Annotated in this window: 108 protein-coding genes and 5 tRNA genes (1 of these 113 only partly in view); 39 read left to right on the top strand and 74 right to left on the bottom strand. The window is 53.5% G+C overall.

All coding sequences use genetic code 11. The features are described 5' to 3' along the window. Positions 1 to 844, top strand: the 3' portion of a protein-coding gene (gene mdoC / locus ABDW13_RS07455) for a glucans biosynthesis protein MdoC (protein WP_343551861.1). It extends 281 nt beyond the left edge of the window; 844 of the gene's 1,125 nt are visible here — the last part of the coding sequence; the start codon falls outside the window, past its left edge; it ends in the stop codon at positions 842 to 844. A 29-nt stretch (positions 845 to 873) separates the two neighbouring features. Here the strand turns inward: mdoC and ABDW13_RS07450 are convergent, their stop codons facing one another. Next, complete coding sequence (locus ABDW13_RS07450; protein WP_343551860.1) at positions 874 to 2,337, bottom strand: phospholipase D family protein; 1,464 nt, start codon at positions 2,335 to 2,337, stop codon at positions 874 to 876. Positions 2,338 to 2,490: 153 nt separating this feature from the next. Between ABDW13_RS07450 and ABDW13_RS07445 the strand changes: the two genes are divergently transcribed. Next, positions 2,491 to 3,639 (top strand): beta-glucosidase, encoded by a 1,149-nt coding sequence (locus ABDW13_RS07445; RefSeq protein WP_343551859.1) that lies wholly within the window; start codon positions 2,491 to 2,493, stop codon positions 3,637 to 3,639. Here ABDW13_RS07445 and ABDW13_RS07440 read toward each other — a convergent pair. The 24 genes from ABDW13_RS07440 to ABDW13_RS07325 form a co-directional block, all read right to left on the bottom strand. Continuing rightward, the gene (locus ABDW13_RS07440; RefSeq protein WP_343551858.1) at positions 3,636 to 3,809 is read right to left on the bottom strand and encodes a hypothetical protein; all 174 of its coding nucleotides are present in this window, start codon (positions 3,807 to 3,809) and stop codon (positions 3,636 to 3,638) included. The genes ABDW13_RS07445 and ABDW13_RS07440 overlap by 4 nt on opposite strands. A gap of 39 nt (positions 3,810 to 3,848) precedes the next feature. Then, positions 3,849 to 3,992 carry a hypothetical protein gene (locus ABDW13_RS07435; protein WP_343551857.1) on the bottom strand — a complete coding sequence of 48 codons (144 nt, stop codon included), beginning with the start codon at positions 3,990 to 3,992 and terminating at the stop codon, positions 3,849 to 3,851. Between the two features lie 103 nt (positions 3,993 to 4,095). Continuing rightward, positions 4,096 to 6,297, bottom strand: coding sequence for a TonB-dependent siderophore receptor (locus ABDW13_RS07430; protein WP_343551856.1), 2,202 nt, complete (start codon positions 6,295 to 6,297; stop codon positions 4,096 to 4,098). Positions 6,298 to 6,559: 262 nt separating this feature from the next. Next, positions 6,560 to 7,795: a beta-ketoacyl-ACP synthase gene (locus ABDW13_RS07425; protein ID WP_343551855.1), complete on the bottom strand. Its 1,236-nt coding sequence runs from the start codon at positions 7,793 to 7,795 to the stop codon at positions 6,560 to 6,562. Beyond that, on the bottom strand, positions 7,792 to 8,523 hold the full coding sequence (locus tag ABDW13_RS07420; RefSeq protein ID WP_343551854.1) for a 3-ketoacyl-ACP reductase FabG2: 732 nt from the start codon (positions 8,521 to 8,523) through the stop codon (positions 7,792 to 7,794). Before ABDW13_RS07420 ends, ABDW13_RS07425 begins: the two co-directional genes overlap by 4 nt. Further along, a complete protein-coding gene (locus tag ABDW13_RS07415) occupies positions 8,520 to 8,993 on the bottom strand; it encodes a hotdog family protein (RefSeq protein WP_343551853.1) in 474 nt (157 codons plus the stop codon). The genes ABDW13_RS07420 and ABDW13_RS07415 overlap by 4 nt, the downstream gene beginning before the upstream one ends. After that, positions 8,986 to 10,143: a beta-ketoacyl-[acyl-carrier-protein] synthase family protein gene (locus ABDW13_RS07410; protein WP_343551852.1), complete on the bottom strand. Its 1,158-nt coding sequence runs from the start codon at positions 10,141 to 10,143 to the stop codon at positions 8,986 to 8,988. Before ABDW13_RS07410 ends, ABDW13_RS07415 begins: the two co-directional genes overlap by 8 nt. After that, complete coding sequence (locus ABDW13_RS07405) at positions 10,140 to 10,706, bottom strand: DUF3261 domain-containing protein (protein WP_343551850.1); 567 nt, start codon at positions 10,704 to 10,706, stop codon at positions 10,140 to 10,142. The genes ABDW13_RS07410 and ABDW13_RS07405 overlap by 4 nt, the downstream gene beginning before the upstream one ends. Then, positions 10,703 to 13,024, bottom strand: coding sequence for an MMPL family transporter (locus ABDW13_RS07400; RefSeq protein WP_343551849.1), 2,322 nt, complete (start codon positions 13,022 to 13,024; stop codon positions 10,703 to 10,705). The genes ABDW13_RS07405 and ABDW13_RS07400 overlap by 4 nt, the downstream gene beginning before the upstream one ends. After that, the gene (locus ABDW13_RS07395) at positions 12,990 to 13,601 is read right to left on the bottom strand and encodes an outer membrane lipoprotein carrier protein LolA (RefSeq protein WP_343551848.1); all 612 of its coding nucleotides are present in this window, start codon (positions 13,599 to 13,601) and stop codon (positions 12,990 to 12,992) included. The genes ABDW13_RS07400 and ABDW13_RS07395 overlap by 35 nt, the downstream gene beginning before the upstream one ends. Further along, on the bottom strand, positions 13,598 to 14,014 hold the full coding sequence (locus tag ABDW13_RS07390; protein ID WP_343551847.1) for a thioesterase family protein: 417 nt from the start codon (positions 14,012 to 14,014) through the stop codon (positions 13,598 to 13,600). The genes ABDW13_RS07395 and ABDW13_RS07390 overlap by 4 nt, the downstream gene beginning before the upstream one ends. Further along, positions 14,007 to 15,701, bottom strand: a complete 1,695-nt coding sequence (locus ABDW13_RS07385) for a glycosyltransferase (RefSeq protein WP_343551846.1) — start codon at positions 15,699 to 15,701, stop codon at positions 14,007 to 14,009. The genes ABDW13_RS07390 and ABDW13_RS07385 overlap by 8 nt, the downstream gene beginning before the upstream one ends. Continuing rightward, entirely contained in the window at positions 15,695 to 16,042 is a 348-nt protein-coding gene (locus tag ABDW13_RS07380) for a hydroxymyristoyl-ACP dehydratase (RefSeq protein ID WP_343551844.1), read from the bottom strand. Before ABDW13_RS07380 ends, ABDW13_RS07385 begins: the two co-directional genes overlap by 7 nt. Further along, positions 16,029 to 17,357 carry an AMP-binding protein gene (locus tag ABDW13_RS07375; RefSeq protein WP_343551843.1) on the bottom strand — a complete coding sequence of 443 codons (1,329 nt, stop codon included), beginning with the start codon at positions 17,355 to 17,357 and terminating at the stop codon, positions 16,029 to 16,031. The genes ABDW13_RS07380 and ABDW13_RS07375 overlap by 14 nt, the downstream gene beginning before the upstream one ends. After that, entirely contained in the window at positions 17,354 to 17,914 is a 561-nt protein-coding gene (locus ABDW13_RS07370) for a hypothetical protein (RefSeq protein WP_343551842.1), read from the bottom strand. Before ABDW13_RS07370 ends, ABDW13_RS07375 begins: the two co-directional genes overlap by 4 nt. An 8-nt stretch (positions 17,915 to 17,922) precedes the next feature. Further along, entirely contained in the window at positions 17,923 to 18,177 is a 255-nt protein-coding gene (locus ABDW13_RS07365) for an acyl carrier protein (protein WP_343551841.1), read from the bottom strand. 11 nt (positions 18,178 to 18,188) lie between these two features. Next, a complete protein-coding gene (locus tag ABDW13_RS07360; RefSeq protein ID WP_343551840.1) occupies positions 18,189 to 18,446 on the bottom strand; it encodes a phosphopantetheine-binding protein in 258 nt (85 codons plus the stop codon). Between the two features lie 3 nt (positions 18,447 to 18,449). Further along, a complete protein-coding gene (locus ABDW13_RS07355) occupies positions 18,450 to 19,247 on the bottom strand; it encodes a lysophospholipid acyltransferase family protein (protein WP_343551839.1) in 798 nt (265 codons plus the stop codon). Beyond that, complete coding sequence (locus ABDW13_RS07350) at positions 19,237 to 19,965, bottom strand: beta-ketoacyl synthase chain length factor (protein WP_343551838.1); 729 nt, start codon at positions 19,963 to 19,965, stop codon at positions 19,237 to 19,239. The genes ABDW13_RS07355 and ABDW13_RS07350 overlap by 11 nt, the downstream gene beginning before the upstream one ends. A 196-nt stretch (positions 19,966 to 20,161) precedes the next feature. Then, a complete protein-coding gene (locus tag ABDW13_RS07345) occupies positions 20,162 to 20,554 on the bottom strand; it encodes a hypothetical protein (protein WP_343551837.1) in 393 nt (130 codons plus the stop codon). Positions 20,555 to 20,786: 232 nt separating this feature from the next. Beyond that, the gene (locus ABDW13_RS07340) at positions 20,787 to 22,157 is read right to left on the bottom strand and encodes an efflux transporter outer membrane subunit (protein ID WP_343551836.1); all 1,371 of its coding nucleotides are present in this window, start codon (positions 22,155 to 22,157) and stop codon (positions 20,787 to 20,789) included. Next, the gene (locus ABDW13_RS07335; RefSeq protein WP_343551835.1) at positions 22,154 to 23,245 is read right to left on the bottom strand and encodes an HlyD family secretion protein; all 1,092 of its coding nucleotides are present in this window, start codon (positions 23,243 to 23,245) and stop codon (positions 22,154 to 22,156) included. The genes ABDW13_RS07340 and ABDW13_RS07335 overlap by 4 nt, the downstream gene beginning before the upstream one ends. Continuing rightward, a complete protein-coding gene (locus tag ABDW13_RS07330; protein WP_343551834.1) occupies positions 23,242 to 24,921 on the bottom strand; it encodes an MFS transporter in 1,680 nt (559 codons plus the stop codon). The genes ABDW13_RS07335 and ABDW13_RS07330 overlap by 4 nt, the downstream gene beginning before the upstream one ends. Before the next feature lie 2 nt (positions 24,922 to 24,923). Continuing rightward, entirely contained in the window at positions 24,924 to 25,355 is a 432-nt protein-coding gene (locus ABDW13_RS07325; protein ID WP_343551833.1) for a MarR family transcriptional regulator, read from the bottom strand. Between the two features lie 482 nt (positions 25,356 to 25,837). Between ABDW13_RS07325 and ABDW13_RS07320 the strand changes: the two genes are divergently transcribed. From ABDW13_RS07320 to ABDW13_RS07310, 3 genes are all read left to right on the top strand, one after another. Further along, entirely contained in the window at positions 25,838 to 26,095 is a 258-nt protein-coding gene (locus ABDW13_RS07320) for a biofilm/acid-resistance regulator YmgB/AriR (protein WP_343551831.1), read from the top strand. Between the two features lie 154 nt (positions 26,096 to 26,249). Next, positions 26,250 to 27,749 (top strand): SulP family inorganic anion transporter, encoded by a 1,500-nt coding sequence (locus ABDW13_RS07315; RefSeq protein ID WP_343551830.1) that lies wholly within the window; start codon positions 26,250 to 26,252, stop codon positions 27,747 to 27,749. A 170-nt stretch (positions 27,750 to 27,919) separates the two neighbouring features. Beyond that, positions 27,920 to 28,090, top strand: coding sequence for a hypothetical protein (locus tag ABDW13_RS07310; RefSeq protein ID WP_343551829.1), 171 nt, complete (start codon positions 27,920 to 27,922; stop codon positions 28,088 to 28,090). A gap of 133 nt (positions 28,091 to 28,223) precedes the next feature. Here the strand turns inward: ABDW13_RS07310 and ABDW13_RS07305 are convergent. The 6 genes from ABDW13_RS07305 to uvrY form a co-directional block, all read right to left on the bottom strand. Continuing rightward, positions 28,224 to 28,309: transfer RNA gene (locus ABDW13_RS07305), tRNA-Leu, on the bottom strand. 11 nt (positions 28,310 to 28,320) lie between these two features. Next, a tRNA-Cys gene (locus tag ABDW13_RS07300) sits at positions 28,321 to 28,394 on the bottom strand. A gap of 42 nt (positions 28,395 to 28,436) precedes the next feature. Beyond that, positions 28,437 to 28,512: transfer RNA gene (locus ABDW13_RS07295), tRNA-Gly, on the bottom strand. A gap of 206 nt (positions 28,513 to 28,718) precedes the next feature. After that, positions 28,719 to 29,267, bottom strand: a complete 549-nt coding sequence (gene pgsA, locus ABDW13_RS07290; RefSeq protein ID WP_343551828.1) for a CDP-diacylglycerol--glycerol-3-phosphate 3-phosphatidyltransferase — start codon at positions 29,265 to 29,267, stop codon at positions 28,719 to 28,721. A 68-nt stretch (positions 29,268 to 29,335) separates the two neighbouring features. After that, positions 29,336 to 31,168, bottom strand: coding sequence for an excinuclease ABC subunit UvrC (uvrC, locus tag ABDW13_RS07285; RefSeq protein ID WP_343551827.1), 1,833 nt, complete (start codon positions 31,166 to 31,168; stop codon positions 29,336 to 29,338). Continuing rightward, positions 31,161 to 31,820: a UvrY/SirA/GacA family response regulator transcription factor gene (gene uvrY / locus ABDW13_RS07280; protein ID WP_343551826.1), complete on the bottom strand. Its 660-nt coding sequence runs from the start codon at positions 31,818 to 31,820 to the stop codon at positions 31,161 to 31,163. The genes uvrC and uvrY overlap by 8 nt, the downstream gene beginning before the upstream one ends. A gap of 431 nt (positions 31,821 to 32,251) precedes the next feature. Here uvrY and ABDW13_RS07275 point away from each other — a divergent pair, with 431 nt between their 5' ends. After that, positions 32,252 to 32,479 (top strand): DUF2594 family protein, encoded by a 228-nt coding sequence (locus tag ABDW13_RS07275; protein WP_343551825.1) that lies wholly within the window; start codon positions 32,252 to 32,254, stop codon positions 32,477 to 32,479. 32 nt (positions 32,480 to 32,511) lie between these two features. Here the strand turns inward: ABDW13_RS07275 and ABDW13_RS07270 are convergent, their stop codons facing one another. Both ABDW13_RS07270 and sdiA read right to left on the bottom strand, forming a co-directional pair. Further along, entirely contained in the window at positions 32,512 to 33,123 is a 612-nt protein-coding gene (locus ABDW13_RS07270; RefSeq protein ID WP_343551824.1) for an acyl-homoserine-lactone synthase, read from the bottom strand. Between the two features lie 120 nt (positions 33,124 to 33,243). After that, entirely contained in the window at positions 33,244 to 33,966 is a 723-nt protein-coding gene (gene sdiA / locus ABDW13_RS07265; protein WP_343551823.1) for a transcriptional regulator SdiA, read from the bottom strand. Positions 33,967 to 34,458: 492 nt separating this feature from the next. Between sdiA and ABDW13_RS07260 the strand changes: the two genes are divergently transcribed. Next, complete coding sequence (locus ABDW13_RS07260) at positions 34,459 to 35,190, top strand: DUF4396 domain-containing protein (RefSeq protein WP_343551822.1); 732 nt, start codon at positions 34,459 to 34,461, stop codon at positions 35,188 to 35,190. On the opposite strand, the gene ABDW13_RS07255 is transcribed toward ABDW13_RS07260, so the two are convergent. Continuing rightward, entirely contained in the window at positions 35,191 to 35,889 is a 699-nt protein-coding gene (locus ABDW13_RS07255; RefSeq protein ID WP_343551821.1) for an extensin family protein, read from the bottom strand. Between the two features lie 284 nt (positions 35,890 to 36,173). Here ABDW13_RS07255 and cycA point away from each other — a divergent pair, with 284 nt between their 5' ends. Next, a complete protein-coding gene (gene cycA, locus ABDW13_RS07250) occupies positions 36,174 to 37,571 on the top strand; it encodes a D-serine/D-alanine/glycine transporter (protein ID WP_343551820.1) in 1,398 nt (465 codons plus the stop codon). 30 nt (positions 37,572 to 37,601) lie between these two features. Here the strand turns inward: cycA and ABDW13_RS07245 are convergent, their stop codons facing one another. Continuing rightward, positions 37,602 to 38,576 (bottom strand): metal-dependent hydrolase, encoded by a 975-nt coding sequence (locus tag ABDW13_RS07245; RefSeq protein ID WP_343551818.1) that lies wholly within the window; start codon positions 38,574 to 38,576, stop codon positions 37,602 to 37,604. Positions 38,577 to 38,599: 23 nt separating this feature from the next. Beyond that, entirely contained in the window at positions 38,600 to 39,235 is a 636-nt protein-coding gene (rutR, locus tag ABDW13_RS07240; RefSeq protein ID WP_343551817.1) for an HTH-type transcriptional regulator RutR, read from the bottom strand. Between the two features lie 271 nt (positions 39,236 to 39,506). Between rutR and rutA the strand changes: the two genes are divergently transcribed. From rutA to rutG, 5 genes are read left to right on the top strand one after another with little or no spacing between them, the layout of a single operon-like run. Next, positions 39,507 to 40,598: a pyrimidine utilization protein A gene (rutA, locus tag ABDW13_RS07235; RefSeq protein WP_343551816.1), complete on the top strand. Its 1,092-nt coding sequence runs from the start codon at positions 39,507 to 39,509 to the stop codon at positions 40,596 to 40,598. After that, entirely contained in the window at positions 40,598 to 41,320 is a 723-nt protein-coding gene (gene rutB, locus ABDW13_RS07230; protein ID WP_343551815.1) for a pyrimidine utilization protein B, read from the top strand. The genes rutA and rutB overlap by 1 nt, the downstream gene beginning before the upstream one ends. 10 nt (positions 41,321 to 41,330) lie before the next feature. Beyond that, entirely contained in the window at positions 41,331 to 41,726 is a 396-nt protein-coding gene (gene rutC / locus ABDW13_RS07225) for a pyrimidine utilization protein C (RefSeq protein ID WP_343551814.1), read from the top strand. After that, on the top strand, positions 41,726 to 42,529 hold the full coding sequence (gene rutD, locus ABDW13_RS07220) for a pyrimidine utilization protein D (RefSeq protein WP_343551813.1): 804 nt from the start codon (positions 41,726 to 41,728) through the stop codon (positions 42,527 to 42,529). Before rutC ends, rutD begins: the two co-directional genes overlap by 1 nt. A gap of 44 nt (positions 42,530 to 42,573) precedes the next feature. Continuing rightward, entirely contained in the window at positions 42,574 to 43,899 is a 1,326-nt protein-coding gene (gene rutG / locus ABDW13_RS07215; protein WP_343551812.1) for a pyrimidine utilization transport protein G, read from the top strand. Here rutG and ABDW13_RS07210 read toward each other — a convergent pair. Both ABDW13_RS07210 and ABDW13_RS07205 read right to left on the bottom strand, forming a co-directional pair. After that, positions 43,896 to 44,810: a DMT family transporter gene (locus ABDW13_RS07210; RefSeq protein ID WP_343551811.1), complete on the bottom strand. Its 915-nt coding sequence runs from the start codon at positions 44,808 to 44,810 to the stop codon at positions 43,896 to 43,898. The genes rutG and ABDW13_RS07210 overlap by 4 nt on opposite strands. 107 nt (positions 44,811 to 44,917) lie before the next feature. Then, complete coding sequence (locus ABDW13_RS07205; protein ID WP_071845623.1) at positions 44,918 to 45,082, bottom strand: general stress protein; 165 nt, start codon at positions 45,080 to 45,082, stop codon at positions 44,918 to 44,920. A gap of 295 nt (positions 45,083 to 45,377) precedes the next feature. On the opposite strand from ABDW13_RS07205, the gene wrbA reads away from it, so the two are divergent. The 3 genes from wrbA to ABDW13_RS07190 are packed head-to-tail and all read left to right on the top strand — an operon-like array spanning position 45,378 to position 47,657. Continuing rightward, entirely contained in the window at positions 45,378 to 45,977 is a 600-nt protein-coding gene (wrbA, locus tag ABDW13_RS07200; RefSeq protein ID WP_343551810.1) for an NAD(P)H:quinone oxidoreductase, read from the top strand. Positions 45,978 to 45,998: 21 nt separating this feature from the next. Continuing rightward, positions 45,999 to 46,229, top strand: coding sequence for a YccJ family protein (locus ABDW13_RS07195; RefSeq protein ID WP_343551809.1), 231 nt, complete (start codon positions 45,999 to 46,001; stop codon positions 46,227 to 46,229). Between the two features lie 54 nt (positions 46,230 to 46,283). Continuing rightward, positions 46,284 to 47,657: an NAD-dependent succinate-semialdehyde dehydrogenase gene (locus ABDW13_RS07190; RefSeq protein ID WP_343551808.1), complete on the top strand. Its 1,374-nt coding sequence runs from the start codon at positions 46,284 to 46,286 to the stop codon at positions 47,655 to 47,657. Between the two features lie 51 nt (positions 47,658 to 47,708). On the opposite strand, the gene agp is transcribed toward ABDW13_RS07190, so the two are convergent. The 3 genes from agp to ABDW13_RS07175 all read right to left on the bottom strand — a co-directional run bounded on the left by agp (position 47,709) and on the right by ABDW13_RS07175 (position 49,804). Continuing rightward, a complete protein-coding gene (gene agp, locus ABDW13_RS07185; RefSeq protein ID WP_343551807.1) occupies positions 47,709 to 49,337 on the bottom strand; it encodes a bifunctional glucose-1-phosphatase/inositol phosphatase in 1,629 nt (542 codons plus the stop codon). 256 nt (positions 49,338 to 49,593) lie between these two features. Then, positions 49,594 to 49,681: transfer RNA gene (locus ABDW13_RS07180), tRNA-Ser, on the bottom strand. Between the two features lie 35 nt (positions 49,682 to 49,716). Further along, a tRNA-Ser gene (locus ABDW13_RS07175) sits at positions 49,717 to 49,804 on the bottom strand. Positions 49,805 to 50,026: 222 nt separating this feature from the next. Here ABDW13_RS07175 and yccA point away from each other — a divergent pair. Then, the gene (gene yccA / locus ABDW13_RS07170) at positions 50,027 to 50,680 is read left to right on the top strand and encodes an FtsH protease modulator YccA (RefSeq protein ID WP_343551806.1); all 654 of its coding nucleotides are present in this window, start codon (positions 50,027 to 50,029) and stop codon (positions 50,678 to 50,680) included. Positions 50,681 to 50,774: 94 nt separating this feature from the next. Continuing rightward, positions 50,775 to 51,107 carry a sulfurtransferase TusE gene (gene tusE / locus ABDW13_RS07165; RefSeq protein WP_343551805.1) on the top strand — a complete coding sequence of 111 codons (333 nt, stop codon included), beginning with the start codon at positions 50,775 to 50,777 and terminating at the stop codon, positions 51,105 to 51,107. On the opposite strand, the gene yccX is transcribed toward tusE, so the two are convergent. Beyond that, positions 51,108 to 51,386, bottom strand: a complete 279-nt coding sequence (gene yccX, locus ABDW13_RS07160; RefSeq protein ID WP_343551804.1) for an acylphosphatase — start codon at positions 51,384 to 51,386, stop codon at positions 51,108 to 51,110. It lies immediately after the preceding gene. Positions 51,387 to 51,471: 85 nt separating this feature from the next. On the opposite strand from yccX, the gene rlmI reads away from it, so the two are divergent. Both rlmI and hspQ read left to right on the top strand, forming a co-directional pair. Continuing rightward, positions 51,472 to 52,662 carry a 23S rRNA (cytosine(1962)-C(5))-methyltransferase RlmI gene (rlmI, locus tag ABDW13_RS07155; RefSeq protein WP_343551803.1) on the top strand — a complete coding sequence of 397 codons (1,191 nt, stop codon included), beginning with the start codon at positions 51,472 to 51,474 and terminating at the stop codon, positions 52,660 to 52,662. 59 nt (positions 52,663 to 52,721) lie between these two features. After that, a complete protein-coding gene (gene hspQ, locus ABDW13_RS07150) occupies positions 52,722 to 53,039 on the top strand; it encodes a heat shock protein HspQ (protein WP_343551802.1) in 318 nt (105 codons plus the stop codon). A 31-nt stretch (positions 53,040 to 53,070) separates the two neighbouring features. On the opposite strand, the gene ABDW13_RS07145 is transcribed toward hspQ, so the two are convergent. Next, positions 53,071 to 53,484: a CoA-binding protein gene (locus tag ABDW13_RS07145; RefSeq protein ID WP_343551801.1), complete on the bottom strand. Its 414-nt coding sequence runs from the start codon at positions 53,482 to 53,484 to the stop codon at positions 53,071 to 53,073. A gap of 176 nt (positions 53,485 to 53,660) precedes the next feature. Between ABDW13_RS07145 and ABDW13_RS07140 the strand changes: the two genes are divergently transcribed. Beyond that, complete coding sequence (locus tag ABDW13_RS07140; RefSeq protein ID WP_343551800.1) at positions 53,661 to 54,287, top strand: DUF2057 family protein; 627 nt, start codon at positions 53,661 to 53,663, stop codon at positions 54,285 to 54,287. A gap of 68 nt (positions 54,288 to 54,355) precedes the next feature. After that, positions 54,356 to 54,817: a methylglyoxal synthase gene (locus tag ABDW13_RS07135; protein WP_343551799.1), complete on the top strand. Its 462-nt coding sequence runs from the start codon at positions 54,356 to 54,358 to the stop codon at positions 54,815 to 54,817. 3 nt (positions 54,818 to 54,820) lie between these two features. On the opposite strand, the gene helD is transcribed toward ABDW13_RS07135, so the two are convergent. Continuing rightward, entirely contained in the window at positions 54,821 to 56,875 is a 2,055-nt protein-coding gene (gene helD / locus ABDW13_RS07130) for a DNA helicase IV (protein ID WP_343551798.1), read from the bottom strand. A gap of 123 nt (positions 56,876 to 56,998) precedes the next feature. On the opposite strand from helD, the gene ABDW13_RS07125 reads away from it, so the two are divergent. Continuing rightward, on the top strand, positions 56,999 to 57,442 hold the full coding sequence (locus ABDW13_RS07125) for a YccF domain-containing protein (RefSeq protein ID WP_343551797.1): 444 nt from the start codon (positions 56,999 to 57,001) through the stop codon (positions 57,440 to 57,442). Between the two features lie 9 nt (positions 57,443 to 57,451). Then, a complete protein-coding gene (yccS, locus tag ABDW13_RS07120; RefSeq protein WP_343551796.1) occupies positions 57,452 to 59,590 on the top strand; it encodes a YccS family putative transporter in 2,139 nt (712 codons plus the stop codon). On the opposite strand, the gene ABDW13_RS07115 is transcribed toward yccS, so the two are convergent. Continuing rightward, positions 59,587 to 60,216: a TfoX/Sxy family DNA transformation protein gene (locus tag ABDW13_RS07115; protein ID WP_343551794.1), complete on the bottom strand. Its 630-nt coding sequence runs from the start codon at positions 60,214 to 60,216 to the stop codon at positions 59,587 to 59,589. The two genes, yccS and ABDW13_RS07115, sit on opposite strands and share 4 nt — an antisense overlap. Before the next feature lie 222 nt (positions 60,217 to 60,438). On the opposite strand from ABDW13_RS07115, the gene sulA reads away from it, so the two are divergent. Next, complete coding sequence (sulA, locus tag ABDW13_RS07110) at positions 60,439 to 60,930, top strand: SOS-induced cell division inhibitor SulA (RefSeq protein WP_343551793.1); 492 nt, start codon at positions 60,439 to 60,441, stop codon at positions 60,928 to 60,930. Positions 60,931 to 61,279: 349 nt separating this feature from the next. Further along, on the top strand, positions 61,280 to 62,350 hold the full coding sequence (gene ompA, locus ABDW13_RS07105; RefSeq protein WP_343551792.1) for a porin OmpA: 1,071 nt from the start codon (positions 61,280 to 61,282) through the stop codon (positions 62,348 to 62,350). Positions 62,351 to 62,420: 70 nt separating this feature from the next. Here the strand turns inward: ompA and matP are convergent, their stop codons facing one another. Next, positions 62,421 to 62,888: a macrodomain Ter protein MatP gene (gene matP, locus ABDW13_RS07100; protein WP_343551791.1), complete on the bottom strand. Its 468-nt coding sequence runs from the start codon at positions 62,886 to 62,888 to the stop codon at positions 62,421 to 62,423. Between the two features lie 107 nt (positions 62,889 to 62,995). Between matP and ABDW13_RS07095 the strand changes: the two genes are divergently transcribed. Then, positions 62,996 to 64,804 carry a Lon protease family protein gene (locus tag ABDW13_RS07095; RefSeq protein ID WP_343551790.1) on the top strand — a complete coding sequence of 603 codons (1,809 nt, stop codon included), beginning with the start codon at positions 62,996 to 62,998 and terminating at the stop codon, positions 64,802 to 64,804. Between the two features lie 67 nt (positions 64,805 to 64,871). Continuing rightward, complete coding sequence (fabA, locus tag ABDW13_RS07090; protein ID WP_007887361.1) at positions 64,872 to 65,390, top strand: bifunctional 3-hydroxydecanoyl-ACP dehydratase/trans-2-decenoyl-ACP isomerase; 519 nt, start codon at positions 64,872 to 64,874, stop codon at positions 65,388 to 65,390. A 67-nt stretch (positions 65,391 to 65,457) separates the two neighbouring features. Here the strand turns inward: fabA and rmf are convergent, their stop codons facing one another. From rmf to rlmKL, 6 genes are all read right to left on the bottom strand, one after another. Then, a complete protein-coding gene (rmf, locus tag ABDW13_RS07085; protein ID WP_007887362.1) occupies positions 65,458 to 65,625 on the bottom strand; it encodes a ribosome modulation factor in 168 nt (55 codons plus the stop codon). Positions 65,626 to 65,894: 269 nt separating this feature from the next. Then, entirely contained in the window at positions 65,895 to 66,461 is a 567-nt protein-coding gene (pqiC, locus tag ABDW13_RS07080; protein WP_343551789.1) for a membrane integrity-associated transporter subunit PqiC, read from the bottom strand. Further along, entirely contained in the window at positions 66,458 to 68,101 is a 1,644-nt protein-coding gene (pqiB, locus tag ABDW13_RS07075) for an intermembrane transport protein PqiB (RefSeq protein WP_343551788.1), read from the bottom strand. Before pqiB ends, pqiC begins: the two co-directional genes overlap by 4 nt. Then, positions 68,073 to 69,356: a membrane integrity-associated transporter subunit PqiA gene (pqiA, locus tag ABDW13_RS07070; protein ID WP_343551786.1), complete on the bottom strand. Its 1,284-nt coding sequence runs from the start codon at positions 69,354 to 69,356 to the stop codon at positions 68,073 to 68,075. Before pqiA ends, pqiB begins: the two co-directional genes overlap by 29 nt. Before the next feature lie 15 nt (positions 69,357 to 69,371). Then, complete coding sequence (locus ABDW13_RS07065) at positions 69,372 to 71,282, bottom strand: ABC transporter ATP-binding protein (RefSeq protein WP_343551785.1); 1,911 nt, start codon at positions 71,280 to 71,282, stop codon at positions 69,372 to 69,374. Positions 71,283 to 71,287: 5 nt separating this feature from the next. After that, positions 71,288 to 73,405, bottom strand: a complete 2,118-nt coding sequence (gene rlmKL / locus ABDW13_RS07060) for a bifunctional 23S rRNA (guanine(2069)-N(7))-methyltransferase RlmK/23S rRNA (guanine(2445)-N(2))-methyltransferase RlmL (protein WP_343551783.1) — start codon at positions 73,403 to 73,405, stop codon at positions 71,288 to 71,290. A gap of 108 nt (positions 73,406 to 73,513) precedes the next feature. Here rlmKL and ABDW13_RS07055 point away from each other — a divergent pair, with 108 nt between their 5' ends. After that, positions 73,514 to 74,623 carry an MOSC N-terminal beta barrel domain-containing protein gene (locus tag ABDW13_RS07055; protein WP_343551782.1) on the top strand — a complete coding sequence of 370 codons (1,110 nt, stop codon included), beginning with the start codon at positions 73,514 to 73,516 and terminating at the stop codon, positions 74,621 to 74,623. Between the two features lie 6 nt (positions 74,624 to 74,629). Here ABDW13_RS07055 and ABDW13_RS07050 read toward each other — a convergent pair whose 3' ends face one another. From ABDW13_RS07050 to ABDW13_RS07030, 5 genes are all read right to left on the bottom strand, one after another. Beyond that, the gene (locus ABDW13_RS07050) at positions 74,630 to 75,172 is read right to left on the bottom strand and encodes a cell division protein ZapC (RefSeq protein ID WP_343551780.1); all 543 of its coding nucleotides are present in this window, start codon (positions 75,170 to 75,172) and stop codon (positions 74,630 to 74,632) included. A gap of 149 nt (positions 75,173 to 75,321) precedes the next feature. Beyond that, positions 75,322 to 76,332 (bottom strand): quinone-dependent dihydroorotate dehydrogenase, encoded by a 1,011-nt coding sequence (gene pyrD / locus ABDW13_RS07045; RefSeq protein ID WP_343551779.1) that lies wholly within the window; start codon positions 76,330 to 76,332, stop codon positions 75,322 to 75,324. A gap of 119 nt (positions 76,333 to 76,451) precedes the next feature. Next, positions 76,452 to 77,453: a glycosyltransferase gene (locus ABDW13_RS07040; protein WP_343551778.1), complete on the bottom strand. Its 1,002-nt coding sequence runs from the start codon at positions 77,451 to 77,453 to the stop codon at positions 76,452 to 76,454. 2 nt (positions 77,454 to 77,455) lie between these two features. Further along, positions 77,456 to 78,973: an oligosaccharide flippase family protein gene (locus ABDW13_RS07035; RefSeq protein ID WP_343551777.1), complete on the bottom strand. Its 1,518-nt coding sequence runs from the start codon at positions 78,971 to 78,973 to the stop codon at positions 77,456 to 77,458. A gap of 98 nt (positions 78,974 to 79,071) precedes the next feature. Further along, the gene (locus tag ABDW13_RS07030; RefSeq protein ID WP_343551776.1) at positions 79,072 to 79,899 is read right to left on the bottom strand and encodes a hypothetical protein; all 828 of its coding nucleotides are present in this window, start codon (positions 79,897 to 79,899) and stop codon (positions 79,072 to 79,074) included. 753 nt (positions 79,900 to 80,652) lie between these two features. On the opposite strand from ABDW13_RS07030, the gene ssuE reads away from it, so the two are divergent. Genes ssuE through ssuB form a run of 5 tightly spaced genes read left to right on the top strand, consistent with a single transcriptional unit; the run spans position 80,653 to position 84,900 of the window. After that, positions 80,653 to 81,204, top strand: coding sequence for an NADPH-dependent FMN reductase (gene ssuE / locus ABDW13_RS07025; RefSeq protein WP_343551775.1), 552 nt, complete (start codon positions 80,653 to 80,655; stop codon positions 81,202 to 81,204). A 10-nt stretch (positions 81,205 to 81,214) separates the two neighbouring features. Further along, positions 81,215 to 82,156 (top strand): sulfonate ABC transporter substrate-binding protein, encoded by a 942-nt coding sequence (locus tag ABDW13_RS07020; RefSeq protein WP_343551774.1) that lies wholly within the window; start codon positions 81,215 to 81,217, stop codon positions 82,154 to 82,156. A gap of 11 nt (positions 82,157 to 82,167) precedes the next feature. Further along, positions 82,168 to 83,313, top strand: a complete 1,146-nt coding sequence (gene ssuD, locus ABDW13_RS07015) for an FMNH2-dependent alkanesulfonate monooxygenase (RefSeq protein WP_343551773.1) — start codon at positions 82,168 to 82,170, stop codon at positions 83,311 to 83,313. A 10-nt stretch (positions 83,314 to 83,323) separates the two neighbouring features. Next, positions 83,324 to 84,112: an aliphatic sulfonate ABC transporter permease SsuC gene (ssuC, locus tag ABDW13_RS07010; protein ID WP_343551772.1), complete on the top strand. Its 789-nt coding sequence runs from the start codon at positions 83,324 to 83,326 to the stop codon at positions 84,110 to 84,112. Further along, entirely contained in the window at positions 84,109 to 84,900 is a 792-nt protein-coding gene (gene ssuB, locus ABDW13_RS07005; protein WP_343551771.1) for an aliphatic sulfonates ABC transporter ATP-binding protein, read from the top strand. The genes ssuC and ssuB overlap by 4 nt, the downstream gene beginning before the upstream one ends. Positions 84,901 to 84,933: 33 nt before the next feature. On the opposite strand, the gene pepN is transcribed toward ssuB, so the two are convergent. Continuing rightward, positions 84,934 to 87,549, bottom strand: a complete 2,616-nt coding sequence (pepN, locus tag ABDW13_RS07000; protein WP_343551770.1) for an aminopeptidase N — start codon at positions 87,547 to 87,549, stop codon at positions 84,934 to 84,936. A gap of 252 nt (positions 87,550 to 87,801) precedes the next feature. Here pepN and pncB point away from each other — a divergent pair, with 252 nt between their 5' ends. From pncB to ABDW13_RS06980, 4 genes are all read left to right on the top strand, one after another. Then, on the top strand, positions 87,802 to 89,007 hold the full coding sequence (gene pncB / locus ABDW13_RS06995) for a nicotinate phosphoribosyltransferase (RefSeq protein ID WP_343551900.1): 1,206 nt from the start codon (positions 87,802 to 87,804) through the stop codon (positions 89,005 to 89,007). A 154-nt stretch (positions 89,008 to 89,161) separates the two neighbouring features. After that, positions 89,162 to 90,562 carry an asparagine--tRNA ligase gene (gene asnS / locus ABDW13_RS06990; RefSeq protein WP_343551769.1) on the top strand — a complete coding sequence of 467 codons (1,401 nt, stop codon included), beginning with the start codon at positions 89,162 to 89,164 and terminating at the stop codon, positions 90,560 to 90,562. Between the two features lie 300 nt (positions 90,563 to 90,862). After that, a complete protein-coding gene (gene ompF, locus ABDW13_RS06985; RefSeq protein WP_343551768.1) occupies positions 90,863 to 92,032 on the top strand; it encodes a porin OmpF in 1,170 nt (389 codons plus the stop codon). Positions 92,033 to 92,231: 199 nt separating this feature from the next. Continuing rightward, the gene (locus tag ABDW13_RS06980) at positions 92,232 to 93,422 is read left to right on the top strand and encodes an amino acid aminotransferase (RefSeq protein WP_343551766.1); all 1,191 of its coding nucleotides are present in this window, start codon (positions 92,232 to 92,234) and stop codon (positions 93,420 to 93,422) included. A 44-nt stretch (positions 93,423 to 93,466) separates the two neighbouring features. Here the strand turns inward: ABDW13_RS06980 and ABDW13_RS06975 are convergent, their stop codons facing one another. The 7 genes from ABDW13_RS06975 to cmoM form a co-directional block, all read right to left on the bottom strand. Next, positions 93,467 to 94,099, bottom strand: coding sequence for an MBL fold metallo-hydrolase (locus tag ABDW13_RS06975; protein ID WP_343551764.1), 633 nt, complete (start codon positions 94,097 to 94,099; stop codon positions 93,467 to 93,469). 36 nt (positions 94,100 to 94,135) lie between these two features. After that, positions 94,136 to 94,687, bottom strand: a complete 552-nt coding sequence (locus ABDW13_RS06970; RefSeq protein WP_343551762.1) for a YcbK family protein — start codon at positions 94,685 to 94,687, stop codon at positions 94,136 to 94,138. Between the two features lie 186 nt (positions 94,688 to 94,873). Then, positions 94,874 to 96,700: a L,D-transpeptidase gene (gene ldtD, locus ABDW13_RS06965; RefSeq protein WP_343551761.1), complete on the bottom strand. Its 1,827-nt coding sequence runs from the start codon at positions 96,698 to 96,700 to the stop codon at positions 94,874 to 94,876. A 156-nt stretch (positions 96,701 to 96,856) separates the two neighbouring features. Continuing rightward, entirely contained in the window at positions 96,857 to 101,323 is a 4,467-nt protein-coding gene (mukB, locus tag ABDW13_RS06960; RefSeq protein WP_343551760.1) for a chromosome partition protein MukB, read from the bottom strand. Next, complete coding sequence (gene mukE / locus ABDW13_RS06955) at positions 101,320 to 102,054, bottom strand: chromosome partition protein MukE (RefSeq protein ID WP_343551759.1); 735 nt, start codon at positions 102,052 to 102,054, stop codon at positions 101,320 to 101,322. The genes mukB and mukE overlap by 4 nt, the downstream gene beginning before the upstream one ends. After that, positions 102,035 to 103,357, bottom strand: a complete 1,323-nt coding sequence (gene mukF, locus ABDW13_RS06950; RefSeq protein WP_343551758.1) for a chromosome partition protein MukF — start codon at positions 103,355 to 103,357, stop codon at positions 102,035 to 102,037. The genes mukE and mukF overlap by 20 nt, the downstream gene beginning before the upstream one ends. An 11-nt stretch (positions 103,358 to 103,368) precedes the next feature. Next, positions 103,369 to 104,139 carry a tRNA uridine 5-oxyacetic acid(34) methyltransferase CmoM gene (gene cmoM, locus ABDW13_RS06945; protein WP_343551757.1) on the bottom strand — a complete coding sequence of 257 codons (771 nt, stop codon included), beginning with the start codon at positions 104,137 to 104,139 and terminating at the stop codon, positions 103,369 to 103,371. 124 nt (positions 104,140 to 104,263) lie between these two features. Between cmoM and elyC the strand changes: the two genes are divergently transcribed. Further along, entirely contained in the window at positions 104,264 to 105,049 is a 786-nt protein-coding gene (gene elyC, locus ABDW13_RS06940; protein ID WP_343551755.1) for an envelope biogenesis factor ElyC, read from the top strand. Here elyC and ABDW13_RS06935 read toward each other — a convergent pair. The 9 genes from ABDW13_RS06935 to ABDW13_RS06895 form a co-directional block, all read right to left on the bottom strand. Continuing rightward, positions 105,029 to 105,922, bottom strand: a complete 894-nt coding sequence (locus ABDW13_RS06935) for a YcbJ family phosphotransferase (RefSeq protein ID WP_343551754.1) — start codon at positions 105,920 to 105,922, stop codon at positions 105,029 to 105,031. The two genes, elyC and ABDW13_RS06935, sit on opposite strands and share 21 nt — an antisense overlap. 110 nt (positions 105,923 to 106,032) lie before the next feature. Further along, entirely contained in the window at positions 106,033 to 106,782 is a 750-nt protein-coding gene (kdsB, locus tag ABDW13_RS06930; protein ID WP_343551753.1) for a 3-deoxy-manno-octulosonate cytidylyltransferase, read from the bottom strand. Next, positions 106,779 to 106,961: a Trm112 family protein gene (locus ABDW13_RS06925; RefSeq protein WP_007887424.1), complete on the bottom strand. Its 183-nt coding sequence runs from the start codon at positions 106,959 to 106,961 to the stop codon at positions 106,779 to 106,781. The genes kdsB and ABDW13_RS06925 overlap by 4 nt, the downstream gene beginning before the upstream one ends. Positions 106,962 to 107,049: 88 nt before the next feature. After that, positions 107,050 to 108,267 carry a winged helix-turn-helix domain-containing protein gene (locus ABDW13_RS06920; RefSeq protein WP_343551752.1) on the bottom strand — a complete coding sequence of 406 codons (1,218 nt, stop codon included), beginning with the start codon at positions 108,265 to 108,267 and terminating at the stop codon, positions 107,050 to 107,052. Positions 108,268 to 108,288: 21 nt separating this feature from the next. Further along, positions 108,289 to 109,275, bottom strand: a complete 987-nt coding sequence (lpxK, locus tag ABDW13_RS06915) for a tetraacyldisaccharide 4'-kinase (protein ID WP_343551751.1) — start codon at positions 109,273 to 109,275, stop codon at positions 108,289 to 108,291. Then, entirely contained in the window at positions 109,272 to 111,020 is a 1,749-nt protein-coding gene (gene msbA / locus ABDW13_RS06910) for a lipid A ABC transporter ATP-binding protein/permease MsbA (RefSeq protein WP_343551749.1), read from the bottom strand. Before msbA ends, lpxK begins: the two co-directional genes overlap by 4 nt. A 34-nt stretch (positions 111,021 to 111,054) precedes the next feature. After that, positions 111,055 to 113,313, bottom strand: a complete 2,259-nt coding sequence (locus tag ABDW13_RS06905) for a DNA internalization-related competence protein ComEC/Rec2 (RefSeq protein ID WP_343551748.1) — start codon at positions 113,311 to 113,313, stop codon at positions 111,055 to 111,057. 203 nt (positions 113,314 to 113,516) lie between these two features. Beyond that, entirely contained in the window at positions 113,517 to 113,801 is a 285-nt protein-coding gene (gene ihfB, locus ABDW13_RS06900) for an integration host factor subunit beta (RefSeq protein ID WP_003849360.1), read from the bottom strand. Between the two features lie 86 nt (positions 113,802 to 113,887). Then, positions 113,888 to 114,933: 30S ribosomal protein S1 (locus ABDW13_RS06895; protein WP_343551746.1), on the bottom strand; the 1,046-nt coding region annotated here is incomplete at its 5' end.

Below are 114,933 nucleotides of genomic sequence, written 5' to 3'. Positions count from 1 at the left end.
AATGTTAACTGCGGTTCCGTTGATTACGCTGCCACAGTTTTTCATCACAAAAAATCTCACCGACAAGATTGGCGACTGGAACAATTTTTCACTGTACGACAAGTACAATACGCTGATGTGGGAACTGATTTCGCATCTGTGGTTTTTGCTGGTGTTAGTGATTCTCACAACGTTGGGCATGCTGACCTTCAAATGGCTCAACAAGCAAAAGCGCAGCATTGATTATCAGCAAATCGGCTGGGGTAAATTGACGCTGGCATTTATGGCCTATGCGTTGGTTTGGTGTCTGTTCCGCCGTGTGCTGTTCAACTTTGTGCCTGCGGTATTTGGTGATGGCTTGTTCAGCATCGCGGTGATGCAAACGCTGATGTTCCTGCCGTTCTTTATGTTGGGCGCATTGAGCTGGAAGCATCAGGCGTTGAAAGCGCTGTTTGTGCGCTTTAATCCGGTGATGTGTTACGGCGCGATTGTGGTGTTCATCGCTTACTGCCTGAATTTGCGTTTTAGCAGCGGCGACGGTTGGATGTATGAGCTTGATATGATCATCTCAACCTTGATGGGACTGTGCATGCTGAACGTCTGCTTCAGCCTCGGTCACAAACTGCTGAACAGCCATTTACCACGCATCATGTATCTGGTGAACGCTTCGCTGTTTATCTATCTGGTGCACCATCCGCTGACCATTTTGTACGGCATTTACGTGACGCCACATATCCACAGCGATACATTGGGCTTTTTCCTCGGTTTGCTGATGGTGTTTGGTATCGCCTTCACGCTGTACGAAATTCATCTGCGCATTCCGCTCCTGCGTTTCCTGTTCTCCGGTAAACCACAGAATAAATAATCGTGAGCGGGCGCACAGCGTTGCGCCCGCTACAGCAGCCACTCTATTGGTAGACGCCAGACCAATCGCACCAGCAACCGCTGCATCAGCGAGCATTGCGGTTCGTGTTTATGCACCACTTCGCCCTGCTCTCCGGCAAATTCCAGCCAATTAACGCGTCCCCATTTGTCGAGGCGCAACGTCCACGCCCGATCGCGCATACCGGCAATAAAGCGTTGATGGGTTTGCTGCGCCAGCGTTTCGCTCTCAATCACCAAGCCCATTTCGGTATTCAGCATGGCGGAACGCGGATCAAAATTAAACGAACCGATAAACACTTTGCGGTTGTCGACGGTGAAGGTTTTAGCGTGCAGGCTGGAGCCGGAATTACCGGTCAAACCGCGGTCGTGCGGCGCATTTTGCGGATTATCTTGCGGTTTCAATTCATACAGCGCGATGCCATGGCGCAGCAACTTCTTACGCCAACGCGCATAACCGGCGTGCACTACCGTGACATCATTGGCCGCCAGCGAATTGGTCAAGATGGCGATTTTGACACCGCGCCGTTTCAGCGCCAGTAACTGCGCCACGCCGGATCGGGTTGGAACAAAATAGGCCGAAATGATATCGAACTGCTGCTCTGGCATGCCGATCACTTCCAGCATGCGTTGCGGCAATAAATTGCGACGACGCGCTTTGCCCAATCCTTTGCGCGGATCGTCGCTCAATAAGCGTGACTCTGCCCACGTCATCGCCAATTCGCCTTGCTCCATCTGGCTGATGAACGATGAATGTTCCAGCCGCGCCAGATAACGTTCCACCGCCTCACTCTGTTGCCACTCTTCGGGCAAACGCACCGCCTGATGCACATCGCCACTGACATCCACCACTTTGCGCAGCGGCGACACCGCTTTGCTAAGCCAGTAGCGTTCAAAATCTTCCGCCACTTCGTCCACCACTGGGCCAATTGCCAGCACGTCGAGATCGGTAAACAGCGGTTCATCGCCGGTACCAAAATATTCGTCGCCGATATTGCGTCCACCCACCAGCGTGGCGGCGCCATCCACCGTCAAACTTTTGTTGTGCATGCGGCGATTGAGGCGGGAAAAATCGGTGAGATAACCCAGCGCGCGCAAGGTGCGGAACGAGAAGGGATTAAACAGGCGCACCGCGATATTCGGATGGCGATCGAGTTCCGCCAGCGTTTCATCGAGGCCCGGCGTGTTGTTGTCATCCAGCAACAAACGCACTTTCACGCCGCGCTCGGCGGCATTCAGCAGCGCGCTAAACAGCAAGCGTCCAGACATGTCGTTGTGCCAAATGTAGTACTGCACATCGATGCTGTGCTGCGCCATTTCCATCAGCAAATAGCGCGCGGCAAAAGCGTCTAATCCATCATTCAGCGGATGAATACCGCTCATACCCGGATGCTGCGCGCACCGCGCCTCGACGCTCTGCTTTAGCCCTTTTCCCGCTGGCTGCTCGGGCGGCAAAGAGGTTGCTGCTTCACTCATAAGGAATCCCTGAAATCGCTGGACCTATTATTGTTGGTATCAATGCGCAAAGAAGCAATCGGAGCCTTCCCCTTCTGCAAAATGGCGCATCGTCAATTTAGTCTAGACTTAGCCAAGCGTTCTGCATCCGGCGTTCACCGTGAGGAGAGGATTATGACTCAGCCATCCCTGCGCCATCACCCTCAGTTGTTCCGCAGCTTCTTTCAAGGCAGTTTTCCCTGTTCCACCGGTCGTCGCGCGGGCGGGCGTCGTTTAGATATGGTGATCAGCAGCGGCCACGACATGTTGCTGGAAAAAGATTATGCCGCGCTGGCGCAACAAGGTCTGCACACCGCGCGCGACGGAGCGCGTTGGCATCTGATTGAAGCTACGCCGCATGAGTATGACTGGCACAGCTTTCTGCCGATGGTGCATGCCGCCGCGCGCCACGACATGCAGATCATTTGGGAACTGGCGCACTTTGGCTATCCCGATCATCTGGATATCTGGAAAGCGGAATTTGTCGATCACTTTGAACGCTTCGCCCGCGCCATGGCGCAGTTAATGCGCGATGAAGGGATAACCCAGCCGTTTTTCACGCCGATTAACCAAATCTCCTTCTGGTCATGGGCTGGCGCCGATGTGTCGTGGCTCGATCCTTATGCCAGTGAACGCGGACGTGAATTAAAGCGCCAGTTGGTGCGTGCTTCATTGGCGGCGATGCATGCGATCCGCGAAGTCTATCCCGACGCGCGCTTTGTGTTAACCGATCCTCTGGTGCAAGTGGCTACCGATCCCGACAATCCCGACAGCAAACCTTACGCCGACGCGCAACATCAGGCGCAATTCGAAGCCTGGGATTGGCTGGCGGGACGCGATGCGCCGGAACTTGGCGGACGCGAAGATTTTCTCGATATCCTCGGCCTGAATTACTATCCCGACAACCATTGGTTTTTCTCTGGCGAAACCATCCCGCTGGATCACCCCACGCGTCAGCCATTGCACCGTTTACTGCTGCAATGTTGGCAACGTTATCAACGCCCAATGTTGCTGGCGGAAACCGGCGCGGAAGGCGATGCACGCGCGCCGTGGCTGCGTCAGGTGAGCGAAGAAGCGCGCTTGGCATTGACGCAAGGCGTGGCGCTGGAAGGAATTTCAATCTATCCGGTGGTGGAGTATCCGGCGTGGGCCGACGATCGTCGTTCGCCCGGCGCGCTGTTTGGCCTTGGCGATCCCAATGGCAATCGCACCTTGCATGAAGCGCTGGCGCTGGAGTTACGTAGTCAACAGATTAAGTGGCAGAACTGGGAGAAAAGCGATTAAGACTGCTGCGTGGTCGCGGTCTTTTGCGGGCAGGTTTGCACATCAAGCGTAGGATCGGTCGGGTGACGCACATCGGTCAGCCATGTCATGGTGAAGAGAAAAACCACGCCGATTAAACAGGCGGATAACAGGCCAATTATGGCGATCAGTTTGTCATCTCTGGCTTCCATCAACATCTCCTTGCAGGCTTCCTTTTCCCGTTGCTGACCTTAATTCATCCACAGGGTAATCATCAGGACGAAGATTATAAGCGTAACCGACGTCACTGCAAGCACCACAATGGCGAAGAGTGCGTCGTCCAGCGGTTGGCGATAAGGTTCGTCATGATCGTCGTGTGGTGCGGGTGAACTCATAATGACTCAAGCATTAGGGCGCGTTTCGAGCAGCAGAGTTTAAAGCAATACAGGGAAGGATAAAGCATTTAATTATAAGGGCGGCCATTTGGCCGCCCACTGATTAGAAATCGTAAGTCAGAGACACTTTCACCGTACGCGGTTCGCCCTGCGACAAGTAGGTGCCGCTGTCGTCGACGTTGGCCCAATACTTCTCATTGGTGACGTTATCCACGCCGACACGCCACACCATGTCGTTCTGGTTAACCTTCATGCGGTAACGCAGACCTAAATCCAGCGTGGTGTAGTCATCCAGCTTCATGTTGTTGGCCAGATCGGCGTACTGCGAACCGGTGTAGTTCAGCAACGCGGTCGCCGTTAAACCGTCAACTGGCTTGATGTCATATTCCGCACCCAGCGCAGCGGTAAAGCGCGGCACGCCAATGGCGTTTTTACCATCTTCGTTGCTGTCGCCGGTTTTGGTCATATCCGGATCGATCCAGGTCGCGCTGCTGTTGAGACGCAGACCCAGCACCGGCTCACCAAACACATTCAGCTCGACGCCACGGTTACGTTGTTCACCGTTAAGCTGGTAAACGTTGTTGTTTTTGATCCCCACCGGCTGCTTGATTTCAAACAGCGCCAGCGATCCACCAATGCGACCGTAATCGGCTTTGACACCTACTTCGTTCTGCTTAGCATGCACAATGCCGGTGACGCTACCGTAGTTGCTGGTACCAAACGGCGCCGCAGTGCCCGGCGTTAACGATTCGGTGTGGTTGGCATACAGCGAGATGTTTTGCGTGGCTTTATACAGCAAACCATAAGCAGGCAACCAACGACTGCTGTCAAAGCGCGTGCCGGTATCTTCTGCGCCGTCATAACCGTAGTTACGCACCACCACTTTCTGATGACGTGCGCCCAAGGTTGCCAACAAGCTGTCATCAAAGAAGCCCAGCGTATCGCTCAGCAGATAACCTTGCGAACGTGAACGGTAGGTGGTGAGCGGATCGCTGAACTTGCTGCCGCCGGAGTAAACGTTGTCCGGCTCAGTCACATCCTGCGGGTTATAGATGTTGACGTTGGCATCGTTGCCGGACGACATGCGATAGCTGTTTTTCGCGTTCGCGGTCATCGCGGAATAACCGAAGTTGACTTTATGCGTCACCGGACCGGTGGTGAAATCGCCACGCAGGCCAACCATGCCGCTCATGTTGTCCTGAATGCGATTGGTGCGGAAACGGCCGATGGTGGCGTTACCGGCGCTATCCAACACTTTTGGAATGCCGTAGTTGCCGACTTCGTGAGTATGCTGCGCGCCCAATCCGGCGTAGGCGGTCCACTGATCGGTGAGATCGTATTCCGCTTTTGCCAAACCGAATTCCGATTGGATATCACTGAATACCCAATTCTGGCTGTAGTTCTTTGAATTCGACGGCACATCAGGAATGAAGTCGATGCCGCTGATATTGATGCTGTTGCGCGCATCGTGGAAGGTTTTCTTTTGATAGCCGACGTCCAGCGAGGTACGCAGACGATCGCCACGATAATCCAGGCCGAGTGATGCGGCGGTGGTACGTTTCTTCTCACCATCAATCTCGGTGCCGCCTTCGCGATTTACCGCGTTCAGACGCACGCCAAACTGGTTGTTATCGCCAAAGCGACGTCCGATATCTGCCGTGCCGCCAACCTGCGAGCCGGAGGTGTAATCAACACCAATACGCGTCAGCGGCGTATCATCAGCGTGTTTTGGTTCGAGGTTAATCATGCCACCAACGCCGCTTTCGGCCGAACCGTTCAGCAAGGCGTTGGCCCCTTTGAAGATCTCAACACGATCAATCAGCGAGGCATCCATCACCTGACGCGGCACAATCCCGGCCAGGCCGCCGTAAGTCATGGCATCGCCATCCAGCTTGAAGCCACGAATGCGGTAGCTTTCAGCAAAGTTGCCGTAGCCTTTCAGATTCTGTACGCCAGCATCGTTACGCACCACATCACCGATGGTTTGCGCTTGCTGGTCTTGAATCATTTTCGAGGTGAAACCGATGACGTTAAACGGCACGTCCATCGCTTTCTGCTCACCCAGCATGCCGATGCGGCCGCCGTGCGCCACCTGACCATCGAGGTAAGCCGGCACCAGATCGTCGCCGCCGGGTTTGAAATCGCTTTGCGGTGTTGCGGTCACGGTTAGCGTTTGCTGCTCGTTTTTCGCGTCAGTTTGGGTTGTGGTGTTGGTAGTAGCAGCCATCACTGGCAAACAACCGGCGCTGACCATTACGGCCAACAGCGTCGGTTTCAGTCCGGGATTGAAAGGCATAGTGCGCATGAAGATCCCCTAATGCAAACGAATTGATAATCATTATTATTGCGGTTTGCGATTATGCGCAGCTGTACGGCGAAAGCAAGAAAAATCCGAGTTTTGGCAGGGAGATTATTCAGCGTGGCTTTGCGGAGGTCACCATAAATGGCGACCTTACGGGGTAAGTGCGAGGTTTTGTCGGGTCACCATAAATGGCGACCCTACGGGCGAAGTGCGAGGTTTTGTAGGGTCGCCATTTATGGTGACCTGGTTTTAGATAGGGGCAGAATTACGCTTCGCGCCAGCGCTTAAACACCAACGACGTATTAATCCCGCCAAAGGCGAAATTGTTAGATTGGATATAATCCGTCTCCAGATGACGCGCTTCGCCGATGATGTAATCCAGCTCTCCGCACTCCGCCGCCGGTTGCGACAGGTTCAACGTCGGCGCGAACCAACCTTCTCGCATCATCTCAATACTCATCCACGCTTCCAGTGCACCACAAGCGCCCAAGGTATGACCGAAATAGCTTTTCAGGGAAGAGATTGGCGTGCTGTTACCAAAAATCGCCGCAGTGGCCTGACTTTCTGCAATATCCCCGCGATCGGTGGCGGTGCCGTGCGCATTGATGTAGCCAATTTGCTCGGGCGTCACACCGGCGGTTTTCAGCGCGCGCTCAATACAAATCTGCATGGTTTCACGCTGCGGCTGAGTGATATGCGCGGCGTCGCAGTTAGTGTGGAAACCCACCAGCTCGGCATAAATGGTGGCACCGCGCGCCTGCGCATGCTCCAGCGATTCGAGAATCAAGGTGCCCGCGCCTTCGCCAATCACCAATCCGTCGCGCTGCTGATCAAACGGCGCTGGCGAAGTATGCGGCGCATCATTGCGCTGGCTGGTGGCGAACAGCGTATCGAACACCGCCGCTTCTGATGGACACAACTCTTCCGCGCCACCAGCGACCATCACGGTTTGATAGCCGTGGCGAATCGCTTCCCACGCATAACCAATCGCCTGGCTGCCAGAGGTACAGGCGCTGGAAGTTGGGATCACCCGGCCGCGCAGACCAAAGAACAAACCGGCATTGACCGCCGTGGTGTGCGGCATCATCTGCACATAAGTAGTGCCGGTAATATTGTTGGTGTGCTTTTCGGTCAGCATGGTAGCGAATTCGCTCACCGGGCCGGTGCTGCCGGTAGAAGAGCCGTAAGCAATGCCGGTTTCGCCGCTGGTCAGCACCGGATGATCGATCAATCCCGCCTGCTCCAGCGCCAATTCGGTGGCGCGCGTCGCCATCAACGAAACGCGGCCCATTGAACGAATGCGTTTGCGTGTGTAATGCGCCGGCGGCGCGAAATCATCAACCGGCGCGCCCAGCAGCGTGTGCAAGCCATCGTACACCTGCCATTCAGGCATATGGCGCACCGCATTTTTGCCCTGTTTGATGCGATCGGCGATCGCGCTCCAGCTTTCGCCAAACGCCGTCACGCCGCCCATGCCGGTTACCACTACACGCTGAATCACAGCATACCTCCATTGATTGAAATCACCTGACGCGTGACGTAGCCCGCGATATCCGACATCAAGTAGCTGGCCAGTCCGGCGACTTCATCCGCCGCGCCCATACGCTTCATCGGAATGATTTTCAGCGCTTCATCAATCACCACTGGCTCAAGATCGGTCATGCCGGTATCAATCAAGCCCGGCGCGATGCAGTTGACGGTGATTTTGCGCTTCGCCAATTCAATCGCCAGCGCTTTGGTGGCACCAATAATCCCAGCTTTCGCCGCGCTGTAGTTGACCTGACCGCGATTGCCCATGATGCCGGAAACCGATGACAAGGTAATGATGCGCCCACCTTTGCGCAGGCCGATCATCGGCATCACGCAGGGTTGAATCACGTTGTAGAAACTGTCGAGATTGGTGTGGATCACGCTATCCCACTCGTCTTCGGTCAGCGCCGGAAATGCCGCGTCACGGGTAATACCGGCATTGCTGATCACGCCGTAATACGCGCCGTGTGCCGCGATATCCTGTTCCAACGCGGCGCGTGTGGCATCGCGCTGAGCCACGTCAAACTGCAAACTGCGACCACGGCCGCCCGCCGCAACGATATCGGCAAGCGTGTTTTCCGCGCCTGCGCTATCGCGGTGATAATGCACCACGATGTCAAAACCGTCCTGCGCCAGGCGCAACGCGATGGCGCGGCCAATCCCTTTACTTGCGCCGGTCACTAATACGCTGCGTGTCATGGCTGAAGTCCTTGTTGCAATTGATGTAATTCTTGTTCATCGGGCTGATAAGTATTTAATCGGCCGCTGGCGATCACCTCATCGTTGCAGCGAATTTCACCTTCAAAGCTGCCCAGTTTGTCGTCACGCATCAGCAGGCGCATTTCGATATGCAGCGTGCTGTTGGCGGCAAAAGTGGGATGACTGGCACGATAACCGCGTCCGCCAAGCAACATGCCGGGACGAATGTCACTGTCACCGCGCTGGCGGGCGTGATAACCCGACCACACGCCGACGGTTTGCGCCATGATCTCCACGCCAAACCATGCTGGCAGCTCGCCTTGTGGCGTGAGAAATGGCGCTAACACGCCGCTGGCGTTGATGCTGACGGCACAGATCACGCTGTCATCCACTACCTCAATCACGCGGTCCAGCAGCAACATCGGCGCGCGGTGCGGTAGATAATCGCCAACCGGCAAAAAATCACTCATGAGACTTTCCTACAATCAGGCAGGTATTGTTCCCGCCAAAAGCAAACGAATTTGAAGCAATCACCGGCCGCGCCAAGGGTTGCGCACGGGTGAGTAAACCGCACTCCGGCAACGACATATCGCGGCTCGCAGCGGAGAAATCCTGCGGCGGCAACGGAAGATTGTGTTGCAGAATCAATGCCGCCAACGCCGCTTCGGTCGCGCCTGCTGCGCCTAAGGTGTGACCGGTGAGATGTTTGGTTGAGCTGCACGGCACGCGATCGCCAAACAAGCGATGCACCACCGCCGATTCCACCTGATCGTTGAGCGGCGTCGCGGTGCCGTGCAGGTTGATGTAGCCAACATCCTGCGGCGCTAAATCGGCCTGCTGCAATGCCATCAACATGGCGCGCTCCGCGCCAACGCCTTCAGGATGCGGCGCTGACATGTGCCAGGCATCCGAAGATTCGCCGCAACCGAGCAGCGCCAGCGGCTGCTTTTCGCGCGTTAGCAACAACAGCGCGCCCGCTTCGCCAATCGAAATGCCGTCGCGGTCGGTACTAAACGGCGCGCAATGCCGTTCTGATAGCGACTCAAGGCTGGCAAAGCCGTTGATCGGCATGCGACTCAATGAATCCGCCCCGCCCACCAGCGCCACATCAACGATTCCCGCCTCAATCAGCCGTTGCCCACTGATAATCGCGCGCGCGCTGGAGGAGCAAGCCGTAGAAATGGTGTACGCCGGACCGTCCAGTTGCAGATAGTGCGCCAGAAAACGCGACGGATCGCCGAGTTCCTGCATGCGGTAATCGTAGCCTGGCAAACCGCCAGCCACTTGACGATCGCCTTCATCCACGCCTGAGGTGCTGGTGCCCAGCACAATCGCCACGCGATCGCGGCCATATTGTGCAATCGCCGCATCCAGCGCCAGCCGAAATTGCGCCAGCGCCGCCAGCAACAGCTGATTATTGCGCGTGTTATGCGCCGCCAGGTTCTCAGGAATCGGTGGCAATTCGCCCTGCACTTCGCCCAGCCAGCAGCGCTTACCCGCTTGCAGCCAGCCATCACGCGGCTGCATGCCCGGCGCGCTGCCCGCTTGCAGCTGGGTAGCAATCTGCGCGAGGTCGTTGCCCAATGCGTTAACCATGCCGAAGGCGGAGATGTAAATCATGATGACGCGTCCAGATGTTGGATTTGAATCTGATAGCCAAAGGCACGTTGATCGATGCTGATTGGCTCGCGCACTGCGCCACGTTGCAGATAACGAATCAGCGTCACCACTTCACCCGAAGGATCGCGCAGCTCGCGGCGATCGTCGATATCGGTTAACGTCCAACCGCGCGGTAGCTGCGGCTTCCACGCACTGATCGGCCAATGGCTGAGCATCACATCCGCCAACACCTGACTGGCGGGCGGCATTTCCGGTAGCGCCATCATCTGTTGCGTGTGGATACCGTTTTTATCGTAGGTCACGCGGAACAGGCGAATGCCAAGCGAGGACAAACCCGCCAGGCTCAACTGCTGTGAATCGGCGCTGAGCAGCACCAACAGTGATTGGGTTTTGCCTTTGGCGTGACCAGTCAACAGTTGCTGCTGCTGGAAAGCCGGTGAAATGCCCGGTGCCGGCAGCGTGACGCGCACGCCCGGTTTCAACCACGCGCTTGGGCGATGGTCATTATGCGCTGCACACCCGCCCAGCAGCAGGCTCAACAGCAGCAAAAATCCTGGTCTCATCGTTGCTTCCTTTTCCCCGCTGCCAGCGCCAATGGCGCCAGCAAGAATGCACAAAAAATCCCGCTACACAGCACGGTGCCAAAACCACTGATCGCCGCCGTGCTACTGAACACCAGCATGCCGAGCGTCAGCAACGTGGTGATCATCGCCAGCGTCACCGCCAGCATTGACGTTAACGGCGTACCGCGCGGATTGCTGAAGAACAGCGTGTAATTGATGCCGATGCCAAGCACTAGAATCAGCGCCAGCAAGGCAAACAGGTTTAGGCTGGCTCCGATCCAGCCGAGCGTTGCCAGCGCCGCCGCCAGCGACAACCACGACGGCAACGCGCTACGCATCCCGGCTTTGATGCCGAGCCGCAGCATGTAGCTGGCGGTGATCAATAACAACGCCAGCGCCAGTAATCCACTTAACAGTGTGCGCCAGAAGCGGAACAATTCATCGTAACTGGCTTTGCGATCAACCCAGCTAACGCCCGCTTGCTGCTGCGCCAACTGTTGCAGCGCCGCGCTGTTTTTCACGCCATTGATTGGCACCAGCACGCTGCTGCGTCCATCCGGCAGCGACAACCATAACAGTCGCCAGCCTTCGCTCAGCGGACTTGCCAGCCAATCGGCGGCGGAAACCGGCATCGCCTGCAGATCGGCATTGGCAACGGTGATACCCGCTTGCTTCAGACGCTCAATCACGGTTGGCGCAGCTTGCTGCAATAGCGTGACGTCCTGCTGCTGCTGCGCCAGTGAATTCAGCGGCAGCACGCGGTAACCGGCGAACCAGCCTTGCTGTTGCGCCTGTTGCAACTTCGGCGTTAAAGCACTGAGACGTTGCAGCGCCTGCTGCTCATCATCGCCCCACACCACAAACCAGGTTTGATCGGCTTGCTGCCCGGTGAGTTGCGCCAGTTGGCGATCCTGCGCCAGCAACTGCGCCGGGGCGCTTTGCAGATGAGCGATATCGTCATCGACCCGCAGTTGCACAATACCGCTGGTGGCGTAAATCGCCACTAACGCCGGTAATCCCCATTTTAGCGGGCGATTGCGACGCCAGGCGGCCAGCCAGCGCGCCAGCCACACCATTGCGGGAATCGGCCGCGCCGGCAAACCGCGCACCAGCCACGGATAAAAGCAGATTACCGTCAGGCATGAAGCACTCAATCCGCTGGCAGCGAAGACCGCCAATTGGCGCAAGCCGGGGAACGGTGCCAGCAGCATCAGCAGCCAGGCAATCGCCGTGGTGCCCAGCGCCAGCAACAAAGTGCCGCGCACTTTGTGCAGACTTTGCCACGGCGTGGTGTTTTCGCCATGCACCATGCGTTCGGTCAGATAGTAGAGCGTATAATCGGCCGAGATGCCGACAATGCTGAGGCTCATGACTAGCGTTGTGAGATGCAGCTCACCAAAAAACAGTAAGGTGAAGACGGTTCCCGCCATCGCGCCAATCGCTACCGACAGCGCGCACAGCGCCAGTGGTCGCAGCGAACGAAATACCAGCCACACCAGCAGCAGCAATCCTGCCAGCGTTGCGCTGCCCAAGGTTTCCACATCATGTTGTGCGCGCTGACTGGCATCGTCGCTAAACAGCACCGTGCCGCGCGTCAACAGTTGCGCCTCCGGCCAGCGCGTTTTTAACTGTTGCTCAAGCTGATTCAGCGCCACCACCAGTTGATGACTCTCTTTGATGCTAAACGCATTGCTCGCCAGTTCGCCGTGCAGAAAATACCAGCGGCGCTGTTGCGCATCGTTAACCGTCAACCAACCGTTGTGCAGCACCATTTTGTTGGCGCTTTGCTGCAACGCCAACTGCGCGCCGCGCACCAGCAACAGCGGATCGTTATTGATCTCTTTGCTGCCGACACCGGCAAACGCCGAGAACAATTGCGCCAGAATCCAGTCGGCTTGCGCGTTGCCGCCGTTTTGTAAGCGCGCTCGCGTGGCGGGATCGATTAATCCGTTACGATGCTGAAAGGCATAAGCGCCCCAACGCTGCATCTGATTATCATCCAGCTCGCCGCTCACCTGTTTAAGCATCGGCAAGGCACGCAATTGCTGTTGCCACCACGCGGCAGCCGCATCGCCGTCTTGGTTGTTGGCGCTCACCAGCCACACCAATTGACGATCAAGGCGCTGCATAAATCCTTGCTGAATTTCCGCGGGTGCCTGGCCGAGATTCTGCTGCGGCAACAGCGCTAGCACACTGCTGTTAAGCTGGCTGCGCGGCAACAATAGCGCCAACGCCACTGCCAGCGTCAGACACATCGCCAGCCACAGCAGCGCGAGTTTTTTCTCACTGCGCTGGGGCAAAACGCGCTCGCTCTTCATCGGTCAAGGTGGATGGTTCGGTACGCGTGTTGCTTAAAGTGATCTCGGTTTTATCGCCCTGCTTATCATCCAGCGTGATGCGATTGAGGAATTGCTCACCTTGCAGATCGATGCGGTTAAAGATTTTATTCAGCGGCGCGGCCTTGGGCGTCAGGCCCAACTGCCAGCTGTTGTTGCCGCGATCGTGGAAATCGAGGTCAAAATTCTCGCGCAACACCTTTTCATCGGCCTGGAACAGCGCGCGCAGCAGATGGTTGAACTGGAACATTTGCGGATTGCTGTCGGCGGTGATCACCTGCGGCGGCTGGCCGCTCATACTCTGTACCATACGTTTATCGTCGAGGATCAGCATCAGCGGGAACGGCGTGGCTTGCTGCCACCACAAACCTTGCTGCTGAGCGATCAGTAACTGGCCGCGCGAGACCAGCGGCTGTGACATGCCAGCGATGGTGCGCACCTGAACAAAATTGGCGCGGATCACCGGCTGGCTGGCGAAACGCTGTTGTAATTGTTCCAGCGTTACCGCGCTGGCGCTGCTGCATACCAACAGCAGCAGCATCGATAAAATTCGCATCACGGCTTCACTCCCAGGCGTTCAAACAGAATGTCAGGTGAGACAAAACACATCTCCTGCGTGGTGGCATTGACCGCCACCTGAATGGTGTGGGCTTTGGTGGTCACCTGCCCCGCCGCGTTGCGAATCACGTAATCAATGCGCAAACGATTTTCATACTCGGTAATGCTGGCGACGACGCGCACCGTCTCTTCATAGCGCAACGGCTGGCGATATTTGACGTGGGTATCGACCACCGGCCAAACGTAGCCGCTGGCGGACATTTCACCGTAGCTGTAATTGACGCTGCGCAACAAGGCTTCACGCGCTCGTTCAAAAAAGCGGAAATAGTTGCCGTGCCACACCACGCCCATCGGATCGCAGTCGTGGAACGACACGGTGATCTCCACTTCAGCGCGGTAGTTCGCTTCACTCATCGCGGCTTTTCTCCTCTGGCAATGACCAGAAATCGTAAAAATTAAACCAATCCAGCGGCGCCATCAGCGCATGCTGTTGCAGGCGTTCGGCGTAGCGATCAACGGTGGCTTGTAACGCTTGTTGACGTTGCGCTCGCGGCAGCAACAGCGGATCGGCAAAGGCTTCGCAGTGCACCCGCAGTCGCCCCTGTTCACGCAGCGCAAACATCAGCAATACCGGACAACGCAGCGCCGCCGCCAGTACAAACGGCCCTTGTGGAAACGGCGCGGGGCGGCCCATAAATTCGCTCCACACCACGCGACGTTCGCCGCCGCGCTGGCGATGAACCGCAGTACGATCGCCGACAATCGCCACCCATTCACCGGCATCGAGTTTTTGTTGCAGCAGAATAGCGGTGTCGGGGCCGATATCGGTGACCGGCATCAGATTGACGCCGGCCTGCGGCGCGATGCTTTCCAGCACATCGCGGAAGCGTTGCGCGTTCTCGGTGAACACCAACGCGTTAATCACCAACCCGTTGACCTGCTTCGCCATCGCGCGGCAAGCTTCGATATCGCCCAGATGCGAGGCCAGAATCAGGTGTCCTTTACCCTCGGCAGCGCGAATGGTGGCTTCAGCCCCGGGCGCGAAATCGATGTCGCGTCCCCATTGCAGATCGCCGCGCCAGCTTGCGACTTTATCCAGCATGCTGTAGCCAAAGCGCAGGAAATGGCGATAGCTGTTAATCGGTGCAGGCAGCGCGATGTTCTGCTGCTGTGCCACCGCTTGCACGCGTGTTAACCACTGTTGCGAGGCGGCACGCGCGGCGCGTCCCGTCAGCCAATACACCGCCACCACCGGCCACAACAGCAGCACAAACGGCAAGCGCCCGGCGCGACGATACAGCCACAGCATAAAGCGCAAGCCGCTTTGACCGCGACGTTCCGGCGTGGCCGACCAATGTTGCGCATTGCCACGCTGGCGCAGCAGTTGCGGGATGCGTGGCAACATGCCGAAGAATAGACGTGTATGCATCCACGAAATGCGTAGATTGTCGTGTAAAGCATCAAAGTGCGACAAACCGGTGGCGGGATAGGTCACGCGTGTGGCGATGAAGCGGCTCGGCGTGCCTTGCCAATACAGGCGCACCATGATTTCCGTATCGAAATCCATACGTTGACCAATTGGACGGCGATCGCACAGTTTCAGCGCAGCCGCCAACGGATAGACGCGAAAACCGCACATGCTGTCTTTGATGGAAAACGACAAGGTTTCCACCCATACCCAGAAGTGCGTGATGTAGCGGCCGTACAAACGTGATTTTGGGATTGAACCATCGTAAATCGGCTGGCCGGAGATCAAACTGTGTGGATAACGTTGTGCTTCGGCTAACATGCGCGGCGTGTCTTCCACCTGATGTTGGCCGTCGGCATCCAATTGCAATGCGTGGCTGTAACCGGCGGCCGCAGCGGCACGCATCCCGGCGATCACCGCCGCACCTTTGCCTTGATTATGCGGCAGCGTCAGCACCTGCAATTTTGGTGCACGGAGCGCGGCAATCTGCTGTTTAGTGGCGGCATCGCTGCCGTCATCCACCAGAATAATCGGCAGATCAAACGGTTCCAGCCGCGCCAGCACAGATGCCAGCATGGCGCCGTGGTTGTAACAGGGAATCAGCACGCACGGCTTAAATTCAGCGTTTAACACAGGCGAATTTTCCCGCTGCTGGCAACCGTGCTGCTATCACCGTTGATCAGGCTGTAGCTGAAACTCAGCAGCGATTTTTCAGCGTTCCAGTGCAGTTGCAATTCCAGTTCGGCATCCGGCGGCACCGGCTGCTGAAATTTGATGTTATCAATCGAGGCAAAGGCTTTACCGGGTGCAAGACGTTCAAGGCCGTAATGCAGCGCCCAATCCAACTGCGCCACGCCGGGCAGAATCGCCAAGGTGGGGAAATGACCGCGGAACCAAAACAGATCGGCGGCAGCATGCAGGCGTAACGTCAACACATCGCCCTGCTGCTGGGCTTGCAATTCAACCGGCAACATCAAACAACTCCTCAATTTGCGGCCAGGCGCGCTTACTTTGTGCGGTGACCGGAATGGTGGTCACCACGCGCCAATAGCGTGGCATGGCAACCGGCTCCAGCCAGGGTTGCAATGCCTGCTTCCATTCTCGTTTGCGCTGATGCAGCGTGGCGGCATCAGGCACATCCAGCAACGCCAGCACCACACCAATCGCATGGCGGCCGTGACGTTGCAGCGCCAACGCAGCGGCGTCGGTTACGCCCGGCAACGTCAGCAAGCGGCGCTCGATTTCACTCAGCGACACGCGTTTGTCTTCAATCTTCACCACGCGATCCTGGCGGCCGGCTAATTCAAATTCCCCGCCAGGTTGCTGCACAAGGCGATCATCCAACGCACAACCTTCCGCGCTTTCCAGCAAGGCTGAAAATATGCGCCAGCGCCCGGCTTCTGTCTCGCGCAGCGTCACCTGCGGGAAACAGTGCCAGCGCGCGTTTTCATGCTGCGCGCTGCGCCAGCCAATCACACCGGTTTCGGTGCTGCCATAAATTTCATCAACTGTGCAACTCAACGCCTGCTGCGCCTGTTGCGCAGCTTCCCACGGCAAGGCGCCACCGGCTGAGACGATCAATTCACAGCGCGGAGCGGCGAGTGAGCGATCAAGACGGCGCAAAAATGCCGGGCTGCTGATAAAGGCATAGCATCGCTCGGCCGATTGGTCGGCTAACTGTTCACTGTAGAAGATTTGCTGCGCGGCGAACGGTAAACCCAGCGCCATTGGCAGCACGATGCGAAAACTCAATCCGTACAGATGTTGATGGCTGACAGAAGCAATCATATGGCAATCGCGGAGCCGTTGGCCCCACAAGCTGTACAGCCAGTGCGCTTCTACATCCAGCGCGCGCAGTGATTTCACCACGCGGCGCGGCGTGCCAGTGGAGCCAGATGTGAATAGCACCAGATGGGCATCTTCCGCGATAGGCGGCAATTCACCTTCGGCTAGCGCACCGTCCCAGCGCAGTTGCGTCAGCGAGACGTCCAGCGGCATATCGCTGAGTACGCCATCGAGTTGATCGGCCATCTCTTCTAACTGTGCGGCGCGACAATGACCGGGAATCACCGGTGTTTTGCCGGCATGCCACAGCGCTAAGAGCGCGGCGGTAAAAGCGTAACTGTTATCGAAACACAGCGCCCAATGCTGGCCCGCTTGCTGTTGCAATCGTTGTGATAACGCCTGCACCTGTTGACGCAGCAGCGACAGAGTGAACTGTTGTTGGCCTTGCCAGGCAACGAGGCGATCCGGCGCATTCAGCCAGTCGCGGATACTGCAAACCTTCATGCCTGTTTCCTTATACGCTGACGTAGCAGCCATTCGCCGCCCATCAACGCGCCCATCAGAATATAGCTGATGCCGCCATTCCAAAGCGTCCACAGTTGGAGATTGTTGAGCAGGCAGGTCGCCAGCGCCACGCTGCCATTGAAGATGAAAAAGCCGCACCACACTTGCGTCACGCGCCGCGTGTAGCGCACTGCGCGCGGCGGCAGTTCGGGTTCACGCAGCCGTGCCAGTCTTTCCACCAGCGGCATTGGGCTCCACAATGAACTGCCAAACAGCAGCAGCATCAGCACGTTGACCACCAGCGGATACCACAGCAACAGGTGTTGCGATCGCAGCAGCAAGCTAGCAAGGCACAACAGCGTGCCGACCAGCGCCAGCAGCAGCATCACGCGCCCCATAGCCCCGGTTGCGCGCCGCAAACTCCAGATGCGCAGCACAAACAGCAGCGCCAGCAAGCCCAACATGCCGCGCCATTGTGGCTGCGTGATGGTGAGCCACACTAAAAATGGCCAGGCGAGCAACGTCAGCGCATTTAGCAGCCGCAGAAGCGTGCACATGCCAATAATCAGGCTTCGTCGCGCATCAGTTGGTCGACGGCGTCAACCACATCCTGCACGGTACGTACGGCGCGGAAGGTTTCCGGTTTGATTTTGCGGCCAGTGCGTTTTTGCAGATGCACCACCATATCGACCGCATCAATGCTATCCAGCTCGAGGTCTTCATACAGACGCGCCTCAGGGCGGATATCATCCGGCTCAATTTCAAACAGCGAGGTAAGAAGCGAGGCGACTTCCTGGTAAATTTCGTTTTTGTTCATCATGTTGGCTGCTCTCAGGCTTGCTGTTGTTCAACAAACGCGGCCAGGGTAGCCACGGAAAAAAAGTGCGCACGCAGCGTTTCGCTCTCGGCGGAAAGCTGTACGCCAAAGCGATTTTTCACCGCCAGTCCCAGCTCCAGCGCATCGATAGAATCGAGACCCAGCCCGTCGCCAAACAGCGGCGCGTCGGTTTCAATATCATCCGGGGTAATGTCTTCCAGATTCAGCGTATCGATAATCATCTGTTTGATGTCGTTGATCAGTACTTGCATAACTTAGTTGGTCTCTTGAGGCACCAGCGCCTGTTGCAGGTGACGCGTCAAACGGCGCGCGGCCAGCGGCTGCGCATCCTCTTCGTCTTCACTAAAGGCCTGGCTAGCAATACGCGATTGTACGCGTACAGTAAAAAGCGGTTTAACCAGCGGAATCTGATACCAGCGGCTTTGTTTATCGAGCATACGCTGGGTGCAGGTAATGTGAACCACGCGTAGCTCGCATCCGGCGCGCACCGCGATATTGGCGGCACCGCGTTGTAGCTTCAGCGGCTCGCCGTAGCGCGTACGCGTCCCTTCCGGGAAAATCAAAATGGTATCGCCACGCGCCAGTCGTTGTTGGCTATCGGGCAGCAGCGTATCAGCTTCGCTATTAATCAGGTAATCCGCGGCGCGAATCACGCCACGAAAGAAAATATTGTGGCGCAGATCGGCTTTGACCAGGCAATCCATTTCCGGCAGCACCGATGCAATCATCACGTAATCGATTAACGAAGGATGATTGGCGACAATCAGGCAGCCACGATCCTGGCGCAACAGCTCAGCACCGATAATCTGGTAATCATAAACACCGACCAGGCGGCAGAAACGCAGGAAGCAGCGGAAACTCCACGCAATACTGCTGCGGGCAATTTGACGACGGCGCAGGCCATCGCGCTGCACCAATAACAGCAGATTGAACCAGATCAGCGAGAGTAATAAGCCGCCAACGCTGAACAGCGTAAAACTGACGGCGGTCATCACCAGCCGCCAGTAATAGTTGAAGCCGGGGCGCGTGCGAGCCAACGAATTATCCGCCATGCTGCTCCCAACGCCATTGATGGCGTTCACCGGCAATCGTGAAGCGTGGCGTGTTACGCAGCAATGCCGCCAGCATTTGCACGCTTTGCGGCAAGGCTTCAGCAAGCGCTTCGCCAGGCTGTGCTGCGCAACGCAGTTGGTCACCGGCCCGCAGCAGCAGCGCGACGGCATAAGGCACATTGAACAGCTCGGTTTCCGGCAGCCACGGATGATAGTAGTCCGGCACGCTGCCATCGAAATCCACCAGCAAAACCTGCTGGTAACCGGCTTGATGTAACGACGCGACTTCAATCAGCCCTTGCTGAAAACTGTCGATACCGGCGGAGATCGAGGAAGAAACCAGTGGCTGGCGCGCGGCGATAGTCAGGCTTCCCACCGCAGAGTTGTGCACTGACATAGCGAAATCGGTGGGCGAAAGCGGTTGTTGATCGGCTAAGGCCGTGAGAATACGCAGATTACGTTCCAGTTCACCGTGGCGACTGGTAAAAACCACCGCATCCACCGTTTGCCGCGCCAGCAACGCCAGCCCGCACTCCACTGCCGCACGGCTGCCCACGCTGAGACGACGCGCGGTCATCATTGGCAAAAATTGCGGTTTGGCGATCGGTTGCGTGGCATCAAAGGCTGAAGCGTGTTGCGCCCAGCTTTGCCATTGTTCTGCGGTGTTGTAGCCCGGCGCGATGGCGTGCCAGTCAACCAGGGAGTAAGCGAGTTTCATACCTGTATTCTTTTTTCAGCCTCAGGAATGGTCAGATTTTCTCTGCGCGGCATCCCTTCCTTGCTTGCTATCTATTCCCGTCATCCACCGAAATGGATGTCGCCGATTAACAAGGCGGGCACATGGCCCGCCTGTTTCTATTTCGGCAGCGTGACAACTAACTTTACACAATTATGTCAGCTATCCCGCTTCGCGCTTATTTCGCGGATTCAACCGCCAAACGCGTTTGAATACCCTGATTCAGGTTTTCAATCCAACGATTATAGTTGCGGTGAATTTGGCCGCTACCAGCGCGCAAATTCTGACTGCTAACGTATTGGATTTGATAGCTATTGGCGGTGTAGTTAATGCGAATATCCGCCGTATGACCGCGCTCAGCCAGGTGACCATTCATGGTGCCTGGACCGGCAGGCGACATCACCCATTTGTTAGCGGCACCGGCTTGAATAATCGCTTGCTTCATTTGCGCGTCAGAATAGTTCTGTCCCACAGTCTGGCTTACATTTTGGATCGGTGCCGTGCGCGGTGCACAGCCCGTCAACAATACAGCGCTCACTAATAAAGCCAGGCCGACATTTTTATTCATCATGTTATTTTCCTTCCCTTGTCATGGCAGGCCGCCAAGTGTGCGACCTTGCAAGTAAACCAACCTGCAATAATCCGTCTGGATTGAGCAAAACGTGCGAGATAATAACATTATTTGTAAAGACAAGTAAAAATAAGCATGAATAACTTAATAATGGACTAGCAACGAATAAAACTCTGCGCCAATCCAATACCTCTTATAATTCCCACCAAAAAATGGCCTTCTGGCATGATGATTAACCCTGCCAACCGCCACCTAATGAGCGATAAAGATCAATTTGTGCCAGCAGCAGCGTATTTTTCACCGAGACGATATTCAGTTGCGTGCTGAATAAGGTACGTTGCGCATCCAACTCATCGAGATAAGAAGCGTAACCATTTTGATAACGGTTATGCGCAATGCGATAAGCTTCCGCAACGTACTTCTCTTGCTTCTGCAACTCGGTCAGCTGCTCCTGACTGCGGCGAATCGCATCCAGTGCGTTATCGACATCAGCAAAGGCACTGCGTACCACTTTTTCATAGCCGTAAAGCGCCTGATTGCGCGTCGCCATCGCCACGTCAACCTGCGCCGTTAAGGCTTCGCGATTAAGTATCGGTGCCAGAATGCTGCCACCGATGCTCCACAGTTCGAAAGGTGTATCCAGCAGATTGTGCAGCGTGAAACTTTGATAAGTGCCGCTGGCGGTGAGATTGAGTGACGGCAGTAGATTGGCCTGCGCGGAAGCCAGCGAGGCATCGGCGGCGATTAACTGACGCTGCGCCTGCACAATATCCGGGCGGCGATTAAGCAATTGCGATGGCAGCAGCGATGGCAGTGTTTGCGGTTTGATGTGATCAAACTGGCTATTGCGCGCAATTTCGCGCGGATTCATGCCCACCAACACGCTCAGCGCATTCTCCTGCTGCTCGATTTGGTGTTGCAGTTGCGGGATTTGCGCCTTGGCGGTTTGGTATTCCGATGCCGCCTGCATCCATTCCAGTCGCGAGGTGTAGCCTGTCTCAAACTGACGCTGCGCTAAATTAAGCGAGTTTTCTCGCGTGGCGAGCGTGGCTTCGGTCACGCGCAATTGTTCATCCAGCGCACACAAGCTGAGATAGCCGGACGCCACCGAACTGGCAACGGTTAGCTCGGCGGCAGAAGCCGCAGCGCGTTGCGCATCCAGTGAGGCTTCGGCGGCACGAATGCTGTTGCTGCGGCTGCCCCACAAATCCACTTCATAGTTGGCCTGCAACAATCCCTGAAATACCGCGTTCTCATACGGCTGCCCGGTCACCGCCGACAACGCACGTTGATGGGTGGCCGCTACGCCCGCCGACAACGTGGGGAAATTGTCACCCTGCGCGGCTCGCAATTGCGCACGATATTGATCCACCCGTGAACGTGCGCTGAGGATATCGCTGTTGTGCTGCAAGGCTTGCGAGACCAGGCGATTGAGATTGTCATCGCCAAAGTTTTGCCACCAGCGCGCTTCCGGTGCTGCCTGCGGCCCCACCTGCTGACGCCAGCTATCCGGGATCGGTAAGGATGACGGCGCTTTTTCCACCGTGGTGCCGCAACCACCGATCATCAACGCCATCAATGTGGCTAACAGCGCGCGTTTCATGGCGCGTCCTTGTGTGGCTCGGCGGCAGTATCAATGTCCACTTCCACCGACATGCCCGGACGCAGCGCACGCAGATCGTCATTGAGGATTTTGATGCGCACCGGAATACGCTGCGCAATCTTCACAAAGTTACCGGTGGCGTTATCCGGCGAAATGGCGCTGAACTCCGATCCGGCGGCAGGCGAGATGAATTCTACGCGGCCATTATAATGGCGTCCATCAAGCGCATCGACGCGAATACTGACTGGCAATCCGGGACGCACGCGCGCCAACTGCGTCTCTTTCAGGTTGGCGATAATCCATTTATTCTCGGGTACCACTGACGTTAAGCGCGTGCCGGCGGTGACGTAAGTGCCTTTACGCACTGACAATTGCCCCAGCTGACCGCTATCTGGCGCGATGATGCGCGTGTTGGCCAAATCGATATTCGCCAGTTCCAGCGCCGCTTGCGCGCTGGCAACATCACCTTGCAATGACGCACGATTGACGATCACCGTTTGCAGATTTTGCTGTGAAACCGCCACTTGCGCATCGGCCTGACGCAGTTGCGCCTGCGCTTGCGCATTGGCGGCGCGCGCAGCATCGCGTTCACGCACTGAAAGTGAACCATCAGCCGCCAGATTCTCCACGCGTTTCAAGTCGAGACTGCTTTTCAGCGCCTGGGCTTTGGCGTTTTCCAGTGCCGCTTTGTTGCTGAGAATATTGGCTTCGGCACTTTTACGCTGCTGCTGGTTATTATTCTGCGCGGCAATTTTCATATCCAGCTGCGCCTGCGCCTGATGCACGCGCTGACGATAAATGCGGTCGTCGATGGTCATCAGCAATTGGCCTTTGGTCACCGGCTGTAAATCCACCACCTCAACATCAGTGAGATAACCACTGACCTGTGGGCTGATAAAGGTGACTTGTCCACGCACATAGGCGTTTTCCGTCGATTGGATGGTGCTGGTGAACGGCCAAAGTTGCCAGGCATACAGAATGACCAGCACGCCGACGATAACAATGCCGCTACCAGCAGCAATGGAAAGAATGCGGCGGCGGTTGCTGCGCTCACGCTCAGCGGCCTGAATGTCGTCCTGTTGGCTCATGGATTCTCCGTTGAATTAACTGGTAATGCTTGCTGGCGTGCGGCCTCAATTTTAGCCTGACGCCAGTTGATAATGCGTAAGCGCGTGAGGCGATATAGCACCCAAATCAAGGTGATAAAGGCCAACGCGGCGGTGAGTAAATAGGTGTCGTTGTAGGCCAGCACGTTAGCTTGCAGTGTTGCTACCGTTTGCAATTGGCTGCTGCTTTGCGCGCTGAGTAGCACGTTATCGGGCAACTGGCTGTTGAACAGCGCACTGTATTGGCTGAGACGTTCAGTGACGTTGGGATCGAGTAACGAAAGCTGGTCGCCGAGCAAGCTGGAGTGATATTTCTCGCGCCACGTCTGGAACGTGCCGAGGATCGCAGCGCCAATCAAGCCGCCGAGGTTTTGGCTCATGCCAAACAACACCACAAAACTCACCAGATTTTTCGGCTGCGTCACCACGCCGCCAATGCCTAACAACATGGCAGGAGCGAGGAAGAAAGCGCTGCCGAAGCCCAGCAAGAACTGGCTGACATACAGGTTATTACCGCGCGTCAGCGGGCTGGATTGCGCATCCATCAGCGAAGCGATGATCATCACCACCAGCGATGCCACAATCGGCCAGCTCAAATGCGTTGGCCGGATGGTTAACGCACTGGCCACCATGCCACAAATCACCCCGCCGATAATGGCAAACGCCAGACCGCGCATCTGATCGTTGAGCAAACCGAGTTGCTGCAAGAATCCGACGGCACCCGTGTTCTGTTCCGCCAGCAGAATGCGCATCATGATCATCACAATACCCAGCCGCACAATCATGCCGTTGCTGAGCCAGCGTGTGTTGATCAACGGATTAGCGCGGTTGTGCTCAACCACAATCGCCGCCACGATCAGCACCAACGCCAGCGCTAATGCAATACCCAGCCACGGCGTGGTGAACCACCATTCGATGCGCCCCAGCGACAGCACACCACACAGCAGCGCCATGCCCGGTGCCAACAGAATAAAGGTGACGAAATCCATCTTTTCGAACGCCTTGATGCGGTCGCCGGGCGGCAACTTCACCACCAGCACGCAACCTAGCGCGATCAACGCTAATCCCAATTCAAACAGGTACAGCCCGCGCCACTCTTCCAATTGCAGCAATTCGGTGGAGAACAAACGCGCCAGCGGAATCGCCAGCTGCGAGGCGGTGATGCCAATTACCAACGCTTTCAAGCGGTGTTTCGCCGGCCACGCCTGAATCTGGTAGTAAATGCCCAGCGAACTCAGGGCCGCGCCGACCATGCCATGCGCGGTACGCACAATGATCGCTGAACTGAGATCGTTGGCGAGAATGTGGAAAAACGCCACGATGACGTACAGCACCAGAAACGCTTCGGTAAATAGCCGCAGGCCAAACTGCTGGCGAAACTTCACCAGCAGCAAGTTGATCGAGATATTGCCCATCACATACACGGCAGGCAGCCAGGCAATTTCATTGCTGTAAGCGCCGAAAGTACCTTGCAGATTGGTGAGATTGGCTGAAACCAGCGCATTACTCAGCGCGCCGGTAATAGAAATCAGCAGGCCGATAATGCCGAAGGCGATGCGCTTCGACGGCGAATGCAGCGGCGTGGAGGGCGAACCCGGCAGCATCGGCTTTTCATGCGGCAGCCATTCACGTTGAGCATATGGGTTGCGCTTCGCCACGATTAAATGCTTCCCAGACGTGCGAGCAGTTGTTGCAGCACCGCTTCCGTGGTGGCTAGCGCGGCGGGATCGATATCGGCTAACAGTTGGGCACGCAGCGCATCGGCCTGCGTTTTCACTTCGGCAAACGCCACGCTGCCCTGTTCAGTTAAGATCAACAAACGCTTACGGCGATCTTCTGGCGGCTGCACGCGCGCCAATAGTTGTTGTTTAACTAAGCGATCCACTAATGGCACGACACTGGCTTCTTCCAAACCCAATAACTGCGCCAGGGCTTTTTGCGTTGGAGGTTCCGCGGCAGTAGCTACGCTGGCAATCGCCATCCAACTGCTCATGCTCAGCCCGCTCTCTTTTAAACGGCGATCAACGGCCAGCCGCCACGCATGGGCAGTGAGATGCAATAAACGCGAGAAAGGTTGTGGATAGTCGCTCAAAACGTAGTGGCCTAATGGTTAGGTATCTAACTAAACGGGTGCGTTATTATATGCGAAGCTGCATCACATTGAAAAGTTAGCATTCATAGCGTGTTGCGGAAATGTCGAAACAGGATTAATTGCGGTCTGTGTTGTACAAGTGAAGCGGTAAGATGGGCAAAAATGATTATCTTGTATAGATTTTATTTAAATATCTGCTATTTATGTCATTGATAAATAAATGTTAGCACAAATAGCTTAAGCATCCACTTGTACAACTTACCCAAGATTGTATAAGTTTACGACCCGTGAGCCAGTGAATGGCTCCGTAACGAATGATGCACTTTGCGTCGCCTCTGAAGGTGTTGTGGATTTCCACCTTCAGAGGTGTCTTTTTTGCGTTGGTTGATGAGTTGGGTATCGCGTGCCTGTCCGCGCGCGATTTTTTTCATCATGGCACTGAGGGCTACAGCGCCGTCAGGTCAATTTAAAGGGTTTTACCTATGCAAAACGCCGCAACCAGTAGCGCCGCCATCGCTGATTATTTCAAGCTGGCGGGTAATAGCGATAGCAATGAGATGGAAGTTTTCGGGCAGATTATCGCCGAAATCCTGCAAGCCGGTATGCCGGTTTCCAACAAAGCGATTATTTCAACTCTGATTGGCCGTCTTGAAATGGAAAGCGATGTGGTTCAGCTGGATATCTACCGCCACCTGTTGGAATTGGTAGTGAATAAAACACCTGACGATCTCGCGGTATAACACCGGATTCCAGGGACGGAATCATCCCCTTACCTGCCCCTTCGCGCTAGCGCGCAACGCTTTAGCCCGGTAACATCCTTTCTCCGCATATTCAAACTGGTTACTGCCGTACCGTGACGGTGCGAGCACAATAATAAAAGAGCCTGCAAATTCTATGAGCCAATCAACTGATCGCGCCACGATGGTGGACGGCGATATCACGGTGGCGCGCGTGTTGCGTTCGCCGACGTTACTCACTCGCGAGTGTCTGGCGGGCATCATTACGGCGCTGGCACTGATTCCTGAAGTGATCTCCTTCTCAGTGATCGCCGGTGTCGATCCCAAAGTCAGCTTGGTTGCTTCGGTGGTGCTGTGTCTGACGTTGTCGATTCTCGGCGGGCGTCCGGCGATGGTGACCGCCGCTGCCGGTTCCGTGGCGCTGGTGATCGGCCCGATGGTACATGCGCACGGCGTCGAGTACATACTGCCGGCAGTGATCATGGGCGGCGTTATCCAGATCATCTTTGGCCTTGCCGGTTTATCGCGCATGATGCGCTACATTCCACGCTCGGTGATGATTGGCTTCGTCAATGCGTTGGGCATTCTGATTTTCTTCGCGCAGGTGCCACACGTGTGGGGGCAATCTGGCCTGGTATGGGCGCTGTTTGCCGTCACGCTGGCGATTGTGTTGCTGCTGCCGAAAGTGCTGAAAAGCGTGCCTTCTCCCTTAGTGGCGATTGTGGTGGTCACGGCGGTGGCATTGCTGCTCGGTTATCGCGTACCCAACGTGGGCGACGAAGGCCCGATGACCGCCGGTTTACCGGGCTTCACCACGCTGTTAGTGCCGATGAATCTGCAAACACTGCAAATCATCTGGCCGACGGCATTAAGTATTGCGTTTGTCGGCCTGATGGAGTCGCTGTTAACCGCCAAACTGGTGGATGACATCACCGATACGCCTTCGGGTAAACGCCGCGAATCCTGGGCGTTGGGCGTCGGCAATATTCTGGCGGGCTTTTATGGCGGGATCGCTGGCTGCGCGATGATCGGTCAAACCATCGTCAACGTCGAATTAGGCAAAGCACGCACGCGGGTTTCAACCGTTGCGGCAGCTGTGGTGTTGCTGCTTTTGGTCACCGGGCTCAGCCAGGTGATGGCACAGATCCCCATGGTGGTGTTGGCGGGCATTATGATGGTAGTGGCGGTGAAAACCGTTAACTGGCACAGCCTGCAACCCGCAACACTGAAACGTATGCCGTGGTCAGAAACCCTGGTGATGGTGCTGACCGTTGCCGTTACCGTTTGGACCGGCAACCTGGCAATTGGAGTGTTGATTGGCGTGATTCTGGCGATGATGCTGTTTGCCCGCCGCATCGCCCACGTGATTCACGCCGAACGTCAGTTAAGCGACGATGGCGAACAGGTCAGCTACACCGTTCGCGGTCCGCTGTTCTTTGGCAGCAGCAATGATTTGTTTGAGCACTTCGATTATGGCCACGATCCGAAAAGCGTCACCATCGATCTGACCCACGCGCAGGTTTGGGATGCATCGAGCGTGGCGGCACTGGATGCCATTGAATACCGCTATCAGCGCCATGGCGCGACCGTCACCTTTATCGGTCTGGATAATCGCAGTAGCGATTTCCGCGACCGATTGAGTGGCAATTTGGGATAGCCCATTTTTATTAGGATTGAGACGAAAAACGCCGAATTATCGGCGTTTTTTATGATTAATGCTGCGTCGCGCTTGCGTAAATAACACCTGACGACTTTGCTTAGGCAGAGGCTAATCTATTGAATCGTCGAGGATTAGGATTAAAAGTGCATATTTAGCGGGAGAATCTCATGCAGACATTAACCAAAGTATTATTCGTTACATTAACCTTAGTATCGCTTTCGGGTTGTATGCATCATAGCGATGCTGTGGGCAGTGATGGGCGTCCACATGCGCCAAGCAATCAGCCGGTGCCGGGCGCAAGCGAAGGTGCAGGACCCGTCGGACAACCACAATCGTAATGAACTACCCGGTTCTGCCGGGTTTTTTATGATTGGCGGCAGTAAATCGCAGGCACAAAAAAACCGCCCTTGGGCGGTTACGACATTACTGCATATTGCTTTGATTTTATTTGGTTTTTCACAGCTTGAAATTTGGTGCCCGGGGCGGGACTTGAACCCGCACAGCCATAAGCCGAGGGATTTTAAATCCCTTGTGTCTACCGATTTCACCACCCGGGCAGGGTATAAATTGGAGGCGCGTCCCGGAGTCGAACCGAGGTAGACGGATTTGCAATCCGTTGCATGGCCACTCTGCCAACGCGCCGTAAATCTGATGTGTAATCCGTTAATAACGCATTACTAAATTTGGAGCGGGAAACGAGACTCGAACTCGCGACCCCGACCTTGGCAAGGTCGTGCTCTACCAACTGAGCTATTCCCGCATAATCGTCGTCTATCCATTTGCTGCCGTGTTACTTGCAAACTTATAACGAGATTTTATTCTTCAACTTCATCGAACTTGCTGATTTTACTCAGCTTCTTGCAGACTCGCTGCTGTTCGATGCGATGCATTCTACTTATCTGACGCAGTGAGTCAATAGAATTATCCACACACTGCGTCCGTTTGCTGCTTTTTAAATCGCATCGATCAGCTATCGAGCAAATCGCCGCGCGCCGCGCTCAAATATTGGAACATTGACCAGAAAGTCAGCACGGCGGCAATGTACAGCGCAATCACCCCAATCCCCACTACAGTGGCTTCAGGACGCCACAGCAAGGCAAATAACGAGAACATCTGCGCGGTGGTTTTCACCTTGCCGATCCACGACACCGCCACGCTGCTGCGCTTACCAATTTCCGCCATCCACTCACGTAATGCCGAAATGATAATTTCACGCGCGATCATCGTCGCCGCAGGCAAGGTAATCCACCATGCGTGGAAGTGTTCCGCCACTAAGACCAGCGCAATCGCGACCATCACTTTATCCGCCACTGGATCGAGGAACGCGCCAAAACGCGTTGTCTGTTTCCAGCGGCGTGCTAAAAATCCATCAAACCAGTCAGTTATCGCAGCAATCACAAAGATCAGTGCAGTGGCAAACGGAGCCCATTGAAATGGCAAATAAAACGCCAGCACAAAGAAGGGAATGAGTACGACTCGAAACAGGGTAAGACACGTCGGAATGTTAAATTGCATATGCCAGTAACTGTCTGGTGTGAGTAGGGTTTCACGTATGTTCCTACATTGCCCACCCTGTTTCAATGTTAGTGTTTCAGTGAGTAGTAGATTTTTTCCGCCAAAGCCATCGAGATACCTGGCACTTTAGCAATCTCATCCACGCTGGCGTTCATCAACGGTTGCAGGCCGCCCATGTACTTGAGCAACTGTTGGCGGCGTTTTGGACCCACCCCTTCGATACTTTCCAGCGCGCTGGTGTTCTTCACTTTGGCGCGTTTTTTCCGGTGACCTGAAATCGCATGATTGTGAGAGTCATCACGAATATGCTGGATCACATGCAGGGCTGGCGAGTCCGGCGGCAAGGAAATGCCCTCGCCTTCCGCTTCAAAGAACAGCGTTTCCAATCCGGCTTTACGATCGCTGCCTTTGGCGACTCCTAATAAAATCGGGCGATCTTTATCCCACGGCACGTTTAACTCGGCAAATACTTGCTTCGCTTGCGCCAGCTGGCCTTTACCGCCATCAATGACGATTACGTCAGGGATCTTGTCCTCTTCCAGCGCTTTGCCGTAGCGACGGCGCAGCACCTGATTCATCGCCGCATAATCATCGCCCGGCGTGATGCCTTCAATGTTGTAGCGACGGTAATCCGAGCGCAGCGGACCATCTTTGTTGAACACCACGCACGAGGCGATGGTTTGCTCGCCCATGGTGTGGCTGATATCGAAACACTCCATGCGCTCGATTTTATCCAGCTCGAGAAACGTGGCTAACGCCGCTAAACGCTGCTGAATCGTCGAATGTTGCGATAGCTTGGTGGTCAATGCGGTTGCCGCATTGGTGCGCGCCAACTTGAGATAACGTGCGCGATCGCCACGCGGCTTACTTTGAATATTCACCTTGCGGCCCGCTAAAACGCTGAGCGATTCCGCCAGCAGTTCGCGCTCAGGCAGCGTGAAGTCCAGCAAGATATCCCCCGGCAACGTGCGTGCTTCACTGCCTTGCAGATAGAATTGGCCGACAAAGGTTTGCACCACTTCAGTCAGTTCAGTATCAGCGGGAACCTTCGGGAAATAGCTGCGGCTGCCAAGCACTTTGCCCTGACGAATAAACAGCACGTGCAAACAGGCCATGCCGGCTTCAAACGCCACGCCCATCACGTCAAGATCATCGCCCTGATTCGAGACAAACTGGCGTTCGGTGACACGACGTACCGCCAGAATCTGGTCGCGTAAGCGTCCAGCATCCTCAAAGCGCAATTCCTGACTGGCGGTTTCCATGCGTTTGACCAGTTGATTGATTACCTGGTCATCTTTACCGGCAAGAAACAACCGCACGTAATCCGTTTGCTGCGCGTACTCTTCTTCGCTCACTAAGCCACTGACGCACGGCCCAAGGCAGCGCCCAATCTGATATTGCAAACACGGGCGTGAGCGATTGCGATACACGCTGTTTTCGCATTGACGAATCGGAAACACTTTTTGCAGCAACGCCAACGTTTCGCGTACCGCGTAACCGTTAGGAAACGGGCCGAAATATTCGCCTTTGGCATGCTTCGCACCACGATGCATCGCCAGGCGAGGATGGCTGTCGCCGCTGAGGAAGATATAAGGATAGGATTTGTCATCACGCAGCAGCACGTTATAGCGCGGCTGGTAAAGCTTGATGTAGTTGTGCTCCAGCAACAGCGCTTCCGTTTCGGTGTGCGTCACGGTGACGTCGATGTTCTGGATATTGCTGACCAGCACTTCGGTTTTGCGACTGCCTACCTGAGTACGAAAGTAGCTGCTAAGTCGCTTTTTAAGGTCTTTGGCTTTACCAACATAGATCACCGTCCCCGTCGCATCATACATGCGGTAGACGCCAGGTTGACTGGTTACGGTGCTGAGGAAGACTTTGGAATTGAAAACGTCACTCACTACTGATTAACGGCTCCGCATTGAACAGGCCATGTCGAATGGCCAAATGCGTTAACTCTACGTCGCCACTGATGTTGAGCTTGCTGAACATACGATAGCGGTAGCTGTTAACGGTTTTCGGGCTGAGATTAAGCTGCTCGGAAATTTCCGTCACTTTCTGCCCGCGGGTGATCATCAGCATAATCTGCAATTCCCTTTCCGACAAACAGCTAAACGGTGATTCGGCTTTTTGCGGTTCGATTTGGCTTAGCGCCATCTGCTGGGCGATATCTGAAGCGATGTAACGCTGCCCCGCATGCACGGCGCGAATTGCGCTGACCACTTCATGTGGCGCGGCGCCTTTACTCAGATAACCCGCGGCGCCCGCCTGCATCACTTTGGCTGGCAACGGATTTTCCGTATGAATGGTTAGCATGATGATGCGGATATCAGGATTGAAACGCACAATTTTGCGCGTGGCTTCCAAACCGCCGATGCCAGGCATATTCATATCCATCAGCACCACGTCCACCGGATTGCTGCGACACCATTTTACCGCGTCTTCACCGCATGCCACTTCGCCGGCAATAACCAGTCCCTTCATATCTTCCAGTATGCGGCGAATACCGGCGCGAACCAGTTCATGGTCATCAACAAGAAGCAGGCTGATCAACGGGACATACTCCGCAGGTTAGATAAGGGAAATATATTACAGAGCGGTCATCTTACCGGTTTTCAGCTGGAAAAAACATCTGTTACAACAGATAAATCCCAAATGAAATGATGCATATCAATTACATTCTTTGCAGCCTAATCTTTTCAATGGCAGCTATTAGCATGTCAATATGGATAAGTAAAATTATGCCTAATATCATTATGTTATAATTTATCGCCTGATTTTCTTATTTTGCTATGACCGCCCAATAAATAACAACTCAACGACGATTTCGATTGCGGATAAATACAGCAAAGTACAATTAAATGCGCTGCCGAGTTTCACCGCTTCGCCTGCATTAAATTGCCTGGCCAAGCCTATGATATACTCTCTTTTTCGCGCACAGGAAGAATGTGTCAACATTGAGTAACACCACCAAGGAGTCAAATATGAGTGATGAAGACTTTGCAACTTCACGTGACACGCAGGCACTGGCAGATGAAGTTGCCTGTTTGAAAATGATGGTGACGCTGATTCTGAAAGGAATGGGCCAGGCCGATGCCGGTAAGGTGATCATCAACATGGAGCGTTATGTGCAGGCTTCGCTGGTTGATAAGCCGCAGGCAGAAGTGTTTAACAATACTATTCGCCAGATTAAAACCGCTTACCGTCAGTAAGCGATGTGCCCCGCGCACGTTGCGCGGGGTGCTTAGCTATGTGATTGCCAGTTGACCGAAACACCTAGCGACGGCAGCACTTCTTCCGGACTAAAGCGCCGCGTACCCCGATATTTCTCCGCCAGTGCCGGTTGCTCAACCGGAATGCGAATCGCAAACAGATTATCTTCTGATTGAATCAGTCCCGGCGAAAGCGGTTCATACACCACTTGATGATGCTCGAACATTTTCTCCAGCATCGGCGTGGCCGAACTGATCAAATACTCGATGCCGCTCAGCTCCGCTAACTGCACCGAGTGCCATAAAATACTCAACGGCAATTCAGCATCCACTTCCAGACGCGCAGAAAAGCGCGACATTTCCCACACTTTTTCCTGATCGAACGGCAAAACAAAGCCTTCCGGCACTTCTGGTTCGTGCCACGGTAAGAGGCGTGCACAGCCACAAATGCCCTGACGCGCATTCCAGGCAATTAACCAGGTGACATCGGAACGATCGTAACGATCGTATTCCTGGCCCGGCGTACTGAGTCGCGGCGGAATTGACCACCCTTCGCCGCGCGCAAATACGCTGTAGCGATAGGTTCCCAATTCAGCCAACAGTGAGGACGGCATATCCTTAAGCTGTGTTTGAATTACTTTCATCATGCGCCCCTGACATCCCCATGTTTGCATTGTTTTCTTAGAGCCAGCCTGGCAAGTTCCGCGCAGGGTAGACAACTGACTCTGAAGTGGGAACTACTAAAATTAGTAGTTGCCTTTTCGCTATATCAGGCCAATAGCGGCGGCATAACAGGCAATCTGCGTTTTATTGGAAACATTAAAACGCTTTTGCATATTCTTTTGGTGAAAATTCACCGTGTGTTCAGAGATGGCTAAAATAAGTGAAATTTCCGCAGAAGTTTTTCCTTCTGCCGTCCATTTCAAAATTTCCAATTCACGCTGACTAAAATCATTGGCTAAAACTACCATAGAATCGTCATTCAGACGCGCTAACACGCGCAAACTCAGTTCCGCCAGAAGATGAAGTTTCACCTCCAGCTCTACGCGTAAGTGTTGGGTCTTACTGTTATGCTGCGATGCAATAGATAATATACCAATGGTACGATTGGGTGCCATTGCCGAGCAGGAAAAGCCGCTCATTAATCCTGCGGCATTGGCTTCTGCCCATAAATTACCTGAACCGGTAAATAAATCGCGCGTCCACTCCACGCCCCGGCCCGGTCGCTGGCACAGTAATAGCACCGGATCCACCGCATAATAGTTCTGGCTTTCGTAGCGCTTTACCCAACTTAGTGGATAAGTACTAAACAAAAAGACGCGCGGCCGGGTGAAAGGTACTGGATGCTGAACCAAAAAAGCGAAGTAATCAAAACCCAACGTTTCAATCTGTGTTTGCAAAAGTGATTTCAATTGCATCACTTCGCTCAGCGCCTCAAATTCATTTTCCATTTCGCCTCGCCAGGCGAAATAATTATCGGTCGTCATTATTGCCTTAGCGCTGTTTCACGCTTTTTCACTTTAAAATTCGTCTGAGTTAACGCAAAAAATAAATTAACTAGAGAAAAAATATTGATTGAAAAGAGAACAAATTCGCTCGCAACAAGCATAACCCCACGGTTGTCAATAGCTTAAGCTAATACGAGTGAGAGTGTTCACGCTAATTGCTAACAGGTTCACAGCTTTAATTCCTTCGCAGATTAGAATAGGATTTTTCTGAAGTAGTTTCAATCACCCTATTCATTGAAAATGATCATTAGATTGATAAATTTTTAGCATCGTCATTAACTAAAATTATCCATTCGTGAAGCAGAATGTTTTGCTAACAACGGATTTTCAGCACTGAATTAGTTTCGACTTAATCTTAATCCCAATTATTTCTGCGGTTAAGAAAAGACAACGCATCGCCGTGTGATTTCCCTCACTCTCTATAGCGGCTACGCTTACAGTTTGAAGGCAAAACGTTGGCAAGGGGAGACAGTGCTGCTGCGTGGCTCGGGCGCATTGTCGTATGAAGGCGGATACGCAGGAATTCCTATGTTGAACCAGTTTGCACTACCGTTCCTTGTTTTGGGTGGCTGCACTGCCCTGATGATTTTGAAAGATCTTTTTCGCCATCCGCACCCCATCGCGGTGATGAATATCATTTGGCCGTTAACCGGCTTGTATATGCCGTTTATTGGTTGGCTTGCGTGGTGGTATCTGGGACGGAAACCTTCACGTCAACACAAAATTGCGCTGCTGATTCATGATAAACGTGGCCAGAATGCTAACTGGCAAACCATATTTATTTCCACTTCTTTATCCGCTGCCGCCTGTATATTCGGCGACATAATGACAATCCCGATAGTCACGCTGCTAAAACAATTTGCTATTATCCCGGCCCTTTGGCTTCAGGCAATTATTTGCGTGATGATTTCACTGATTATCGGATTACTTTTTCAATTTCTGGCCATTCGTCAACGTGAAAAACATTCATTTGGCCGAGCGTTATTATTAGCGTTGAAAACTGAAATCTTTCCACTGCTGATTTATCAGTTAGGTATTTTTATCTTTATGGCGCTGGCCCTAAAATTCGTGCTCAATCAGCAAATCAACCCATTGCTAGTGGCGTTCTGGTTTATGCTGCAATTAGCGATAATGATTGGTTTTCTTTTCTCCTGGCCAGCTAATCATTTCCTGATTAAACGTGGTCTTAATCCCGCCGTGTAGTTAACGGCAGTAACCTGAACCGCGCATGCCAAGATGAAAATGACCGGCATGCGCGGCGTTATAATCGGGTCCCAACGCATTGCCAAAGGTGGCACAACCGTTGCGCCACAACGCATGTAATCCCGCCGCCGCCTCAACCGGCTGCTGCCAGTTCTTTCCTACCTGCAACCAACGTCCGTTTGCCAACTGAAAACCGGTGATATCCCAGGCATCAGCAGTGGCATGCTCACTCAACCGCCCGCTCTCACGATGATAAATATTGCGGCAGGCATAGCTGCCGACATGGGAAATCCGTTTCAGCGCACTCTCAATCCCCGCCTGGCGCAGCGCGTTATCGCTATTGACCACAAACATCGTGCTGGTCACCGCCATCGGACAACTGGAGAGAAAGCTGCTGCTAAGCGACACATCGCCGAAGCCACTGATGCGCAATGGCTGTTCGATCGGGCAATCACCTTGCATCGGTGGCAAGGGGCGGAATTGCACTAACCGCTGATCCGCCGCCTGTTGCAGCACCGCCATGCAGGCTTGGGGATCGCTACTCAAACGCTTAAGTTTGTAACGCGTCATCCAGCCAGGCGGATCGGTGATTGCCAGCGGCGTAAACGGATTCCACTGCGGCGGCAAATGGGTTTTCAACCACGGCAAGCTCAGCCAGCCGCATAGCGCCAGCACCACAATGGCTATCAAAGCGCGCACAATGCCTCACTTTTTCTAATCGGATGAACCGGTAAGTGTAGAAGTCGCGCAGTAGTAAAGCGCTGCAAATGGCTTATTTGCTGGAGATTTACGCAAAATGACCGCGCTTTATACTCTGTAAATATTTACTGACAGAGCAAAGCACGCTAAAGCGCACAGTTGTTAAAAAAGCATTACCGAGAGTTGCAGCCTTTCCACTATCTTATGCCACTTGCCGTATAAAAAGGCACATACCTCATCAGCCAGTAGAGCTGACACAACATCACGACAGGAAAGAATAATTTATGGTTGATCAATCTAAAGAGGCGCTTCTGGCCGCCGAACAGCCGGATAAACTCCAGCGCAACTTGCATAACCGTCATATTCAGCTGATTGCCATTGGTGGTGCCATCGGGACCGGGCTGTTTATGGGCTCAGGCAAAACCATCAGCCTGGCCGGTCCGTCGATCATCTTCGTGTATATGATCATCGGCTTCATGCTGTTCTTCGTCATGCGCGCGATGGGCGAATTACTGCTTTCGAACCTCGAATACAAATCGTTTAGTGATTTCGCCGCCGATCTGCTGGGCCCGTGGGCGGGATACTTTACCGGCTGGACATATTGGTTTTGTTGGGTGGTCACCGGCATTGCCGACGTGGTGGCAATCAGCGCCTATTTCCAGCTGTGGTTCCCGGATTTCTCAATTTGGATGAGCGCCCTGCTGTGCATCTTCGTGTTCCTGGCGCTGAATATTGCCACGGTGAAGTTGTTTGGCGAGATGGAGTTCTGGTTCGCGATTATTAAAATCGTCGCCATTGTGGCGCTGATCATCACCGGCATCGTGCTGGTCAGCATGCATTACCCTTCGCCGAACGGCGGCACTGCATCCTTAAGCAATATCTGGGATCACGGCGGCATGTTCCCGAAAGGCTTGAGCGGCTTCTTTGCCGGTTTCCAGATTGCGGTCTTCGCTTTTGTCGGCATTGAATTAGTCGGCACCGCGGCGGCGGAAACTAAAGACCCGCACAAAGTATTGCCGCGCGCGATTAACGCCATTCCGCTGCGCATCATTATGTTTTACGTGCTGGCGCTGATGGTGATCATGGCAGTAACGCCGTGGAATCAGGTGTTGCCGAATCGCAGTCCGTTCGTTGAGATGTTTGTGCTGATTGGTTTGCCTGCCGCAGCCAGCATCGTAAACTTTGTGGTGCTGACCTCAGCGGCGTCTTCTGCCAACAGCGGCATTTTCTCCACCAGCCGCATGCTGTTTGGTCTGGCGGAACAAGGCGTGGCGCATAAAGCCTTTGGCCGCCTCTCTGCGCGCGCGGTGCCGACCACCGGCTTGTTCTTCTCTTGCCTGTGCTTGCTGGCGGGTGTGGCGCTGATTTACCTGATCCCCGATGTGATGACCGTATTCACCATGGTAACCACCGTGTCGGCGATTCTGTTTATGTTCGTCTGGACCATCATTCTGTGCAGCTATCTGGCCTACCGGAAGCAGCATCCTCAGCGTCACGCTGAATCGAAGTTCAAAATGCCACTCGGTAAGTTTATGTGCTGGGTCTGCATGGCGTTCTTCGCTTTTGTGTTGGTACTGCTGACGTTGCAGGAAGATACGCGCCAGGCGCTGATGGTGACGCCGCTGTGGTTTGTGATTCTGACCATGGGATGGTTATTACGTCGACGTAAAACCACCGTATAAACTGAAAAGCCCGGACATTCCGGGCTTTTTTTATAATCTTTCGCTCAGTTTGTGCCATGCCTGCGCCAGCGAAGGCCGCAGTGAGGGTTCGCGTTGTGGCGCGCTATTGGGCGCTTGCGGCGAACCTAAATCAAAGGTGAAGGTGTAATTCGGTTCTTCACCCATGCGCAAATCCACAATCAAGGTACGATCATCCTGCTGACGCATGGCATAAAAGCCATGACTGAACCACGCCACGCGTTCGGCGTGCCATTGGCCTTTAAACGGCGTAAATAATTCGGCGTGGCGATCGTGCCACGTAATTTCCAGCGGTCGATTCGGTGACAGCAACGACCAATACGCTTCGCCGTAACGATCCGGCGTCATGATCAGCGTGCGCCAGACCAACGTATTAAACGCCGTCGGCGTGACCAATACCTGTTCAGGCGTAATCGCGTGCTGGGTTAAATCTTTCTCAATATGTTGAGTCGCAACACTTTGCACCAGCATGCTCCAGCCAAGGTACAACGTACTCAACAATAATCCCGCCTGATTCCAGCGCAAACCGGCTCCATCACGCCGCCACAACGCTACGCCCAGAACAATCAACAGCGGCAAGGTATACAGCGGATCGACAATATACATGCTGCCAATCGCGAACGGGAAATCAGTGAATGGCAGGCCGAGTTGCGTGCCGTAAACGGTGGTGAGATCCAGCAACGGATGCGTGACTAACGCCAACCAAATCGCCAGCGTCCAGCCACGCCAGTGCGCTCGATTGCGCATGACACCCGCCACCAGCCAACCGAGTAACGGCGCGATTAAGGTGAGAAACAGTAAGGCATGAGTTTCGGTGCGATGCAGCGTCATATCGCGGATAGCATCGCCGTGATCGATAAACACGTCGAGATCCGGCAAGGTTCCGGCCACCGCTCCGACTAGCGCCGCTTGCCATACCGGCGCGCGTTCGCCCATCACCGCCACGGCTACTGAGGCGCCTAACGCCAGCTGTGATAATGAGTCCATGCCCTCTCCTTGAAAAAGCGCGATCAGCGCACGCGGATCCCTTCAATAATCATGCGCTGCACGTTTTCCAGCGTCTGTTCAAAGAATTCCGCATCGCTTAACGTCTGGCCGGTAATCGCTTCAACCTGGGATGCGAAATCCGCATAGTGTTGCGTGGTGGCCCACAGCAGGAAAAACAGGTGCTGCGGCTGCACGCCAGCCAATCGCCCTTCGGCAATCCACTGTTCGATAATTGCCGCTTTATCATCCACCAGCGCTTTGAGGTCACCCGCCAGTTCGCCTTTCAACAACGGCGCGCCCTGTAACATCTCCAGGCAGAATAAACGCGATGCTTGCGGATGATCGCGTGAGACTTCCAGTTTGAGGCGGATGTATTTGCGAATCGCCGTCAGCGGATCGTGATCGTGTTGCAACGCACGCAGCGGTGCCAGCCACACATCAAGAATCTCTTTTAAAACCGCCACATACAACACTTCTTTCGACGGATAGTAATACAGCAGATTGGTTTTTGAGACGTCGGCACGCTCCGCCACTTTATCCAGGCTGGTGCCATGAATGCCGTATTGCGAGAAGAACGCTAATGCGGCTTCGAGAATGGCGGCTCGCTTTGCAGCGACCGCGCGCGAACGGCGTCCCGGTTTTTTTTCATCGCTTTTCACACTGTTACCTCATCCGTCCTGCGAGCACGCATCATAACAAAGGCCGGTATTCATGCCTAATCGACCAACTGCACCTTTTTTGACCACCTGCGCATGAAAAACGTGCAGATTGTTTTGACCAAACAGTCTGAAATGGACCAATCACTCCAGTTTTAACCTGCACGTACTTTTAACACATTGTTATCTAAGGCCTTTAAAAAGGTGGCACAGGCTTTGCAATTTTGTGACTGAACACATCATGCATTCCCCGTCGCATCCAGAGAGGTTTCCCATGAAAATTGGCGTCTTTATCCCGATCGGTAACAACGGCTGGCTGATTTCAACCCATGCTCCGCAATACAAACCGACGTTTGAACTGAATAAAGAAATCGTATTGAAGGCCGAGCATTATCATTTCGACTTCGCGCTTTCGATGATCAAACTGCGCGGCTTCGGCGGTAAAACCGAGTTTTGGGACCATAACCTCGAATCCTTCACGCTGATGGCCGGACTTGCTGCCGTGACCTCGCGCATTGAAATCTATGCCACCGCCGCGACGTTGACCTTGCCGCCTGCGATTGTGGCGCGCATGGCATCAACCATCGATTCCATCTCCAATGGTCGCTTTGGCGTCAACCTGGTGACCGGCTGGCAGAAACCAGAGTACGAGCAAATGGGCTTGTGGCCGGGCGATGCTTACTTCTCCAGCCGTTATCAATATTTGACCGAATATGTCACCGTGCTGCGCGATTTGTGGGGCACCGGCCAGAGCGATTTCAAAGGCGAATTCTTCACCATGAACGATTGCCGCGTCAGCCCGCAGCCGCAGAGACCAATGAAAGTGATCTGCGCCGGACAAAGCGACGCCGGCATGGCCTTCTCCGCTGAACATGCCGACTACAACTTCTGCTTTGGCAAAGGCGTCAACACGCCCACCGCATTTGCTCCGACCGCTGCGCGCATGAAACAAGCCGCTGATAAAGCTGGTCGTGATGTCGGTTCCTATGTGCTTTTCATGATTATCGCCGCCGAAAATGATGAAGCAGCACGCGCCAAATGGGAGCACTACAAAGCCGGAGCCGATGAAGAAGCGCTGGCGTGGCTGACCACGCAAAGCCAGCAAGATACCAAGTCAGGCAGCGACACCAACGTGCGTCAAATGGCCGATCCGACTTCCGCCGTCAACATCAATATGGGCACGCTGGTCGGTTCGTACGCCAATGTGGCACGAATGTTGGATGAAGTTGCTTTAGTCGATGGCACGCAAGGCGTGTTGTTGACCTTCGATGACTTCCTGCAAGGCATCGAAGATTTCGGCGAACGTATTCAACCCTTAATGCAATGCCGCATTGATTTACTCGCTTCACAACAGGAGGTGGCCTGATGAGTACCGTTGTTTGCGCCCATAGCAGCAGTTTACCCAACATCACGTTACCGGCGCGTCCGGAAGCTATCGCGCTGCCACCGACGCAAAGCGCCTTGATCGTAGTGGATATGCAGAACGCCTACGCCACGGAAGGTGGCTATCTCGATCTGGCAGGCTTTGATGTTTTCGCCACCAAACCGGTGATCGCCAAAATCCATCAGGCGGTGACGGCCGCGCGCGCGGCTGGCGTGCAGATCATCTGGTTCCAAAATGGCTGGGACGATCAATACGTTGAAGCCGGAGATGCCGGTTCACCTAATTTCCATAAATCCAACGCGTTGAAAACCATGCGCAAACGCCCGGAGCTGCAAGGCACGCTGCTATCCAAAGGTGGCTGGGATTACGCGTTAGTTGACGAGCTGGTGCCGCAGGACGGCGATATCGTGCTGCCGAAACCGCGCTACAGCGGCTTCTTCAACACGCCGCTCGACAGCATGTTGCGCAGCCGCGGTATTCGTCATCTGGTGTTCACCGGCATCGCCACCAATGTGTGTGTGGAATCGACGCTGCGCGATGGCTTCTTCCTTGAATATTTCGGCGTGGTGCTGGAAGACGCCACCTATCAAGCGGGTCCGCCGTTTGCGCAGCAAGCCGCGATTTTCAATATCGAAACCTTCTTTGGCTGGGTCAGCGATACCGACACTTTCTGTGAAGCGCTGAAAACTAACGCAACGTTATGAGGATTTCGCCATGCCTAAAAGTGTGATTATTCCGCCCGGCAGCAGCACGCCTATCGCCCCATTTGTGCCGGGAACGCTGGCCGACGGCGTGGTTTACGTCTCTGGCACGTTGCCGTTTGATGCCAATAACGATGTGGTGCACGTCGGCGATGCCGCAGCGCAAACGCGCCACGTTTTGGAAACCATCAAAAAGGTGATTGAAACCGCCGGTGGCAGCATGGACGACGTGACCTTCAATTCGATCTTCCTCACCGACTGGAGCAACTACGCGGCAATCAACCAGATTTACGCCGAGTATTTTCCCGGCGATAAACCGGCGCGCTTCTGTATTCAATGCGGGCTGGTGAAGCCGGATGCGCTGATCGAAATTGCCAGCGTGGCGCATATCGGTAAACAGGAGGCGTAATGCATCTGGAGATTCAGGGATTAACGGCGAAAGATGCCCCCACGCTGGTGCTCTCTTCCGGCCTGGGCGGCGTTGCCGGTTTTTGGCAGCCGCAACTCGCCGCGTTAACGCCGCATTATCGCGTGGTGACTTACGACCAGCGTGGCACCGGCCGCAGTGCGGATGCGCTGCCGGAAGGTTACAGCATGACGATGATGGCAGCCGAACTGGCCGAGGCGCTGGCACAACATGACATCCAGCATTACGACCTGATTGGGCACGCGCTGGGTGGATTGATTGGTTTGCAGCTGGCGCTGGATTTTCCTCAACAGGTCAATCGCGTGGTGGTGATCAATGGCTGGCTGTCTCTGGATGCGCATACGCAGCGCTGTTTCCAGGTGCGTCAGGATCTGCTGATGAATGTCGGTGTTGAAGCTTTTGTTCGCGCGCAGCCGCTGTTTCTCTACCCCGCCGAATGGCTGGCGCGCAATCAGGAACGTATCAGCGCCGAAGATGCCCATCATGTGGCGCATTTTCAGGGCATGGAAAATCTGCTGCGCCGCTTGCATGCGCTGAAAAGCGCGGATTTCCGTCCGTATGTGGCGCGTATTACTCAGCCGGTGTTAGCGATTTGCAGCCAGGACGATCTGTTAGTGCCGTGGAGTTGTTCGCCACAACTGGCGCAGGCGTTACCGAATGGCAGTTTGATTGAAATGGCATGGGGCGGTCACGCAATGAGTGTCACCGATGCCGACAACTTCAATACCTTGCTGCTGCGCTGGCTGGCCGATACGGCTGCACCAGTTCAGCGTGTTGCCAGCTAACGCCGCCTCATGCGGCATGCTTTACTGACACTCTGGAGATGACGATGGCGAGTTCCATGTTCCCCCGCTGGCAGAAAAAGTCTGCCATGACCGAAAACGGGCTGATTGCGCCGGATGAAACGCTGCCATTGGCGCAGACGGTCGTCCTCGGCTTACAGCATGCTGTGGCAATGTTTGGCGCAACGGTGCTGATGCCGTTGCTGATGGGACTCGATCCCAATCTGGCGATTTTAGTCTCGGGGATAGGCACGCTGCTGTTTTTCGTCATTACCGGCGGGCGCGTGCCAAGTTATCTCGGTTCCAGTGCGGCATTTGTTGGGGTAATTATTGCGATCACCGGCTTTAACGGTCAGGGACTCAATCCTAATCTGGCGCTGGCGTTAGGCGGCGTGATCGCTTGTGGCGCGCTTTACACGCTGATTGGCCTGGTAGTGATGAAAGTCGGCACCGGCTGGATTGAACGCTTAATGCCGCCGGTGGTTACTGGCGCCGTAGTGATGGCGATTGGCCTCAACCTCGCACCGATTGCGGTACACAGCGTGTCGAGTTCCATGTTCGACAGTTGGATGGCGGTGATGACGGTGCTGTGCATCGGCTTGGTGGCGGTATTCACACGTGGCATGGTGCAGCGTTTGTTGATTCTGGTCGGCCTGATTGTGGCTTGGGCGCTGTATGCGCTAATGACCAACGTGCTGGGCTTTGGCAAACCGGTGGATTTTAGCGGGTTAGCCAACGCGCCGTGGTTTGGTCTGCCACACACCACCGCACCGATTTTTGATATGCAGGCGATAGTGATGATCGCGCCGGTGGCGATCATTTTGGTGGCGGAAAATCTCGGACACATCAAAGCGGTGGCGGGCATGACCGGCCGCAATCTCGATCCGTACATGGGCCGCGCGTTTGTCGGTGATGGCTTAGCAACCATGCTTTCCGGTTCGGTGGGCGGCAGCGGCGTAACCACCTACGCAGAAAACATTGGCGTGATGGCGGTGACCAAAGTCTATTCCACGCTGGCGTTCGTCGCCGCAGCGGTAATTGCGCTGGTGCTGGGTTTCTCTCCAAAATTTGGTGCGCTGATTCACACCATTCCCGGTCCAGTGATTGGTGGCGCGTCAATTGTGGTGTTCGGCTTGATTGCAGTGGCGGGCGCACGTATTTGGGTGCAAAACCATGTTGATTTTAATCAGAACGGCAACCTGATCATGGTGGCCACTACATTGGTGTTAGGTGCGGGAGATTTTGCCCTAAAGATTGGCAGCTTCACCATCGGCGGCATCGGTACAGCCACCTTTGGTGCCATTATCCTTAACGCGATTCTGCGGCGTCGCGGTGCCGCGCTGGCAAACCAGGCGGCACGCCAACATCCTTAAGGTTCGAGCGGTGCCTGATCGGGCACCGCTTTTTTGCGGCGAATGCGCAGTTCGCTGACGATCACACCACAGACAATCAATGCCGCGCCCAGCAGTGCGGCTGCCGGTAAACGTTCACCCGCAATGCGACCAACCACACCCGCCCACACCGGCTCACCGGCGTAAATCACCGTCGCGCGCGTTGGCGAAACGCTGCGCTGCGCCCAGTTCATGGTGACCTGAATTAAGGCGCTGGCGGCACCCAAACCTAACGCACTGAGCAGCAGTGGCGTCGACATTTCCGGCAGCGACTCACCATTCGGGATCATAAAGACAAAAGCGCAGGCGGACGCCACCATCAGCTGAATCAATGTCACGCGGCGCACATCAACCTGTCCGGCATAACGACTGATAAAGATGATCTCGGCGGCAATCGCCAGCGTGCTGAGCAAAGTGGCAATTTCTCCGGCATTCAGCGTCAGGCTGCCATCCTGCGGACCCGCCACCAGCACCAATCCGCTAAACGCCAGCAAGATGCCAAGCCACGCCATCAAACCAGGCGGACGACGCAGGAACAGCCATTGCAGCAGCGGAACCACTGGCACATACAGCGCGGTGATAAACGCCGATTGGCTGCTGGAAATGGTTTGCATGCCCCAGGTTTGCAGGCCGTAGCCACCGGCAATCGACACGCCGATTAGCGCACCCGCTTTGATTTCCAGCCAGGTGACTTGCTTGAGATAGCGGCGGAAGAAGAAGGCCAGCAGCAAAGACGCGGTGGCAAAACGTAAGCCGACGAAAAAGAACGGCCCGGAGTGCGCCATCGCCCGATGGACCACCAAAAAGGTGCCACCCCAAACCATGGTAATGAAGATAAGAACCAGTTCCTGGCGCGAAATACGCAGGCTTAAACGAGAGGATGAAACGGACATAGCGCACCAGAATAATCAATTGGCGCTCAGTGTGCTCAGGGAAGAGGGAAATTGCAATCGCCGTGACCGCCGGGCGCACCCGGCGGCTGGGGATAAATCAGCAGTCGCTATTTTTTACTGCGGCTGCGTCCCCCTTTTTCACCGGCTTCTGAAGCACGCTGTGGGTCGTTTCTGAAATTACCTCCACTGTTTTTACCACCTTTGCGGCCAGCTTCCGCGGCTCTTTCACGGTCCTCTGCGAAATTGCCTGATCCTCCACGATGTTGTGCCATCATTTCCTCCAGGATTGAGCATCTTAGGTAAGACTTTTCGGCATAAATACAGTGAAAAGTCCGGTGACGGATGCCCCGTTCACCTGATGAAAGAATAGCCAAATTCAGCTTAAAACTGGTCGGCATTCATACTTTGAAACACATAATTCACTAACTTATCGCCTAAAAACCAAATTTAGCGCCACACAACAAGCAGTTAACCGTGCGTTGTGGGTGTCTGCTCAACCTGTGTGCAGCAGCTTACGCAGGCTCTTCTATACTTCTGAATACTCGTCACCTCAGTAGGATGAAAACAATGGCAAAAGTTTTAGTGCTCTACTATTCGATGTACGGACATATTGAGACCATGGCGCAAGCAGTGGCGGAAGGGGCAAAAAGCGTGAGTGGTGCAGAGGTGACCATTCTGCGCGTACCCGAAAGCATGGATGCCGAACGATTTGCCCAGGTCGGCGGTAAGGTGAACCAAGCGGCAGCTGAAGCCAAACCCGAAGATTTAACGCAATACGATGCCATTATCGTCGGTACGCCAACCCGCTTCGGCAACATGGCTGGGCAGATGCGTAATTTTTGGGATCGCACCGGCGGACTTTGGGCTTCTGGCGCGTTGTACGGCAAAATTGCCAGTGTGTTTGCCTCCACCGGCACCGGCGGCGGCCAGGAACAAACCATCACATCAGTCTGGACCACCCTCGCCCATCACGGCATGGTGATCGTCCCTATTGGTTACGGCACCAAAGAACTCTTCGATATCTCCCACGTGCGCGGCGGTACACCTTATGGCGCTACTACGCTGGCGGGCGGTGATGGATCGCGTCAACCGTCAGCGGAAGAACTGGACATAGCCCGTTATCAGGGCCAACACGTCGCCGGACTGGCGGTAAAACTCAAAGGATAAAATCCACAACAGGAGACTTTCATGGCAACAGAACAGTCAAAAGCTCACCATGTGGGCGAATGGGCCTCATTGCGACATACCTCAAATGAAATTGCAGAAGCCATTTTTGAAGTAGCCAATTATGACGAACGTTTGGCAGAACAAATCTGGGAACAACAAGGTAGTGATGATGTGCTGATTCGCGCCTTCAAGAAAACTGACCAGGATGTACTGACCTGGGATGACAAAACAGTCGAACGCAAAAACGTGTGAATGGCAGGCGGGCAAAGTCCCGCCTTTGTTCTCTTTACTGCCAAGGAAAATTCTATGTCAGCCTATCAAAGTATCAATCCAGCCAATAACCAACTCCTCAAAGCCTGGCCCGAACACGACGATGCCTATGCGCAACAGGCGTTGGAAACGGCAGATGCGTTGTTTCATTCATCCTGGAGCAAAAGCGACATGCAACGCCGTTTGCAAGTGCTGCAACGCCTGGCCGACTTGATCGACCAACGCGTGGAAGAACTTGCCACCATCGCCAGCAAAGAGATGGGGAAACTGATTGGGCAAAGCCGCGGCGAAGTGAAAATTTGCTCGCAAATCGCCCGCTATTATGCCGAACATGCGGCGACATTTTTAGAAGCCGAACCCTATCCTAGCGACATCGGCGATGCGTGGCTGGAGTATCACCCGATTGGCGTGATTGTGGCGGTTGAACCGTGGAACTTCCCCTATTACCAACTGATGCGCGTACTGGCACCGAATCTGGCCTTGGGCAATCCGGTGCTGGCAAAGCACGCCAATATCGTTCCTCACTGTGCCGATGTGTTTGAAAAAATGGTGCAAGAAGCCGGGGCACCAAAAGGTGCATGGACCAACCTCTTTATCTCCACCGATCAGGTTGCTGATTTGATTGCTGACCCGCGCGTGCAAGGTGTGGCGCTAACTGGTTCTGAACGTGCCGGTAGCGCGGTAGCGGAACAAGCCGGTAAACATCTGAAGAAATCAACGCTGGAACTGGGCGGCAATGATGTGTTTGTGGTGCTGGATGACGCCAATATTGATGAAGCGGTGCGTCAGGGCGCGCAAGCACGTCTTAGCAACTGTGGCCAGGTGTGTACCGCCGCCAAGCGCTTTATTTTGCATGAAAAAATCGCTGACCAGTTTATGGCGAAATTCAGTGCTGCGCTGCAATCCGCCACGCCGGGCGATCCTTTGGATGAAAAAACCACGCTCGGCCCACTTTCATCGAAAGATGCCCGCGATCGCTTAGTGAAGCAGGTGGATGAAGCCGTTGAACATGGTGCGCGCGTTGAATTTGGTGGTCGCGCGATTGACGGCGTTGGCTGCTATTTCCAACCGACGATACTTACCGGTTTAACACCAGATAATCCTGCCTATTATCAGGAATTCTTTGGTCCGGTCGCACAAGTCTACGTGGTGGCCGACGATCGCGCCGCCGTGGCGCTGGCCAACGATTCGAACTACGGATTGGGTGGTTCGGTGTGGACCAAAGATATTGTACGCGGCCGCAACATGGCTTCGCAGATTGAAACCGGCATGGTGTTCATTAATTCGCAGAGTGATACCTCGGCAGAACTGCCGTTTGGTGGCGTGAAGCGTTCAGGTTACGGACGTGAACTGTCAGATCTGGGGATCAAAGAGTTTGCCAACCAAAAACTGGTGGTAGTCGCTGGTTAAGCAGCATAAAAAACCCCGCTTGCGCGGGGTTTCCTTTTAAGCTCAACAACCTTAGTTACTGGTTGCCGGTTGTTTGGCAGGTTCTTGCGGTTTAGCGGGAGTGGCATCGGCTTGCGCTTTCTGCGCAACCGCTGCATCAGCCTTGGCTTTGTCGTCCGCTGCTTTCTGTGCAGTGGCTTTCTCCGCTTTCGCCTTCTCCTCTGCGGCTTTCTGCGCCGCCGCTTTATCCGCTTTCACTTTATCTTCTGCCGCTTTAGCTTCCGCCGCTTTCTGTGCAGCTGCTTTATCCGCTTCCGCTTTATCAGCAGCGGCTTTATCTGCTACCGCCTGATCGGCTTTCTGCTTAGCGTCGTCCGCTGCAGGAGCAGCAGCCGCTGGAGCTGGCTGTTCTGCGGCTGGCGCAGGTGCTGGCGCGGCGGCCGGTTGCAGTGGCGTGCCTTGCAATGCGCCATTCAACGCACCGGTGAATTGATCCCAGCTGCAATAGCCGTTGGCATCCGCTTCACAACCTGCCAATTGCAGGGTGACGCGCTTAGGTGGGTTCTTCAGGCTCAACACATCGGCATTACGCAGCTGATCGGCTGTTTGATAGACGTATTCCACTTTCAGCAGATCTTTGTTGTTTTTCACATCGTGCCAGCGCTCAAACACCACTTGTCCACCAATTGGCGTTTTCTCATCATTGCCCGGCAGTTCGTACGGTTTGACCTGCAACGCGCTCAGTAATGAAGCAATATTGGAATCGTGACCAACCATCACCGTGACTTTCGGCGCATTGGCTTTGTCTTGATCGACTAACTGGCTACGGATGTAATCCACCAGCGGTGCAGCGACTTCACGCGCCACTTCTGGCGAGGCAAATAACGCATCCTGATAACCATTTTTGATCGACGCCAACTCTTTCCACTGTTCAGGCGTTTTGATCTGGCCCCACGCCACTTGATCCGCCGGGAAGCCTTCGTAGTATTGCAGCGTGAAAGCATCCACCAGTGAGTTGCCGACTTTCAGCGGTCCGTTGACGTTAGGTTCTTTGCCGTTTTCAGCCGTGAAGGTGTTATCGCCGCTACTGAGATCACACTGCTTTTTGCCGTTACAGGCCGGTGCAGATTTGTAATCAACGATTTTTTCCAGCTGCTGGAACGCAGGTTTCAGGGCCAATTTTTCATTGGCTGCGGTCATCGCCGCCAGCGCTTTCTTGTTGAAGTCGTCGCTGCCGTCAGTGATCACCGGATTAAAGATCGGGTCCATGGTGCCCATCGCATCTTGATGGGTTACAGCGACATCACAGCCTGGGAACGCGCCAGTGATGAAGTACTGCGCGGTGGCAACGGTGCGCTGCAAGCTGTTGGCGTAAACAAAGATGTTGCTGCTGTCTGGGCAAGTGCCGTTCTGGACTAAGCCCTGCTGCGCCAGCCACTGGCGGGTGTAATTACCCATGTAGACTTCCAGCACACCACCTTTGGTGGTGAGCTCACCGCCCGCAACATCCCATTGCGGCCAGCTTTTTTTCGTGGATTGTTCCAGCACGCTGCCGTTATTGGCCAGCGGCGCACGCAAGTTGTGACGACTTAACATCAATACTTGCTGCAGTTGCATATCTCCATCCGCAGCATAGGCGGACATGCCCATCGGGAGCGCAGCGATGACTGACAACGCGCAAAGACTCAGTTTCTTGATCATTGTGCCTATTCCATAATTCATCAGTGAAACACTCTGGCTTTCAAACGATTAGCACGCCAAAGAGCGAATTACCGCACAGTGTAACTCAGCTTGCATCGGAAAATCGCCAGATGTTTGCAAAAACAATGCATCGAATATAGCAGTAAACGCGCGTGACGTCGGGTAACGGCAGCAGATTGAAAAGCAACAGGATGTTTTTCGGAATCTCGGAATGCAGAAAAGCAAAAAGCCCGCATTTCTGCGGGCTTCTTTAATATGGCGGAGGAACAGAGATTCGAACTCTGGGATGGTTTCCCATCGACGGTTTTCAAGACCGTTGCCTTAAGCCACTCGGCCATCCCTCCGGAAATCTTTTTGTAACTTCACTCTGCAAGAGTGATGGCGGAGGAGGAGAGATTCGAACTCTCGGATGGTTTCCCATCGACGGTTTTCAAGACCGTTGCCTTAAGCCACTCGGCCACCCCTCCGCAATGAGGCGCACTATAAACATCCCCCAGAACGATGTAAAGCCTGCATTGAATCGTTCGGCTGAAAAACAGCCAAATTCTATTTTTTCGGCGTCATTTTCGCCAATCTGCTCAGCGAAACAGCTATTTATCGCGTAAAGAAGGGTAAAACGCCTTTTCTGTCTTTATAGCGCTGCGTATCCTCTTGCCATATTTGATGTTTCTCTCCTGAAGGAGCGCATGATGGAAAGAGTTTTTAGCTCGTCACAGCAATCGTTAATCAGCACCCACAAAGTGCTGCGCAATACTTACCTGCTGCTTGGCTTCACCCTGGCCTTCTCGGCAGTAACCGCAACGTTGAGCACTGTATTTGCCCTGCCTTCACCAGGATTGATTCTGATGCTGGTTGGCTTTTATGGCTTGATGTTCCTGACACATAAACTGGCTAACAGCCCAGCCGGTATTCTGGCGGCATTCGCCTTCACCGGTTTCCTTGGCTATTGCCTCGGCCCGATTCTGAGTTCGTTCTTGAGCGCAGGTATGGGTGATGTGATTGCCATGGCGCTGGGCGGTACAGCATTGGTGTTCTTCGGTTGTTCCGCATACGTGCTGACCACGCGCCGCGATATGTCATTCCTGAGCGGCATGATGATGGCTGGCTTTGTGGTGCTGCTGGTGGCGGTTGTCGCTAACATCTTCCTGCAACTGCCTGCGCTGCATCTGGCGATTAGCGCCCTGTTCATTCTGTTCTCGGCTGGCGCGATTTTGTGGGAAACCAGCAACATCATTCATGGCGGCGAAACCAACTACATCCGCGCCACCGTGAGTCTGTATGTTTCGCTGTATAACATCTTCGTTAGCCTGTTGAGCCTGTTGGGCTTCGCTAACAAAGATTAAGTTGCCTAAGAAAATATTCAAAACCCCGCTTCGGCGGGGTTTTTGCTTTTTACAGCATGACGAATTTACAATGTGCGGATTAATGTTGTGAGGAATGATCGTGATTTTTGCCGGTAAAGAGATTGCCACCGATGCGGAAGGCTATTTAAAAAACAGCGCGGACTGGAGCGAGCCGTTGGCCGCCGCCATCGCAGAGAAAGAGCAGATCGTGATGAGCGAAGCGCATTGGGAAGTGGTGCATTTCGTGCGCGCGTTTTATCAGGAATTCAATACTTCACCTGCGGTGCGCATGTTGGTGAAAGCCATGGCGCAAAAATACGGTGAGGAGAAAGGTAACAGTCGCTATCTGTTCCGCTTGTTCCCAGAAGGCCCCGCTAAGCAAGCCACCAAAATTGCCGGTTTGCCAAAACCGGCTAAATGCCTGTGATCAGCCAGTGGTAAATCGGGTGGGGATTTCCGCAGGTTGATGCGGCTCCACCAGAACTTTATCCACGCGTGCACTACGCGGTCCGCCCGCTTTCAGCCAACTGATTAATTCATCGACCTTTTGCGCATCGCCTGATGCCAATACTTCAACGCTGCCATCCGCCAGATTATGGGCATATCCCGTAAGGTTTAACTCTCGCGCCTGCGTTTGTGTGTGATAGCGAAATCCCACGCCCTGCACGATGCCATGCACCCAAATTTTATAGCAAGAAGTTGTCATTTCGTTCTCCCGTCAGCTTGCGTTGCTTTTTGCCGCCATCCGCCGGAAAATGGCGCCTCATTTTTTCAGGTAAGCATAGCAAACTATGACCGTTCGATTGATTCTCGCTAAGGGACGTGAAAAATCCCTGCTCCGCCGCCATCCGTGGGTGTTCTCTGGTGCCGTTGCCCGTATGGAAGGTAAAGCCCAATCTGGTGAAACCATTGATGTCTGCGACAGCAATGGCAAGTGGTTGGCCCGCGCCGCGTATTCGCCACAATCTCAAATTCGTGCACGCGTGTGGAGCTGGCAGCAGGATGAGTCAATCGACATCACCTTCTTCGTGCGCCGCTTTGAGCAAGCGCAGGTGTGGCGTGATTGGCTGGCAAAACGTGATGGCCTGGATAGCTATCGCCTGATTGCCGGTGAATCAGATGGTATGCCTGGCGTCACGATTGACCGTTTCGGTAACTTCTTGGTGCTGCAACTGCTGTCGGCGGGTGCGGAATATCAACGCCCGGCTATCGTTTCGGCGTTGCAGCAATGTTTCCCTGATTGCGCGATTTACGATCGTTCAGACGTTGCAGTGCGTAAAAAAGAAGGTCTGGAATTAGCCCAAGGCCCGGTTTTAGGTGAATTGCCGCCGCCGCTACTGCCGATTACCGAACACGGCATGAAGCTGTTGGTGGATATTCAGGGCGGCCATAAAACGGGCTACTACCTCGATCAGCGCGACAGCCGCTATGCCACGCGTGGATACTCAGACAATGCCCGCGTGTTGAACTGCTTCTCTTATACCGGTGGCTTTGCAGTTTCAGCGTTGATGGGCGGCTGTCGCGAGGTCATCAGCGTTGATACTTCGCAAGATGCGCTTGATGTGGCGAAACAGAACGTTGAGCTAAATGGCTTAGACGTGTCGAAAGCGCAGTTCGTACGCGATGATGTGTTCAAGCTATTGCGCCGTTATCGTGATAGCGGTGAGAAGTTCGACGTGATCATCATGGATCCGCCGAAATTTGTTGAGAACAAGAACCAGCTGATGGGCGCTTGTCGCGGTTATAAAGATATCAATATGCTGGCGATTCAGTTGTTGAATCCCGGCGGCGTGCTGCTGACCTTCTCCTGCTCAGGCCTGATGCCCACCGATCTGTTCCAGAAACTTATCGCCGATGCCGCCGTAGATGCCGGTCGTGATGTACAATTTATAGAGCAGTTCCGTCAGGCAGCCGACCATCCAGTGATCGCCAGCTATCCTGAAGGGCTTTATCTGAAAGGTTTTGCCTGCCGCGTGCTGTGACTTGAAAACGCTGTCCCTGCCTCCATATTGGTAGCAGGGCAGTCTTTTGGGAGGTCACAATGATTACCACTAAATTTGGAATTGGACAGCAAGTTCGGCACCGTCTCTCCGGGGTGCTCGGCGTAATTGTGGATGTCGATCCGGAGTTTTCGCTTGATGAGCCTGAATTAGATGATGTCGCCGCCAGCGAGGCCTTGCGCGCCGCGCCGTGGTATCACGTGGTGATGGAAGATGAAGAAGGCGATCAAGTGCATACCTACGTCGCTGAAGTGCAGTTGGCTGGGGAAACCTCGTTCGAACATCCCGAACAGCCTTCAATGGATGAACTTGCTGCGTCAATTCGACAGCAGTTGCAGGCACCGAGCTTGCGCCATTAATGACAACGGCGACTGAGATCGCCGCTTTTATTTAATGCTGAATGCCCAAGCGTGGAATTTCAATCTTCGGGCAACGATCCATCACCACCGTCATCCCCGCATCTTGCGCTAACACCGCGGCTTGCTCGTTAATAACGCCGAGTTGTAACCACAACGTCTTCGCACCAATGGCAATCGCTTCCTGCGCGACACCCCACGCCGCTTCCGCGTTACGAAACACATCCACCATATCCACTTTTCCCGGCACATCCGCCAGCGTGGCATACGCGGTTTGTCCCAATAGCTGTTGTCCAGCCAGTTTTGGGCTAACCGGAATCACCTCATAGCCTTGATCAAGCAGATATTTCATCACACCATAACTCGGACGATCGGGCCGATCGCTGGCGCCAACCAAGGCGATGCGTTTGGTGTGAGTCAGGACATCGCGAATTGTTTGATCATTCATTTTTCTCTCCTTGTTCATTCGCTTAAGTGTAGAGGAGATTGTGCTTTGCGATGCAATAGCCCAGCGCGAGAACTTTGCGCGGCAGCACGAATAAATATGTTAAAATGTAAATTAACTGCCATAATGTAATAATTTGCTACACATAATCGATTTATCCCCTTTCCCTGGGAGTTGAAATGAAGCTGTCGTTGACTGTTACGAGTTTACTCGTGTTGCTCGTATCGGCGTCCTGCCATGCCATCACCTTGAAGCTCGATCCCGATATCGATCTGTTGGTGCTGGATGGGCGCAAAATATCTGGCTCGATTTTGAAGGGCGCTGGCAGCCTTGAGCTGGAACGCGGACAGCACCAGTTTCTATTTCGGGTGGAAAAACCCGGCGCTGATGCCGCGCATTTCCAGTCTGTGCCGATGATTGTCACTTTCAACGCCAGCGCCCAATCCGTTGCGATTCGTTTGCCCGCCCTCACTAATCGCCGTGAACGCAGTGCCTTTGACAGAACGCTTAATTTTCAACTGATTGATGAACACGGCAATGAAATTGTCAGCGTGCGCGATCATCTTCCGCGCGCGGCGGATAATAATTTTGAACAAGCGATGGTCAACTACAATCGCGATGCGCATGCGGCTTCAGTGCCACGCTTTGCGCTCCATGCATTAAGCGCCAATGAAGCGCAATTGAATGTGGATTTTGCCTGGCAAGACGCCGGCGATCTGCCTTCACTGCAACGCTGGTTCCAGCGTTTTGATGCCGCCACCCGCCTACGTTTTATCAGTTGGATGAAAACCTTACGCACAAGTTGATAGTAGTGAAACGCCAGGGGTAAACTCCTGCATTAACAAATAATGCATGAGAAGAAACAGGAAGCCCTATGGAGCAGACCGTTCGTACCCTAAAAGTCCAAAAGCATATTGCCCTCGTTGCACACGACCATTGCAAAGCCTCGCTGCTGGAATGGGTCAAAACCAATCAAACCGCCCTACAATCCCACGTGCTCTACGCTACCGGCACCACGGGAAATCTGATTAATCGTCATACGGGTTTAGATGTCAACGCGATGCTAAGCGGCCCAATGGGCGGCGATCAGCAAGTCGGCGCGTTAATTTCGGAAGGGAAAATTGATGTACTGATTTTCTTCTGGGATCCACTGAATGCCGTACCGCACGATCCTGACGTAAAAGCGTTACTGCGTCTGGCGACGGTGTGGAACATTCCGGTAGCCACTAATCGCGCCACCGCTGATTTTATTATTCAGTCGCCAATGTTTGCACAGCAAATTGAGATCCAGATTCCAGACTATCAGCGTTATCTCGCTGATCGCCTGAAATCATAATCCTCAGGCCTTGCGGCTTTGCGGCACACCCAATTCGCGGAAGTGTTCGACAAACACCGATGGCCGATCTTTGTCGAACATCAGCCACACTTGTTGCTTCGCACGAGTGATCGCCACGTAGGCCAAACGCCGCTCCTCCGCATCCGGGAAATCTTCCGGCTGCGGTAACAACCCCTCTTCCATGATTGATTCGCGCGCTTCCGCCGGGAATCCATCACGTCCTTGATGCAAACCCAACACAATGACAAATTCGGCCTGTTGTCCTTTGCTGGCATGAATGGTCATAAAATCCAGCTTAAGTTTAGGCCAGCGCGTTTTGGCTTTATCGAGAATGGCCGGACGCAAATGGTGATAGCGCGCCAACAGCAGCACCCGTTCCTCAGGCTTAGCGTAACCACTTAACTTATCGAAAAGCGGCTCGAGCTGTTCCTGGGGCAGCAGCGTCACCGATTTTTTGTTGCCTTTGCTCAAACTGTTTAACGGCTTGCGCAACTGATGCGGATTTTGCTGCACAAAGCGATTGGCTATTTCACCGATGCGATCGTTGAAACGATAAGTGGTATCCAGCACGCAACGATCGCCTTCGCCAAAATAGTGATGGAACGCGGTAGTCAGGCTCATCTCGGCGCCGCTAAAGCGGTAAATAGCTTGCCAATCATCGCCCACGGCAAACAGGCTGGTGCGTTTATTTTGCTGGCGCAACGCGGTCAGCAGCGCTGCACGCTGTGGCGAGATGTCCTGAAACTCATCAACCAGAATGTGCTTCCACGGGCTTATAAAACGTCCCTTTTCCAGAATGGCGATCGCCTGATGAATTAATCCGGAGAAATCGACTGCGCCCTCCTCTTTCAAGGCGGTTTTCCACGCCTTCAGTAACGGCGCCATCAATTTCACGCGCTTACTGAAGTTGTCGCGTTGTTCTTCGGCCACATCGGCGATCATCGCCGCCTGCGCGCCGCCATGCATGCGCATCAATCCGAGCCAGCGCTCCATGCGTGTTGCCAGGCGCTGCGCCAGTTTGTCATCCTGCCAGAACGGCCCTTCCGGGACATCCCAATCCAACTCGTCCTGCAACCATTGTCGCCAGCCGCTGGCCTGCGCTTTCTTGCTGTTACACTGCTCGCGCCAGGTTTCAATCAATAACTGTCGCCGCGCCTTGCTGTCGCTTTCCAGCTTGCTGATCACTGGCTGTTTGTTGCTGCCTTCGCGGATGATGTGCAGCGCCAATGCATGGAAGGTGCGCGCTTGAATGGCACTTTCGCCAAGCCGCGTCTGGATGCGCTCGTTCATCTCCTCTGCCGCCTGACGTCCAAATGCCAGCAGCAGAATTTGCTCTGGCTGCGCCAACTTGCGTTTCAATAGCCAACCCGCACGCGCCACCAGCACCGAGGTTTTACCGCTGCCTGCACCGGCTAACACCAGCAGCGCATCTTCGCCATTTACTACCGCTTCGCACTGCGACGGATTAAGCGGCGTGGTCTCCACGGTGGAGAAGAAATCGTGATAATCCTTGAGGATCTTGCTGGTCCATTCGCGATTGCGTTGGCGGATAGCCGTTTCGCCCTGCTCTAGCCATTGCTGGCAGAATTGCCAGCGCGCTCGGCAATTGTCGAACTCTTCAATGCGCGCCAATGGCAACGGCAAAGCGGCAAACTGGCGTTTGATGTTCTCTTTCACCGCGCTGAGTTCGCTGCGTTTTAACCAGCGGTCCTGATGGGTAAAATCCAGTATTTCCTGTTCCAGCACCGTCAGCACCTCAGCGCTGACTTCACTCATTTCCTGGCTCCATTGCTGCCAGGCATGCTGTAAATAGTGGTAAAAGCGCTGTGTTTCCTGCCATTCGGTGCCGTGTAAGCGCACCACCTTCTCATCCGGCAATAAAAATTCCAGCTCGCCCCACACCATGCCGCGCTTGCAAACAATGCTAATTAACTGGTTAAACGGGATTAAATATTCATGGCGATCACCACTAACTTCCACGCCAGCAGCCAACAGGCGTACGCGGTTGTAAGGATGCTGAGCCAGACGCTTGCCCATTGATGTTGCTTTCAGTTCCATGTCCGCACTCTGATGTGGAATTCGAATATCGCGCAGTTTACCTGTCAGACTCTTGGCGCTCCAGCCTTAAAAAAGGCTAAACTGAGCACCACATATTGCGGATTGCAAAAGGAAAATCGGGTTATGCGTACCGTACTTAATATTCTTAATTTCGTGCTCGGTGGTTTTTTCACCACCCTGAGCTGGCTGTTTGCCACGTTGGTGAGCATCGTGCTGATTTTTACGCTGCCGTTAACCCGCTCATGCTGGGAGATCACCAAGCTGTCGTTTTTGCCGTTTGGTAACGAAGCGGTACATGTTGATGTACTTCGTCCGGAGAGTAAAAGCCACGTGATGAATACTGGCGGCACTTTCCTCAACATCTTTTGGTTAGTTCTGTTTGGTTGGTGGCTGTGCTTAGCGCACATTTCTGCTGGCATCTTGCAGTGCCTAACCATCATTGGCATCCCTGTCGGCATTGCTAACTTCAAAATCGCCGCGATTGCGCTGTGGCCGGTAGGACGCCGCGTGGTATCCGTTGAAGAAGCTCAAGCCGCGCGTGAAGCCAATGCGCGTCGCCGCTATTAAGGCTGCGCAATGATTCACAACGCTTTGCCAGGCTGGCGACGTTATTTATTCAACAGCAGCCTGCGCTATCTGTTGCGCATCTTTTTTGCGCTGGCAGGATGTGCCGCAGTGCCGTGGTGGCTGCATCAAATTGAGTGGACCATTCCGCTGACGCTCGGCGTAGTTGCCGCTGCGCTGGCCGATCTTGACGACCGCTGGATCGGACGCGTACGCAATCTGCTCATTACCTTGGTCTGTTTCTGTATCGCCTCAGTCTCCGTGGAATTGTTGTTCCCGCATCCATGGGCGTTCGGGCTGGGATTAGCATTTTCCAGTTGGGGCTTTATTTTGCTCGGCGCGCTGGGGCAGCGTTATGCCACCATCGCGTTTGGCGCGCTGTTAATCGCGGTGTACACCATGCTGGGAATTGGTCTTTTCCCCCAATGGTGGATGCAGCCGTCGCTGCTGCTGATTGGCGCACTTTGGTATAACTTGCTGACTTTTATCGGTCATTTGATGTTCCCTGTGCGCCCAGTGCAAGAGCAATTGGCCGGCAGTTTCTCGCAATTGGCGCGTTATCTGGAAGCCAAAGCGAACCTGTTTGATCCCGACGGCGGGGAACAAGATGATGCCAATCTTGTTGCCACGGCGATGGTCAACAGCCAATTAGTGGCGCAGTTGAATCTCACTAAAAGTACCATTCAGAGCCGTTTACGCGGTGATCGCGGTTCACGCAGCACGCGACGCAGCTTGCATTACTACTTTGTGGCGCAGGATATCCATGAGCGTGCCAGCTCGTCGCATCTGCAGTATCACTTGTTGCGCGATGACTGGCGCTACAACGAAGTGTTATTCCGTTTTCAGCGCTTGATGAATATGCAGGCGCAAGCGTGTCGACAACTGGCAGAAACCATTCTGTTACGGCAATCCTGGCATCACGATAGCCACTTTGAGCGTACTTTTAATCGTCTGGAAACCGCTCTGCAACGTTTGGAGCAAAACGAGCCGCAAGATCCCCACATCCGCGCGTTGTTTTGGCTGCTGCGTAATTTGCGCGCTATCGATGCACAATTGGCATCGATTGAATCCGAACAGATGCTGGCCGAACCGGCGGCACAGAGCGATAACCATCTTTCACGCGAAGGCCTGAGCGGCTGGGCCGATATTCGTCTGCGCTTAAGTCGTCATCTAAGTCCGAGTTCAGCTCTGTTTCGCCATGCGGTGCGCATGTCTTTGGTATTGTGCGTTGGCTATGCCTTTATTCAAATTACTGGCGTTGATCGCGGTTACTGGATACTGCTCACCAGCTTGTTTGTCTGCCAACCCAATTACAACGCTACGCGACGACGTTTGGCATTACGCATCGGCGGCACGCTTGCCGGTATCGCCATCGGCCTTCCGGTATTGTGGCTGGTGCCTTCAATTGAAGGCCAACTGGTGCTGATTGTGTTAAGCGGCGTACTGTTTTTCGCTTTCCGTCAGGTTCAATACGCACAGGCAACCTTATTCATCACGTTGCTGGTATTACTCTGTTTCAACCTGTTAGGCGAAGGATTTGAAGTGGCACTGCCACGCGTAGTGGATACTTTACTGGGCTGCGGTTTAGCCTGGCTAGCGGTCGCCTTTGTCTGGCCGGATTGGCAGTTTCGCAAGATTACTGCGGTTGCCGATCGCACTCTTGATGCGAACTGTCGCTACCTGGATGCGATTATGCAGCAATATCACCAAGGTAAAGATAACCGGTTGGATTACCGCGTTGCGCGCCGTGATGCCCATAATGCCGATGCCGAACTTGCCTCGGTGGTGTCAAACATCAGCAGCGAAATTAAGCAACAACAACCGCTGCGTGAAAACGCATTTCGACTGCTGTGTTTGAACCACTCCTTCCTTAGCTATATTTCTGCGCTTGGAGCACATCGCGATCGGTTGGCCGATAACACATTGCTGACGTTACTGGATGACGCCGTTTGCTTTATTGAAGACGTGCTACAAATTGAAAGCGTTAGCGAGGCTCAGGCTGTCAGCATGCAACAAGCATTGATACAGCGTCTGGCGGCAATGAAAACCAGCCCGGATGCGCGTGCACCGCTGGTGATTCAGCAATTGGGATTACTGGTCGCGTTACTCCCCGAAATTGCCCGCCTTCGCAGAACACTAGTTAATCATTAAGGCTGAACCTGCTCCGCTGACGCATGTTGGCGGAGCGTTTGCAGATACCAGGCATACAGCTCTTCCCTGATTGCGTTAGGCAGTGCCGCTTCATGATGCCCTGAAATCGCCCCTTCCAACGCCAGCAACGTTTTTAAGCCAATGTGCTTATTCAGCGCACGCAGTTTCAACCAAGATTGCCGCGATCCCGCTTCATACAACAGTCGCACCGAACTTATCCCTACTTTGTGTAGCATCAGTTCTAAACTCAGGCTGAGATTCGGCAGATCTTTCAGGCGAAGCGAGACAAGTCTGGTCGCTGCTTCAACCTGTGCTGCTCGCAGCGAGCTCGCGGAAAGTCGCAGTAATTGCTCAGAGTCCTGCCATAACTGACTATCCACTTTGAAATAACTCAAGGTGACCGGAACTCCACGTTTGCGGTAAACCAGCGGTTCCAAAGATCGATGGGTGTTGTAGACGTGGAGCGCCTCACAAGCGCGCAAGTAGAGCGCATCCTCATTAATGTAGGCAAAAATCACCTTCTCAACCGTTAGGGCATAACCGCCAAATTGGGTGCGTGACTCAATTTTTCCTAATGGTGCTAATTGCGCTTTTGATTGCTCAACTACTGGGTTGTTTCTTTTCATATTGCCCCCTCAATTTCATTCCATGCACGGGAAATTTCCTATAAAAGCGCGTTGATTCATCAATTTAGAAGATAAAAAAAACGATTTAGCTGTTCAATGAATAAAAGCAGGAGAGCGGGATCTTGTGCAGAATTTGCGAGGCATTTTCAGAAATTGAGGTTGATCTTTATTCAGGAAGCCATTACTGTACATCCATACAGTTCATTACTGAGTGATTAAATTATGCGTACTCAATTCTCTGGCCTTGCTGATCGTTCACCACGTTTTGCTTCATCAAGCTTAGCGCAACCTTCGTTAGGTGGAATCACTGAACTACGCTCCAGCGAACAACCAGGCATGATGCAATTAATGCTGTTGCCGGTGTTGAAACAGCTGAGCGAGCAATCACGCTGGCAGCTTTGGTTAACGCCGGCACAAAAGCTGAACCGCAGTTGGATGCAGCAGTCAGGATTGCCGTTAGACAAGAGTATGCATATTACTGAATCAGAGCGTTTTAATACGGTGGAAAGTATGGTTAAAGCGTTGCGTACTGGAAACTATAGTGTGGTAGTGGCCTGGATTCCGTACGAATTGAACGACGAAGAACGTTTTGAATTGGAGCAAGCAGCAGCAGAAGGTGAAGCACTTGGACTGATTTTACGTCCGCAGGGACATGGATATGCCCATTCCAGACAATCAAAAGCAGCAAAAATTCCGTCTGATTTGTTTCATTAAGTAAATCCAGGAATTTTCTCACCATTTTTTTTGCAGAAGTTATCGCTAAGCCACTGATTCTTTTCCCGCCAGCTATGACAATGGCTTAGCCGCTTTTTTGTTTTCTCTTACCGAAGATTTTGCCACGTGATTTGTTAAAATGTGTGTATAAATCGCTGTTTTTTTACTGCTCGACCTCACATCATACTTGTAACTTTCCAATCTCGTTGTAGACTTTAGCTCGCCAGGGTGCTCAATAACCTCCGTTTTTTCGGTAGAGTCAAAAGCGAGCGTTTAGACCCGGCGAAGGATTAACACAAAGAGCAACCTTTTTGCTCATTGCCTATTTGGATGATAACGAGGCGCAAAAATGAAAAAGACAGCTATCGCAATTGCAGTGGCACTGGCTGGCTTCGCTACCGTAGCGCAGGCCGCACCTAAAGATAACACCTGGTACACCGGTGCTAAACTGGGCTGGTCTCAGTATCACGATACTGGTTACTACGGTAACGGTTACGAGAACAACAACGGTCCAACTCACGAATCTCAGCTGGGTGCTGGTGCATTCATGGGTTACCAAGCTAACCCGTACCTGGGCTTCGAGCTGGGTTACGACTGGTTGGGCCGTATGCCTAACAAAGGCAGCGTGACTAATGGCGCGTTCAAAGCACAAGGCGTTCAGCTGGCTGCTAAATTGAGCTACCCAATCACCGAAGATTTCGACGTCTACACCCGTCTGGGTGGTATGGTATGGCGTGCTGACTCTACTCAGACCAACCCACAAACTGGCCGCATCAGCGACCACGACACCGGCGTTTCTCCGCTGGCTGCTGTTGGTGTTGAATACGCACTGACCAAAAACTGGGCAACTCGTCTGGACTATCAGTGGGTTAACAACATCGGTGACGCAGGTACCGTTGGTGCGCGTCCTGACAACAGCATGCTGAGCGTCGGCGTTTCTTACCGTTTCGGTCAGGATGAAGCAGCAGCTCCAGTTGTAGCTCCGGCTCCAGCTCCAGCGCCAGTTGTTGAAACCAAGCGTTTCACTCTGAAGTCTGACGTGCTGTTCAACTTCAACAAAGCGACTCTGAAGCCAGAAGGTCAGCAGGCTCTGGATCAGCTGTACAGCCAGCTGAGCTCAATGGATCCGAAAGACGGTTCTGTTGTCGTACTGGGCTTCACGGATCGCATCGGTTCAGAGCAGTACAACCAGAAACTGTCTGAGAAACGTGCTCAGTCTGTAGTTGATTACCTGGTATCTAAAGGTATCCCTTCTAACAAGATCTCTGCACGCGGTATGGGCAAATCTAACCCAGTTACTGGCAACACCTGTGACAGCGTGAAAGGCCGTAATGCCCTGATCGACTGCCTGGCGCCAGACCGTCGCGTTGAAATCGACGTGAAAGGTATCAAAGACGTTGTAACTCAGCCACAGGCTTAAGTTATCGCGCAATAAAAAACCCCGCTTCGGCGGGGTTTTTTTATGGCTGAACTTTTGAACAAATAAACGATTACTCGTTTTCCGAACCGCCTTTGCCAAGAATGGCCTGCAAATCCTGCTTCAGCGTAGACATCTGATTCGCATACTTCTCTTTACGTTCAGCATCCTCAATCAGCTGAACGATGGTTTCCGACAGCGTATTGCTGCGGCGCTGCGCCAGCCCCGCCAAACGCTGCCACACCAGATATTCCAGATCGATCGATTTCTTACGCGTATGCTGATGCTCAGCATTAAAGTGACGTTTACGCCGTGCGCGAATCGTTTGCTTAAGACGATTATCCAAATCCGGGTGAATATGCTGAGCGATCCACTCATTGACCTCAACCGGGCTGTTCTCCATCGACAACAGCAAATCTACCGCAGCTTGTGCGGCACTTAGCTCAAGATGACGGGTGATCAGTTCACCCTCCCGATGCTTCTTCACCAGGTATTTCCACTTCCATCCACTTTCAAGATTTTCGAGTTGCTGGTATTTCATCGGAATCTCATCGTGATCACGTAACAAACTAAGAATAACAGCTTTTTTCTCTGATGTAGCAAGGAAAAACATGTTGTGGTCGTCACAATTAGGGCCGGAACTCCGCCGTGATAAACCGGGTTGATTCCTGTATAATCGCGCTTTTCCTAAATCAGACTAATGCGAATATTTTGACCAGCACTCAAATTACGTGGCAAGCCCTGCAGCCGGATAGCGACCGCTACCAATCCATTTTCTCAAACGTCTCACTGGAAGATTGCGATAGTCTTGCCGCGGTTCAGCCGCGTCTGCTGAATGCGCTGGCGCATTTGCATCATCAAACCCAAGGTTTCCCGCTGCTGTTACTGCGCAGCCAGGAAAACAGCGATTACCTTGCCTGCATCGCCGATGCAGCACAACGTTTCCAACCGGAAGACGTCACGCTATATGGCGGCGATTATCATGTGATGGGCGACAACGTCAGCCTGTTGCCACCTGCCGATAGCAATCGCCCCTTCACCAGTCAGGGCGGTGTACATTTCGCCGACTGGATCGAAACGGAGCAGCTGTTCGGTTGTGTGCGCCAGTTTAAAGATCGCGTGCAACTGGAACCGGGTTTATTACATCGCGCCAATGGCGGCACCTTAATTCTTGCAGTAAATACCTTACTGGCGCAGCCCTTGCTGTGGCTGCGTCTGCGCAAATGCATTGAGCAAAGCCGCTTTGATTGGTATTCACAAGATGAACGCCAGCCGCTGCCGGTAACCATCCCGCCGTTGCCGCTGGAGTTGCGCCTGATATTGTGTGGCGATCGTGATGCACTGGCCGCCTTCCAGGAAATGGATGTCGAAATCCACGAGATGGCACTGTATAGCGAATTTGAAGAAAGCTTGCAGGTCCAGGATGAAGATGACATGACATCGTGGTGCCAATGGACGCTAGCCCAAGCTGAAGAAGCAGGATTAAGTGCGCCAGAGGCCGATTTCTGGCCGGTGCTTATCACTGAAGCCGCGCGTATGACCGGCGATCAAGACACCTTACCGCTATGCCCACGTTGGTTGCGTCGCCAGTTGCAGGAAGCCGCGTTGCACGGCGAAACTCTGAACGGTGAAGCGCTGAAAGATGCGTTGGAAGCCCGTCAATGGCGTGAAAGCTTCCTCGCCGATCGCATGCGTGATGAGATCTTGCTCAATCAGATCATGATTGAAACCGAAGGCGAAGTCGTAGGCCAAATTAATGGCCTTTCCGTGGTTGAGTTCCCTGGCCATCCGCGTCCGTGGGGCGAGCCTTCACGCATTACCTGTGTGGTACATCCGGGTGATGGTGAGTTTACTGATGTAGAGCGCAAAGCCGAGTTGGGCGGCAACATTCATGCCAAAGGCATGATGATTATGCAGGCCTATCTGATTGGTGAGTTGGAACTGGAACAACAACTGCCCTTCTCTGCCTCGCTGGTGTTTGAGCAGTCCTATTCTGAAGTGGATGGCGATAGCGCATCGCTTGCCGAGCTGTGTGCCTTAATCAGCGCATTGGCCAATCAACCGCTTAACCAACAAATTGCGGTAACCGGTTCAGTCGATCAGTTTGGCAATGTACAGCCGGTTGGCGGCCTGAATGAGAAGATTGAAGGCTTCTTCCACGTTTGTAACTCACGTGAATTGACCGGCAAGCAAGGGGTGATTTTCCCTGCCAGCAACGCGCGCCATCTGAGTTTAAGTCAAGATGTGGTTGAAGCGGTGAAGCAAGGGCAATTCCATCTTTGGGCGATTGAAAGTGTTGATGAAGCGCTGCCGCTATTAACCGGCATTGCCTGGCAGAGTGAAAGCGGCGAATCGCTGCTGAACACCATTCAGGAGCGTATTACTCAGCTGAATCAGCAGGAAGCACGCCTGCGTCCGTGGCCGCTCCGTTGGCTCAACTGGTTTAACCACAGCTGATTACATTGCTCGGCGTACAACTGTTCGCTAATATTCGGGCTTCACTAAAAGAAGGCATATTAAAAACATGGTAGATAAACGCGAATCCTATAGCAAAGAAGACCTGGTTGCCTCAGGTCGCGGCGAACTGTTTGGCGAAAATGGACCGCCGCTTCCATCGAACAACATGTTGATGATGGACCGCGTAGTCAAAATGACTGAGGACGGCGGTAAATTCGATAAAGGTTTTGTTGAAGCCGAACTGGATATCCGTCCTGACCTGTGGTTCTTTGACTGCCACTTTATTGGCGATCCGGTGATGCCGGGCTGCCTTGGTCTTGATGCCATGTGGCAATTAGTCGGTTTCTACCTCGGCTGGTTGGGCGCAGAAGGCAAAGGCCGTGCATTGGGCGTGGGTGAAGTGAAATTCACCGGTCAGGTGCTGCCAACTGCCAAGAAAGTGACTTACAAGATTCACTTCAAGCGTGTCATCAACCGTAAACTGGTTATGGGCGTGGCAGATGGTGAAGTGTTCGTTGACGGCAACTTGATTTACTCGGCGACCGATTTGAAAGTGGGTCTATTTAAAGACACTTCAGCTTTCTAATCCGCTAAAACGAAAACCTCCGCACGCAGCGGAGGTTTCTTCCTTATCGATTTGACATCCAGCAGTGCTAGGCCACCGCTGACCTGTCCTCCATGGCTTGACGCCAACCTCCCAACCAGTAAGACCGCGCATCGATCATTTGATAAGGGCATATCTCTTTTGAGCGCCCCGTAATACCGGCTTGATAGCCTCGTGAATGTGCACGTTCCAGGCGGTCTCTTTTCTGTCTCTTCATGCCTCATTTCCCTCATTTCAGGTCTGGTGGAATCTGGGTGGAAAGAAAGAGTGGCGATATAATGTTCAACCACAGTAATGTTCTAACCCTCCTCGGCATAAAGGTCAATGCGCAAATTTCACGCCAATGTCATGTTTTTGACGTCAAAATGACATTTAAAATTGTCAATTAACTGTATATCTGGCTGATTCGCCAATAAAAAAAGCCCCTGATTTGACTGCGATCACACTACAGCAAATCAAGGACTTATCATAAGCATCGAACAATTCTTAATTTAGCGAAACCACACTATTTGCGATTTGTTGCGCCGTTTGCTGCCAACCCAAAGCCAGAGTGCGTACCAACGCATCGTAGCCATCTTCGGTTTGTGGCAGCGTCAGATTAAAGCCATGTTTGATAAGGCGGCCTTGATGCTGCAACAACCATTCACCGCTCACCACCACTTGACCATCATAACGTCCCTGGAAACCCGTCACGTTTACTGACAGGGTATCGTGCGTTTCACCCAATGGGGAACCCGCTACCAACCGACCCGGCAATGCTTTACTGAGATTGGTGATCAACGTTTGTTGTAACTGCTGATCCAACGGGCTGGCCCACAGATTATTCGCCGCAATCACATACTTCACATCGCTGGTTTGATAAACCAAGCCATTGCCCGCCATGTAATCCGGCACCGTAACCTGCTCAACCCAGATCATCGGTTGATTACCGCTGGTGGCGCTATCAACGCGCGCCACATTGCTGCCCGCAGGCAGCTGGTAATAGGTGTTTTCAATGGTGCTGCTGCAACCCGCTAGTAGCAGCAACGCTCCCATCATCAGCCCTTTTTTCACTGTTTCGCCCTCTTTGGCTGTGGATCCTGGCCCGGTTTGGCTTCAAACACTAGCGCATTACTTTTGGTATTGAGCGTTTTCAACACCGGCTGCAACTCACGCAGCACCTGATCAAGCCGCTGCATATCTCCCACCAGCTTGCTATAAGCAGGTGATCCCGGCTGCAATCCTTTCATGCTGCGATTCAGTTCGCGCAAGGTTTGCTGCATATCTTCCGGCAGCGTTTTCATCGCTGGATTAGCGGTAATGTGATTGAGGTTATCCAGCGTTTTCTGCAACTGCTGCAGCGTACGCTGGCTCTCTTTCAAGGTGCCTGTCGCTTCGTTCAATACTGGATTGAGTGGCAAGCCGTTGATCTTATCCAGCGCTGCCATTAGTTTCTGCTGAATCTGCGCCAATCCACCGCTGACGGTTGGGATCACTTCCAAACCAGCGACTTCATTCGGGCCTTTATAAGCGGCAGCGTTGTCATAGAAATCGAGATCGATAAACAGCGCACCGGACAGCAAGTTGCCGGTTTTCAGCGTCGCGCGCAGACCGCGTTTCTTGCCTTCCTGCAGATGCTGCTCAAGATTGAAATCACCGCCCAAACGATTCACAAAGCGATCAGGTTCGATGCGGATCAGTACCGGCACGCGATAATCGTTGTTCAGCGCCTGGTTCACGCCCGGAATCATATACGGCACTTGCGATACCGTACCCAAGCGAATACCACGGAACTCAACCGGCGCACCCACCTGCAAGCCACGAATCGAATCAGTGAAGAACAGCAGGAAATCGGTGTGATTGGTATACAGCGAATCCTGAATGCTGCGCTGATCGTCAAACAAATGGTATTCGGCTTTGTTCTGTGCAACCTGGCCCAGTTCACCGCCGTCTGGCACATCAAAGCTGACGCCACCGCTGAACAGCGTGGTGAGCGACCCCATCTCCACGCGCATGCCCGATGCCGACATATCTACCGCAATGCCGCTGTCCTTCCAGAAGCGCACGTTGGTGGTGATTAAGCGATCGTAGGGCGCGGAGATAAACAGTTGATACGCCATCATGCGTTTATCGGTATCAAAAGTGCTGGTTTCCACTGAGCCTACGCGATAGCCACGGAACAGCACCGGATCGCCCGGATTAAGCTGGCCGGCTTTTTTACTGTCAAGCACGATGCGGATACCTTTAGCATCAGGTGGCGCCAGCGGCGGCGCATCGAGCAGCTGATAATGCTCCGGCATGTCACCTTTGCTGCCGGGCTGCAACTCAATGTAGGCACCGGAAAGCAGCGTTCCTAAACCCGATACGCCTTCACGGCCAATCTGCGGTTTCACTACCCAGAATGCGCTGTCGCCTTGCAACAGCTTTTCCATGCCGGAGTTGAGGCGCGCTTTAATCTCGACATGATGCAGATCGTCTGTCAGCACCGCGCTTTCCACCACGCCAACGTTAACGCTGCGGCTTTTAATGGTGGTTTTACCGGCTTCGATACCTTCCGCGTTTTCGGTAATCAGCGTCACTTCCGGCCCTTGATGGCTGAAGTGATAAAAAAGAATCCATCCGCCGATTAACAGCGTGACGATAGGTACAATCCACACCGGCGACCAGCGTTTAATCTGGTCGACCTTAGCAGTCTCGTGATGGTTGTCCGTCAAGACGCGACTCCTTACGTTCAGTTTTCCGTTGTCTATCCCACAGCAGGCGCGGATCAAAGGTCATTGCTGCAAACATCGTCAGAATTACGACCATGGCAAACAGCAGCGCACCCGGCGCAGGATAAACACTCATCAGCCTTCCCATGCGCACCAGCGCAGAGAGGACGGCGATTACAAACACATCAATCATTGACCAGCGGCCAACGAATTCAACCACCTCATACACCAGGTGCATTTTCTCATCATCACGCCGCCCGCGCCCGCTGCCGTGCCAGCACAGCCAGGCAATCGCCAGCATTTTCAGCGAAGGCACCATAATGCTGGCGATGAAAATCACCAGCGCCACCGGCCACGAACCGTCGCTCCACAGTAAAATCACCCCCGCCATGATGTTGGAAGGATATTGCGATCCCAACGTTTCGGTGATCATGATCGGCATGATATTGGAGGGGATGTAGAGCATCACCGAAGTGACCAACAGCGCCAGCGTCCATTGCAAACTCTGCTTACGGCGAGGAAGTGCCTTCACCCCACAACGTGGACAAGCATGCTGGTCGGCAGGCAAAATCGCGGTACAGCAAGGGCAGCTGCGCAAGCCTTGCTTTAATCCGCTCACGCCAGCCAACGGCACCTTCGGCAGCGGCGGCGCAGGATCGATGCGTTGCCACACCCAGCGACGATCGACACATTGAAACGCACGCAGATGCAGCACGCAGAACAAACACCACGGCCAGAAACTGCTGCCAAGGCCTATCTCGCCATACGCCATTAACTTCACGAAGCTGACCAGCACGCCGGCCATAAAGATTTCGGCCATGCCCCAACTGCGTAACTGGAAAAGAATGCGCGCCAAAACCATCCGCAAGCAATGTGGCATGCGCACATTATTGACCAGCAAGATAATGGTGATCATGCAGAAGGCCGGAATGCCCTGCACAAACAGCAGGAACAACGTCGCCAGGCTGCGATAATCTTCGCGATCCATCACCTGCGGGATTTCGAGCAGCGAGATCTGGCTGCTCAATCCCGCGACGTGCATATTGATGAAAGGAAACAGATTGGCCAGCACCAGCATAAACAGCGCCGAAATGGCGTAGCCGGTCGGACGACGACGCGGCTCCTGCCAATTAGCCAGCAATGTGGTGTGGCAACGCGGGCAACGCGCGCGGCTGCCAACCGGTACAGCGGGCAGCTTTACTGTTAAATCACACTGTGGACAGAGACTCCACTGGTGCGCCTGATCCGCTGCACACATTTTTACTCCTTGCGCTTACGCGCCATTTTTAAGCGCTTCCAGCTCTTCCCAGCGTTCAAAGGCCACTTCCAGCTCCTGTTCGGTCTGCGCTAACGCATCCAGTACTGGCTGGGTTTTATCGTGCGGCTGGCTGAAGAAATCTGGATGGCTCATTTGCGCCTGCAACTCACTGATACGCGTTTCCAACTGTTCCAGCTTTTGCGGCAGCTGCTCCAGTTCACGTGCCAGGTTATAGCTTAGCTTGTTGGCTGGACGTTTGGCGGCTTCACTTTTGTCGGCCGCTTTTACCGGTGCAGCGGCTTTAGTCTGCGAGGATTTCACCAGCTTATAAGCCGCGCGCTGCTGCTGCGCATCGTGATAGCCACCGACAAAGGTGCCAATCTCGCCATTGCCTTCAAAGATCCAGCATTCAGTCACGGTATTGTCGACGAATTGACGATCGTGGCTCACCAACATCACGGTGCCCTGATAACCGTCCACCAGCTCTTCCAGCAACTCTAGTGTTTCCACATCGAGGTCGTTGGTCGGTTCATCGAGAATCAGCAGGTTGCTTGGCTTAAGGAACAGACGCGCCAGCAGCAGGCGGTTACGCTCACCACCCGACAACGCACGTACCGGTGTCATGGCGCGCTTTGGATGGAACAGGAAGTCTTGCAGATAGCCGAGCACATGACGCGGTTTACCGTTAACCATCACTTCCTGTTTACCTTCGGCGAGGTTATCCATCACGGTACGATCCGGATCCAATTCAGCGCGATGCTGATCGAAGTAAGCGATTTCCAGCTTGGTACCGCAATGCACGCGGCCACTGTCAGCTTTCAATTGATCGAGCATCAAGCGCAGCAAGGTGGTTTTACCACAGCCGTTCGGGCCGATCAGGGCGATTTTGTCGCCGCGTTGCACTTGAGTGGAGAAGTCTTTTACCAGGGTTTTGCCGCCCACACTGTAGTTAACGTCTTCCATTTCAAATACGATTTTGCCTGAACGCGCCGCTTCGCCGACCTGCATGTTAGCTTTGCCCATCACTTCACGGCGCGCAGAACGCTCGTTACGCAAGGCTTTCAAGGCACGCACACGACCTTCGTTACGCGTACGACGCGCTTTGATGCCTTGGCGGATCCACACTTCTTCCTGAGCCAGCTTGCGATCGAACTCCGCGTTTTGCATCTCTTCGACACGCAGCGCTTCTTCTTTGCCGGTCAGGAATAGATCGTAATTGCCCGGCCAGGAAACCAGCTTGCCGCGATCGAGATCGACAATACGCGTAGCCATGTTGCGGATGAAGGAACGGTCATGCGAGATGAAGACAATGCTGCCGGTAAAGGTTTTGAGGAACGTTTCCAGCCAGTCGATAGTTTCGATATCGAGGTGGTTGGTCGGTTCGTCGAGCATCAATACGCGTGGATTGCTGACCAACGCGCGGCCGAGTGCCGCTTTACGCAGCCAGCCGCCGGAAAGGGATGACAGCTCGGTGTCCGCTTCCAGACCGATCTGCTGCAACACGTCATTGATGCGGCTATCCAGCTGCCACAGATTCTGGTGATCGAGAATGGTTTGCAGACGGCCCATCTCATTGAGGTTTTTCTCGCTCGGATCTTCCATCACTAAATGTGAGATGGCGTGATACGCCTTGAGATGCTCAGCTTGTTCCGCCACGCCTTCGGCGACGAAGTCATAAACGGATCCAGTAATATTACGCGGCGGATCTTGTTGCAGACGCGCCACCACCAAATCCTGCTCATAAATAATGCGGCCATCATCCAGCGGTTGCTCGCCATTAATGATTTTCATCAGCGTCGATTTACCGGCGCCGTTACGGCCTACCAGACAAACGCGCTCGCCTTCTTCGATATGCAGTTCGGTGTTATCCAACAGCGGCGCATCGCTGAATGAGAGGTAAGCGCCATGGATACTGATCAGTGACATAAAACTTATTCCTTACCGGCGTGGCTAACCAGCCAGCAGTTGTGAATTTGACGGTTGCGCGCGAAATCCTGCGACAGGGTTTTTTGCGTAATTTCTTGCGCTTGCAGACCCAGACGTTCTAAACCGTCGAGATCCATTTTGAAGCCGCGCTTGTTGTTGGAGAACATAATGGTGCCACCGCGACGCAGCAGACGTTTCAGATTCTGCATCAGCATCATATGGTCGCGCTGCACGTCGAAATCGTCTTCCATGCGCTTGGAGTTGGAGAAAGTCGGCGGATCGATAAAGATCAAATCGAACTGCTCGTCGCTCTCACGTAACCAGCTCAGGCAATCGGCGTGCATCAGGCGATGATTACGGCCGGTTAAGCCATTCAGGCGCAGGTTACGCTCGGCCCACTCCAGATAGGTGCGCGACATATCCACGGTAGTGGTGGTTTTTGCGCCACCCAAACCGGCGTGCACGCTGGCGGTGCCGGTATAGGCAAATAAATTCAGGAAGTCTTTACCAGCACTCATTTTGCCGAGCATCTGCCGCGCGATACGGTGATCGAGGAACAGGCCAGTATCCAGATAATCGGTGAGATTCACCAGCAGTCTTGCATCAAACTCCTGCACTTCGAAGAAATCACCCTTCTCGCCCAACTTTTGATACTGACTTTTGCCTTTCTGACGTTCACGGGTTTTCATCACCAAACGATTCGCGGGGATCTCTAACACGCTCAGCGTCGCGCTGATCACATCAAACAGACGTTGACGTGCTTTGTTAGCATCAACGGTTTTTGGCGGTGCATATTCCTGAATCACTACCCAATCACCGTAGCGATCGACCGCCACGTTGTATTCCGGCAGATCGGCATCATACAGGCGATAACATTCGATGTTTGACTGACGTGCCCATTTATCCAGCTTCTTCAGGTTCTTGCGCAGACGGTTAGCAAAATCTTCGGCGATTTGTGCACCGCCTTCACCGCTGGTCGCCGCCAGTTGGTAGTTCTTCTGTACGCACTCCAGCGGGCCGTTTTTGGCTTTGAACTGGCGATCGGCACGCAGTTGCAGACAGCTCAACAATTCTGGTGAGGCACTAAATAGCGACAGATTCCAGCCGCCAAAATTCTGCTTCATGATGCGACCAAGCTGGCTGTGCAGCGCGATCAACGCCGGTTCGCTTTCCAGACGCTCACCATACGGCGGGTTGCTCAGCACCGTGCCGGTCACGTCCTGACCTGCCAGCGGATTCTTCAGCTTAATCACATCCTGCTGATTGAAGGTGAACAGCTCAAACACGCCGGCGCGACGCGCATTGCCTCGCGCCGATTCCAACACACGGCTGTCATTATCATAGCCGTAGAAACGTGCAGTCGCAGCAGCCGTGCCGACGCGCGCGCGCTCTTTCGCTTCGCCATGCACCTCTTGCCACACCGCCTGATTGTGTTTTTTCCAGCGATTGAAGCCCCAATGGGTGCGCAATAAGCCTGGTGCGCGATCGCACGCGATCAATGCCGCTTCCAGCAGCAGCGTACCGGAACCACACATCGGATCGACCAGCGGCGTGCTGCTCTGCCAGCCAGAACGCATCACAATCGCCGCCGCCAGAGTTTCTTTTAACGGCGCAGCACCGGTTTGCTGGCGGTAACCGCGCTGATGCAGCGAATCACCGCTCAGATCCAGCGCGATGCTGACGCGATCTTTATTCAGCCACGCGTTGATACGAATGCCCGGCTGCTCGCGATCGACACTTGGACGCTCGAGATTCTGGCGCGTGAAGCTATCGACGATGGCGTCTTTAATACGCAGCGCACCGAACTGGCTATTACGGATCACTTCATTGGTGCCGCTGAAATGGATGGCAAAACTGGTATTGCTGTCGAACATCTCGGTCCACGGAATACTTTGCGCACCCACGTAGAGATCGAGATCGCTCCAGACGCCAAATTCTCCCAGCGGCAGCAAAATGCGCGAAGCCAAACGGCTCCACAGCAGGCTTTGGTACATGACACGGTCGTCGGCCTTGAAGTGGACGCCGCCCTGCACCACCTGCAAATCCTGCGCACCCAGCGCGTCTAGCTCACTTTTCAACAGCTCTTCGAGCCCACGCGCCGTACTGGCAAACAGAGAATTCATATCGTCACTTTTAACTCTTGCTTAAATTGCTGCGCATTATAGCGAATCAGCGTCCTATGTCATAAAGTTAGCTTCTTTTAAACTCATGACCTTAATTCCGGAGTGGTGATGATTACGCTATCTCGCCTTTATATTCATCCCGTCAAATCCATGCGCGGCTTACAGCTTTCCCATGCGCAGGTGCTGGAGAGCGGTTTAGGCTTTGACCGCATCTTTATGGTCACCGAACCTGACGGTACTTTTATTACCGCGCGGCAATATCCGGAAATGGTGCGTTTCACCCCGGCGCTGCTGCCGGATGGTCTGTTTTTACAAGCGCCGGATGGCTCACAGGCGTTGATCCGCTTTGCGGATTTCACCGCGGAACAGGCGCCAACGGTAGTGTGGGGCAACCATTTCACTGCGCGCATCGCGCCGGAAGAGATCAACAGCTGGCTAAGCGGATTCTTTCCGCGCCCGGTGCAATTACGCTGGACCGGCGTGGAGCCCACGCGCCGTGTTAAGCGTTTTGAACATGTGCCACTGAGCTTCGCCGATGGTTTCCCCTATCTGCTAGTCAACATGGCGTCGTTGCAGGATTTGCAACAGCGCTGCCCAGCCAGTGTGCGCGTTGAACAGTTCCGTCCCAACTTAGTGGTGAGCGGTGCGGCCCCGTGGGAAGAAGACAGCTGGAAAAAGCTGCAAATTGGCGAGATCGTATTCGAGATGCCAAAACCGTGCAGCCGCTGTGTATTCACCACCGTTGGCACAGAAAGCGGTCGCAAACATCCCGAAGGAGAACCGCTAGCGACTTTGCAAGGTTTCCGCAGCGCGCAGGATGACAGCGGCGATATCGATTTCGGCCTGAATTTAATCGCGCTGAACAGCGGCATTATTCGCGTTGGCGATACAGTAACGATATTGGAGAAACAAACGCCGCGCGCTTACAGTGCGGGTGCCGTAGTGGAAACCTTAGCGCCGGCTGCCGGCTGCCACAGCGAAGTCACGATTGAATATCAAGGTTCGGCTTTTAGCGGTGATAATCAGCAAGTGCTACTGGAACAGTTGGAGATGCAAGGATTCCGCATTCCTTATTCCTGTCGCGCAGGGCTTTGTGGCAGTTGCAAAGTAAAACTGGTTGCGGGTGAAGTAAAAGCGTTGAAGCAAAGCGCAGTACGCGCCGATGGCACGATTTTGAGTTGCAGCTGTATTCCGGCTGGCGATATCGAACTGGCGTAAACCGCTTTATACCGCTCGCGCGAAGTGGGCGGTATTTTCTTGCTGCTGAGGACGCAGACGATCGTTCATGATCTTAATCGCATCACCCAACTGCATGCCTTTTCCGGCGACGGTTAATGCGTTCTGCGCTAATAAACACAGCGCCGCATTTTCACCGCTTTCCACCACCAATAACTGCGCTTGTTCGCCATTATCCGCCAGCGTTACCGCCACCATATCGCCCGCAGCCGGTTGCCAGCTGTGATCGTGATTGGTGAAGTGCCAGCTTTTTGGCATTAACGGTTTGAGGAAACGGCTGGCTACCAGCGCATTTAAAACTAATTCGGCACGCTGATCGCCTTTTAATCCACTCTGGCGGCAACGTTCTTCAAAGGTAAAATAAAGCGCCGCGTCATCAACGCAAAAACCGCTGACATTAAATGCATCGGGCGTAAGCATTTTGCGCGAGAAGCGCGAGCGAAATAACATACCGTCGGCTAAATCCAGCATCATGCGGTCATGCTCTGCGTCGAAATACCAACGCCAATTGTCATCAGGTTTGATTTTCATGATCTGCCCTGTGGTTTATCGCTGCGCTAAATGGCGCTTAATTTAAAATACTAAATCTGAGAAAAAGCTGAAAAATACACCAGCAGGACAAAATATAAACGAGCCGAAGGGATAAATAAACCCCTCGGCGCAGTAAAGTGAGAAATGTCTTAGAGGTGAGTCACGATATCTTTAATTAAACCCGGGCCTTTATAAATAAATCCGGAGTATATCTGCACTAATGTTGCACCGGCGGCGATTTTTTCCCGTGCTGCGACTAATGAATCAATACCACCGACACCAATAATCGGCACGCGGCCCTGCAGCTCTTGCGCCATACGGCGAATCACTTCGGTACTGCGTGATTGCACTGGGCGGCCACTTAAACCGCCGGTTTCTTCGGCATATTTCAGCCCGCTGACCAGCGAACGATCGAGCGTGGTATTGGTGGCGATCACACCATCAATATTATGACGGATCAAACTGTCGGCTACCTGAATCAATTCTTCTTCAGAAAGATCCGGCGCGATCTTCACTGCCACTGGCACATATTTAAGGTGCCGTTCTTGCAGCTCTTTTTGTTTTAATTTGATCGCGGAAAGAAGATCGTCGAGCGCTTCACCGTATTGCAAGGTGCGTAATCCAGGCGTGTTTGGCGAGGAAATATTGATGGCGATATAACCGGCGTGGGCATACACCTTTTCCATGCAGATCAGATAATCATCTTTACCTTTCTCCACCGGCGTATCTTTATTTTTACCAATATTGATACCGAGGATGCCTTTAAAGCGCGACTTTTTGACGTTCTCGATCAAATGATCGACGCCGTGATTATTAAAGCCCATGCGGTTAATAATCCCTTCGGCGGGAATCAAGCGGAACATGCGCGGCTTATCATTACCCGGCTGCGCCAGCGGCGTTACGGTGCCGACTTCGACAAAACCAAAGCCCATCGCGCCAAAGGCATCAATGCATTCTGCATTCTTATCGAGACCGGCAGCGAGGCCGAGTGCGTTCGGGAAGGTTAATCCCATACAGGTAACCGGACGGGATGGCAGCGACTGGCGAATCAGCCCTTCCAGCGGCGTGCCGCTGATAAAACGCAGTTGTTGAAAGGTGAGTTCGTGCGCACGCTCAGGATCAAGCTTAAACAGCGCCGGCCGGACGATAGGATATAACATGCACTCTCCTCAAAGACGAAAACCAGGGAAGTCGGGGTGCACGGGAATTTGTGCGCCAGAATGGTAAGGCGCTCTGGCGCAAAAGTAAATTGTTCTACTGCATGACAATTTGATCGGTATCAGCGTCGGGCGGAATAGCGCCCCAGCTGTTCGCGGCAGGCTTGCAGACCCATATAGATAGAGGGGCAATACCACATCAGTTTCATGCGCGCGCTGTGCTGCAACGAATTGCGTACCAGTTGATTGACCTGCGGCTGCCACTCCGCCGGGATCACCATGTGATGTTTGCGGATTTGCGACAAGCAGCTGTGCATCACCGTTTGGTAATAGCTATCCAGCAGCGCCTCATCCAACGGCAGTTGATGATCGCGCATGAACTGCTCGCTGCTGGCGCGCGCGATAAAGTAGTTCTTCACATAGGAAAAATCGCGCGTGCTCTGTGACAACGAGGTCAGCATAAAGCGTTTGTAGTAATAGCTTTGGCTGGTGCAGTAAATGTTCCGCGCCTGCAAATAGAGCGCGAACATATAGGGCGCATCTTCATGGTTTTGAATCGGCAGGAATTGCAGCGCCAGCTGATCGATCAAGCGGCGTGAAATAATGCTGCTCCACACCACGCGGTGCGCCGATTGCTGCTGCATCAAGGTGCGTAAGCTGGTGCTGCCGCCGGGCAATAATCCGCTGACATGACGTTGATGAATGGTTTGATAATGGCGCTGCGCGGCGGGCAGATCGAAAAACATCTTGGCGCCAAAGCAGAACAAATCGATGTCTTCATGGCGCGCCTGCACGCGGCGGAAATCGGCGAACAACTCGGTTGAGACGAAATCGTCGGCATCCATAAAGTAGACGAAATCGCCGGTTGCCACTGACAACCCTTTCATACGCGCGGCGCTAACACCGCCGCGTTCACCGCTCAGCAAAATGACCTGCGGGTGTTTTGCGGCAAATTCTGTCAGCCACGCCACGCTGTTATCACTGGAGCCATCGTCGATAACAATAATCTGTTCCGGCGGCGAGGACTGGCGCAGCAATGAACCCATCGCTTCTGCCAGCCACGGTGCGCAGTTCCAGTTCGGCACAATAACCGAAACCGAAGGGATACGGTGAGTCGTTGTCATGCTCATCCTCTTTCCTCAACGTTGAATAACGGAATTCTCAGACGCTTCAACACCACGCTGTGCAACAGGCAGCACACGCCAAGGTTGAACGCGCCGATCAAGCCCAACCACAGCAAGTTGATCCAGCGGTTTTGATTCCACTCGATCGGTAACAAGGTACTCAACCAAGCCACCGCAGCCGATACCGCCCAGATCAACATCACGTCGCGGGTTAACCAGGTGAAATGGATGCCCGGCGCAAAGCGGCGGTGCACCAGCCATGCCCAACCCACCAGATAGAAGATGTTTTGTCCCAGCCACAGCCAGCCGGTACCCAATGCGCCGTAATGAATCGCGCACCAGATATTCAGCGGCACCAGCAGCACCGCAAAGCAGGTGAAGCCTTTCATGTGCAGCTTGAGGTTGCCGTTGATGTATTGCAGGTGATACAGCAAGCCACAAATCGCCTGAATGCCACTGCCCAGCGCATACAAGCTGAGGACAAATGACATCTCATCAACAATCTGCGTTTTCTGCGTCCACGCCCACAGCAACGGACCGGCATAGCAGGCGATGGTGATGCTGAGCGGTGCCATAAAGATCGCCACGGCTTGCGTGGTGTAGCGATAGAGTTTCAGCGATTCGGCATCGCCCTCTTTGCGCGTTTTCATGCCGGTCATGCGTGGCACAATCGCCTGCATAATCGGGCTGCTGAGCAGCAAAATGCCGGTCGCCGCAGTAGCGACCACGGTAAAGGAACCGTATTCACTCAGCGGCAAGGTTTTCGACAGCACAAGGCGGTCGATTTGTGAAATAAAGGTCCACACCGCACTGGAGAATGCTGCGCTCAGAGCAAAACGAATAAAGGGTTTCAGCACATCCTTTAAATCGCTGCGCTTCTCTTTGCGCGCCGCTTTGGGGATCAGTTGGCAGGATTTGTAGATGCAGCAGGCCGCTTCGGCAATCGACACCAACAGTTGCCAGATAAAGAAGGCCAGCACCGGATTGGAGAAGAATTGAATCACTAACACCGCGCCAAAGGTACGCAAGGTGGTGATCACCAGGTTAACGCCATTCAGCCAAACCTGGTGTTCGAAACCAACAATCACGCTGCGATACGGGCTGGTTCGCCAGCGGATTGCCGCCGTAATCACCATGATCGCCACGGCAATCACCACATCGCCCGCAGGCAGATGGCGCGCATCCAGCCAATGGGTCGCAATCCACGGCGTCGCCAGCCAGCCCAATACCACCAGCACAATCGTGGAGAACAGGAAGAATTTGGTCAGCGTGGCAAACAGCGCCGGGAACCAGACAAATTCCGCCTGGTTGGCCCGATAACGCGCCGCTTCGCGCATTAACGTAGTCGAAACACCGGCATCAAGTAATTGCAGCCAGGTTAATAAGATCGAAAAGAAGCCCACTAAACCGTAGGCTTCCATACCTAAGTGTTGAATATAAAGTGGTACAACCAAAATACCTGACAGCGTCAGATAGATCTGGCCAACGTAGTTGGCAATCGCGTTACGTTTTATAGACATAGGTGTTTTGGCATCTGGGTATTTATCTCAGTGGCCATAAGCGTGACATAAAAGCCTGCACCCGCACACCGGAGTTATTCTTAAAATTAAGTTTGGTGCTAAGCGCTGCGTTTTTTTCTCATTTTCATAATAGCGAAATAGATGTCAGGCTGTTTCAACATAAGTTTTTCCATTACACCTTGCGCCGCGAAGTTTTCCGCAAAGTAAGTTAATGCATGCCGGACATTATCTGAGAATTTGGCAGAACTCTTCAGCTCCTGCTGGACTAATTGCAATAAACCGCTGCGCAAATAACTTTCGCGATAACGATTTCTTTCGGGAATAAAGTGTGACAAGCGGGTGAGTTTTTCATAATCAGTAATAAATTGCTGATAAGAGAAAGGCTGAACGTCTTGCGCGTTGATCGATAACGACGATTCACTGGCGTAATCCAATACCCAAGATGTTTGTGTGTGGAGTAATCCCGCCAGCATCACATCCTGGATTTTGCTCAACGGCGCGCCCATCCTTGCCAGCCCAGCACGCAAAATCACCGCAAAGCCGCCCTGTTGCCACCAACGACGTTCATGCAGCTGCTGGAACAGTTGTGTTGAGGAGTGTAACCCGTTAACCAGTTCGCGTTTGGTCAGCGAAATAATGAAGCAATTCAGCTCCGGGCGCTGATCGCTGAGCTTGGCCACATCCTGTAGCAAGCTGGCTGGCAGTGCGCCGCGCTCGGCGCTAAACAGCAGGAAATCATCTTCGGATGGCGTGCTGTGCGGGAAAGTGGGCAATAATGAAGCGGTAAACTGGCTACCCGCCGCGTCGGTTTGCAGCCAATAACACACCAATTCTTCATCCACGTTGCTGGACGCATTAACCCGGTTAAGCGTGGCAGGCGCCGCCTGCTGCGGCGTTAAATTGTGCGCGTATGATGTTCTTTCCATATTCATCTCCCTAAGAATAATTTGGATTGCCATAACGGCAGGCACGCCACAAAAGGTGGACGTAAATTAATAAGCGAAATGTCGTTATCGAGTTCTAGCGGAAATTAGCTCAACCGATTATAAACAGCCTCCGAGTTTTAATTCCAATAGCGATTCGCCCATTGGCAATAATTAACAGGTTAATTGTTCAGGCGCGCTGTACTAAGCACAAAATTAATCGGTGTTAAGTTAACGCAGATGTAACTGCATATAATTTTACTCGCGATGTTTTTAACCTTTACTCGCGTTTAGACATCAATTCGCCCATTTAAAATCCAATCATTGCTGGAGTTAATCAAAATCCCCCTGCGGATATTCCGATTCTCATTAAACAGAATAAATATGAAAGTCGCCGTTTTCTCTATCGTTATCAGAGGAAAAGTGATTTTCAGGCAAGTTTTCGTCAGTCTGTGTGTAACTGTTTCCACATTTACGCCTCTATTTTTCGCATGCTTAAATTGCTTTAACCATTAATCGCGCAACGCGGGTGGCGTGTATTAATATAATGCGCGCCCGATCACCACGCTTTTCAGATTAAACCTAAGCGCGGCGGCGCTTCGTTTTTCACCTTCCTTTATATGTCCAGAGTTATCCCGCTTTTCGACTTAGGATTACCAGATAAATCATTTAAGCCTCGCAGCCTGCTCTGCCAGTATTGACCTCATCAGTTCTGAATATCAGATAATCAATAACTTTCAGTTATAAGGAGTGACTATGCGGGTTATTACGCTGGCGGGCAGCCCTCGCTTCCCTTCGCGCTCAACGGCGTTACTGAGCCTCTGCCAACAGGCGCTGGAAGCACGCGGTGTCGAAGTCATTCCGTGGAATATTCATAACTTTCAGCCGGAAGATTTGCTGTATGCGCGCTTTGATTCTCCGGCACTGGCGGCGCTCAAAGCCGATCTATTACAGGCCGATGGCGTGATTGTCGCCACACCAATCTACAAAGCCTCCTTTTCAGGCGCACTGAAAACTTTGCTCGATTTGCTACCCGAACGCGCGCTGGAACACAAAGTGGTTTTGCCATTAGCCAGCGGCGGCAGCGCTTCACATCTGTTGGCGGTGGATTACGCCCTTAAGCCGGTGCTCAACGCACTTAAGGCGCAGGAAGTGCTGCATGGCGTGTTCGCCACCGACGGGCAAATCACCGATTACGATCGCCAGCCGCAGCTTGATGCGTTGTTAGCCGAACGCATTGATGACGCGCTGGATACTTTCTGGCACGCGCTGCATCGTCGCCAGCCACGTTACGCACAAGCGGTATAAAGGAAGAAAAATGAAAAGGATGTTTACAGGCCTATTGCTGACCCTGTTTGCCCTCAGCGCTCAGGCGGTTGATGCGCCACAGCAGTTACGCATTGGTTACCAGAAAGGTTCGGTCAGCATGGTGCTGGCAAAATCGCACAAGTTGCTGGAACAACGTTTTCCGCACACGCAAATTAAGTGGGTGGAATTCCCGGCCGGGCCGCAAATGCTTGAAGCCTTGAACGTGGATAGCATTGATTTGGGCAGCACCGGCGATATTCCTCCGCTGTTTGCGCAAGCGGCGGGCGCCGATCTGCTGTATGTCGGTTCAGAGCCGCCGAAACCGCAGGCCGAAGTGATTCTGGTACCAAAAGATAGCCCGATTCACAGCGTGGCCGACTTGAAAGGCCATAAAGTGGCGTTCCAGAAAGGCTCCAGCTCACACAACTTGCTGTTGCGCGCGCTGGAACAAGCTGGGCTAAGTTTCAAAGATATCCAGCCAACCTATTTAACGCCAGCCGATGCCCGCGCAGCCTTCCAGCAAGGCGATGTCGATGCGTGGGCGATATGGGATCCCTACTACTCCGCCGCGCTGTTGCAAGGCAACGTGCGCGTATTGGTGGATGGCAGCAAACTCAATCAAACCGGTTCTTTCTATTTAGCCACGCGCAAATATACCGAAGCCAACGGTGCTTTCGTGCAGCAGGTTTTGCAGGGATTCAGCGATGCCGATGCCCTGACGCGCAGCCAGCGCGATCAAAGCATCGATTTACTGGCGCAGGCGATGGGCTTGCCGAAACCGGTGATTGCCAGCTATCTCGACCATCGTCCACCTACCACCATTACGCCGGTCAGCGCCCATACCGCGCAGGCCCAACAGCAAACCGCCGATCTGTTTTATGCCAACCATTTGATGCCGGTGAAAGTCACCATTGCTGACCGCATCTGGCATCCACAATCGGCGCAGCCATAAGGAATTCAATCATGAGCGTATCCGTATTTTGGTTTCTCCCGACGCACGGCGATGGTCACTATCTTGGCACCGCAGAAGGTGCGCGCCCGGTGGATCATGGTTACCTGCAACAGATTGCGCAGGCGGCAGATCGCCTTGGCTTTGGCGGCGTACTGATTCCTACTGGCCGATCCTGTGAAGATGCGTGGCTGGTAGCGGCGTCATTGATTCCGGTCACCCAGCGTCTGCGTTTCCTGGTGGCGCTCCGTCCGGGGGTGATTTCGCCGACGCAAGCCGCACGTCAGGCAGCCACGCTGGATCGCCTGTCGAATGGCCGCGCGCTGTTTAATTTGGTGACCGGCGGCGATCCCGAGGAGTTGGCTGGTGACGGCGTGTTCCTCGATCACCGCGAGCGCTATGAAGAGTCCGCCGAATTCACCCGCGTGTGGCGTCGTGTTGCCGAGGGCGAAACCGTGGATTACGAAGGCAAGCACGTCAAAGTACGTGGTGCACGCCTGATGTTTAAGCCGGTGCAGCAACCGCGCCCGCCGCTGTGGTTCGGTGGTTCATCCGATGCCGCGCAGGATCTGGCGGCTGAACAAGTTGATGTTTATCTGACATGGGGCGAGCCGCCCGCGTTGGTTAAAGAAAAGATTGAGCAGGTACGCGCCAAAGCCGCGGCACAAGGCCGCACGGTACGTTTCGGTATTCGTTTACATGTGATCGTGCGGGAAACCAATGAGGAAGCGTGGCAAGCCGCGGATCGCCTGATTGCGCATCTGGATGATGCCACCATCGCCAAAGCGCAAGCGGCGTTTGCGCGCACCGATTCCGTTGGTCAACAACGTATGGCGGCATTGCACGGTGGACGCCGCGACAAGCTGGAGATCAGCCCGAATTTGTGGGCGGGTGTTGGTTTAGTGCGTGGCGGTGCGGGCACCGCGCTGGTTGGCGATGGCCAAACCGTGGCTGCACGCATGCAGGAGTATCAGGATCTCGGCATCGAAACCTTCATTCTTTCCGGTTACCCACATCTGGAAGAAGCTTATCGCGTTGGCGAGTTGCTGTTCCCGCACCTGGATCTGGCTATTCCTGAAGTGCCGAAGCCGCGCGTGGTGCAAGCGCACGGTGAAGCGGTTGCCAATGATTTTACGCCGCAGAAAGTGTCGCAGAGTTAAGGAGCAGATGATGGCGAACGTTAAAAAGCAACTGAGTAATGCCGTGCTGCCGTGGCTGCTGCCGGTGGTGCTGATCGCCGTGTGGCAACTGGCATCGCAGGTAGGTTGGTTATCGACGCGCATCTTGCCGTCGCCGGAAAATATCTTGATCACCTTTTGGAAACTCACGGTGAGCGGCGAGCTGTGGCAAAACCTGGCGATCAGCGGCTGGCGCGCGGCGATCGGTTTCTCGATTGGCGGTTCGATTGGTTTGATTCTGGGATTGATTACCGGCACCTCGCGCGTGGGCGAACGTCTGCTGGACACCTCGGTGCAAATGCTACGCAACGTGCCGCATCTGGCGCTGATTCCGCTGGTTATTCTGTGGTTTGGCATCGATGAGTCCGCCAAGATTTTCCTGGTGGCGCTCGGCACGCTGTTCCCGATTTACCTGAACACCTATCACGGCATTCGCAACATCGATCGCGGCCTGGTTGAGATGGCGCGCAGTTACGGTTTATCCGGCTGGAGCTTATTTATTCAGGTAATTTTGCCCGGCGCGCTGCCGTCAATTATGGTCGGCGTGCGCTTTGCCCTCGGCCTGATGTGGCTGACGCTAATTGTAGCGGAGACCATTTCGGCCAACTCCGGCATTGGTTATCTGGCGATGAATGCACGTGAATTCTTGCAAACCGATGTGGTGGTGGTCGCCATCATTCTCTATGCCCTGCTCGGAAAACTGGCTGACGTGGCGGCACAACTGCTGGAGCGCGTCTGGCTGCGCTGGCATCCGGCTTACCAATTGAAGGAGAACGCATGAGCAACGCAACTTTGAATCCGGCGCGCCTGAATCGCGGCACACCGGTTGGCGTGAACAGCGTCACCAAGCAATATGGCGATCGCACCATCCTCAATAACATCAATCTGCACATTCCTTCGGGCCAATTTGTGGCAGTAGTGGGTCGCAGTGGCTGCGGAAAAAGTACTTTGCTGCGCTTGCTGGCGGGATTGGAATCGACCACACATGGGGAACTGTTAGCCGGAAACGCCCCGCTTTCGCAAGCGCGCGAAGATACGCGTTTGATGTTCCAGGATTCGCGTTTGCTGCCGTGGAAAAAAGTCATTGATAACGTCGGACTTGGTTTGAAAGGCCGTGAATGGCGCGCCGCTGCGCTGGAAGCATTGGCAGCCGTCGGCTTGGCCGATCGCGCCAACGAATGGCCAGCAGCGTTGTCGGGCGGACAAAAACAGCGTGTGGCGCTGGCGCGTGCATTGATTCACCGTCCGGGTTTATTGCTGCTCGACGAACCGCTGGGTGCGCTGGATGCATTGACGCGCATCGAAATGCAGGGCTTGATTGAGTCGCTGTGGCAGCAACATAACTTCACCGTGTTGTTAGTGACGCACGATGTCAGCGAAGCGGTGGCGATTGCCGATCGCGTGTTGCTGATTGAGGAAGGGCAGATCGGTTTGGATTTGCTAGTCGATTTGCCACGCCCGCGCCGTCGCGGTTCGGCACGTTTGGCGGAATTAGAAGCCGAAGTGTTGGATCGCGTGATGAAGCGCGGTTTGACGGAGCAACCGTTGAAGTTTGCGCAGCAGAGTTAAATAATGAGGCGGCCCGATTGGGCCGCCTCATTATTAGGCGTTCAATGCCTTGGTGATCTTCTCGTACAAATCGCCCGACAGCTTATCCAGCCCTTTCAAGGTTTCCAGCGCCTGACGCATCAACGCCTGACGTCCTGCATCGTAACGCTTCAAGCGAATTAACGGTTCGATCATGCGCGCCGCCACTTGTGGGTTGCGGGTGTTGAGATCGGTCAACATTTCCACCAGGAACTGATAGCCGCTGCCATCTTTGGCGTGGAATGCTGCTGGGTTAGCAGAAGCAAACGCGCCAATCAGCGAACGGATGCGGTTCGGATTGCCCATGGTGAACGAACGGTGATTCAGCAGTTTGCGCACGTTGCTCAACACGTCAGCGGCTGGGCTGGTGGCTTGCAACACAAACCATTTGTCCATTACCAAACCATCCTGATGCCAGCGTTCATCGTAGGCCGCCAACAGCGCATCACGGCACGGCAGATTGGCCGCGACGGCTGCGGCTAACGCCGCCAAAGCATCGGTCATGTTAGTCGCTTGCTGATATTGCGCCTGCACCAGTTTGTCGGCTTGCGCGGCATCGCCGAAAGCCAGATAACCGAGGCAGACGTTTTTCAAGCTGCGCTTACCGATCTCCGCATGCTCGATTTTGTATTCGCTGCTTTGGTTGGCCAGATACAGCGCATAGAACTCATCGTTGAGTTCGTTCGCCAAGGTGCGTACCAGCGCGTCGCGTACCGCCGCTATCGCCAGCGGATCGATGACGTCGAACAATTCCGCAATTTCATTTTCTGACGGCAATGACAAGATCAACGCTTTCAGCGCCGGATCGCCCTGCTCATCCAGCAATACCGCACGGAAGGCATCGGCTACATGCAGCGGCAGTGAAAGCGGCTGGCCTTGCTGATGGCGTGCCACGTTCAAGCGAATATAGGTGGCGAGCAAGCTCTGCGCCGCATCCCAACGCGCGAAATCATTGCGCGCGTGTCGCATCAGGAAGGTCAGTTGCGCATCGCTCCATTTATAGTCGAGCTTCACCGGCGCAGAGAATTCACGCAGCAGCGATGGCACCGGCTGGAAATAGACGTTATCGAAGATAAAGGTCTGGAATTCTTCGGTCACGTTCAACACATGATGCACCGGATGGCCGTTGTGTTGCAGCGGAATGACCTTACCTTCGTTATCGTACAGTTCGATATCGAGTGGAATATGCAGCGGCAACTTCTCTTTCTGCTCGGCAGTGGCCGGTGTGCGCTGAGACACGTGCAGCGTATACTGCTCCAGTTCTGGATTGTAGTCATCGCGCACCGTCAGGATTGGCGTGCCCGCCTGGCTGTACCAGCGACGGAACTGCGACAAATCAACGTTAGACGCATCTTCCATCGCCTGCACAAAATCGTCACAGGTTGCTGCGCTGCCGTCATGACGCTCGAAGTACAATTGCATGCCTTTCTGGAAGTTCTCTTCGCCCAGCAAGGTGTGCATCATGCGGATCACTTCAGAACCTTTTTCGTACACGGTTAAGGTGTAGAAATTGTTCATCTCAATCACCTGATCCGGACGGATCGGATGCGCCATCGGGCTGGCATCTTCGGCGAATTGCGCGCCACGCATTACGCGCACATTATCAATGCGGTTTACTGCACGCGAACCGAGATCCGAGCTGAACTCCTGATCGCGGAAGACGGTTAAACCTTCTTTCAGGCTAAGCTGGAACCAATCGCGGCAAGTGACGCGGTTGCCGGTCCAGTTATGGAAATATTCGTGGCCGATCACCGCTTCAATGCCGAGGTAATCTTTGTCGGTGGCGGTTTCCGCTTTCGCTAGCACATATTTGGAGTTAAAGACGTTAAGGCCTTTGTTCTCCATCGCGCCCATGTTGAAGAAATCTACCGCGACGATCATAAAGATATCGAGGTCATATTCGAGATTGAAACGCTCTTCATCCCACTTCATGCTGGCTTTCAATGACGTCATCGCCCAATCGGCGCGATCCAGATTGCCGCGATCGACGAAGATTTCCAGCGCCACATCGCGACCTGAACGGGTGGTGAAACTGTCGCGCAGCACATCAAAATCACCGGCCACCAGCGCAAACAGGTAGCACGGTTTTGGGAATGGATCTTGCCACTTCACCCAATGACGACCATCTTCATGGCGGCCGCTTTCCAGCTTATTGCCGTTCGACAGCAAGTAAGGATAACGCGCGGCATCAGCAATAATGGTGGTGGTAAAGCGCGCCAGCACATCGGGACGATCCAGATACCAGGTAATATGGCGGAAACCTTCGGCTTCACATTGGGTACACAGCGCTTCGCCGGATTGGTACAAGCCTTCCAGCGCGGTGTTTTTGTCTGGGTGGATGTCGTTAATGATGGTCAGCGTGAAGTTTTCGGGTAATTGGCTGATGATCAGCGCGCCTTCTTCTTCACGGTAATGCGACCATGGATTGCCATCCACCGCCAACGACACCAGCGTCAGGTCTTCGCCATCCAGACGCAATTCAGCATCTGTTGCACCCAACCGCTTCACCTGACTCACCGCAGTGACGCGCGTGGCGGCGGCATCCAAATCAAATGTCAGATCGATATCAGTAATGGTGTAATCCGGCGCACGGTAATCGTGGCGATATTTAATTTGCGGCTGTTGCGTCATAAGTCCTTCTCGCATCTCTCATCGTTAATATGTTGACCCGTCAAAGTCTAAGCGGGTTGTGCCTTTGTTACCACGTGCAATGCGTGCGTTGGTGCAAAAGGCTACAATTCATTAACAATGGCACAAATGACCCTCGACCTGCCACCCGCAATTATGGTGTGATCGTGGTCATTACTGTTTTATACTCCTGCGTCTTTATGACTTTGTTGAACACCGGGCTTTGCTCCGCGGAAGAGGATGCTGAAACGCACCATGACTGGACATGCTTCCCCGATTTTGACCACGCTGCTTGATACCGATGCGTACAAGCTTCATATGCAGCAGGCCGTATACCATCGCTATTATGATGTCCCGGTTACGGCGGAATTTCGCTGCCGTGGCGACGAACTGCTCGGTATCTATGCGGATGAGATCCGCGCACAAATTGACACGCTGCCTGCGCTCGCCCTGAGCGACGACGAATATCACTATCTCAGCAGCCTGCCTTTCTTTAATAACGATTACCTCGATTGGCTGCGCCAGTTCCGCCTCGATCCTTCACAGGTGAATGTCCGCAACAATAATGGCCACCTGTCGATTCAAATCAGTGGTCCATGGCGCAAAGTGATTTTGTGGGAAGTGCCGCTGTTGGCCCTGATCAGCGAAGTGGTGCATCGCCATCGCACGCCAGAGTTTGGTGTTGAACAGGCAGTGGCGCATCTGCAGCACAAGCTGATCGATTTCAAGCAGCAAGTGGGCGATTTGGATATGTCGCGCTTCCAACTGATGGACTTTGGTACGCGCCGTCGTTATTCCAAAGCGGTGCAAGGCGCGATTGTCAGCACCTTGAAAGCCGACTTCCCATGGTTAGTGGGCACCAGCAACTACGATCTGGCTCGTCGCTTGCAACTCAATCCGGTCGGCACCCAAGCACATGAATGGTTCCAGGCGCACCAGCAAATCAGTCCGGTGCTGGCGAATAGCCAACGTGCCGCGCTGCAATCGTGGCTCGATGAATATGATGATCAGCTCGGCATCGCACTGACCGATTGCATCACCATGGATGCGTTCTTGCGCGACTTCGGTCCCGGCTTTGCCCATCGTTATCAAGGCTTGCGGCACGATTCGGGCGACCCAGTGGAATGGGGTGAAAAAGCCATTGCGCACTATCAACGTCTGGATATCGATCCGAAAAGCAAAACGCTGGTGTTCTCCGATAACCTCAATCTGGAGAAAGCGCTGGCGTTGTATCGTCACTTTGGTCAACGTGCCAACGTGGTGTTTGGTATCGGTACAAGGCTGACCTGTGATATTCCGGGCGTCACGCCGCTGAATATCGTGATTAAACTGGTGAGCTGCAACGGCAAACCAGTGGCGAAACTCTCCGACAGTCCGGGCAAAACCATCTGCCAGGATAAAGCGTTTGTCCGCGCGTTGCGCAAAGCCTTCGATTTGCCGCTGGTAAAAAGAGCCAGCTGATTCTCATTGCAGGGTGCTTGCACCCTGCTCTCACGCAACAAATCTCCTGTTAATCCGGCAATTTTGCTTGTTTCCTGTTGGCTCGTAAGTAACATAGCAAAACCCCGGAATGGGGATTTTATTGACCCTTCTTCTTATATATAGAGAGATATTTATGAGCGTAGTGCCTGTAGCGGATGTACTGCACGGCCGTGTCGCGGTTGACAGTGAAGTCACCGTACGTGGTTGGGTGCGTACCCGAAGAGATTCAAAAGCCGGTCTTTCCTTCATCGCCGTTTATGACGGTTCCTGCTTTAATCCCGTTCAGGCCGTCGTCAATAATTCTCTGAATAATTATCAGGACGAAGTGCTGCGTCTGACCACCGGCTGCTCAGTGATTATTACTGGCAAAGTGGTTGAGTCGCCGGGTGAAGGTCAGGCATTCGAGCTGCAAGCCACCAAAGTGGAAGTCACCGGTTGGGTGGATGATCCGGATACCTATCCGATGGCGGCGAAACGCCATAGCATCGAATATCTGCGTGAAGTCGCGCACTTGCGCCCGCGTACCAACCTGGTGGGTGCTGTCGCGCGTGTTCGTCACACGTTGGCGCAAGCGCTGCATCGATTCTTCCACGAAAACGGCTATTTCTGGGTGTCGACCCCGCTGATCACCGCTTCGGATACCGAAGGTGCTGGCGAGATGTTCCGCGTTTCAACGCTAGACCTGGAAAACCTGCCGCGCGATCCGCAGGGCAAAATCGATTTCGATAAAGATTTCTTTGGCAAAGAAGCCTTCCTGACCGTTTCCGGTCAGCTCAACGCGGAAACTTATGCCTGCGCCTTGTCGAAGGTTTATACCTTTGGCCCAACTTTCCGCGCAGAAAATTCCAACACCAGCCGCCATTTGGCTGAATTTTGGATGCTGGAGCCAGAAATTGCTTTCGCTACCCTGGACGATGCGGCTGCACTGGCTGAATCCATGCTGAAATACGTCTTCCAGGCGGTTCTGAATGAACGTGCTGATGATATGGCATTCTTTGCCGAGCGCGTAGATAAAGATGCCATCGCGCGTCTTGAGCGTTTCGTCACCACTGACTTTGCACAGGTAGATTACACCGATGCGGTTGAAATCCTGCTGAAGAGCGGTCAGACCTTCGAAAACCCGGTTTCATGGGGCGTTGATCTGTCGTCTGAGCATGAGCGTTATCTTGCCGAGCAGCACTTCAAAGCGCCGGTGGTGGTGAAAAACTATCCGAAAGACATCAAAGCTTTCTATATGCGCATGAACGAAGATGGCAAAACCGTGGCAGCGATGGATGTTCTCGCGCCAGGAATCGGTGAAATTATCGGTGGTTCACAACGTGAAGAACGTTTGGATGTACTGGATGCGCGTCTGGCTGAAATGGGCCTGAATAAAGAAGATTATTGGTGGTATCGTGATCTGCGTCGCTATGGCACTGTGCCACACGCTGGCTTTGGATTAGGTTTCGAACGATTAATAGCCTATGTCACGGGTGTACAAAATGTAAGGGATGTTATCCCCTTCCCACGTACTCCACGCAATGCGAATTTCTGATTTTCGCCATTAATTATAAGTAATTCATATATATAAAGAGGTCGGCCTAGCCGACCTTTTTTTATTTTTGTAAATTTAGAGTTCTCTCACAAAGTTCCCAATATTTTACATCTTGTAATACATATTTTCCTTTTGATACTTAATCGAGAGATTTGAATCATTTTCGGGCTAGAATTAGCAACCCTGTGATGGAAAGATGCGTGCAGACACAGGAGACATCAAACTTCTCTCAAGGTTCCTGTAAAGGTTTCTTGACGGCAGTGGCAGATGTCCAAATAACTCCAATGAGGGTAATAAATAATGATGAAGCGCAACATTCTTGCAGTAGTTATCCCAGCTCTGTTAGCTGCTGGTGCAGCAAACGCAGCAGAAATTTATAACAAAGACGGCAACAAGCTGGACCTGTACGGTAAAGCTGTTGGTCTGCACTATTTCTCTGATGATGCTGGCAGCGATGGCGACCAGACTTATGTTCGCTTCGGCTTCAAGGGTGAAACCCAGATTAATGACCAACTGACCGGTTACGGCCAGTGGGAATACAACGTTCAGGCTAACAACTCTGAAGGTTCTGACGCACAGAACGGTAACAAAACCCGTCTGGGCTTCGCTGGTCTGAAATTCGGCGATGCGGGTTCAATCGACTACGGTCGTAACTACGGCGTAGTATATGACGCAATCGGCTGGACCGACGTTCTGCCAGAATTCGGTGGCGACTCAGGTTATTCAGATAACTTCATGAACGGTCGTAGCACCGGCCTGCTGACCTACCGTAACACCAACTTCTTCGGTCTGGTTGACGGTTGGAACTTCGCAGTACAGTACCAGGGCAAAAATGAGCGTACTGATACCCGCCGTGCTAACGGTGACGGCTATGGCCTGTCAACCTCTTACACCTCACCAATTGGTATTGGTGTAGCAGCGGCTTATAGCAGCAGCGACCGTACCAATGCGCAGGCAGCTGGTGGTCAAACCACTTACAGCGGAACTGGCTTAACAAACACTACCGATGTTACCGGTCAAGGCGCAGGTAAGCGTGCTGAAAACTGGGCAGCGGCTCTGAAATATGATGCAAACAACATCTATCTGGCAGCGATGTACGGTGAAACCCGTAACTCAACTCCAATTTCAGCGTCTGCTACCGGTTCTTTCACTGCGGCTAACGGCACCACTTACACTGATGCATCTTTCTCTGGCTTCGCTAACAAAGCTCAGAACTTCGAAGTTGTTGCACAGTACCAGTTCGACTTCGGTCTGCGTCCGTCCATCGCTTACGTGCAGTCTAAAGGCAAAGACATCGAAGGCGTTGGCGATGCTGACCTGGTTAAATACATCGATGTGGGCGCAACCTACTACTTCAACAAAAACATGGCTACCTATGTTGATTACAAAATCAACCAGTTGAACGATGACAACCCACTGGGTCTGGCTACCGACGACGTTGTAGCTGTTGGTCTGGTATACCAGTTCTAATCACCTGATTAGCATTGTGTAAGACCTAAAAACGGAGCCTTCGGGCTCCGTTTTGCATTTCAGTGATCGGCTTCTCAATTAGCGCCACTACTTTATACACTCGACTTATTTCTTTTTTATGTCAGCGGTTGGCAAGCGTGTCGTCTAACGCTAACCTGATAGCTCATTTCGCTAAAGTTCACGCAACTGGACCTGACTCATGTTTGAATCGATCTCTGCCGCACCCGCCGATCCTATTTTGGGATTAGCTGACCTGTTCCGCGCCGATGACCGCCCGAATAAAATCAACCTTGGCATTGGTGTCTATAAAGATGAAACCGGTAAAACTCCGGTGCTCACCAGTGTTAAAAAGGCTGAGCAATATCTGCTGGAAAATGAAACCACCAAGAATTACCTCAGCATTGATGGCCTAGCTGATTTCGCTCGTTGCACACAAGAATTGCTGTTCGGGAAAGAAAGCGCACTGATCTCTGCGGGACGTGCTTGCACGGCGCAAACCCCGGGCGGCACTGGCGCATTGCGTGTCGCAGCAGATTTCCTGGCGAACCAGACCAGCGTCAAACGCGTTTGGGTGAGTAATCCAAGCTGGCCGAACCACAAAAATGTGTTCAATGCCGCTGGCCTCGAAGTGTGTGATTACGATTACTATGACGCTGAAACGCATAGCCTTGATTTCAACGCGATGCTGGCATCGCTGCAAGAAGCCAAAGCTGGTGATGTGGTGCTATTCCACGGTTGCTGCCATAACCCAACTGGCGTCGATCCTTCGGCTGAGCAATGGCAACAGCTGGCGAAATTGTCACAGGAAAAAGGCTGGCTGCCGCTGTTTGATTTCGCCTATCAAGGTTTTGCGCGCGGCCTGGATGAAGATGCTGAAGGTCTGCGCATTTTTGCCGCTTCGCATCAGGAACTGATCGTCGCCAGCTCTTATTCCAAAAACTTCGGTTTGTACAACGAACGTGTTGGTGCACTGACGTTGGTTGCGGCCAACAGTGATGTAGCAAAAACGTCGTTCAGCCAGGTTAAATACACTATCCGTGCTAACTACTCTAACCCACCGTCACACGGTGCTGCAGTGGTCGCGACCATTCTCAGCAACGATGCGCTGCGTACCATCTGGATTCAGGAACTGACCGATATGCGTCAGCGTATCCAGCGTATGCGTCAACTGTTTGTGAATACGCTGGCAGAGAAAGGTGCGAAGCAAGACTTTAGCTTCATTATCAAGCAAAACGGCATGTTCTCATTCAGCGGCTTGACCAAAGATCAGGTGGTTCGCCTGCGCGAAGAGTTCGGCGTTTATGCGGTGAACTCAGGTCGTGTGAACGTAGCAGGTATGACGCCAGACAATATGTCTGCGTTGTGTGAGGCGATTGTCGCGGTGCTTTAATCGGCAAAGCGATAAAACAAAATGGGCCATTACGGCCCATTTTTTTATGCTTGCAGGAATGGATTACTGATTCGTTCACGCCCCAAGGTTGATATTGGACCGTGGCCGGGCACAAATGTCACATCATCGCCGAGCGGCAGCAGCTTAGTTTTAATCGCTGCGATTAAATCACTATGACTGCCCTGCGGGAAATCGGTACGCCCGACTCCACCGTTAAAAATCACATCGCCAGAAATGAGCAGACGGCCAGCGCGGTCGAAAAACACGATATGCCCCGGTGTATGACCGGGACAAAGCAGCACTTCCAGCGTCGTATTGCCAAGTTGCACCGTTTCACCCTCTTCCAGCCAGCGATCTGGCGTAAGCGGCGCGCATTCCGGCAAACCAAACATACGGCTTTGGGTGGGAAGATTATCCAGCCAGAATGCATCAAGCGGATGTGGTCCGACAATCGGCACCTGATAATGTGCCGCGAGTTCCGCTGCGGCGCCAACGTGATCAAGGTGTCCGTGGGTGAGCAAGATTTGTGACGGCGTTAAATCACGCTCAGCCAGCACGGCTTTGATGGTTTCCGCATCGCCACCAGGATCAACCAGTGCGGCTTGTTGGGTTTCATCATCCCAAATGACTGAGCAGTTCTGGGAAAAAGCCGTAACCGGAATAATTAGGTAATTCATAGCGCTCCATGACCGACACACGCAGCGCTGCCGGTATCAGGACCAGTGCCTTGCAGGCCCGGTATCTATGTGTACGAAGTTGCTGCGCGGGTAATATCCTACACCACCAGCGCGCATAGATAACGCCGCTTTGCGAACATTGCTCAATGAAATCCCCTCAATATGGAAATCCATCGCTTGTCCTTTGGTGTGATAACTTTTCTTCGCCACGCCTGGGCCAGATTCACGCAACATATTGTTTGTCGCCAGCGTGCGATAACCCGAAATCAGTTGAACCGGTTTGCGCGTATCAAGCAGCGTCTGTAAGCGGTAAAGCTGATCAAACAGGTGAGGATCGATGTTCTTGACCTGATTGGCGCGGTAATCGCGGAAGAAGTGGTTTAAGCGGGCTAACTCATCCTTGTCATAACGCTTACCGTTGAAAAACTCAGTTTTGAGGGTTTCGCCGGTGTGAAGGTTACTAAGCGTCAATACTCGTGGGCGTGCGGTTGAAAGCGAAGCCAGAGCGGAGCCAGGAAGCAATGACAATCCAGCTGCTGCGCCTCCAATTAATAGTAATCGACGACGTTGAGAATCAAAATTAGCCATGAAGCGGGGTTACCTATTTAAAGCGGATGAAATATGCGCAAAAAGTGCACAGGCCGAACATTAACTGTCGCCTGGCACTCAGTCAACCCAGAGAATGGCACAACACGACCAAAACCAGCTCGAAATCAACTTTTCGAGACTGGTCTTGGGAAATTTCTGATTAAAGGAGGATAAACAAATCAAGCACTAAAGTAGCAGTTGTCCTGCTTTACTTAAGACCTGGCTACCGGAACGGGCAGGATTATCATAATTGTAAATATCTGTACGATATTGCGGTTGTCCATCATCAGCAACCCAGGCGGTCAGATAGTAGAGGTTAACTGGGATACGATGACGAATTGATACGTAACGTGTATTTCCCTCTTTCAACGTGTCTGAAATGCGACCGTCATTCCAACCGACGTCCTGCAACAGCAAATCAGCCAGTTCCGAAGCTTTGTTCACACGCACGCAGCCCGAACTTAACGCACGAATATCGCGCTGGAACAGCGTGTGGTTTGGCGTGTCATGCAGATAAATAGCATCGGAACTTGGCATATTGAATTTGTAACGACCTAACGAGTTAGTCGCGCCAGGTGCCTGACGAATGCGGTATGGGAAACTGGCGGCAGAGACCATATGCCAATCAATCATTGAAGGATCGATCACTTCTGCATCCGCGCTCCAGCCCGATAACAGCGTATAGCCGTGCTTATACAAATAGCTCGGATCCTGTTTCACCTTCGGCACAATATCCTGACGCACCAGCGTGGTCGGCACATTCCACGGTGGATTGAGCACCACATTATTTAAAGCGCTACGCATCAACGGCGTTTTGCGGTCCGGACGCCCTACAATCACGCGTGAGGACAGAATCGTTGCGCCATTGTTGTAGTAGGTTAGCGAATAGTTCGGGATGTTAACCATGATGCCGTTATGCATGTCATCTGGCAGCAAACGCAAACGCTGGATATTCAGCGCCAGCAGCGAGGCGCGCATCTGCGGTGAGACATTAAGCCATTCACGGGTACGCGGCCCGATCGCACCATCATCAGCCAATCCTTGCCAGTGCTGGAAGCGCTTAACGCCTTCCACCAATGTATTGTCATACACATTGGGGCCAGACGCTGGCGGAGGAGCAACAGCATTATTGGCTACTTCAGGTGTTTGAGCGAGAGCTGAACCCGCGTCAATATCATCAAAGTTAGCGGCAGACGGACTGACCGCGACCGGCTGATTACTCTGGCTCACCGGAACCGGCGCAGTCGGCACCGCATCTTCCGCTGGGGTTGGCGTGCTGCTGTGACTGGTGGTTAACATGCCGGTACGTTGCAGAATCTCACGCAGTGCAGGCACATCATTGCTCACCTGTCCCGGGCGCAGCGTGCCTTTATCCGTCAGTTGCGGCCACGGACGATGATCGGTCAATAATGTTTTCAGCGCATTGTGCATCAAGGCATATTGCGGATGCTGCGGCTGCAAGGACATAACAAAGCTGCGACTGCCGCCGCCGTTCACCGCATTCTGCCATTGGTTGATCGCTGCCAGCGCAGGCATGGTGAGTTTGTACGGCACGTTGCTGTAAAGCCAGGTTTCACCCTGCGTTGGCACATTCGCAACAAATTGCAGATAGCCCAACATGGCATCACTCAGCACCACATCGCGCGCGAAGCCTTTGATGTTGGGATTGGTCAGCCGCTCAACCCAGCGGGTAAACTGCGGCTGTACGCCGGAAAGTGCCACTTCCGCCAATTGCTGCTGGAAAGCCTGCACAGCATCATGATCTTGCCAAAGTGGCGCCATATTGCGCGACGCATAAATGCCGGCTAAGCCAGGCAAGTAGAAAGGTTGTTCTGCGGCGCTAAACGCCTGCTGAATCTGATGCTGACTTGCAGCAACAGTCATCGTGCTTTGCGTGGAGTTGGGCAACGTAGACGTGGTCGCCGCATAGCTGGCAGCCAGCGGTGATAATACCAATGTTAAACCGAGTGCAATTGCAGCGCGGTTCATTTTGCTCTTATTGTTCAGCAACATCCCTGCCCCCTTCTCACCAATGACACAGCGCCCTGAAATCGCCATGTACAACCCTACTCATAATGTTGAGTATACGAATAAAAAACGGCATCTGCCTCTAAGTGCCGATGCCGTTTACAGATTAAACGTAGTGCTGTTTTTTAACCAGATTCAGCGCTAGGTATTTTCTATTTCCAGACCTAACCCTGGGTTTTCTTGTTTCACCGGCGAAGGATCCGCAGAGAAGCCTCGCAAACCAACCACATGCACGTGTTCGGTGTTGTTAAACACTTTACGTACCAGTTTGTAAGTGGTGCCTTTCTCAGGACTAATATTCTCTGGCGCTGCGATGACCAACTGCATTTCCAGACGTTCGCATAGCTCAAAAAGTGTAGCGATGGAACGCGCATCGAGACGCGCCGCTTCATCAAGGAACAACAGACGGCACGGCGAAATGTCTTTGCCACGCAGACGACGAGATTCCTCTTCCCAGCTTTGCACCACCATCACCAGAATCGACATACCGGTACCGATCGCTTCACCGGTAGAAAGTGCTCCACTTTCCGCACGCAGCCAACCGTCCGATCCACGGTTAACTTCCACTTCCATTTCCAGATAGTTGCGGTAGTCGAGCAGCTCTTCACCAATGGTTTGCGGCGTACGCTGGCCCATATCGATTTGCGGATTCAGGCGTTGATACAGTTTCGCCAGCGCTTCCGAGAAGGTTAAGCGGTTGCTGGTAAACAGATCCTGATGCTGTTCATGCTCTTCCGACAGCGTATCCAGCAGCGTTGAATGTGCCTCACGCACGTTAACGTTGAGGCGCACGCTGCGCACCTGACCAAAGCTCACGGCTTGCAAGCCCTGATTCAGTTGGCGAATACGGTTTTGCTCACGCTGAATGGTTTTGCGAATGATGTTCGCTGCACTGCGGGAGCTGATCGCCAGCGTCTGTTCACGCGCGGTCAACTCTTCGGTCAGGCGATTCAGTTCGATTTCCATCTGCTCGATGGCTTCAACCGGATCGTCGGTACGAATGATGTCCTGACGAATACGCTCGCGCAGATGCTGATACACCGCGATAAAGAACTGAATCTTGCGCTCCGGCCGTTTCGGATCTTCGGACATACGCAACACATCGCGCAGATGTTCGTTATCCGCAACCGCCAGACGCAGCGCACCCAATGCTTTATCCGACATTGAGCGCAGTTCATCACCGCTGAGATAAGCCAGTTCACGGCGATGCAGACGACGCTCCACGCCGTTCTCTTTCACCAAACGCAATACCGTGCACCAACCGGCTTTCGCACTGACGACTTGCTCACGGATCTGATGATAATCACGCTCCAGCTTGCGCAGTTTCTTCTGCAAGCTGTCCATTTCCGCTTCGCAGAAGGTGATCTGTTTTTCCAACTGATTACGACGCGCACGGTTGTGACTCAGTGCGGTATACAGCTCATCACGACGCGCACGCGCGCGTTCTTCGGCGCTGGCATCAGCATGTACGCCGATATCCTGCATCTCTTGCTGTAACTCTTTCAGCATGTCGCGCTTGGCATCGTAAGAACTTTTCAGCGAGGCCAAAACTTGCGAATACTGCGTCAACTGCGCCTGATGTCCGCGCAGGCGTTCGCGCGCGCGGCTGCGTTCACTTTCAGCATGCTCAAGACGCTGGCGCAACTGTTCGTTGAGATCGGAGTTACCGCCCAACATGCCCGCTGAACTTTCGTAGTTAAAGTGTGCACGGCGCTGCACCACTTCAGTCAGGGCAAACGCCTGCTGACGGGCATCGCGCTGCTGTTGTTGGGCCTGTTGGTAATCGCGTTGCAGCTGATCGTGCTGCTGCGGGTCGCTTTGCAGCACCGAAATCAGCGGCTCCAGCTTGCTGAGTTTCGCGCCGTGTTGATGCAGGAAACGCGCGGCTTCTTGCGCTTCTTCAACGCGTTCACGAATCTCTTCGCAACGATCGCCGAGCGTATCATCAAGCAGCAAATTGACGCGCGGCAGTAAGCGGTTCAGTTGGCTTACACCCTCTTTAGCCTGTTCAAACTGCGCACGTTGCTGCTGATTATCATTTTCGTGCTGCGCCAGCGCGCGCTCCAGCTCACCACGGCGGCTGTTAAGCTGACGAATCAGTGCCTCCGGATCTTCATCAAATGCCACCGCTAAATGGCTTCCAATGAAACGGCTGAAAGATTGATGCAAACGCTGGGTTTTCTGCACATCAAACGACAGCGTGGCATAACGTTCGGCCAACTGTTCGCGTTCGTTGTTCAGCAATTCCAACTGGTTTTCACGTGCCGCACGGCCAAACAGCGGTACTTTCGGGAAGCGGGAATAGCGCCACTGACGCTCTGCAACTTTCACCACCACCGCTTTTTCCAGCTCTTCAACGCTGAACACGCTATCGTCAAACGCTTGCGGATCACCCTCGATCAAGTAGAGATCTTCTGGGCAATCGTCGAGTCCGTCGAGTAATTCACGCACCAGCGACAAATCCGGCACCACGATGGCGTGGCGCGATGGGCCGTATAACGCCGAGAAGTACGGCGCATCGTCGAGCGTTACGTCGTCGTAAATTTCCGACAGCAGCACGCCGCCGAAACGTTCCGCCAACTGCGTTAGGCGTGCATCTTCCGCGCCGCCCGGTTGGCTCAAGCGCTCAATCTGCTGTTCAACTTCACGCTTACGCGCCGCTAATTCGTCGCGCTCAACCGTGGTTTCACGCTCGCGCTCCAGCAGTTGCTGCATGAATTCGGTGATTTGCTGGCTGCTGGTCAGCTCCTGACCGGTTTGTTCACTTAACTGCGTCAGAATTTCCTGCGCCGCTAGCCAATGCGGCGCGCGCGCGGTCAATGTGGTGATGCGTTCACGCAGTTGCTCCAACTCTTGACGCATCAGCATGCGGCGTTCACCGGCATCGGAAACGCTGCTGTTGAGCTGTTCAATCTGCGCTTCCAACTCACGTTGCAGGCCATCTAACGCATCCGCATCGTACTGCTGGCCCTGACGTTTGCAGAAATCTGCCAGCAAACGTTCGGCATCATGCTGCTCGCGCAGACGCGTTTCCAATTCATTCAAACGCAGACGCAACGAGGAGAGTTGATCGGCGTGATGGCGCTGATTGGCGGCATCACGCAGCAGTTCACGGCCAACTTGCCACGCATCCTGACGACCGACATCGCCAGCAATACTGGTGACTAAAGTCAGCGCCTGCTCGAACTGGCTGTGCGCGGCTTCGGCCACGCTGAGTTTCTGCTCCAGACGCAGCAACTGCTCGGTGGCTTCTTCTTCACGCGCCTGGAAGGTTTCCTGCCATTCGGCCGCATTATCAATGCTTAAGTCCGGCAACTGACATTGCGTGCGCGCTTTTTCCAGCGCCTGCAATGCTTGTTGATACTGGATGGCGCGCGTTTGCTGCACGTCGAGCGCCTGCTGGAAATCGGCGAGTTGGCTTTTCAGCTCATCAACTTCCACTTCAGCCGCTTCGGCGCGCGCTTCATTCTCTTCCTGCACTTCGCGCGCTTCAGCCACCACCTCGTTCTGCTCTTCGAGGCGATAGGTCAGCTCTTCGAGATCGGCATCGTAACGCTCGATTTTTTCCTGCTGGCGCATGGCGGTTTGCACCAGATTGAGATGATCGCTGGCACCCTGATAATCGGTTTCCAGATCGCTCTCCGCACCGTTGTGCTCCGACAACTCGCGCGCCATTTCGATGTGACGATACTGCTCGGAAACCAATTGATTGCGACTGGTGAACAGCTCGCTACGCAGTTGTAGCGCACCGTCGAGATGAATGCGACGCTCATTGGCGTGACGCATGTAGTCGGCGGAAACATAGCTGGTGGCTTCGGAGATCAAGTGCTTGAACAGATCGCGATCCGATTGCGTAACGCGAATCGCTTCTAGCGTCATGCGGTTTTCACGCAGCGCGGCTTCCATATCCTGGAACGCTTTACGCACGCCACCATTTTCCGGCAACAGATAATCACGCAGCGATCGGGTGATGGCGCTGGAAATACCGCCATACAGCGAGGCTTCGATCAGGCGATAGAACTTGCTGCGATCGCTGGCGTTGCGCAGACGACGCGGCACCACGCCGAGTTCAAACAGTACCGCATGATAATCAGTCACCGAGTTGTATTGGCGGAACTGCACGCCTTCTTGCGCTTCCACGCGCTCCTTCACTTCCGCCAGCGGCACAACGCGCGCCTGACGATTGTTAAGGACTTCGGTCAGCATATCGGTCGGCTGCGAATCGCTCGGCAAGCCATGAATACTGAACGGCTTGATATCCACTTTTTTATCGCGCCCAGCCACTTGCTGCAGACGCACGCCGACAATCACGCGTTGATGACGTGAGTTCACCACGTCCAGCACCGAATAACAGACACCCGCACGCAATTTACCGTGCAAGCCTTTATCACGTGAACCGGAGGTCGCGCCTGCTTCCGTGGTGTTACGGAAGTGCAGCAGCGTTAGGTCAGGAATCATCGCCGTCACGAAGGCGGCCATGGTGGTGGATTTACCGGCACCGTTACCGCCCGAAAGCGTGGTCACCAGCGCATCAAGATCAAAAGTACGGGCAAAAAAGCCGTTCCAGTTGATCAGCGTTAGCGAACGAAATTTACCGCGTTCAATCATGCTTGTTCATCCTCCGCGTTATCACTCGCGTCGCTATCAGCGTCAAAATCGTTATCTGTTTCTTCGCTCTCTGCCGCCGCTGGCGTGCTTTCCAGCGTCATCGCTTCGCCATCACGAATCAGGCGCAACTGCGCTTCACGCGCGTCGTCACCGCTGCGCACGTCAGCGCCAAAGCGGAACACCGATTCGGTGATGCGGAATTTGCTGTTGTCGTTGCCCATATACCACACCATGCCGAGACGGCGCAGGCGGCTCAGTGAAGCACGCATTTTTTCTTGCAGCTTGGCGCGATCGAGATCGGAACCGGTTGAACGCTGGTTCACCAACTTCAGCAATTTGCTTTCATCGGCCAGCGATAGCAACTCGTCATACAGCTCTTGCTGCGTGAAGATGCCTTCATTCGCCAGACGTTCCGGGCTGAGATAGAGATAACAAAGAATTTTGCCGACCATCATATCCAGTTCAGACAGCACCGAACGTGGGATCAAGGTGGTGGAACGCGGGCGTAAATAGAAGAAGCCTTCTGGCGCGCGAATCAACTCGACGTTGTAGCGAGCGTAAAACTCTTCGAGATATTCCTGGTAATCCATCAGGAAGGCGTGATTATCCAGCTCTTCAATACCAATATGGCGTCCGGCACGTAATTGGCTATCGAGCGCCGGGAAAATCGGGTTAGCCAGAGCCAATGCCAGTTTTACTGGCATCACTTGTTCAATATTTGTCGATGACATGTGCCTGCACCTTGGCTCCGTAATCATTAATGGCCTGCCATTGCGCGGGCAGACCGGCTAAATCAGCTTCGGCCACGCCGAGTCGCACCGCTTGATCGATGACGATACGCGCCAGATCAAAGTGGCGCGCACGTGGATATTGCGACAGGTAATCGCGCATCACCGTGGCGAGATGGAGCGGCTTTTGCTCCAGCTTATAAATTTGCAGCGCTTCTTCGATCATCGCGGCCAGTTGCTCGCGAATCTCATTAAACTCTTCGTATTCCATTTCCGGCGGCAACTCGCCCATCACCTCGTCATTACGCAACGTCATCTCTTCATCACGCATATCGTAAAGGCGATCAGCGTTGGCGTAAGTCAGCGCCCACGGCTGGTCGAAGTAGTTTTGCACCGACAGGCGCAAACGCTGCGCAAACACGCGGTTTTTGTCCATGTCGATGGCGGTACGAATAAATTTGTGAACGTGACGGTCGTAGCCAATCCACAAATCGATGGCTTGCTGGCCCCAACTGATGATGCGATCCAGCTTGTTTTGCAGGTCGAACACCAGCTTATCGACGAAACCGAGATCCGGACTGCTGAGCGTCGCATCTTGGATACGCAGTAGATTGGCCTGCAATTTGTCGCCTGCGGCTTCCAGCGTATCCTGCAACTCGCGCAGTGTACCGGAGGTTTCCGACAGCAACATTTCACAGCTGGAGATCGCCGCGCGCCAATCTTTATTAAGCAGATCGGCGATATCGGTTTTCACCGCTTGTTGCTGCTCATCCATCAGACGTTGCGTCATATCGATGCTATCGAAGATCTCCGCCACAGAATATTTCAGCGGCGCAAACACGTTGCGATGCCAGTGAAATTCGTCGCCATCTTCTTCGGCGGCATCCGCGGCGCGCTTCAGCTCTTGCGCCACGATCGACAACTGCATCGACAGGCGCAGCGTGGAGAATTCACGCTGACGGATGTAGTAGTCGGTAATGCCGATAGCCAGCGGCGTCAGACGGTAAATGGCGTGACCTTCCGTCAACTCGCTGGTAAAGCGGTTGAGTAAGCGCTGACGCACCATGTCATTGATGGCGTTGTTAGCACGTACCTGCACGGTTTCGTGGGTTTGTTCGAAAGCCTTGCTAACGTGACGAAACGCGTCAATCAGCTCGCCTTCGGTCATCTCGCCGTCCATGCGCTCACCGTTCAAGGTGGCGATGGCCAGCAAAAAGGCCAGACGTTCTACCGGCAGCGCAAGTGAAAAGTCATTCTTGCGCGCCCATGCCACCAATTCGGGGACCGTCTGGGAAAATTCGCTCATAGTTGATCCTTCTACCTGGGTTTGCGCGCGGTCACGTGGATATAGCGCCCTAAGCTTAAAAAGGGCTCCTGGCGACAGAAACGCCGTTCCATCTCAATGATTTCCTCAACGCTCTTCCCTGCGCCGGGTTGCGGCTTCATATAGTCACAGAAGACGCGAATACCCGCACGCCGTTCAATTTCAAATCCGCATTCTGTTAGCCAGCGCGTCACATCATCAGGATCGCGTGGAAAATCGGGCGACAGCGTGCGCTTTTTGCGTTTGCTCATATTGGCGCGCATATAGCCGAAATTGCCGAGCGTCAGGGTGCGGAAGGTCAAGCCGTGCGCGTTGTAAAACATCAACGACAGCACGCCGCCGGGCTTCAACGTGTGCCACAGCGCTCGCAACACTTCTTCCGGTTGCGCCACCCATTCCAACACCGCGTGAAACAATACCAGATCAACCTGCGTATCCAAATGTTCGCCCACCTGCTGGGCGCTAATTTGTTTGAATTGCATGTTGTGGCTCACACCCGCGGCTTGGGCATGCGCTTCGGCCAGCTTCAGCATTTCGCCAGAAAGATCGCATAGCAGCACTTGATGACCGCGCGCGGCCAGGCCGCTTGAGATTTGTCCCACTCCGCCACCGGCATCCAGCACCTTGAGCGGTCCATCTGGCAACGTGGGTAACAGGGCTTCGAGTTCGTCCCAGACAATCGCCTGGCGCACTTGCCCTTTGCGCGTGCCATAAATGTTCTGTGAGAATTTGTCCGCCAGATCGTCAAAGTTACGATCCTGCATGATGATGGCTCCGCTTTGCTGCATTCAACTTGTGCTATTTTGTCACAGGCTCATCAAGAATGAACCTTTCATGCCACAGTAACTGTCTGGCTGCTGTTTTTTCGGACAAAAGGAGCAATTTCCCATGTTTTTCGCGTTAAAAAAAGTAATTGGCGGGATGTTGCTCCCTTTGCCCCTGCTGATATTGCTGATGGCAGCGGGACTTTTGCTGCTCTGGTTTAGCCGCTGGCAAAAAAGCGGCAAAATCCTCATCTCTATTAGCTGGCTCCTGCTGCTGCTCTTAAGCCTGCAACCGGTCGCGGATCGTTTGCTATTGCCGCTTGAAAATCGCTATGCAACATGGAGCGGAAACGAGCCGATCGATTATATCGTGGTACTCGGTGGCGGCTACACCTTCAATCCGAATTGGGCACCGAGTTCGAATTTGATCAGCAATAGTCTGCCGCGTGTCACTGAAGGTGTGCGTCAGTGGCGCCGTTATCCACAGGCAAAGATGATTTTTACTGGTGCGGCAGCGGGCGAAAATCCGCGCAGCAGCGCCAGTGTTGCGGCTGAAGTGGCGGAGAGTTTGGGCGTGCCGCGCGAGGCCATTATTCAGCTCGATCAGCCACGTGACACACAAGATGAAGCAAGAGCGGTGAAACAGACCATTGGTCAACATCCGTTCCTGTTAGTGACGTCAGCCAACCATCTGCCGCGTGCCATGCAGTTTTTCCAACGTGCCGGCATGAATCCATTGGCTGCACCGGCTAATCAGCTCGCCATCACTTCGCCGTTGAACTGGTGGGAACGCGTACTTCCTTCGCCGGTTTGGTTAAGTCACAGTGAACGAGCGATTTACGAAACGTTGGGGCAAACATGGCTGCGATTGCGCGGCGGCGATCTCGACTCATCCCAACCAGGGGAGTAATTGTTCACGGGCGTTATCAAAGCGTGGACGATCAAATTGCCCGCTGCTCACCAAGGTGTCGATGCAATCCCAAAGCTGATATAACCAGCGCCGCCAGAGGAAACCTTCCGACACGGGCGCGCGCTGCAAATAGTGTTGCAGCAATGACGCTTCGGCTCCGCTATCAGCCAGGCGCATCAAATCATATTCGCGCGGTGCCCAGAGAATATTACCCGGCTGCATCATCGCAATCAGTTGATCGCTATGCGCTTCTTTGAGCATGCTGGCTAAACGCCAATTACCGTGTACCAGCACACATGGATCGTCGAAGTCGGTAAACATGCGCGGCAAGAGCTGGCGGCTGCGGAACAGAATCTGGCGATCTTCCAGCGTGAAAAATGGCGGCGAGAGATAGCCCAAGCTTGACCACAACACTTCAACCCGCTGGCGATACCACGCAGGCCAGTTGTTTTCCTGCACGCTGTCCACGCTGCCGACTAAACCATGACTGTCTATGCGATGCCATGCCAGTACGCCTTCCACCATCTGCTCGCACAATTGCTCCCAGCGCGCAGCGTTACGCGCTGGCGCTTCAGCCGATACGCCATTAAAACGCGCCATCAGCAGCATTTCGTGTACCGGTTTTTGCTGACTAAGCACCAAGCCGAATACCGCAGGCACCGCAACTAAACCATCGTGACTGAGCATGGTGAGCTTTTTGGCTTCCAGCGCAGCGCGTCCCTGATGACGAAAATACTTCGCCACCAATGGCATCGGTTTGCCGTCGTTATCGTACAGCGCGTAAAGCCGCGTTTGCGCCTGTTCGCTGATAGTTTCAAGACGGCTGATGCTTTCACCTAGCACCAACGTCAATTCTGAACGGAGCTGTTCCATGCGATATCCTCCGAAATAAAATGGCTAGAATATGCTGGAGGCGATGGCGGCGAGAAACTTAGCGCCAGATCAAACTTTACGGCCAGCAAGAGGCGCTGGCCGGTCGGAGATTAGCCCTGCATCGCGCGGCGAACGCGCTCAAGGTCTTCCGGCGTATCCACTCCCACGCTAGGAATGGTTTTTGCCACCGCAACGTGAATTTTTTCACCGTACCACAACACCCGCAGTTGTTCGAGCAGCTCAATGTGCTCCAGCGGGCAAGGCTCCCACGCGATGTAGCGACGAACAAATCCAGCGCGATAGGCATAGATGCCGATATGGCGCAGCAATGTGTCATCGATTTGCTCACGTGAACGCGCGTAACGCTCGCGATCCCACGGAATGGTCGCGCGCGAGAAGTACAGCGCATAACCTTTGGCGTCCATCACCACTTTCACTGCGTTGGGATTAAAGGCTTCTTCCGCATCGGTAATCGGCACCGCCAGCGTCGCCATGCCCGCTTCGGACTGCGCTAAATTGCCCGCCACTTGACGCACAATCTCAGCGGGAATCATCGGCTCATCGCCCTGTACGTTGACGATAATGGTGTCATCGGCAAATTGGTATTTCTCAATCACTTCCGCCAAACGCTCGGTGCCAGATTGATGATCAACCCGCGTCATGCACACTTCACCGCCAGCCGCAGTCACTGCTGCCGCGACATCGGGATGATCGGTCGCAACAATCACACGATCGGCACCCGATTCACGCGCGCGCTCCATCACGTGCAGAACCATTGGCTTACCCTGAATATCCACTAGCGGTTTGCCCGGCAGGCGCGTTGATGCATAACGCGCAGGAATGATGGCGACAAAACTCATGGATGAATCTCTTCAACAGACAACGTGCGCGCTTCAACCTCCAGCAGCACCGGAATACCATCGCGAACCGGATAAGCTAGGCCGTCAGGCTTACAAATCAGCTCTTGCTGTTCTTTGTTGAAATACAATTTTCCGTTGCACACCGGGCAGGCAACGATTTCGAGTAAACGATGATCCATAATCTTCTCCTTCAGGACCGATTTAGTCAGCTAGCATAGCATATTCGCGTAGGTGATTAAGGCGCTAAGCATCAGCTATCTCGCGGCTTTAAGTGCTAATCAGCCAACGATTTGACCACGCATCCAGCAGTTCAGCCGGGGCATTTTCAATAATCACTTCATTCGCGCCTTGCCATTGGGCAAAGCGATTAATTGCTTTTTGCACATCATTGAGAAATGCATTGCTGATGCGCGTATCGGGTTCCAACCAAAATGCACGAATCACCAATTGCTGTGCCTGGCGTTCCATTTTGGCATCAATACGGGCTTTCAATGCGCCACGATGCAATACCGGCAAGACGAAATAACCGTATTTTCGCTTTTCAGCTGGCGTGTAGCACTCAATGCGGTAATCGAAATTGAACAGTTCGAGCGCGCGACGCCGATCCCAAACCACCGGATCAAACGGCGACAACAGCGCGGTATGGGTTGCTGATAATGGATTTTCCAGCAAGGGCAGTAAACTGTGATGTAGCCACATTTCGCCTAAATGCTCGACTTCAACCTGCACGATCTCGCCGCGCTCAGCCGCATCGTTTAACCATGATTTGAGGGGTGCACGCTTGAGGCGATAGTAATCCGCCAGCCAACTGACACGGAAAATACCTAGGCTACGCGCACTGTGATTCAGCATGCGTATCACGGCGTCGTCTTCACTTAAGGCATGCTCTTGATCAATCCAATCTGGCATCACGCGGCTGTGTAGATCGTAAACGCGCTGGAAATTACGTCGTTCAACCACCATCAATTTGCCCGCGCTGAACAAATTTTCCAGGTGACGTTTGTGCGGCTTCCACGCCCACCAGCCCGGTTTAGTTTGTTTGTCATTACTGAAGTCAGCGGCTCGAACGGGGCCGTTGCTGGCAATGTGCTCCAGCAGCTCAGCAATTTCCTGTTGATATTCTTCAACCCATTCGGCGTTATATTTCCAGCCCAGTCGCTGAGGCTCTAACATGCGATGGCGTAATAAAGAGTAATCTTCAAACGGAATGAAGCAGGCTTCATGCGCCCAATATTCAAACAGCGATCCCGATGCCAGCGCCTCTTCCAGCCAATTGGTCGGATAGATTCCAAGGCGACTGAACAGCACCAGATAAGGACTGCGCGCCACCACATTGATGGTGTCGATTTGCAGCAAAGACATTTGACGAACGGTGGCGTGAATATCGGCAAAACGCGCCCGACGGCCCAGTGGACGCAGAAGCCCCTGAGCAGCTAAATGCAGATGACGAGCAGTTTGCAGCGAGAGGGAAGCGGTGAGATTCATGGCTCTTTTCCCTTTCAAAAATTAACGCACGCGCGTGCAGAGGTGGGCAATATCATCCAGCAAGGTAGCCACTTGTTTTCCCTGCAAATGCGCATCAACCGGCAGATACCACCAATTTGGACGCGCGAAACTGCGGCACTTGACCGCATCTTTTTCCGTCATCAGCAAACATTGCTCGTCTTGCGTTAACAAACGTAGTTCGTCTTCGCTATAGGCATGGTGATCGGCAAAAGCAACTTCTGCGATGGTGTTGACGCCTTGCTGCTTGAGAGTGTCGAAGAAACGAGGTGGATGGCCAATACCGGCCATAGCGACAATATCCGGCAGTTGGTTTAATTCCGCCTTCTCGCCGCTGATTAAGTTGATCGCTAGACCCGGCTGCAACGTCATTGCGATTTCGTCAGCCTGTGCCGCACCGCCGTTAACAATCACCGCATCGACATCTTGCAGACGTGATGCACGCTCACGCATCGGCCCAGCCGGTAACCACCAGCCATTGCCGAAACGACGCATCCCGTCCACCACCACGATTTCACGATCGCGCTGCAACGCATAGTGTTGTAGCCCATCATCCGTGATGATCACATCCACATCCTGCGCTGCGAGTAAGGCTTCCACCGCCAGACAGCGCTGAGGAGCAACCGCCACCGGTGCCCGCGTACGCTGAGCAATCAAGACAGGTTCATCACCAGCCTGAGCCGTTGGCGTTTCAGCCGTGACCAATAGCGGATAGCGTTCAGCTTTACCGCCGTAGCCACGTGAAACCACGCCGGGACGTAATCCACGTTGTTGCAGCTCTTGCACCAGCCAGATAACCACCGGCGTTTTGCCATTGCCGCCCGCAGTAAGATTGCCGACGACGATAACCGGGCAAGGTGCTCGCCAGCTTTTGCGCCAGCCGCGTTTGAAGCTGAGGCGAATCAGCCAGGTGATCGCCCCATACAGCAAACTTAGCGGCCAAAGCAGCAGCCACAGTGGCGAGCGGCCGCTCCAGATGCGTTCAATCATTGACCAAACTGCAGTTTGTGAAGTTGCGCATAGGCACCCCTCTGTTCCAGCAGAACAGTATGCGTACCACGTTCAACAATACGACCATCTTCCACCACCACAATTTCATCGGCTTTTTCGATGGTCGACAGGCGGTGCGCAATCACCAATGAGGTACGGTTCTTCTGTAACTCATCCAGCGCGGCCTGGATTGCGCGTTCGGATTCGGTATCCAACGCAGAGGTGGCTTCATCAAGGATCAGAATTGGGCAGTCACGCAGTAACGCGCGTGCAATCGCAATACGCTGGCGTTGTCCACCGGACAGCAGCACGCCGTTTTCGCCAATCACCGTATCAAGACCGTTGTCCATTTTCTTGATGAAATCCATTGCATGCGCCATGGTCGCTGCTTGTTCGATCTGCTCACGGGTGTACTGCCCGGTGCGCGCATAGGCAATGTTATTAGCAATGGTGTCGTTGAACAGATGCACGTTCTGAGAAACCAATGCCACCTGATTACGCAATGAACTCAAGGTGTATTCGCGCAGATCGTGCCCATCCAGCAAAATCTCACCGCTATCGATATCGTAGAAACGCGTCAACAGACTGGCCATGGTGGATTTACCAGAGCCTGAACGCCCAACCAGCGCGACCGTTTTGCCTGCCGGCAGTGACAAGTTGATATCGCGCAATGCTGGGATATCACGGCCTGGGTAGGTGAAAGTCACATTACGGAATTCAACATCGCCTTTAGCGCGAGCCATTTCACGCTTGCCCGTATCCACTTCTTGTTCGCTGTCGAGGATGGAGAACAACGTCTGGCATGCCGCCATACCGCGTTGGAACTGCGCATTGACGTTAGTCAGCGATTTCAGCGGACGCATCAGTGCGATCATCGAAGAAAACACCACGGTGATGGTACCGGCAGTCAATGTATCCATCACGCTTGGGAAGCTTGCCGCGTAAAGAACAAATGCCAGAGCTAATGAGGCAATGAGCTGAATAACCGGATCAGAAATGGAAGAGGCTGAGACCAACTTCATGCCCTGCTGACGCATCTTGTTGCTGACTTGCGAAAAGCGCTGAGCTTCAACTTCCTGGCCACCAAAAATCAGCACTTCTTTGTGCCCTTTCAGCATCTGCTCCGCGCTGGTTGTCACCTGCCCCATGGTGTTCTGCATATTCTTGCTGATGTTACGGAAGCGTTTCGACACCGTACGAATAGCGAATGACACGATAGGTGCTAATACGATGAGAATCAGCGACAGCTGCCAGCTGTAATAGAACATCATGATGAACAAGCCAATGATCGAGGCACCTTCACGCACGACTGTCACAAGCGCACTTGAAGAGGAGGAAGCAACCTGTTCCGAATCGTAGGTAATACGTGACAACAATGTGCCTGTGGATTGCTGATCAAAGAAAGTAACCGGCATCCCCATCATATGACCGAATAAACGGCGACGCATATTCATCACCACGTTGCCAGAAACCCAGGAAATACAGTAACTCGAGATATAACTGGTGACACCACGAACCAACATCAAGCCAATTACCACTAAAGGCATCCACAGCATTACGGATCTGTCAGCTTTACCGAAACCATCATCCAGTAAAGGCTTCAACAGAGAGAGCATCAGGGTATCGCCTGCCGCATTGAGTATCAGCGCCACGGCTGACACATACAGGCCAGCCTTGTGGGGCGCAATCATCGGCCAAAGTCGACGGAATGTCTGCCACGTTGAGAGATCTTTATCTTGATGCATTATTTATTCACGCTGTTTGAAATAGCCGCTCATTCTACCTGGATTCACGTTTGACGCCAAACCACTGATGATACCAGCGGGGCATTATTTGCTCTCTTAAGCCCTTAATTTGCCAATGACCTTGCTGAATACCAATGTGAATCTGACCGGATTGTGCTGTGTCGAACCATAGATAGCCATTCTCACTATAGCGCTGTACTACGGCTTGGGCAGGCATGCGCCAGGCGTTGTAGCGCGCCACTGACGCAAAGGCGGCTTGTCCTGCAACATTACGTAACAGTAATGGCCCTGATGAAGTACGGCTGCCATGATGTGGTACCTGCAACAGTGTGGTGTTTAGTTGCTCTTTTTCCAGGGCAACAATTTTTCGTTCGGCATCTAATTCAATATCGCCAGTGAGCAACAAGCTGACTTGCCCATCATCCACACGTACCACGCAGGAATCGTTGTTTTGCCCTTGTACCTGATGAGCTGGCGGCCATAACGCGGTGAATTGCAATTTCTCCCACTGCCACTGCTGCCCTCGATGGCAAGGTAAGTGCCCTTTTTCCATCAATGCACTGCGAATACTCAGCATCGGATTGGCAATGAGCAATGAATTTAGACCACCTCGATGATCAAGATGCTTATGGCTGAGTATCAGTGAATGCAAATTTTTACCCCGGTATTGCAGCCAAGGCAAAATAATGCGTGAACCGGCATCATCTTTCTTCCAGCCAGGGCCTGCGTCATACATCACCACTTCATTGCCTTGAGTGATGGCGACTGCTAATCCGTGCCCCACATCAATCATGTCAATTTGCCAATCATCACGCTGAGTATTGGCGCGCCAAAATGTGATGGCAAAAAACAGGCTAAAAGTCGGCATGATGCAGTAATAAATGAGACCACTTCGCCAGAGGAGTAATCCTCCCCAAAGCAGCGCTATAGCTCGCAGGCTATCACTCCATGCCCACCACCCCGCGGGTAACCACTGCAATCCCTGCATCACTTTGCTTATCGATAAATCGGCAAGTGACCATAATCCCGAAGACGCCGATGCTATCGGTATCAACATGGCCAGCAAGATCAGAGGAACCGTGATAAAGGACACCACCGGAACGGCCATTAAATTTGCCAGCAGAGCACTTAAGCTAATTCCGTGGAACAGATAAATTTGCAACGGTGCCATGAGCACCATCATGCCAATCTGCAGATGCAGCAGTTGCAGCAGCAGCCATCGGCGTTGGGCACGAAAACGCAGAGGCAAAGGAAACCATTGATACCAGCCAATCAGCATTGCTACTGCCAGCGCTGACAACCAGAAGCTTTCTGATAATACCGTTAGCGGATCAAGCGCCAGCAATCCGCCGACACACAACGTCCACACTTGCCAACCACTTACTTGCCATCCCGCAGTGCGTATTCCTAGCCAAAGCATCAGCGCAAACGTGGCGCGTTGAGCTGGTGCATGACTGCCTGAAATCCAGCTATATGTCACAACAGCCATCACGCTGATCAACAGTGGAAATAAGTAACCGATTAATTGAGCAGGCAGAAATACTTGTAAAGCTCGAGCCAGTAGCCATCCCAGACTCGCTGCGAGCGCAATATGCATGCCTGAAATGGCCATTAGATGAGCAGTTCCCGTTTCACGCAACAGCTGGCGTTGCTCATCAGTCATATCATCGCGCATACCGAATGCCAGCGCTTTCACGATTGCAGAGTTTTCTAATGAAGCGAACATCGGCAAGTGGTAATTGATTAAGCGCGTCCGCCAACTACACGTCAGTGATTCCGGTTGCTGGCTAAGAATCCGCCCCTGAAGTGGAGAATGGTTCGACATAGCAAAACGTTGCAGATCGAATTCACCTTCATTCAATCTACCGTGCACTGCGCGCATTTGCAGTTTCATTTGCCAGCGTTGACCCGCGCAAAAATGCACATCTGATTGAGAGTTATTAAGCGTGACAAATATTGGCGGAAATTGATAATGCCCCCCAATACGTACGATTTGCGCTGTTAACTGTTGTTTCTCACCTCGGACTTCCTTGATGAGAACGCTAGTTTGTAACGGCGAGGCAACTAGCTGTTCAATGCTATTCACCATTTGGCGTGCTTCAAGTAGTGCCCATGCCAGCAGCATAAGCATGATACCAGTCATCCGGAACCATGAACTCTGTGTTAGCCCCATAATTATCGCGCAACCAGTAATCGCGGCTATTGAACCCAATTCAGGAATTTGCGCCAGCACACCTAATGGTAAGGCCGCCACGATCATCATCCTTGCTAGCACGATACAATTAATCTGCATTTACACTCTCCCTGATGTGAACAAGAGTGTGACGAGAATGGACAAGGGATGCTGCTAAGGAAATGTGAATTGTCGAGACGAGTTGAAGTATTTTTCGGCTGTTACATTATGGATAGCATGGTTTTAGAAGCTGGCTCTCATTGCTGAATTTTGTCCAAAAAAAACGACACTCGAAAGTGTCGTTTTTGTCGTTCGGTAACGGCTTAGCCGTAGATATTCGCACGGTCACGCAATTCTTTGCCCGGCTTAAAGTGGGGAACGTATTTACCTTCCAGATCCACTTTATCACCCGTTTTCGGGTTACGACCCGTACGTGGTGCGCGGTAATGCAAAGAAAAACTGCCGAATCCCCGGATTTCAATGCGCTCGCCTTGTGCCAACGTAGTGGCCATGTGCTCAAGCATCTCTTTGACCGCATCCTCAACGACTTTCGCCGGGATATGAGTGTGCTGGCCAGCAAGTCTTTCAATTAGTTCTGACTTGGTCATGTAACCTCCGGTTAATCCTTGATTGGAAAGGTATGACAGCTTTTACCGAAACCGGACGATTTTCATCGTCCGGTGCCTTAGGTCGATTACTCGCCTTTAGCCGCTTTGAACGCTTCAGCCATTGCGCTAGAGAAGTTACCGCCTTCTTCCTGTTTGGTGTTAACAGTATTGATGGCTTCTTTCTCGTCAGCCTGGTCTTTAGCACGAACAGACAGGCTCACAACGCGGTTCTTACGATCAACGCCGGTGAATTTAGCTTCAACGTCATCACCAACACTCAGAACCAGAGTTGCGTCTTCGATGCGGTCCAGAGAAGCTTCAGAAGCGCGCAGGTAACCCTCAACGCCGTCAGCTAATTCTACTGTAGCACCTTTCGCGTCAACTGCAGTGACTTTACCAGTCACGATAGCGCCTTTCTTGTTCAGGGTGATGTAGTTGTTGAATGGATCTTCAGCCAACTGCTTCACGCCCAGAGAGATGCGCTCGCGCTCTGCATCAACCTGCAGTACAACAGCAGCGATTTCGTCGCCTTTTTTGTACTCACGAACGGCTTCTTCGCCAGTCGCGTTCCAGGAGATGTCTGACAGGTGAACCAGACCGTCGATGCCACCGTCCAGGCCGATGAAGATACCGAAGTCAGTGATTGACTTGATTTTACCTTCAACGCGATCGCCTTTGTTGTGGGTCTCAGCGAACAGCTGCCATGGGTTAGATTTGCACTGCTTCAGGCCCAGGGAGATACGACGACGCTCTTCATCGATGTCCAGAACCATTACTTCAACCACGTCGCCTACGTTTACAACTTTAGACGGATGGATGTTTTTGTTGGTCCAGTCCATTTCAGAAACGTGTACCAGACCTTCAACGCCTTCTTCGATTTCTACGAAGCAGCCGTAATCAGTCAGATTGGTAACACGACCAGTCAGCTTAGTGCCTTCCGGATAACGCTTAGCGATAGCTACCCATGGATCTTCGCCCAGTTGCTTCAGGCCCAGAGATACACGAGTACGCTCGCGGTCGAACTTCAGCACTTTAACAGTGATTTCGTCGCCCACGTTGACGATTTCGCTCGGATGCTTAACGCGTTTCCAAGCCATATCGGTAATGTGCAGCAGGCCGTCAACGCCGCCCA

Source organism: Pantoea sp. (assembly GCF_039594315.1).
In the GTDB taxonomy this organism is placed as follows: Bacteria; Pseudomonadota; Gammaproteobacteria; order Enterobacterales; family Enterobacteriaceae; genus Pantoea.
The sequence above is the reverse complement of the archived record's forward strand: the minus strand, read 5'-3'. Positions and strand labels throughout refer to the sequence as shown.

What these genes read in the sequence shown, in the direction of transcription:
- ABDW13_RS07450 (WP_343551860.1), bottom strand. Translation starts at nt 2,337, where the DNA reads ATGAGTGAAGCAGCAACCTCTTTGCCGCCCGAGCAGCCAGCGGGAAAA.
- ABDW13_RS07445 (WP_343551859.1), top strand. Translation starts at nt 2,491, where the DNA reads ATGACTCAGCCATCCCTGCGCCATCACCCTCAGTTGTTCCGCAGCTTC.
- ABDW13_RS07440 (WP_343551858.1), bottom strand. Translation starts at nt 3,809, where the DNA reads ATGGAAGCCAGAGATGACAAACTGATCGCCATAATTGGCCTGTTATCC.
- ABDW13_RS07435 (WP_343551857.1), bottom strand. Translation starts at nt 3,992, where the DNA reads ATGAGTTCACCCGCACCACACGACGATCATGACGAACCTTATCGCCAA.
- ABDW13_RS07430 (WP_343551856.1), bottom strand. Translation starts at nt 6,297, where the DNA reads ATGCGCACTATGCCTTTCAATCCCGGACTGAAACCGACGCTGTTGGCC.
- ABDW13_RS07420 (WP_343551854.1), bottom strand. Translation starts at nt 8,523, where the DNA reads ATGACACGCAGCGTATTAGTGACCGGCGCAAGTAAAGGGATTGGCCGC.
- ABDW13_RS07415 (WP_343551853.1), bottom strand. Translation starts at nt 8,993, where the DNA reads ATGAGTGATTTTTTGCCGGTTGGCGATTATCTACCGCACCGCGCGCCG.
- ABDW13_RS07410 (WP_343551852.1), bottom strand. Translation starts at nt 10,143, where the DNA reads ATGATTTACATCTCCGCCTTCGGCATGGTTAACGCATTGGGCAACGAC.
- ABDW13_RS07405 (WP_343551850.1), bottom strand. Translation starts at nt 10,706, where the DNA reads ATGAGACCAGGATTTTTGCTGCTGTTGAGCCTGCTGCTGGGCGGGTGT.
- ABDW13_RS07400 (WP_343551849.1), bottom strand. Translation starts at nt 13,024, where the DNA reads ATGAAGAGCGAGCGCGTTTTGCCCCAGCGCAGTGAGAAAAAACTCGCG.
- ABDW13_RS07390 (WP_343551847.1), bottom strand. Translation starts at nt 14,014, where the DNA reads ATGAGTGAAGCGAACTACCGCGCTGAAGTGGAGATCACCGTGTCGTTC.
- ABDW13_RS07380 (WP_343551844.1), bottom strand. Translation starts at nt 16,042, where the DNA reads ATGTTGCCGGTTGAATTGCAAGCCCAGCAGCAGGGCGATGTGTTGACG.
- ABDW13_RS07375 (WP_343551843.1), bottom strand. Translation starts at nt 17,357, where the DNA reads ATGAAGGTTTGCAGTATCCGCGACTGGCTGAATGCGCCGGATCGCCTC.
- ABDW13_RS07370 (WP_343551842.1), bottom strand. Translation starts at nt 17,914, where the DNA reads ATGTGCACGCTTCTGCGGCTGCTAAATGCGCTGACGTTGCTCGCCTGG.
- ABDW13_RS07365 (WP_343551841.1), bottom strand. Translation starts at nt 18,177, where the DNA reads ATGATGAACAAAAACGAAATTTACCAGGAAGTCGCCTCGCTTCTTACC.
- ABDW13_RS07360 (WP_343551840.1), bottom strand. Translation starts at nt 18,446, where the DNA reads ATGCAAGTACTGATCAACGACATCAAACAGATGATTATCGATACGCTG.
- ABDW13_RS07355 (WP_343551839.1), bottom strand. Translation starts at nt 19,247, where the DNA reads ATGGCGGATAATTCGTTGGCTCGCACGCGCCCCGGCTTCAACTATTAC.
- ABDW13_RS07350 (WP_343551838.1), bottom strand. Translation starts at nt 19,965, where the DNA reads ATGAAACTCGCTTACTCCCTGGTTGACTGGCACGCCATCGCGCCGGGC.
- ABDW13_RS07345 (WP_343551837.1), bottom strand. Translation starts at nt 20,554, where the DNA reads ATGATGAATAAAAATGTCGGCCTGGCTTTATTAGTGAGCGCTGTATTG.
- ABDW13_RS07340 (WP_343551836.1), bottom strand. Translation starts at nt 22,157, where the DNA reads ATGAAACGCGCGCTGTTAGCCACATTGATGGCGTTGATGATCGGTGGT.
- ABDW13_RS07335 (WP_343551835.1), bottom strand. Translation starts at nt 23,245, where the DNA reads ATGAGCCAACAGGACGACATTCAGGCCGCTGAGCGTGAGCGCAGCAAC.
- ABDW13_RS07320 (WP_343551831.1), top strand. Translation starts at nt 25,838, where the DNA reads ATGCAAAACGCCGCAACCAGTAGCGCCGCCATCGCTGATTATTTCAAG.
- ABDW13_RS07315 (WP_343551830.1), top strand. Translation starts at nt 26,250, where the DNA reads ATGAGCCAATCAACTGATCGCGCCACGATGGTGGACGGCGATATCACG.
- ABDW13_RS07310 (WP_343551829.1), top strand. Translation starts at nt 27,920, where the DNA reads ATGCAGACATTAACCAAAGTATTATTCGTTACATTAACCTTAGTATCG.
- pgsA (WP_343551828.1), bottom strand. Translation starts at nt 29,267, where the DNA reads ATGCAATTTAACATTCCGACGTGTCTTACCCTGTTTCGAGTCGTACTC.
- ABDW13_RS07275 (WP_343551825.1), top strand. Translation starts at nt 32,252, where the DNA reads ATGAGTGATGAAGACTTTGCAACTTCACGTGACACGCAGGCACTGGCA.
- ABDW13_RS07270 (WP_343551824.1), bottom strand. Translation starts at nt 33,123, where the DNA reads ATGAAAGTAATTCAAACACAGCTTAAGGATATGCCGTCCTCACTGTTG.
- sdiA (WP_343551823.1), bottom strand. Translation starts at nt 33,966, where the DNA reads ATGACGACCGATAATTATTTCGCCTGGCGAGGCGAAATGGAAAATGAA.
- cycA (WP_343551820.1), top strand. Translation starts at nt 36,174, where the DNA reads ATGGTTGATCAATCTAAAGAGGCGCTTCTGGCCGCCGAACAGCCGGAT.
- ABDW13_RS07245 (WP_343551818.1), bottom strand. Translation starts at nt 38,576, where the DNA reads ATGGACTCATTATCACAGCTGGCGTTAGGCGCCTCAGTAGCCGTGGCG.
- rutA (WP_343551816.1), top strand. Translation starts at nt 39,507, where the DNA reads ATGAAAATTGGCGTCTTTATCCCGATCGGTAACAACGGCTGGCTGATT.
- rutB (WP_343551815.1), top strand. Translation starts at nt 40,598, where the DNA reads ATGAGTACCGTTGTTTGCGCCCATAGCAGCAGTTTACCCAACATCACG.
- rutC (WP_343551814.1), top strand. Translation starts at nt 41,331, where the DNA reads ATGCCTAAAAGTGTGATTATTCCGCCCGGCAGCAGCACGCCTATCGCC.
- rutD (WP_343551813.1), top strand. Translation starts at nt 41,726, where the DNA reads ATGCATCTGGAGATTCAGGGATTAACGGCGAAAGATGCCCCCACGCTG.
- rutG (WP_343551812.1), top strand. Translation starts at nt 42,574, where the DNA reads ATGGCGAGTTCCATGTTCCCCCGCTGGCAGAAAAAGTCTGCCATGACC.
- ABDW13_RS07210 (WP_343551811.1), bottom strand. Translation starts at nt 44,810, where the DNA reads ATGTCCGTTTCATCCTCTCGTTTAAGCCTGCGTATTTCGCGCCAGGAA.
- ABDW13_RS07205 (WP_071845623.1), bottom strand. Translation starts at nt 45,082, where the DNA reads ATGGCACAACATCGTGGAGGATCAGGCAATTTCGCAGAGGACCGTGAA.
- wrbA (WP_343551810.1), top strand. Translation starts at nt 45,378, where the DNA reads ATGGCAAAAGTTTTAGTGCTCTACTATTCGATGTACGGACATATTGAG.
- ABDW13_RS07195 (WP_343551809.1), top strand. Translation starts at nt 45,999, where the DNA reads ATGGCAACAGAACAGTCAAAAGCTCACCATGTGGGCGAATGGGCCTCA.
- ABDW13_RS07190 (WP_343551808.1), top strand. Translation starts at nt 46,284, where the DNA reads ATGTCAGCCTATCAAAGTATCAATCCAGCCAATAACCAACTCCTCAAA.
- agp (WP_343551807.1), bottom strand. Translation starts at nt 49,337, where the DNA reads ATGATCAAGAAACTGAGTCTTTGCGCGTTGTCAGTCATCGCTGCGCTC.
- yccA (WP_343551806.1), top strand. Translation starts at nt 50,027, where the DNA reads ATGGAAAGAGTTTTTAGCTCGTCACAGCAATCGTTAATCAGCACCCAC.
- tusE (WP_343551805.1), top strand. Translation starts at nt 50,775, where the DNA reads ATGATCGTGATTTTTGCCGGTAAAGAGATTGCCACCGATGCGGAAGGC.
- yccX (WP_343551804.1), bottom strand. Translation starts at nt 51,386, where the DNA reads ATGACAACTTCTTGCTATAAAATTTGGGTGCATGGCATCGTGCAGGGC.
- rlmI (WP_343551803.1), top strand. Translation starts at nt 51,472, where the DNA reads ATGACCGTTCGATTGATTCTCGCTAAGGGACGTGAAAAATCCCTGCTC.
- hspQ (WP_343551802.1), top strand. Translation starts at nt 52,722, where the DNA reads ATGATTACCACTAAATTTGGAATTGGACAGCAAGTTCGGCACCGTCTC.
- ABDW13_RS07145 (WP_343551801.1), bottom strand. Translation starts at nt 53,484, where the DNA reads ATGAATGATCAAACAATTCGCGATGTCCTGACTCACACCAAACGCATC.
- ABDW13_RS07140 (WP_343551800.1), top strand. Translation starts at nt 53,661, where the DNA reads ATGAAGCTGTCGTTGACTGTTACGAGTTTACTCGTGTTGCTCGTATCG.
- ABDW13_RS07135 (WP_343551799.1), top strand. Translation starts at nt 54,356, where the DNA reads ATGGAGCAGACCGTTCGTACCCTAAAAGTCCAAAAGCATATTGCCCTC.
- helD (WP_343551798.1), bottom strand. Translation starts at nt 56,875, where the DNA reads ATGGAACTGAAAGCAACATCAATGGGCAAGCGTCTGGCTCAGCATCCT.
- ABDW13_RS07125 (WP_343551797.1), top strand. Translation starts at nt 56,999, where the DNA reads ATGCGTACCGTACTTAATATTCTTAATTTCGTGCTCGGTGGTTTTTTC.
- yccS (WP_343551796.1), top strand. Translation starts at nt 57,452, where the DNA reads ATGATTCACAACGCTTTGCCAGGCTGGCGACGTTATTTATTCAACAGC.
- ABDW13_RS07115 (WP_343551794.1), bottom strand. Translation starts at nt 60,216, where the DNA reads ATGAAAAGAAACAACCCAGTAGTTGAGCAATCAAAAGCGCAATTAGCA.
- sulA (WP_343551793.1), top strand. Translation starts at nt 60,439, where the DNA reads ATGCGTACTCAATTCTCTGGCCTTGCTGATCGTTCACCACGTTTTGCT.
- ompA (WP_343551792.1), top strand. Translation starts at nt 61,280, where the DNA reads ATGAAAAAGACAGCTATCGCAATTGCAGTGGCACTGGCTGGCTTCGCT.
- matP (WP_343551791.1), bottom strand. Translation starts at nt 62,888, where the DNA reads ATGAAATACCAGCAACTCGAAAATCTTGAAAGTGGATGGAAGTGGAAA.
- fabA (WP_007887361.1), top strand. Translation starts at nt 64,872, where the DNA reads ATGGTAGATAAACGCGAATCCTATAGCAAAGAAGACCTGGTTGCCTCA.
- rmf (WP_007887362.1), bottom strand. Translation starts at nt 65,625, where the DNA reads ATGAAGAGACAGAAAAGAGACCGCCTGGAACGTGCACATTCACGAGGC.
- pqiA (WP_343551786.1), bottom strand. Translation starts at nt 69,356, where the DNA reads ATGTGTGCAGCGGATCAGGCGCACCAGTGGAGTCTCTGTCCACAGTGT.
- ABDW13_RS07065 (WP_343551785.1), bottom strand. Translation starts at nt 71,282, where the DNA reads ATGTCACTGATCAGTATCCATGGCGCTTACCTCTCATTCAGCGATGCG.
- rlmKL (WP_343551783.1), bottom strand. Translation starts at nt 73,405, where the DNA reads ATGAATTCTCTGTTTGCCAGTACGGCGCGTGGGCTCGAAGAGCTGTTG.
- ABDW13_RS07055 (WP_343551782.1), top strand. Translation starts at nt 73,514, where the DNA reads ATGATTACGCTATCTCGCCTTTATATTCATCCCGTCAAATCCATGCGC.
- ABDW13_RS07050 (WP_343551780.1), bottom strand. Translation starts at nt 75,172, where the DNA reads ATGAAAATCAAACCTGATGACAATTGGCGTTGGTATTTCGACGCAGAG.
- pyrD (WP_343551779.1), bottom strand. Translation starts at nt 76,332, where the DNA reads ATGTTATATCCTATCGTCCGGCCGGCGCTGTTTAAGCTTGATCCTGAG.
- ABDW13_RS07040 (WP_343551778.1), bottom strand. Translation starts at nt 77,453, where the DNA reads ATGACAACGACTCACCGTATCCCTTCGGTTTCGGTTATTGTGCCGAAC.
- ABDW13_RS07035 (WP_343551777.1), bottom strand. Translation starts at nt 78,973, where the DNA reads ATGTCTATAAAACGTAACGCGATTGCCAACTACGTTGGCCAGATCTAT.
- ABDW13_RS07030 (WP_343551776.1), bottom strand. Translation starts at nt 79,899, where the DNA reads ATGGAAAGAACATCATACGCGCACAATTTAACGCCGCAGCAGGCGGCG.
- ssuE (WP_343551775.1), top strand. Translation starts at nt 80,653, where the DNA reads ATGCGGGTTATTACGCTGGCGGGCAGCCCTCGCTTCCCTTCGCGCTCA.
- ABDW13_RS07020 (WP_343551774.1), top strand. Translation starts at nt 81,215, where the DNA reads ATGAAAAGGATGTTTACAGGCCTATTGCTGACCCTGTTTGCCCTCAGC.
- ssuD (WP_343551773.1), top strand. Translation starts at nt 82,168, where the DNA reads ATGAGCGTATCCGTATTTTGGTTTCTCCCGACGCACGGCGATGGTCAC.
- ssuC (WP_343551772.1), top strand. Translation starts at nt 83,324, where the DNA reads ATGGCGAACGTTAAAAAGCAACTGAGTAATGCCGTGCTGCCGTGGCTG.
- ssuB (WP_343551771.1), top strand. Translation starts at nt 84,109, where the DNA reads ATGAGCAACGCAACTTTGAATCCGGCGCGCCTGAATCGCGGCACACCG.
- pepN (WP_343551770.1), bottom strand. Translation starts at nt 87,549, where the DNA reads ATGACGCAACAGCCGCAAATTAAATATCGCCACGATTACCGTGCGCCG.
- pncB (WP_343551900.1), top strand. Translation starts at nt 87,802, where the DNA reads ATGACTGGACATGCTTCCCCGATTTTGACCACGCTGCTTGATACCGAT.
- asnS (WP_343551769.1), top strand. Translation starts at nt 89,162, where the DNA reads ATGAGCGTAGTGCCTGTAGCGGATGTACTGCACGGCCGTGTCGCGGTT.
- ompF (WP_343551768.1), top strand. Translation starts at nt 90,863, where the DNA reads ATGATGAAGCGCAACATTCTTGCAGTAGTTATCCCAGCTCTGTTAGCT.
- ABDW13_RS06980 (WP_343551766.1), top strand. Translation starts at nt 92,232, where the DNA reads ATGTTTGAATCGATCTCTGCCGCACCCGCCGATCCTATTTTGGGATTA.
- ABDW13_RS06975 (WP_343551764.1), bottom strand. Translation starts at nt 94,099, where the DNA reads ATGAATTACCTAATTATTCCGGTTACGGCTTTTTCCCAGAACTGCTCA.
- ABDW13_RS06970 (WP_343551762.1), bottom strand. Translation starts at nt 94,687, where the DNA reads ATGGCTAATTTTGATTCTCAACGTCGTCGATTACTATTAATTGGAGGC.
- ldtD (WP_343551761.1), bottom strand. Translation starts at nt 96,700, where the DNA reads ATGTTGCTGAACAATAAGAGCAAAATGAACCGCGCTGCAATTGCACTC.
- mukB (WP_343551760.1), bottom strand. Translation starts at nt 101,323, where the DNA reads ATGATTGAACGCGGTAAATTTCGTTCGCTAACGCTGATCAACTGGAAC.
- mukE (WP_343551759.1), bottom strand. Translation starts at nt 102,054, where the DNA reads ATGTCATCGACAAATATTGAACAAGTGATGCCAGTAAAACTGGCATTG.
- mukF (WP_343551758.1), bottom strand. Translation starts at nt 103,357, where the DNA reads ATGAGCGAATTTTCCCAGACGGTCCCCGAATTGGTGGCATGGGCGCGC.
- cmoM (WP_343551757.1), bottom strand. Translation starts at nt 104,139, where the DNA reads ATGCAGGATCGTAACTTTGACGATCTGGCGGACAAATTCTCACAGAAC.
- elyC (WP_343551755.1), top strand. Translation starts at nt 104,264, where the DNA reads ATGTTTTTCGCGTTAAAAAAAGTAATTGGCGGGATGTTGCTCCCTTTG.
- ABDW13_RS06935 (WP_343551754.1), bottom strand. Translation starts at nt 105,922, where the DNA reads ATGGAACAGCTCCGTTCAGAATTGACGTTGGTGCTAGGTGAAAGCATC.
- kdsB (WP_343551753.1), bottom strand. Translation starts at nt 106,782, where the DNA reads ATGAGTTTTGTCGCCATCATTCCTGCGCGTTATGCATCAACGCGCCTG.
- ABDW13_RS06925 (WP_007887424.1), bottom strand. Translation starts at nt 106,961, where the DNA reads ATGGATCATCGTTTACTCGAAATCGTTGCCTGCCCGGTGTGCAACGGA.
- ABDW13_RS06920 (WP_343551752.1), bottom strand. Translation starts at nt 108,267, where the DNA reads ATGAATCTCACCGCTTCCCTCTCGCTGCAAACTGCTCGTCATCTGCAT.
- lpxK (WP_343551751.1), bottom strand. Translation starts at nt 109,275, where the DNA reads ATGATTGAACGCATCTGGAGCGGCCGCTCGCCACTGTGGCTGCTGCTT.
- msbA (WP_343551749.1), bottom strand. Translation starts at nt 111,020, where the DNA reads ATGCATCAAGATAAAGATCTCTCAACGTGGCAGACATTCCGTCGACTT.
- ABDW13_RS06905 (WP_343551748.1), bottom strand. Translation starts at nt 113,313, where the DNA reads ATGCAGATTAATTGTATCGTGCTAGCAAGGATGATGATCGTGGCGGCC.
- ihfB (WP_003849360.1), bottom strand. Translation starts at nt 113,801, where the DNA reads ATGACCAAGTCAGAACTAATTGAAAGACTTGCTGGCCAGCACACTCAT.